The sequence below is a fragment of the Brucella tritici genome (assembly GCF_008932295.1).
Classification (GTDB): domain Bacteria; phylum Pseudomonadota; class Alphaproteobacteria; order Rhizobiales; family Rhizobiaceae; genus Brucella; species Brucella tritici.
In genome coordinates this window covers 1-85424 of the sequence record NZ_WBWA01000020.1, presented here as the reverse complement: position 1 = coordinate 85424, position 85424 = coordinate 1, and the positions used below count along the sequence as shown (strand labels likewise).

Below are 85424 nucleotides of genomic sequence, written 5' to 3'. Positions count from 1 at the left end.
GCGGCGAATATCTGTCCTTCGACGGGAAAGATTTACCGATCGGACCAAGTGCCGATCAAAACGCAACAGAACCCAGGGAAAAGCCACGCAAATCATGCGTTTTTGCCCTTGAGTTCTTTCATTGGAGATAATCATGCGTTTTGCTGCTACGACCTTGTTTCTTGGTTTGTCCGTTGTTGCGGCCTATGCCGCTCCACCACCGGAAGGCACCAGGCTTTCGGAAATAATCGCGAAAATCGAACAGAATGCGGATACGGCTTTCATCGATGAAGTCGACTGGAATGATCGTGGCTATTACGAGATCGAATATGTCACCAAGGCTGGCGCCAAAGTGGAGGTGAAGGTCAATCCGAAAACCGGGGAAAATATTCGCTAGTCTCTGATGATTGTGCGAGCGATTATGCTGGAGCGGGTAGCGGGAATCGAACCCGCGCGTTCAGCTTGGGAAGCTGACAGGCTACCATTACATCATACCCGCAAACTGTAATGTATTTCAGTCAATTAGCGACGCGTCTGACGAGGTCGCATCAGAATTTTTTACAGTTGGTTTTGCCAAACTATGTTCTCTTTCTGGTCTCGTCAAACTGTTTTGTCGACAAGCCGACCTCGTCTTGGCTTTCTACCTCATGACCTCACGAAACACTACAGTATCGTGACAAATTTTTCATGAAACGTTCCATTGATATCCCGAATTGAGAGGCCATCTGCAGATGACACTCCTACCATACAGTCAGATTTTCTGGCTGTTGCAGACGACAGGAAATCTATGGGCAAGACCACAAAGCGCCGGGCACTACTTATCGTGAACCCACACGCCCGAAATGGCAGGGGATACGGTGCCGATATTCGTTCCGCATTGGAACGTGGTGGTCTCCAGCTTATCGAGCGAAATCCGCAGGACAATGAGACGATTTCGGATGTGATCCTCCGTGAAAGAGATTGCGATCTCGTTATTGTCGGTGGTGGCGACGGTTCGCTGAACGCTGCGGCTAAAGGATTGATGGAAACGGGATTGCCACTTGCAATTCTTCCGCTCGGGACTGCAAACGATTTCGCCCGAACCATCGGCATTCCTGCCGATCCGATTGGCGCGGCGCGTCGCCTTGCTTCCTATGAGGTTCAGCCCATCGATCTGGGTGAAGTGAACGGTCATCTTTACTTCAATGTCGCGAGTATCGGTTTCAGTGCCGAACTGGCGCAGCAACTCAGTTCTGCGGCAAAGAAGAAGTGGGGAAAACTCGGCTATGCAATCGTTGCGGCACGTATCCTCATGCGTTCGGAGCTTTTCACAGCCTATCTGGAACATGATGGCATGACAGAAAAAATTCGTACGTTGCAGGTCTCTGTCGGGAACGGAAAATTCTACGGCGGGGGCATGGCCGTCGAGAAGGACGCTACAGTGGATGACGGCAAACTGGATTTTTATAGCCTAGAGGTCGACCACTGGTGGAAACTTTTGCGTCTTTTGCCAAGTTTGCGCCGTGGAACGCATTCCAAGTGGGATGATGTACGGGCTTTCCCGACGACCGAAGTGATTGTGCGCACCAAGAAGCCGCGTGCCGTAAACACAGATGGCGAGCTGTCTACCTGGACGCCAGCTCATTTCCGTCTGCTGCGCAAGGCGATCAATGTCTACATGCCTGATCCGACAAAGAGGCCGTGATATTCAGTGCGCAAAAAAAGACCCGCCTTGTTGGAGCGGGCCTAATCCATGACGTTAGGTGACTGGCTCGGAGGTCATTAGAGCCGTATGAATAACGGTTGAAAGGTTCAAACGTTCCACATCTAAAAGAAAAAATACCAGATAAGCAGCACGACAACGAGTGGAACACCCATCAGCCAAAGGATCATTGCTCTCAGCATTTGTATTCTCCTTCCTGTTGAAAATTCAACGTTTTGAATGCACGATTGTTCCACAAGGCTGAGATGATACGGGTCGTTGGAGTCGAGCGGATGCCACGTGATGCGACTCAAAATACGCAAAATTCCAAAAGCTTTAATGATCCGTCAATGAATCGGTGACATCACTAAATTCTATAAAGGCGCAACCCGCGTTTTCGGTTGTGTTGTTGAGTAACGGGCGTGTGGCGTATGGATTCGAAACGAGGGCTGAAACATTCGGTCAACGGCAAGGCAGTGAAGGTGTGCGACAAGCGCGGTTCCGTCGCCATGTTGTCGTTCATGGCTATCGCTGTCGCTTTGGCGGGCTGCGCATCGGCACCTCAGCCGAAATCGAAGACAAAGCGCTCGAAGGAATACTTCGCCGAATCCAAATATGGCGTGAAAGCCAGTCCACGTGTGGCTTTTTCGAAGGGGCAGCCTTTACCGCGTGGTGGTGGACGCGATCAGACCGGGCAACCCTACAAGGTCAAAGGGCGCTGGTATTATCCCAAGGAAGATAAGAACTACGTCAAGATCGGCCACGCCTCTTGGTATGGTGAAGCTTTTCATGGTCGCCTGACAGCGAATGGCGAAGTCTATGACATGGCGCATCTGACGGCTGCGCATCCAACCATGCCGTTACCGAGTTATGCCCGTGTGACCAATCTTGCCAATGGTAGTTCTGTCATCGTGCGCGTGAATGATCGTGGTCCGTATGAATTCGACCGTGTCATCGATCTTTCCCAGAAAGCTGCCGAAATGCTTGATTACCAGCATCACGGCACCGCGAATGTGAAGGTTGAGTATGTTGGAAGGGCGCCGCTGGAAGGTAGTGACGACGCATTCCTGATGGCTTCTTACCGTCCGGCAGGTGGCGATACGATCGGCCAACCTGCAACCGGTGTCATGATGGCGATGAACGGGCCGACGCCGACTTCGCCGAAATCACGCATTCCTATGCCTGTGATGGACGCTGTTCCGGTCTCTGCGCCTATACCTGAAAACTCGCCTTTTGCTGTCGATCCTGCTTATAGCGACCCGTCTGGCGGGGCTGCTCCGTTGCTACCAGCAAACGTTCCTGTGCCGTCGCATCGTCCTGGAGCCAGCTTCGGGGTGGCGAATGCTGCCGGTGTGAGCGGTCTCGCGGGCTACGCTTCTGACCGGCTTGCCGCAACCGCCTATGCCGAAGAGCGCACCTATGGCGGCATCCTGACCAAGGATGCGATATCAAGCGCTTGGAAGCGCCGTGAAGCCGAGGAACATGGCGAATATGTCGAGCTTGGCACTTTCAGGACGCTTGAAGAAACAAAAAAGCTTCAGGCTTCGTTGCCGCGCTCGACCAAATTTACGCTTACCAAGATTCCTACCGAAACCAGTGAGTCTTACGAGCTGACAGCCGTGGCAGAGAAGGGCGGAAATGATGCTCTGCTGCGCGCGGCCTGGAAGGCAGGCGCAGAGAATGCGTTTGTCGTTCGTCTGGATTGACCAGTCACGATACAGTGATAAGCGCTGGCATATTGATTTTGGTCGGATTCGTTGCGTAAGCTCTGTCACATTGCTCACGTAATGGGATTTTCATGGGGTTGATTTCAAAAACACTGGCTTTTGCGCGTGCGGCCTCTGTGTGGGGCGCGCTAGCTACTTTCGCGCCAGTTGTAAGTCAGGCGGCACCTGTTGAGCCAGCGTTTGTTTCAAAGGCTCCACAGGTATTACTTCTCGATGATCGAAGCGGAACGGTGCTTCTCTCGAAGAATGCCAATGTCCCGGTACCTCCCGCATCTTTAGCTAAGCTGATGACGGCGGAAGTGGTTTTCGAAGCCCTTGATAAAGGCGCCACAACACTCGAAACGCCTTACATCGTCAGCGAGAATGCCTGGAGAACCGGTGGTGCCCCTTCGGGAACATCGACGATGTTTGCGCGCATCAAATCGGCGCCAACAGTCGCTGATCTACTGCAGGGAATGATTGTTCAGTCGGCGAATGATGGCGCCATCGTACTGGCAGAAGGACTGGCAGGCAGCGAAGTGGCTTTTGCAAAGCGTATGAATGATCGTGCGCAGGAACTGGGTTTGACCGGTTCCAAATTTGTGAACTCGACAGGTTTGCCCGCTGAAGGGCAGGCGGTCACGCTTCAGGATCTTGTCAGATTGGCGAGACATATCCGGACAGCCCATCCCGAGTATTATAAATACTATGCTCAACCTGCCTTCACCTGGAACAACATCATGCAGCGTAACCGCAATCCTTTGTTACGGCTTGATGTCGGGGCGGACGGTATGGGGACGGGGTTTACTGATGCATCCGGATTTGCGCTCGTCGGGTCGGCAGAACAAAACGGCCGCAGGCTTTATCTGGCGATGAGCGGTCTTGCCAGCATCAAGGAGCGTGAAGAAGAAGCAAAGCGCCTTCTGCAATGGGGGATGACGGCTTTTGATGATGTTCAGCTTTATCCTGCGGGTGAGATTGTAGGTGAGGCACAAGTTTTCGGCGGTGCGCTCACCCATGTGTCGTTGAAGGTCAAGGATCGCGTCGAGCTGTTGCTACCGAAGGATGGCCGCGACAAGCTCAAGGCCCGCATTATCTATAAGGGGCCACTCGACGCCCCTGTCGCCGATAACCGGCAAGTCGGTGTTCTTCAGCTGGAGCTCAATGGTAGCATCCTTCGCGATGTTCCTGTTTTTACGGTGCAATCTGTCGAGGAAGGAAGCCTCTCGAAGCGTGCCTTGGGGGCCGCAATGGAACTTTCCACCGGTTGGCTGCGGAAATATCTTTAGCCTGCGTTACGTGTATTCCAGGCTCGACCTGATAGCCAAAGGCCGATAATAACTTTCATAGAAGTCCATTCGGGCATCGATTCAAACATTTGGAAGTTGGTTTGTCGGGATTGTTCATCACATTCGAAGGCGGCGAAGGAGCGGGCAAATCAACGCAAATTGCGTTGCTGGCCAAGCATCTGCGGTCAAGCGGCTTCGATCCGGTCATCACGCGGGAACCCGGCGGTTCTCCCGGTGCGGAAGCAATTCGGCATGTCATATTGAGTGGTAATGCGGAGAACTATGGTCCGGCAATGGAAGCCCTTCTGTTCGCCGCTGCAAGAGCAGACCATGTGGACCAACTCATCCGCCCGGCGCTCAATGAGGGGCGGGTGGTTCTTTGTGACCGTTTCATCGACTCGAGCCGTGCGTATCAGGGTGTTACCGGCAATCTCGACGGCATCTATATGGCGGCGGTAGAACGCGTTGCCATAGACGGCGCCGTGCCCGACATGACGATCATTCTTGATATCCCCGCAGAGAAGGGGTTGTCTCGTGCTGGAAAACGGCGTGGCAGCGAAACTGCGGATCGGTTCGAGAAGGAAGATATTGCGGTGCATGAGGCACGACGGCAGGCCTTTCTCGCAATCGCCGAAGCGGAGCCTGAGCGATGCAAGGTAATCGACGCTGATCGTCCGCAAGACTTGATTGCGAGCGATATCGCAAAAGAAGTCGATACTATTCTGACGGAAAGGGGGCTGTTGTGATCGAGGAACTCGACGTCCCTAAAGTTCACGATTCTATCGAGGGTGTGCCAGAACCATCCGCAAGCGATTATGTTGCCGGGCACTGGGAGATCAGTGATTTTCTGGCGCAAGCTTATCGCGAGGGGCGTATGCATCATGCGCTGCTCTTTGAAGGCGCGCAGGGGATCGGTAAGGCAACTCTCGCCTTTCACCTTGCAGGCCATATGCTGGCACATGGCAACAATAGCGAGGCGCCGGAGCATATTGTTGCTCCGGATTTTTCGAGACCACTCTGGCGGCAAATCGCGGGCGGTATGCATCCCGCTGTCCTGCATATCAATCGTCCATTCGATCAGAAGACCGGAAAGTTCAAAACCGGTATTCCCGTGGAGGAAATCCGCCGCGTCACACATTTTCTGACCAGAACCGCATCGGACCATGCCTGGCGCATCGTTATTGTCGATCCTGCAGATGATATGAACCGCAATGCTGCCAATGCACTTCTGAAAACTCTGGAAGAACCTCCTGCACGTGCGCTCTTTATTCTGATTTCTCATTCGGCGGGGCGTTTGCTTCCGACAATCCGGTCTCGCTGCCAAAGCATCGGCTTCAAGCCGCTCGAAGATAGTGCGCTGAAGGATGCCCTGGCACATGTCGGCCCGGGTGTCGGAATGGATTCTGATGCCGTAACGCAAACTCTGCTCCAGCGATCAGAAGGCAGCGTACGCAAGGCACTTCTGCTGGTGGCGAATGGCGGCATTGAAATTTCCGATACAGTCGATTCTCTTCTCGAAGGGCAGAATTTCGATTTGCCGAAAGCACATGCGCTCGCTGGCATATTGAATGGGCGTGAGTCGGAGGTTCAATATGAACTGTTCCGTGACCATCTGTTGGGGCGCATCGCAATCGAAGCTCGTCGCCTTGCAGAAGCAGGACAACTGCATGATGCGGACCGCTGGTCGCGTTTCTGGAGCGATCTCGTACGCGAAACCGTGGATGCCGAAACCTACAATCTTGACCGTCGGCAAGCTGTGGTAATCCTCTTGGAAAAAACGCATCGCGCTTTTCGCTTCGGTCAGCCTCCGCTTGCGTGACATGACCGCTGACATGCGTTATGTCACCGCTGATAATTTTTCTCCTCGTGTGTCTGCAAATCATTCAGGCGCGCTTTCAAACTTCGAAAGACCGGGTCCATAATGAGCCGCGAAAAATATTACATCACCACCGCGATTGCTTATCCGAACGGAAAGCCACACATCGGTCACGCGTATGAATTGATCGCGACCGATGCAATGGCGCGTTTTCAGCGCCTGAACGGCAAGGATGTTTTCTTTCTGACCGGTACGGACGAGCACGGCATCAAGATGTTACAGAGCGCGCGCAAGGAAGGCATCACGCCGCGCGAGCTTGCAGACCGCAATACGGCCGCGTTCAGGCAGATGGCCGATGTGCTGAACAGCTCCAATGACGATTATATTCGCACCTCTGAAGAGCGTCACTACAAGGCCAGCCAAGCCATCTGGAAAGCGATGGCTGACAATGGCGATATCTACAAGGGTGGATATGCCGGTTGGTATTCCGTGCGTGACGAAGCCTATTACGGCGAAGAGGAAACGGAAGTCCGCGAGGATGGCGTTCGCTATGGGCCGCAGGGTACACCCGTCGAATGGGTCGAGGAGGAAAGCTATTTCTTCCGCCTCTCTGCCTATCAGGACAAACTGCTCGATCTTTACGAGAAAAATCCGGGCTTCATCATGCCTGCAGAGCGCCGCAACGAGATCGTGAGCTTCGTCAAGTCGGGTCTGAAGGACCTGTCGATTTCGCGCACGACCTTCGACTGGGGCATTCCAGTGCCGGGCGACGAGAAGCATGTCATGTATGTCTGGGTTGATGCCCTGACCAACTACATTACGGCTCTCGGCTATCCCGATGCTTCGGATGAAAAGTGGGGCTATTGGCCTGCCGACGCGCATATCATCGGCAAGGATATCTCGCGCTTTCACGCTGTCTATTGGCCTGCATTCCTGATGTCGGCTGGTATTCAGCTGCCGAAGCGGGTTTTTGCACACGGCTTCCTGTTCAATCGCGGCGAGAAAATGTCGAAGTCGCTTGGCAACGTGATCGATCCATTTGGTTTGGTCGAGCGCTACGGTCTGGATCAGCTGCGTTACTTCCTGATGCGCGAAGTGCCGTTCGGTCAGGATGGCAGCTACAGCCATGATGCCATCGTTAACCGCACCAATGCCGATCTGGCCAATGATCTCGGTAATCTGGCGCAGCGTTCGTTGTCGATGATCGCCAAGAATTGCGAAGGCAAGGTTCCTGTTCCGGGTGAATTCTCTGACGCGGATAAAGCCATTCTCGATCAGGCCGATGCCGCGCTGGAAACGGCGCGTAAAGCTATGGACGACCAAGCGTTGCATCTCGCGCTTGGCGCGATCTTCGCCGTTGTCGCGGAAGCCAACCGTTATTTCGCGGGGCAGGAACCTTGGGCGTTGCGCAAGACCGATCCGGCGCGCATGGGCACAGTGCTTTATGTGACGGCTGAAGTCATTCGCCGTGTTGGCATTATGGTGCAGCCTTTTATCCCGCAGTCGGCTGAAAAGCTGCTCGACATTCTGGCTATTCCTGCCGACAAGCGTCAGTTCACTGACGTTACGGCAAGCCAGCTTGTCGGCGGTACCGATCTGCCAGCCCCGCAGCCGGTTTTCCCGCGCTATGTGGAAACAGAAGAGCAGAACTGAGTTCGATGATGCTTGTCGATAGTCATTGTCACCTCGACTTTGCCGATTTCGAGCCAGAGCGCGATGCTGTTGTGCAGCGCGCGCTCGACGCCGGGATCCGGCGCATGGTGACGATCTCCACGCGGGTTCGCAAATTCGATACGATCCGCGCCATCGCGGAAGCCTATGAGTCCGTCTATTGCTCGGTCGGCACCCATCCGAACAACGCGCATGAAGAACTGGACATTACGGCTGACGATCTCGTGCGCCTTGCGAAACATCCGAAGGTTGTCGCCATAGGCGAGGCGGGTCTCGATTATCACTACGACTACGCCCCGCCGGAAGCGCAACGTCAGGGTTTCCTCGTTCATATCGAAGCCGCGCGTCGGACGCAGCTGCCGCTTGTCATCCATGCGCGCAGTGCAGACGCCGATATGGCCGAAATTCTGGAACAGGAAACGGCGAAGGGGGCTTTCCCTTTTATTCTCCATTGCTTTTCTTCCGGACGGGCACTGGCGGAAAAAGGCATTGAACTGGGTGGCTATGTTTCCTTTTCCGGCATTCTGACTTTTAAGAACTCGCCGGAAATCCGCGAAATAGCCACCATCGTTCCGCGTGACCGCCTGTTGGTGGAAACAGATGCGCCTTTCCTTGCTCCGTTGCCGCATCGCGGCAAGCGCAACGAACCGTCTTTCGTGCAGCATACGGCTGCCATGCTGGCTGAGACGATTGGCGTTAGCAATGACGAAGTTGCGCGCATCACGAGCGACAACGTGTTCAGGCTGTTTTCAAAGATGCCTCGGCCTACACTGGCGTCGTAAGGGGGGAGGCTTGAGCGTGACTACTCCCCGAAATTGCCTGCGTTTCACGGTTCTGGGCTGTGGTTCATCGCCCGGTGTCCCGCGCATCAATGGCGATTGGGGGAGTTGCGATCCACAGAATCCGAAAAACCGTCGTCGTCGTGCATCGCTATTGGTTGAACGATTTGGTGATGCGGGCAACAGCACGACTGTTGTGATCGATACCGGGCCGGATTTCCGTGCGCAGATGATCGATGCAGGTGCGCACAGCCTCGACGCGGCTGTTTATACTCATCCGCATGCGGACCACATTCACGGTATCGACGATCTTCGTACATATGTCGTTGAAAACCGTCGTCTCATGGATGTCTATGCAAATCGGTTGACGCGTAACCGGCTGTTCGAGGCGTTTGGCTATTGTTTTGAAACACCTGCCGGATCGAGCTACCCGCCGATCCTCAGCATGCACGACATAGCTCCCGAGACACCGTTCGCCATACAGGGAGCTGGTGGCCCAATCCGTTTCGAGCCGTTCAGTCAGGTACATGGTGATATTGAATCGCTCGGCTTTCGAATCGGGTCGGTTGTTTATTGCACCGATGTGAGCGCTTTTCCTGAACAAAGCCTCAAGCATTTGGGTGGGGCCGAAGTGCTTATCATAGATGCGCTACAATATCGTCCGCATCCAAGCCATTTCTCGCTTGGCGAAGCGCTCGAATGGATCAAGAAACTGGCGCCTAAGCGCGCCATTCTCACGCATATGCATGTCCCGCTCGATTATGAAACTGTCCTGCGCGAGACGCCGGATAATGTCGAGCCGGGATATGATGGGCTCCGCTTTGAGATACCGCTTTAAGTTTCCAGCTTTTAATGAAAAAACCCGCGATGATCTCATCGCGGGTTTTTTAATTTGAAGTCTTGTAGTTTAGCCAACGGCGCCCTTGGCCGGAAAGGGCATCACGTTACTGCCCTCAACAGCTTTGGTCGCCTTGTCTTCCAGCTTGAGGCCACCGGCGCGCAGAAGGTCGGTAAAGCGACCACCGCGTGCGGCCAGTTCATCGAAGCTGCCGCTCTCGACCAGATGTCCCTTATCCATGAAAAGGACCAGATCGGCTGAGCGAACCGTCGAAAGACGATGCGCGATGATGAATGTTGTGCGGTCATGGCTGAGGTCGTCGACGGCCTGCTTCACTTTCTCTTCGGTTTCGACGTCAAGAGCACTTGTCGCTTCATCGAGAACGAGGATAGGCGAATCCTTGAGAATTGCTCGCGCAATCGCCAGACGCTGGCGTTCGCCGCCCGAAAGCTGCGAGCCACGTTCACCAACAACCGTATCGTAGCCGTCGCTCTTGGCCAAAATGAAGTCGTGGGCGGCAGCAGCACGTGCTGCGGCGTGCACTTCCTCATGCGTAGCGCTTTCGCGGCCGACCCGGATGTTCTCCGCAACCGAGCGATTGAACAGGCCTGCATCCTGGAAGACGGTTGCAATGGCATGGCGCAACGAGCGACGGCTGACGGTACGCGTATCAGTGCCATCAATCGTGATGCGGCCAGCCGCTGGATCGAAGACGCGCTGCAACAGATTGATGAGCGTGGTCTTGCCTGCACCCGTCGGACCGACGATAGCGACCGTTTGTCCCGGCTTGATCTCGAAGGACACGTCGTAGACGCCTTGGCCGGAGTTCGGGAATTCGAAGGTAACGTTGTCGAAAACGATATCGCCCTCAACGTCGGTAAGGTCCGAAACGTTCTGCGGCTCCTGACGATCAGCCGTGGCATCTTCCATCTGGAAGAACTCTTCAAGCTTGGCACGTGCCGTAACCGTCTGGTTGATGAAGGCGCTGATCTGGTCGAGACGACCGATCATAAGCTGCGCAAAGCCGATAAAGGCAATCACATCACCGACGCGCATCTGGCCCTTGGTTACGAAGTAGGCACCGAGAACGAGAACCACCACCATCGAGAAGGTCGACGCCATGCGGTTCAGGCCGCTGGCCAGTGCCCACCAGTTGAGGACAGGGAACTGTGCTTTCTCAAGGTTTTTGGCATAATCGCGCAGAGACTGTGTTTCCGAAGCGATGCGGTTGTAGCTCTGCACGACCGAGACATTGCTGATCGTATCGCTGACATGTTCGAACAGCTTGTGGTGGTGCTTTTCGACAGCCACCTGGCCGTCCTTGGTCTTGCGCATGACGAGCTGGCCAATCATCACATAGATAACGCCGAGCACGATAAGCACCAGTGACATGCGCATATCCATGTTCATAGCAACCGGGATAAGCGTCACCAGAGCAACGATTGTCGTCAGATGCTGGCGCATGAATTCGAGCCAGAGCGTGAAAAGGGAGTCCGTTGCACGGATCAGTGTATGGAGTGCGTTGGATGTGCCGCGCTTCTGGTGCCACGAAAGCGGCATGGTGATGAGACGCTCATAAGAATCAATCATCACGCCCAGACGGCGACGGTGTGCGAGACGGTCCGCCCCCCGTGCCACAAAAACGGCGGCAACAATGTTGAAGCCGCCGAGTGCAGCCCACATAGCAAGAGGCGAGAAAATATCGCCCTTGTCAGAGATAGCCTGAATGACCCGACCGAACAGAATTGGTTCGGCAAGGGTAACCAGGGCAACCAGCACGCTGGCGACACACATGGTAATCGTTGCAGCCTTCTCGACCGCAAGGTATTCCATGGCTCGCCAGTAGATTTTGAGCAATGACACTTTCGCACTCCCGCTCGTTCTATTTCACGTGACTAAATGGTATAGCCCCGTTGTTCTATCAATATCTGATGGCGGCAAGAAATGGCGATTGGGTGTCAAGATCGACCATAAATTAAGAACGTGTGTAACCGAGTGTGAAGATTCAGCAGTCGGAATTGAACTCTTTGGTGGAAGCTGAGCTGTTTTCAGCGAATGCAACCAAATTGCAGTTTTCGGGAATTCCGCCTAGCAATCGTCGGAACTCGCGTCTATTGACAGGACTAAATGACCGGCGCGCGCGTACGCACCGCAATAGCAAGAGTTGATCGGGTTTCTCCATGGCAGGCGTTGAACAGAAGATTGTGGATACAGGCGAGGCGGGCATGCGGCTCGACCGCTGGTTCAAGGTCCATTATCCAGGGCTGGGTTTCGGCCATCTGCAGAAGCTTCTGCGGTCGGGGCAGGTTCGTATCGACGGCTCAAGGGCCAAGGCAGATACGCGCGTGCAAGCCGGGCAGACAGTTCGTATTCCACCTCTTGGCGTTGATGAAAAAGCCACCGGACCGGTTACGGCGCGGACAATCCGCAGCCAGCAGGACGGCGACGTGCTTTCGCAGATGCTTCTCTATGAAGACCCGAAAGTGTACGTTTTCAACAAGCCTGCAGGTCTCGCCGTGCAGGGCGGTTCAGGCGTAACGCGGCATGTTGATGGAATGCTGGAGGCGTGGCGCAACAAGAAGGGCGAAAAGCCGCGTCTTGTGCATCGTATTGACCGTGACACTTCAGGTGTGCTGGTTGTGGCGCGCACGCGTGGCGCAGCACAGGCACTGACTGCCGCCTTCCGTGAACGCGATACCAAGAAGACATATTGGGCCTTGGTTAAAGGCGTTCCGCGTAAGCGCGAGGACAAGATTTCTACATGGCTGGTTCGGGAACAGACGCCGAACGGAGACAAGATGCGGGTCTGCCAGCACGGCGAACCGGATTCCGATCATGCTGTTTCGTATTATCGTATCATTGAGAAGGCAGGAAACAACCTGACCTGGCTCGAGATGGAGCCTTATACCGGCAGAACCCACCAGCTCCGCGTTCATGCGGCCTATATCGGTCATCCTATCATCGGTGATCCCAAATATTTTGAAGCTGACCAGAATTGGGAGTTTCCGGGCGGGATTCAAAAACGGCTGCACCTTCATGCGCGCCGTATTCGCATTCCCAACCCGTCGGGCGGCATTATCGATGTGACGGCGCCATTGCCGCCACATATGGTGCAGTCGTGGAATCTGCTCGGCTTTGATGAGGAAAGTGCGGAAGATTAAAAATGTCAGGCCAAGCGGGGGGATCATCCGAAGGACGAGTTTCGTTCGATGGGCTGGCCATCATGCTGGTCATGTTCATTATGTTCAGCTGGGGGCTCAATCAGGTTGCCATCAAAATCGGCAATCGAGGATTTAATCCCATGCTAATGGCGGCGGGGCGTTCGGCACTCGGCGGCATCTGCGTTTTTCTCTGGTGCTATTGGCGTCATATCCCGCTTTTCAAGCGTGATGGCACGCTCTGGGCCGGAATTGTTGCTGGGCTGCTGTTCGGGAGCGAATTCGTTCTGATTTTCCTGGCGATGGAGATGACGAGCGTGGGGCGTGTCACGCTCATGATGAATGTCATGCCGTTCTGGGTCGCTATCGGGAGTCATTTCCTTCTGGGTGAGCGGATGTCTGTTCGTGCTTTCATTGGCATGTGCATCGCTTTTCTGGGTGTGTTTCTGGTTTTCTCCGATCATGTCAGCCGACCAGGACCGCATGCGATCTATGGCGATATGCTTGCATTGGTGTCGGGCGTGCTGTGGGGACTTACTACGCTGGTTATCAAGCGAACACGGCTTGCCTATACCGCCCCGGAAAAGACGCTTCTCTATCAGCTGGTGGTCGCGACACTCGTGCCGCTGCCATTCATCGCATTGAGCGGCCCGTTGCTGCGCAGTCCGGATGTCCTGTCCATATCGGCCTTCCTCTTTCAGGCTATATTCGTAGTGGCTTTCACGTATCCGCTCTGGTTCTGGATGGTGCGTCGGTATCCTGCGTCGAAACTTTCGAACTTCGCCTTCCTCACGCCTGCATTTGGCGTGTTATTGAGCGGTCTCATTCTGAACGAGCCTCTGAGTTGGAAAATATTCGCTGCTCTGGCGCTCATCGGCTGTGGACTGATGATTATCAACAAGCCGGCAAAGGTCTCCAACGCCCGATGAAACTGGTTCTTTTCGATTGCGACGGTACGCTGGTCGACAGCGGTGACTTCATTCACAGATGCATGGCAACCAGTTTTGCCGATGCTGGTCTGGAACCTCCTGCAATCGAGGAAACGTATTCAATCATCGGTCTGTCGCTAGATCTGGCAATTGCTAAGCTTTTGAAGCGCGAACCGGACGAGCAGGTGCATTGGCTGACACAACGTTACAAGGAAAATTTTGTGATGTTGCGCCAGGCCCCCGATTTTACAGAGCCGCTTTACGATGGAATTCTGCCGCTTCTGACCCAGCTTGGAGCGAGGGATGACCTCCTGCTTGGCATTGTGACCGGAAAATCCCAGCGCGGTGTGCGGTCTGTTTTCGAACGTCATGGTATTGGACATCATTTCGTGGTGACGCGTACCGCCGACGATTGTCCGTCAAAACCACATCCGGCAATGGTGCTTGAATCCTGTTCGGAAATGGGGATAGAACCTAGCCGAACGATTGTTATCGGCGATGCCGTTTATGATATGCAGATGGCTCGTTCGGCGGGTGCTATGGCGGCGGGTGTTTCCTGGGGTTATCATAACCGGCAGGGACTGATCGAGGCTGGCGCGCATCACATTCTGGAAGCGCCATTCGAACTCCATGCATTGCTGCAAGCTATGGATGAACAGGTTCTCTAATTGTTGAGCCTTCTACCAAGTCAGCAATATAGAACTGGATAAATCTATGCGTGATATTTTGAGTGATCCTGAAGCGGGAAAGCAGCTTTCCGACGAGAATCCGATCGTGCGTGCGCAAAAGCAAATGCTGGCACCGTTGCCCAAACGTTTCTACGAAAAGGCGGAAGTGGCAGAGGTTGAAGGCGGCTTTGCAGTCCATCTGGATGGTCGTCCCGTCAAGACGCCGGCGCGCAACCTTCTGCTGTTGCCGAGCATGACGGCAGCTCAGATCGTGGCGGATGAATTCGCTGCTCAGGAAAAGGTCATCGATCCGGGAAAGATGCCTGCGACCCGTCTGATGAATACAGCGATTGATGGAATTGCGCTGGACCCACAAGCGGTTTTCGAGGATATTCTGCGTTTCGCAGGCACGGATATGCTTTGTTATCGTGCGGATAGTCCGCAGGAACTTGTTTCTCGGCAGACCGCACAATGGGATCCGCTCATCGACTGGATGGAAGGCCTCGGCGCCCGGTTTTCGCTTGCAGAAGGTGTGATGCACATCGAACAATCGCGGGAAGCCATTGCCGCATTTGGCGTCCATCTGGCTGGCTACAAAGATCCAATCGCGCTGGCGTCACTGCATACGATGACGACGCTGACCGGGTCGGCGATTATTGCACTTGCTATTGCGAAAGGCGAAGTTACCGCAGAACAAGGCTGGAATCTGGCTCACCTCGATGAAGATTGGACTATCGAACATTGGGGATCGGACGCGGAAGCCGTGGAGCGACGGAAGAAGAGAGCAATCGAAATGATGATGGCCGCTCGCGTGCTCCAAGCACTTTAAATATCAAGATTATCGCATTTATTTAATGAAGAAACCCCGGCAATGCCGGGGTTTCTTTTGCGCGCGCAATCATCAAGTGTTGCGCGTCGTTCCCCTCGGTAAGAGCAAAAGAAATCGCGCGAACGGATTGGCGTTCGCGCAGTTTTCTTAGACCGAGTAGTACATGTCGTACTCGACCGGATGCGGCGTCGTTTCATAACGCATCACTTCGGCCATCTTGAGTTCGATGAAGCTATCGATCTGATCGTCGTCGAACACGCCGCCAGCCTTCAGGAACTCGCGATCCTTGTCGAGCGACTGCAGGGCTTCACGCAGCGAACCGCAGACGGTCGGAATCTTCTTCAGTTCCTTGGCAGGCAGATCGTAAAGATCCTTATCCATGGCTTGGCCCGGATGAATCTTGTTCTTGATGCCGTCAAGACCAGCCATCAGCAGGGCAGAAAAGCACAGATATGGGTTCGCAGCCGGATCAGGGAAGCGAACTTCCAGGCGCTTGGACTTTGGCGAATTTCCGAACGGAATACGGCAGGAGGCCGAACGGTTGCGAGCCGAATAGGCAAGCAGAACCGGAGCTTCATAACCCGGAACCAGGCGCTTGTAGGAATTGGTTGTCGGATTGGTGAAGGCATTTACGGCCTTGGCATGCTTGATGACACCACCGATGAAGTAAAGGCAGTTTTCCGACAGACCGGCATATTCGTTACCAGCGAAGGTCGGCTTGCCTTCTTTCCAGATCGAGAAGTGGACGTGCATGCCCGAACCGTTGTCACCGAAGATTGGCTTCGGCATGAAAGTTGCGGTCTTGCCATAGGCATTGGCGACCTGATGCACGACATATTTCTGGATCTGCATCTTGTCGGCGTTGCGGACCAGTGTGTCGAATTTCACGCCGAGTTCGTGCTGCGCGGAAGCGACCTCGTGGTGATGCTTTTCAACCGTGATGCCCATCTCGGTGAGAACCGTCAGCATTTCGGAGCGCATATCCTGCGCGCTGTCGATTGGCGGAACCGGGAAATACCCACCCTTGACGCGCGGACGGTGGCCGAGGTTGCCAGTTTCATATTCGGTGTCGTCATTTGACGGTAGTTCGGTCGAGTCGAGCTTGAAACCGGTGTTGTATGGATCTGCCTTGTACTTTACGTCGTCGAAAACGAAAAACTCAGCTTCCGGCCCGACATAGACCGTGTCGCCGATACCGAGCGACTTCATGTAGGATTCGGCCTTCTTTGCGGTCGTGCGCGGATCGCGGGCATAGGCCTCACCCGAAACAGGGTCGAGAATATCGCACAGGATGACGAGCGTGGATTGAGCGAAGAACGGATCGATATGAGCGGTCGTCGGGTCCGGCATCAAAACCATGTCGGATTCATTGATGGCTTTCCAGCCAGCGATAGAAGAGCCGTCGAACATCACGCCGTCGACAAACATGTCTTCGTCAACGAGGCCGATATCCATCGTAACGTGCTGTAGCTTGCCCTTCGGATCGGTGAAGCGAAGGTCGACAAACTTGATGTCGTTGTCTTTGATTTGTTTGAGAATATCGTTGGCAGTCGTCATTTTAATTCCCTGTTTGCACGACGATGGATTGTACGCAGGTATTATCAGATGGCATCTACGCCGGATTCACCGGTGCGGATACGGATAACTTCTTCGATGTTGGAGACGAAAATCTTGCCGTCGCCGATGCGTCCCGTCTGGGCAGCCTTGCGGATGGCTTCGATAGCGCTGTCTACGGTTTCGTCTGCGACGATGACTTCAACTTTCACTTTGGGAAGAAAGTCGACGACATATTCGGCGCCGCGGTAAAGCTCGGTATGGCCTTTCTGTCGTCCAAAGCCCTTGGCTTCGATGACAGTGATCCCCTGCAAGCCAACTTCCTGAAGGGCTTCCTTCACTTCATCCAGCTTGAAGGGCTTAATGATAGCTTCGATCTTTTTCATCAGAGAATGGTCTCCGCTCTTCTTCGGAAATGGGCATTGTGCCCGCTTCACCCATAGAGAAGCATGAAGTGTGCCAGTTTGAATTGGATGCAAGATTTTTCTTTAATTTCCTTCATCCGCAGGCAGAGTGGCACTATTCATTGCGCTTGTGCAAGCGGGACTCTGATGGCAGGCTCTTAATAGGCACTATCGCTCTGGTTTTTCTGTCTAAAAATTAGTCATTTTGCATTAAAAGAGGGCAAGCTTGCATAAAGTCCTGTGCCACGTATTTAATCATTTCGACAAACTGTGTTGAAAAGGTACGCGATGTACGAGTTGCTGACCCCGCGGGAAATGGCAGAAGCGGATCGCCTGACGATTGAAACTGGCATCAAGGACGGATTTTCGCTGATGCTCGCGGCAGGCCATGCCGTTGCGGAGGTTGCGCAACGGATGTTTCCGCGCAAAGCACCCGTTGCTGTTTTGTGCGGACCAGGCAATAATGGCGGCGATGGTTATGTCGCGGCGCAGTTTCTGCTCGAAGCAGGTTTGGAAGTTGTTTGTTTCGCATCTGCGCCTCCTCGAAAAGGGTCGGATGCCATGCGGGCATCACTTTTCTATAAAGGGCCTGTGTCCAACTTCGGCGAATTTTCGGTCGCCAGTTTCGGCGGCGTAATCGATGCCTTGTTTGGCGCGGGATTGGCTCGCGACATTCATGGAGCAGAAGCCATCGCAATTGACGCGATTAACACGTCTGATGTGCCGGTTGTAGCGGTTGACCTGCCAAGCGGTATATCTGGTGAAAGCGGCGATATCCTCGGAACGGCAATCCGCGCACGTGCAACAGTTACGTTCTTTCGCAAGAAGCCCGGTCATATGCTGCAGCCGGGAAGGGCGCATTGCGGTGTTCTCCATGTTGCGGATATCGGTATTCCTGATCACATACTCGCCACGATAGAACCGCATGTTTTCGAGAATGCTTCAGACCTTTGGGAAAGCAGCCTGCCGGTACTTGGCGCTGACGCTTACAAATATAGCCGCGGCCATGTTGCCGTGTTTTCCGGCGGTGCTCATTCGACTGGTGCCGCTCGCCTGTCAGCGCTTGCTGCGGCCCGCAGTGGGGCGGGTGCGGTAACACTCCTGTCTCCACCCGATGCAATGGCGGTCAATGCTGCACATCTGACCAGTATCATGCTCCGTGAAACTCGCGGTTTGAAGGATGTTGGGCAGTTCTGTACCGAACGCAAGGTCGCAGCCGCAGTACTCGGGCCGGGATATGGAAATCCGGTATTCGCGCGTGACCACGCCTTGTTTCTCGCAAATAGCGAACTGGAAGGATTTCACGGACTGGTTCTGGATGCCGACGGGATTACGGCTTTTGAACAGAAACCAAGTGAGCTGTTCGATAGGCGGCAGCGCGCCAAGACTGCGCTTGTGCTGACGCCACATGAAGGAGAGTTTCGACGCCTGTTTCCGGATATTGCACTGAGTTCTGTATCGAAGATCGAAAAGGCTCGTGAGGCTGCAAAGCGCGCCAATACCGTCATTATATATAAAGGCCCGGATACCGTGATCGCGGAACCGGGTGGTGTGGCGGTCGTCAATGCCAATGGAACGCCGTTGCTCGCCACAGCTGGATCGGGCGATGTCTTGACGGGTATTGTGTGCGGCCTGCTCGCGCAGGGGATGCCGGTATTCGCAGCCGCTTGTGCTTCAGTGTGGATGCATGCTGACGCTGCTCGACGCTTTGGCCATGGACTTATTGCAGAAGATTTGCCTGCTCAGATACCTGCCGTCTTGTCGGCACTGGTGCGATCCTCTCGCAATTAACGACCAGATGTCCGGCTGTTCTGGGTGCCGACATCAACAGTGATGCTGCCTGAGATCGTCACGTCAGTATTACCGACACGAAAATTCTTCCAGCTTCCACTGGGTTTCTGATCCGGTTCGGGGGCAGGTGGCGGGGCAGACACGATAGGTTTTTGCGGTTGCACGCCGGGCAGACCCGGCGATCCGTCATTTGCAGAGGCTGTTGATATTATGGCTAAATAAGCTAAGCCAACTATAAGAAAACGTTGCGTAATCATGTCCCATTCTCCCTTTATACGGGATCGGTGACTGCATCGATGAGTTCTCCAGCCATTTCGAGAGTGAATTCATCGAAATGCGAAATCACACGACTTGGGTCGTAATGCTGCACAGGAAGATCGGTATATCCGAAGTCGACGGCAACAACAGGGATGCCAGCCGCTTTTGCGGTATCGATATCGGTCCGGCTATCCCCGACCATGATTGCCCGTTCGCGATTGCCGCCAGCCCGTGCGATGGTTTCGGTGAGATGGCGCGGATCAGGCTTGCGATAAGCAAATGTGTCGGCTCCGCAGATTGCTGCAAATCGTTCAGCTTCCCCCATGGAGGTCAGGAGTTTTACCGACAAAGCCTCGAATTTATTCGTGCAGACTGCCAACTCATAACCACTTGCCGAAAAGCGATCCATTGCCTCCAGAACACCTGGGAAGAAAGATGAATGCCCCGGCATATTATCGGCATAATGCTCACGGAATTCTTCGACCAGATTGTCGAGCTGCGTTTCGTTGGCCTGTTTTTGCTGAGCGGCGAACGCACGTTCGATCATGACGCGGCCACCTTGCCCCACGAATCTTCGCAACGATTCACGGTCGGCTGTCTTTAGGCCTGATATTGCGAGGCAGTGATTGAGGCTGTCGAGAAGATCTGGTGCTGTATCGACAAGAGTTCCGTCGAGATCAAAAACAATGATGGGTTTGGGATTGGCAGCAGACATCAGCTTCTCGCGTGTGAAATGGGGAATATGAAATTCCTATCTGATTGTCGCCTCTGGCTCAACCTTGCGATCGGGATGTGCTCTAAAAACCGAAATTCTGCGTCATAGTTCGAATAGGCGCTTTGTTGTGTCGCGTCCGCATGCTAGAGGCGAACCGGACTACAATGAGAATCCGCAGGGGAATATCGGGAATTCAGGTATGGACGAAGCTCGCAAGCTGAAAATCGCAGCCGCCGCAGAAGCACTCGCACACGTCAAGGACGGAATGCGTCTGGGGATTGGTACTGGTTCGACGGCCGAGGAATTCGTGCGTCTGCTTGCCGACAAGGTAAGCAACGGCTTCAAGGTCATTGGAGTGCCTACTTCCGAACGCACCGCAAAACTCTGCGAGGAACTCGGTGTTCCACTTACGACACTCGATGAAACGCCTCATCTCGATCTGACCGTGGATGGCGCCGATGAAGTCGACACCGATCTTTCGCTCATCAAGGGCGGCGGTGGAGCGCTTCTTCGTGAAAAGATTGTGGCTGCGGCATCTGATGCAATGATCGTTATTGCTGACAGTTCAAAGGTTGTCGCAACACTTGGGCGTTTTCCGCTGCCTGTGGAGGTCAATCGCTTCGGTCTCGGCGCAACACTGCGCGCGATTGAAGAAGCAGCTGCGAAGTGTGGCCTTGCAGGCCCGCTGGCACTGCGTTTAAAAGATGGCTCACCCTTCGTAACAGATGGTGGGCATTATATCGTGGATGCATCTTTTGGCCGCATTCCCGATCCAAAGACACTATCTGACGCTCTCTTCGCAATTCCAGGCGTTGTCGAGCACGGACTTTTCATCGGACTGGCGCGTGCGGCAGTGATAGCCGGCAACGACGGCATCCGCACCATGAACCGGTCTTGAACTGATTGAACGGAGTACTGTCCTTATGATCCCGGCAACTGGCTTTCGCCGTCTGATTGCACCGTTTTCCGCGCTCGTACTGATGTCGGGCATTCATGCAGCATCGGCACAAGAAATCACTGAAGCTCATCTGGAAGCCGCCCGCGCTGCTATTTCTGCAATTAATGCTACCGAGCAGTTCGATGAAATTCTGCCGAATGCAGCGCGCTCCCTGAAGGGTGAGCTGATCCAGAAGGATCCGAACCTGGAAGCCCTCATCACCAAAACTGTCGATGATAAGGCTCTGGCTCTGGCTTCCCGCCGCGCGGATCTCGAAACCGAATCTGCCCGCGCCTATGCAAAGGCATTCTCGGAAGACGAGCTCAAGGCCATTGCAGCATTCTATACGTCGCCTGCAGGCAAGAAGCTCTTGTCGGAAGGCCCGATTGTGACGCGTGAAGTCGTGAAGGCAGCAAATATCTGGCAGAACGGCATCGCCCGTGATCTGGCGACAGGCGTGGCCGAGGTTCTGGCTGCCCAGGCAGGCGCTACGGCAGCTCCGGCACAACCCGCACAGCAGTAATTTTTAGCGGTAACGCGGAATTTGAAAGCCCGGTCACTTGGCCGGGCTTTTTCTTTTGCCTACATATCGGCCAACGCAATGTTTAATTGGAGAATCCCATGACCGGCTTCGACTATGATCTGTTTGTTATCGGCGGCGGTTCCGGCGGGGTTCGGGCTGCACGTCTCGCCGGAGCGATGGGCAAGAAGGTCGGCCTTGCGGAAGAATATCGCATGGGTGGGACCTGTGTTATTCGCGGCTGCGTGCCGAAGAAGCTCTTCGTCTATGCTTCGCAGTTTCCTGAACATTTTGAAGATGCTGCCGGTTACGGTTGGGATGTTGGCGCATCGACATTCGACTGGAAAAAGCTGATTGATGCCAAGGACAAGGAGATTACCCGGCTTGAGGGGCTCTATACCAAGGGGCTCCAGAATTCTGAAGTCGAAATTTTCTCCAGCCGGGCCGAATTGATTGATGAGCATACTATCGAACTGAAAGCCGATGGTCGTCGCGTCACAGCAGATCAGATATTGATCGCCACCGGCGGTCATCCGAGCATGCCTGAAACCATGCCCGGATATGAATTTTGCATCAGCTCCAACGAAGCGTTTCATCTGGCCGAGCTGCCGAAAGCGATTGCCATTGCGGGTGGCGGATATATCGCCGTTGAGTTTGCAAACATATTCCATGGCCTTGGCGTCGAAACGACGCTTGTTTATCGAGGCAAGGAAATCCTCTCACGTTTCGACCCGGATTTGCGCCATTTGTTGCACGAAACGATGGAAGCCAAGGGCATTCGCATCATTTGTGAAGCGGTTTTCGAAAAGATCGAGAAACAGTCAGACGGCAATCTGAAGATTTCGCTGAACAACGGCGACACATTGGATGTCGGTCAGGCAATGATGGCGATCGGGCGCAAGGCCAACACGACGGGTCTTGGGCTGGAGAGAGCTGGCGTTAAGATGGATGAGCTTGGCGCTATTCCGGTCGATGATTATTCGCGCACCAATGTTGCAAATATCTGGGCTGTGGGAGATGTCACGAACCGTGTCCAGCTAACGCCCGTGGCAATCCACGAAGCCATGTGCTTCCTCGAAACGGCCTTCAAGGACAATCCGACCAAGCCTGATCACGAGCTGATCGCGACGGCTGTGTTCTCCCAACCCGAAATCGGCACGGTCGGTTTGCCGGAAGATGAGGCGGCGAAGAAGTACCCGGAAATCGAGGTTTACAGAGCGCTGTTCCGTCCGATGAGGAATACGCTTTCCGGTCGCAATGAGAAAATGCTCATGAAGCTCATCGTCGATGCCGCGAGCCGCAGGGTGGTCGGGGCCCATATCATGGGGCCGGACGCCGGTGAAATGGCTCAGCTTTTGGGTATTTCACTCAAGGCCGGTGCGACCAAAGATGACTTCGATCGTACGATGGCGGTTCATCCGACAGCGGCCGAAGAACTGGTCACCATGTACAAGCCGACCTATCGTGTCGTGAATGGTGAGAAAATCGACGGATAAATCGTTCGCAACCGGTTTCTTCGGTTAACGAATATTGCTGGCATAAAGTCTCAGCCTGCATTATATCAGCGCGACCACGCACGCCGGGTTTCCGGGGCAGGCTGCCATCATTGTCAGATGTGGGCTGTCCGTTAAGGGATTCCGGCTTTCGTGTAAGGAGGATATAATCCGAGAGAAATCGAGCGGATAGAAGCAAACAGGTGCTCAAATGACGAAGAACTGGACCCCGCATTCCTGGAGAAACAAACCGATCAAGCAAGTGCCGTTTTATCCGGACGCACAGGCTCTGAACGACGTTGAGGCCCGTCTTCGCACCTATCCGCCGCTGGTTTTTGCAGGTGAGGCGCGCAAGCTCAAGCAGCAATTGGCCGAAGTGGCGGAAGGCAAGGCATTTCTGCTCCAGGGCGGTGATTGCGCCGAAAGCTTTGCTGAACATGGCGCGGATAACATCCGCGACTTTTTCCGCGTATTTCTTCAGATGGCTGTCGTGCTGACATTTGGCGCTTCGAAGCCGGTCGTGAAAGTTGGCCGTATCGCCGGTCAGTTCGCCAAGCCGCGTTCATCGGACATGGAAACGCTTAATGGAGTGGAACTGCCATCCTACCGTGGTGACATCATCAACGGGATCGAATTTGACGCGGCCTCGCGCATTCCTGATCCGCAGCGCCAGGACATGGCATACCGCCAGTCTGCGGCAACGCTTAACCTGCTGCGTGCGTTCGCCCAGGGCGGTTACGCAAATCTGGAGAACGTTCACCAGTGGATGCTCGGCTTTGTCGGTAAGAGCCCGCAGGCAGAACGATATGCAGCTTTGGCGCAGCGTATTTCCGAAACCATGAATTTCATGCGGGCAATCGGAATCACTGCTGATAGCAATCATTCGCTGCGTGAAACCGATTTCTACACCAGCCATGAAGCGCTGCTTCTTGGATATGAAGAAGCTCTGACCCGCGTGGACTCGACTTCCGGTGACTGGTACGGCACGTCCGGCCACATGATCTGGATCGGCGACCGCACACGTCAGGCTGACCATGCTCATATCGAGTACTGCTGCGGCATCAAGAATCCGCTCGGTCTCAAGTGTGGGCCGTCGCTGCAGCCGGATGATCTTATTCGCCTGATTGATCTTTTGAATCCGGAAAACGAAGCAGGACGTCTGACGCTGATTGCACGCTTTGGCTACGACAAGGTTGGCGATCACCTGCCGCAGCTCATTCGTGCTGTCGAAAAGGAAGGTCGCAAGGTTGTATGGTCATGTGATCCTATGCATGGCAACACGATCACTGCCGGTGGCTACAAGACGCGTCCGTTCGACCGTATCCTCAAGGAAGTGGAGTCCTTCTTCGCGATTCATCGCGCTGAAGGCTCGCATCCAGGTGGTATTCATGTCGAAATGACTGGCAAGAATGTGACGGAATGCACGGGCGGCGCGCGTGCGATCTCGGCAGAAGATCTGCACGATCGCTACCATACGCATTGCGATCCACGTCTCAACGCCGATCAGGCGCTGGAACTGGCGTTTTTGCTGGCCGAACTCCTCAAGAAGGAGCGCGATGCCGGTACGGACAAGCAGGTCGCGAGCGCCTGACGGTTTCCAACATTCCAGAACGTGCAGGGCGGGGTTTCGATCTCCGCCCTGTTGCATTTCGGGGAAACTCACCTATTGATTGCCTTGGAGCGGCATGTGTCTGAACGGATGCATGAGGAACGCTTTATGCTTTCTGAAAATCGGCTTTGATTTTCGGGCCAAGCTGTAACCAATTTGATTGAGGGTAATGATGCAGCGGATTTTCCTGGCTTTTCTTAATTCCATGCGAGCACTGAAGTACCTCGCAGGACATGAAAAGGCAGTTCAACAGGAGCTGGTGTTGTTTCTTCTGTCCCTGCCAGTGGCTTTTTTCCTTGCGCCAACCTGGCTTGCTTTCCTTTTTATGACCGGATCGATCCTGTTCCTTATCCTCGTGGAAGTGCTGAACACCGGTATCGAGGCAACTTGTGATGCCGTCTCGCGGGATTTTCATAAGGAAATTCAGATTGCAAAGGATTGCGGGTCGCTCGCTGTTCTGATTTCCATCGTGTTCGTCGTCGCGGTCTGGGGCTATATCCTCGTCAAGACATATCTGGTCTGACAAACAAAGCGGTTGATTGATTGCATCCGTTGCATTTGCTTACCCAAGCGCGCTAAAGCTTGGGCATGTTAGCCTCTCACGAGAATCTTGCCATGCTCCGTATTGCCGTTGCGCAGCTTAATCCCGTCATGGGCGATATCGCCGGAAACCTGACCAAGGCACGCGCGGCACGCGCCGAGGCTGCCAGGATGAAGGCCGATCTCATTCTGTTTACAGAGTTGTTCATCTCCGGTTATCCGCCGGAAGATCTGGTTTTGAAACCATCCTTTCTTGCTGCATGTGAAAAGGCCGTAAGCGAACTAGCACGCGACACAGCCGATGGCGGCCCCGGTGTCATCATAGGAACACCGCTCAGCCGTGAAAGCGGACTGCATAACTCCATTGCAGTGCTGGATGGTGGCGAGATTATTGCCGAACGGTTCAAGGTCGACCTGCCGAATTATGGCGAGTTCGATGAGAAGCGCGTATTTCAGGCAGGTCCAATGCCGGGACCAGTTAATTTCCGCGGCGTTCGCATCGGGATTCCAATCTGTGAAGATATTTGGGGTGAACTCGGTGTGGCGGAAACGCTGGCCGAGAGTGGCGCAGAGATTTTGCTTGTACCAAACGGTTCGCCCTATCACCGTGCGAAAATGGACCGACGCCATCAAGTGGTCCTGAAACAGGTAATCGAAACCGATTTGCCAATGGTTTATGCCAATCAGGTTGGCGGGCAGGATGAGTTGGTTTTCGATGGTGGATCGTTCGCATTCAACGCTGACCGGTCGCTTTGCCTGCAAATGCCGCAATTCTTGGAGCAGATCACGCTGACCGTCTGGCACAGAGAGAATGACGGCTGGCGCTGTGATGAAGGTGAGAAGGCCATTCTTCCGGAAAGGCTTGAAGCTGACTATTCCGCCTGCATGCTTGGATTGCGGGATTATGTGAACAAGAACGGTTTCAAGGATGTGGTGCTCGGGCTTTCGGGCGGCATCGACTCGGCAATCTGTGCGGCTCTGGGTGTCGATGCATTGGGTAAGGATCGGGTGCGCTGCATCATGCTGCCCTACCGCTACACGTCCGATGAATCTCTCAAAGACGCTGCTGATTGTGCGAAGGCACTCGGCGTTCGTTACGATATCGTTCCTATTTCCGCGCCAGTTGAAGGCTTTCTTGAGGTGCTGCATCCGCTTTTCAAGGGAACCGAGAGCGGTGTTACGGAAGAAAACCTGCAGAGCCGTGCACGCGGCACCATTCTGATGGCTGTTTCAAACAAATTTGGTTCGATGGTTGTTACCACCGGCAACAAGTCTGAAATGTCGGTCGGCTATGCGACGCTTTATGGCGACATGAATGGCGGGTTCAATCCGATCAAGGATGTCTACAAGATGCAGGTCTATGCGATGTCGGAGTGGCGTAACAGCCATGTACCGAACGGCGCGTTTGGCCCGTCGGGTGAGGTGATCCCGCACAATATCATTTCCAAAGCGCCATCCGCTGAACTGCGTGAAAATCAGACGGATCAGGATAGTTTGCCGCCTTATCCGGTTCTGGATGACATTCTTGAATGCCTCGTCGAAAACGAAATGAGCAACACTGAGATTGCCAAGCGCGGGCATCCACTCGAAATCGTTCAACGGATTGAACATTTGCTCTATCTCGCTGAATATAAGCGCCGACAGTCGGCGCCTGGTGTTAAAATTACCAAGAAGAATTTCGGACGCGATCGCCGCTACCCTATAACGAACCGCTTCCGCGACCGCTGAAAGACACTAAAATGACCGTAACTGTTCGTTTTGCTCCGTCGCCGACGGGCTATATTCATATTGGCAATACGCGCACAGCGCTTTCAAACTGGCTGTTCGCTCAGAAGAACGGCGGCAAGTTCATTCTGCGCTATGACGATACCGATGTTGAACGCTCCCGGGAAGAATATGCTCAGGCAATTGCAGTCGACCTCGACTGGCTCGGTATCAAACCTGATCGTGTCGAATATCAGTCTAAGCGTTTCGATGTCTACGGCAAGGCAGTGGAGAAGCTCAAACAGGCCGGTTTGCTCTATGCCTGTTATGAAACAGCGGATGAGTTGGAGCGCCGTCGCAAGCTGCGTCTCGCGCGTCGTTTGCCGCCGGTATATGGCCGCGAAGGCCTGAAGCTGACCGAAGATGAGAGGGCCGCTTTCGAAGCTGAGGGGCGCAAGCCACACTGGCGTTTCCTGTTGCCCAATTTCGAAACCGATCCATTCGATACCAAGCGCACGGAGGTCCATTGGGACGATCTGGTTCGCGGTCCGCAGACTGTCGATCTGGCATCAATGTCGGATCCGGTGCTGGTGCGTGAGGACGGCACTTATCTCTACACGCTGCCATCGGTAGTGGATGATATAGATCTGGGTGTCACACATATCATTCGTGGCGATGACCATGTGACCAATACCGGCGTGCAGATTGCGATTTTCGAGGCGCTGGGGGCTACCGCTCCAGTTTTTGGACATCACAATTTGCTGACGACAATTTCGGGCGAAGGGCTTTCAAAACGAACCGGCGCTCTGTCTGTCGGTTCACTGCGCGAAGCTGGCTTCGAGCCCATGGCTGTCGCATCGCTGGCGATTCTGATTGGTACATCGGAAAGTGTATCGGCTGCGCCCAGTATGGAAAGCCTGGCCGAACGCTTCGATCTGGCTTCCATATCAAAGTCATCGGCAAAGTTTGATCCTGCGGAACTGGATACGCTCAATCGTGCCCTTCTGCACGAGATGCCGTTTTCAGAAGCCCAGTCACGTCTGGCGGACATGGGTATTTCCGGCGCGAAGGCTGAACCCTTCTGGCTGGCAGTACGAGGAAACCTCGACCGCTTCAAGGATGCCGGGCATTGGTGGTCTATCGTTGATGGCAACTTGCCAGAAATGCCGGACTTGTCAGAAGAGGATCGTGCTTTCCTGAAAGAGGCTTTTGCTCTGTTGCCGTCAGCTCCATGGGATCATCAAACCTGGAAAGTCTGGACTGATGCGGTGAAGGCTGCAACGGGGCGCAAGGGCAAGAACCTTTTCATGCCCTTGCGCCTAGCGCTTACGGGGCAGGCGCATGGTCCGGAACTGGCCGACTTGCTGGTGCTGATTGGTCCGGAAAAAACTCTGAGCCGACAACCCTGACATTTGCGTTCGCCGTATAGGGGCGTTCCACAGGCGGGGTTATTTTGGCAGGCGCGACGTAGGCCGGTGTAGTATTCGAGGACTGCACCGCCGCAGATGACGTGTAATCGACTTTTTCCACTTCGACAGGAGCAGGTGTTTCATAGGCAGGCAAAGTGATGGTGCTACTCATCTCGGCGCGCGCCTTGGCTGTTGCTTTGAATTTCTGCTGCGGAATGTGGACCGTTTTCAATTGAGGCTTCTTAGGCGATGCGACCCAGGACGCCTTGCAGGATTTTACGTGTTTGGATGGTGACGCACGTCCGGCAAGCGCCATGTTCAGTTCATTAAGGCGTTCGCGCAAAGTCTGTGTTTCAGCTACCAGTCGATCTGTTCTGGTCAGCAATTTTGTACACTGCACTGATTTGACAGCAGAGGTAAACAAGCTGCCCACGCAACGATCCTGAGATGAGGTCTTTCTCAAGCGGGAAAGCTCTGCTTCCTTGCGATCAAGAGCTGATTGGGTGACGAGATGCTGTTTCTTAAGCTGCTTTTGTTCGAGAGGCGTGCACAATTTCGTGGGTGGTATAGTTGTACAGCCAGCCAGCACTCCAGACAGTAGCAGGATTGCTGAGTAAAAAATTGCTCTATTAGAATTAATTGAAATAATAGACATGATAACCTCGATATCGATGCTGGCGTTATCATGTTTGAAAAATATAGTAAATTAAATACTAACGGCGAGTATATTTAAATATACTCGCCGTTCATTAGATTTATATTATATAATTCTAACTTAGTTATTGTTAATTTACTTCTTCCTACGAAGAGCTTCTCCGGATTTCTGCAAGGCTTCGACCACTGCCAGCGCAGTCATATTGACGACACCACGCGAGGTGACCGAAGGCGTCAGAATGTGTGCTGGGCGGGCCGCACCAAGCAAGATCGGACCTACATGCAGTGCATCTGTGACCGTCTTGACCACGTTCAGCGTAATGTTAGCGGCGTCAAGGTTGGGGAAGACAAGAAGATTGGCTTCGCCCTTTAGGCGTGAATTTGGGAACACGCGATCACGCAGTGCCTGCGAGAGAGCGGAATCACCATGCATTTCGCCGTCGGATTCGAGTTCCGGCGCCTTCTCGGCGAGAATTGCTGCGGCTTCGCGCATCTTTTCCGCACTGGCTGATTCTTTCGATCCGAAATTCGAATGCGATACGAGTGCTGCCTTTGGCTCAATTCCAAAGCGGCTGATTTCCTTCGCGGCCAGAATTGCCATTTCAGCGACTTCGTTCGCGCCTGGCTCGACATTGACATAAGTGTCAGTGAGGAAGAGGGCACCGCGCTGTGAAATCAGCAAGCTCAATGCAGAATAGTCACGGATACCTGGAACCTTGCCGATAATCTGGCGTACAACACGGAGGTGGCGTTCGAAGCGACCTTCAAGACCACATATCATGGCGTCCGCTTCGTCACGCATAACGGCGAGAGCGGCAATTGCGGTCGAGTTTGTGCGGACAATGGTACGTGCCGCCTCTGGCGTGACGCCCTGTCTACCGGTGTAGGAAAGATAAAGATCGACATAGTCGCGATAGCGCGGATCGTCTTCGGGATTGATGAGTTCGAAATCAGTTCCCGGGCGAATCTTGAGGCCATAGCGACGCAGGCGGGTTTCAATGACCTGCGGGCGTCCCACGAGGATCGGAGCTGCGACGCGCTCTTCGATCACGACCTGAGCAGCGCGGAGTACGCGTTCATCTTCACCATCCGCATAGATGACGCGTTTCGGCTTTTCCTGGGCACGGGCTGCGGCAAAAACTGGCTTCATGATGAGGCCAGAGCGGAAGACGAAGCGATTCAGACGATCGAGATAGGCTTCCATATCTTCGATCGGACGCGTGGCTACACCTGTTTCCATCGCGGCCTTGGCAACTGCCGGGGCTATACGCAGAATCAGGCGCTGATCGAACGGCGACGGAATAATGTAGTCCGGTCCGAAAGTCGGCGTGTCACCGGAATATGCGCGTGCAGCAACATCTGAAGGCTCTTCGCGGGCAAGCGCGGCAATTGCGCGAACAGCCGCCAGCTTCATTTCTTCGTTAATTGCAGTCGCACCGACATCAAGCGCGCCGCGGAAGATATAAGGGAAGCAAAGGACGTTGTTGACCTGGTTCGGATAGTCCGAACGTCCGGTGCAGATCATGGCATCGGCGCGGGCCGCACGAGCCTCTTCCGGCATGATTTCCGGCTTCGGGTTGGCGAGCGCCATGATCAACGGCTTTTCTGCCATCTGCTTCAGAAGCTCAGGCTTCAGCACGCCGGCAGCCGAAAGGCCGAGGAAGACGTCAGCGCCGCCGATGACATCGGCCAGAACACGTGCGTCGGTCTTCTGTGCGTAAACTTCCTTCCAGCGATCCATCAGCGTGTTACGCCCTTCGTAGACAACGCCTTCGAGATCGCAGACCCAGATGTTTTCGCGCTTTGCACCGAGATTGACGAGCAGATTGAGGCACGCAAGAGCTGCAGCACCAGCGCCGGATGTAACAACCTTGGCGTCGCTGATCTTTTTTCCGGCAAGTTCCAGACCGTTCAATACCGCCGCTGCGACAATGATCGCCGTGCCGTGCTGGTCATCATGGAAGACAGGAATGTTCATCTTAGCGCGAAGCTGTTCTTCAACCTCGAAGCATTCAGGCGCCTTGATATCCTCAAGATTGATGCCGCCGAAAGTCGGTTCCAAAGCAGCAACAACATCAACAATGCGGCCGATCTCATGCGCATCGATTTCGATGTCGAACACGTCGATGTCTGCAAATTTCTTGAAAAGGACGGCCTTACCTTCCATGACCGGCTTGGAAGCAAGGGCGCCAATATTGCCAAGGCCGAGAACCGCAGTGCCGTTTGACACGACGGCAACGAGATTGCCGCGGGCAGTATATTCGGCGGCAGTTGCCGGGTCTTCGTGGATTGCGAGGCAGGGAGCGGCCACGCCAGGCGAATAAGCCAACGCCAGATCTCGCTGGTTGCCAAGCGGCTTTGTCGCCTGAATTTCCAGCTTTCCGGGCTTCGGATAACGGTGGAAGAACAGAGCTGCTTCATCGAAATCCGAACGGGAAGTGGAAGGTGTTTTCTTGGTCATGGTCGCATCGCTTTCCAAAATCTTTCGTGCAGGGCAAAAGCCCACTTGCACGTGGAGGGCGCGGTGATCGCATACAGTTTCTGCACGCTGCTTCCGCACACTGGGCCGTTATTGTTCTTAGTCTATCGGCTCAAATCTCAGTAGGCCCGTTTTCGAGAATGAGTTTTTCCAAATTTGCAGATCTATCGTTTGGTGCTGTTAAAACGCACTCTGATACGCACCGCCGTCGATAACGAGATTCTGCCCGGTAATGAACCCGGAATGTTCCGAGCAAAGGAAGGCGCAAGCCTGGCCAAATTCCTTTGGTTGGCCGATTCTTCCTGCAGGAATCGCCGATGCCCGCTTTGCAGCTTCTGCACCAGGTGTCGTGCCGTTTTTCTGGGCCGAGAATGCAAAGCCGCTACGAAGGCGATCCGTGTCGAAGGCGCCTGGAAGGATATTGTTGATCGTCACATTGGAGGCTGCAACCGTGCGGGCGACGCCAGCCAGAAACGCAGTCAAACCGGCACGAGCCCCGGAGGAGAGATCAAGGCCGGGAATAGGAGCGTAGACCGACGTTGACGTGATATTGACGATACGACCGAAACGGCGCTCCACCATCCCGTCGATCACGGCTTTGATCAGCTCGATGGGGGTAACCATATTCTGCGTCACTCCCTGCAGGATTGCGTCGCGATCAAGAAGGCGGAAATCCTTGAAGGCGGGGCCACCATTATTATTGACGAGAATGTCCGGCGCAGGACAGGCAGAGAGCAGTTTTTCCTGTCCTCCAGCAGTTGATACGTCGGCAGCCACTGCATCGACTTTTACACCAAATGTTTGGCGAATTGTCTTCGCTGTTTCCGCGAGGATTTCTTCATTTCGTCCATTGAGAATCAGATCGCACCCGGCTTCGGCAAGCGCTTCCGCGCAAGCCCGTCCAAGTCCCTTGCTGGAAGCACATACAATCGCCTTTCGACCCTTCAGGCCCAAGTCCACGGCTCGATCCTCATCTTTCGTTCAAGTTCTCAAGACATGCCACCAAGCGAGCGGTTCGATCAACCGGATTCTGGTTCACGGGCGTATATGTCCACTTTTTACGGGCAGAAAATGCTGTCCTTGAGAACAATATTTGGTGAGTGTCGCTATTCAATGGGGGGGAGTGAACTCCGCTCTGGGGCGTATCAGAGATCCGCTATCCGCTTGTTCCAGTGCGTGGGCGAGCCAGCCAGCAATGCGCGCGAGTGCGAAAAGGAACAGCGGCGCATCCGGCGGCAGTTCATAGATTTCTGTCACCGCAGCGAGTGCGAAATCGACATTCGGTTTTTCACCAAGGATGTCCGCAGCACTTCGCTCCAGATCGCGATATAGAGCAGGCAGGTCCAGATGTTCCAGCAACGCGGAAGCACGTATATCACCTGTTTCACGATAAAGCGGATGACCGAACAAATGAAATTGAGTGCCTTGCCTGAGTTGGTCCTTGATGGCCGCTTCCGCACCTATTTGCCGGGCTTGGGCAACAATAGCCGCGGCAACAGTTGCCGCTCGCCCGTGTCGCGGGCCGATCAATGTTGATAACCCGGCGAGAATTGCAGCCGAAAGCGGTGCACCCGTCGATGCCGCAACGCGTGTGGCGAATGCCGATGCATTGAGTTCATGGTCCGCCAGAAGCACCAGAACGCGCCGGATCATATCGCTTGCCTGCGGCTTTTCCCAAGCTGAGGCAATACGTTCATGCAAAGGCTTATCGGATGCAGCAACTCCAAGAACGGTATTATGAAAAAGTTGCAGCAGACCAAAGGCCTCGTGCTGCAGAATTGCCGTAGAGCGTCCGGAACTGGGCAGATCGTTGGTTGCGCGAATGCCAAAAACAGTAAATAACCGTTCCAGAGGTACGGAACTGCTCTGACGGTTGTCCGGATTTGGGGTAGTACTAGAGACGCTGATATTGCCGAAATCCATCTGCCACAGCAAGGCGGCTACTTCTTCCAGTGTCGCTGTTTCTGAGAGTTCAGCAGCGTCGTAACTGCGATAGAGCAGGCGACCATCGATAATGGTCGAGATACCCGAACGCATGATTGGAAGTCCCCAACGAATGGTGTCGGCGGCAACAACGCTATCTCGTTTACGACCGGGGCGCCTGTCAGCCAATCGATGAACGTCCTCCGATCTATAAAGGCTGCGTCTGGGATTGTCGGGTAATGGCTTGGAACGAATGCGACCGCGACTCACATTGGCATAGAGAGTCTGCGGCTTCGTCTGAAGAACGGCGAGGGCTTCTTCCGTTGTCAGCCAGTCCATTATTGCTCCCTACATTGATCGATTTCATCAAGATTGACGTCAACTATACTTGGATTCAATGTCGAAAGGCAAACAAGGAGAATTACAATGAATAGCGGACTCGAAGATGTGATTGCTGCCGAAACCGTGCTGTCTGACGTCGACGGGCTGGCGGGCAAGCTGGTTATTCGCGGTCGGTCGCTGGACGATCTGGTCCCGCACAGTAGCGTCGAAGATGGAATAGAACTTCTTTGGGACGGTTTTTTCACTGACCTTCCCAAAGGGGAGGAGCTTCAGAAAGCGCTAGGCGAGGCGCGCGTGCAGGTATTTCATCATACGGACGCGCTTGACGATAGCTTGATGGAAATGTCACCCATAGAAGCGCTTCGCGCATTGATGGCCCGCATCCCCGACGACGATGATCTGACTGCAGCACTGCATTTGATGGCGGCACCGGCGGTCTTCACGACCGCCATTCTACGAGGGCAAAAGGGACGGCTTCCAATTCGTCCTGATCCTACGCTTCCCCATAGTGCGGACATTCTTCGTATGATGAATGCTGGAATGCCTGCCGAAGCAGAAATTGCCGGGCTGAACACTTATCTTATGACCGTTTCCGATCATGGATTGAATGCATCGACTTTCGCTGCTCGTGTTGTGGCATCGACGCGGGCCGGATTGACCTCTTCTCTGCTCGCTGCAATCAGCGCTTTGAAAGGGCCGTTGCATGGCGGTGCGCCAGGCCCTGTTCTCGATATGCTGGATGCAATAGGCAGACCCGACAACGCAGAACGGTGGCTGGAATCGGCTGTTGCTGATGGGGAAAGGCTGATGGGATTCGGTCATCGAATTTATCGCGTACGCGACCCGCGCGCTGATGCCTTGAAAGCCGCATTGAAGCATATTGAAGTGCTTGAGCATGAACGTGGGAAACCTCGCGTTGAACTGGCTGAGGCCGTCGAAAAAGCCGCCATCGCGATTCTTAAACGCCACAAGCCGGACCGCTCTCTCGAAACAAATGTCGAGTTCTATACCGCTCTGTTGCTTGAGCAACTCGGTTTCCCGCGTGAGGCGTTTACCTGTGTCTTCGCGATGGGAAGAACTATGGGTTGGGTAGCGCATTGTCGTGAACAGATAGCAGCGAACAAGCTCATTCGCCCGCAATCGCGCTATGTGGGCCCAAAGGTAAGACTAGTCGCTTAAGAGGATCACGAAATGAAGCGCGGAAGCTTGTTTTCCGTGCTTCAAAACAAGCCGTCATATCTTTGTGATATGAATCGGGTTTTCTGCGCTCAGATCAGGTTGCCATTGAAGGGGACAACCAAATGAGCACCGACGCTCCACAGCCCAGAAAACTCCGAACTCTTTTTATTTCGGATGTGCATCTCGGTTCAAAGGCCGCTCAGGCCGAACTGCTTCTGGATTTTCTTCGTTATCATGAAGCCGAGACGATCTACCTCGTCGGCGATATTGTCGATGGCTGGCGTCTGCGGCGTAATTGGCATTGGCCGCAGGAACACAATGATGTGGTCCAGAAGCTGCTCCGCAAGAGTCGCAAGGGCGCCAATATCATCTATATCGCCGGGAATCATGACGAATTCCTGCGAAATTTCCAGGGGACGCATTTCGGCGGCATCGAAGTGATGAACCGGGCAATCCATGAGACGGCAGACGGTCGCAAGTTTCTTGTTATCCATGGCGATCAGTTCGATGTGGTGGTGCGCAATGCACGCTTCATCGCCTATCTGGGCGATTGGGCATATGACACGGCGATCTGGATAAATACGATTATGAGCCGTGTCCGTTCGCTTTTTGGCCTGCGCTACTGGTCGTTTTCAGCCTGGGCTAAATTCCGCGTCAAAAAGGCGGTCAATTTCATTGGTCAGTTCGAGAATGTGGTTTCTGAAGAAGCGCAGCGTATCGGGGTCGACGGCGTTATCTGCGGTCATATCCATCATGCCACGATCGAGAGCATGAATGGCGTCGAATACATCAATACAGGCGACTGGGTGGAAAGCTGCACGGCTGTGATCGAACATTTCGATGGTCGGATGGAACTCATCGAATGGACTGAACGGCGCGATCGCCGCCAGACGGCAGGGATCGTCAATTCGGATAGTGAAGACCATGACGAGGGCAGGGTCATTCAGCTTCCGCGACCCGTTCGTGAGTTGGTGAATTTGCGCCGATGAAGAAAATCGTCATCGTCACCGACGCCTGGCATCCTCAAGTCAACGGCGTCGTGCGCACGCTGACCAAATGCCGTGACTTGATGATCGAACGTGGATACGACGTCACTGTCATATCCCCGCTAGACTACAGATCGATCCCCTGTCCGACCTATCCGGAGATCCGGCTTGCGCTCATCGCACCAGGTGCGCTTAGGCGACGTCTGAGGTCCTTGCAGCCGGATTATGTGCACATCGCAACAGAAGGACCTCTGGGTTTCATGGCGCGGCGTGCTTGCCTGAAAATGAGCTGGTCATTCACGACAAGCTTTCACACTCGGTTCCCCGAGTACCTGCAAGAGCGCTTTCCTATACCGCCGAGCTGGACCTACGCATTCCTGCGTCGTTTCCATAATGCGGCTCAGCATACGTTGGTGCCGACCCAATCCATTCTGGATGATCTCAAGGCGCGAGGTTTTACGCGACTGGACCTGTGGACGCGTGGGGTCGACCGAACGCTGTTTTATCCTCGGACGGAAGTGGTGAGGGACCTGCCGCGACCAATTTTCATCTGTGTGGGTCGAGTCGCCACCGAAAAGAACCTGCCAGCGTTTCTCGAACTTGATCTTCCCGGCACAAAACTGATCGTCGGCGACGGTCCATCCCTCAATGAATTGCAGACGCGATTTCCAGAAGCGGTGTTCGTTGGAAAACGGGAAGGCGAGGCGTTGGCAAAAACTTATGCTGCCGCAGATGTGTTTGTTTTCCCAAGCCGGACAGACACGTTTGGTCTTGTTTTGCTGGAAGCGATAGCGTCCGGCCTGCCAGTCGCGGCCTATCCGGTGCCCGGTTCACGGGATGTCGTGGGAGCAACAGGTGCCGGTGTTCTTTCCGAAAATCTTGGGGAGGCATGTCTGGCGGCGCTGGAAATGCAGCCGTTTGAGCCTGCGCAAGTACTCAAACAATTCACCTGGGATTCTTGTGCCGATATTTTTGAAGATGCTCTCGCTCCGATCAATGGCACCGCGAGCGAGAGTTATCAACAGGTGGATCAGCCCCAGACGGTGGCTTCGGGCGGATAGACCAGTGCGCCTTCATAGCGCAACCCCGGATCACGATCATGGGCGAGAAGCAATGGTCCATCAAGATCGACCACATTGGCTTTCTGGGCGAGCAAGACCGCCGGCGCCATCCCAAGGGACGTGCCGACCATGCAGCCGACCATGATCTGAAGGCCGAGGTCTATTGCCTTGTCCCGCATGATGAGACCTTCGGTCAGCCCACCTGCTTTATCGAGCTTGATGTTTACAGCGTCGTAGCGTTCGGCCAGCTTCTCAAGGCCGATGGATGTATGGACACTTTCATCGGCGCAGATGATGACTGGGCGTTCGATCTCGCTAAGAATATGATCATTGTCTGCTGGCAGGGGCTGTTCGATAAGAACGACGCCTGCTTCGGCTGCGGCACGCATGTTCTCGGCGATGTTGTCTGCCGTCCAGCCTTCGTTTGCATCGATGATGATGCGGCTGTTCGGAGCTGCCTTTGTGACCGCCTGGATTTTCTCGATATCGTTCTCGCCGCCCATCTTCACTTTTATCAGAGGATAGTGAGCCACCTTTGCCGCCGATTCCGCCATTTCGACAGGTGTACCGAGCGAGACGGTAATAGCGGTTTCAAGAGGACGGGGCGAGGTGCCGAGCATTTCAGCAACGCTTCTGCCCGACGTCTTGGCTTCGAGGTCCCATAAGGCACAATCGACCGCATTGCGGGCAGCTCCGGCTGGCATCAAAGCCTGGATATCCTGTCGCGTGGCGCCACCTTCAATAGCAGTACGGGTGGCTTCAATCTGGGCGCTCACGCTTTCAATGCTTTCGCCGTAACGCGCATAAGGAACGCATTCGCCGCGCCCCTTATGGAGGCCGTTGCCAATCACACACACAACAACAGCGGCTTCCGTCTTGGAGCCTCTGGAGATTGTGAATCTTCCGGCGATGGGATAGCGTTCGACAATGATATTCAAGGTATTGTGCATAGATATGCCCTCTGGGACGCAGTATTTCGGTCGTTCAACGACTCGTATATGAGGTAGGCCATGTTGACCGACACTGCCGACAAAGCAAGAGCTACCGATAATCCTGCGCCGAAGATTGATCTGACGGAGCAGGACGGTGCACGCCATATTCGGCTGAGCGGTCGCTGGGTGTCGCAGAGTGTCAATCTTGTCGACGACAAGATGCGTGACCTTGAGAAAGCGGACGCGCACAAAGCGACAGTTATTGATGTTTCTGGCGTATCCGGTCTTGATACGGCGGGTGCCTGGCTGATTGAACGCTTGCGGCAGCGGCTTGTTGCAAAGAGCGCAGACGCGCAGCTTGAAGGCGTGCGTCAATCCTGGCTTCCTCTGATGGAGGAAGTGAGGCAGGCTGTCGAGCGCACTCTGGATATTCCACGCCAGAAAAAGCCGTTCTTTTTCGTTTCGTTTCTGTCCGCGCTTGGCGGTGGCGTTATCTCTATGGGTAACGACTTCAAGATGGCCATGCATATCCTTGGGGCGACGATCCGTGGAGCCCAGCTGAAATATGGACGCGGGAGCGGCATTCCCATTGCTGCCATCGTTACGCAGATGGATCGCATGGGCGTCGGCGCGATTCCCATCATCATTCTGATGTCGACGATCGTTGGCGCGATCATCGCCCAGCAGGGCGCATTTCAGTTGCGCTATTTCGGTGCTGAAATCTTTGTCGTCGATCTGGTCGGCATTCTGGTGCTGCGTGAACTTGGAGTTCTTCTGACAGCCATCATGATCGCCGGTCGTTCTGGCAGTGCGATCACAGCCGAAATCGGTTCCATGAAAATGCGCGAGGAGACGGATGCCCTGACGGTTATCGGCCTCAATCCGGTGGGCGTTCTGGTCTTTCCCCGTCTGGTAGCGCTGGTTGTAGTGCTGCCATTGCTGACTATCATTTCCGACCTGGCAGCGCTGGTCGGGGCAGGTGGCGTCGCCTGGTTCTATTCCAATATTTCGCCGGATGCTTTCATCAGCCGCCTGCATGATGCGGTTGCTTTGAACACTTATTTTGCTGGTCTTATCAAGGCTCCGTTCATGGCCATGATTATCGGAATTCTCGCCTCGGTAGAGGGTATGAAGGTCGGTGGCAGTGCAGAATCACTGGGTCGCCGTGTCACTGCTTCCGTTGTGAAGGCAATTTTTGTGGTTATTGTCGTGGATGGTTTGTTCGCAATGTTCTATGCGGCAATTAATTTTTAGAAACGACTTATGTTCTTTGTTTTTAATGGGTTCTTTGAGACACAGTTGCACAGAAAATTGACCCCTCAATCGTGTTCAGCGGTTCAGTCCGAAGCCAAGCTCGGTTAAAGAATGGTTATGAAGAACGGCATCGACCACCGGTCGCAACCGCAGGACGAAGATAATCGCCAGACGGCCGTACCGATGATCTCGGTGCGCGACGTGACGGTTTCGTTTGGGCGTCAGACCGTACTCGACAAGTTGTCGCTTGAGATTTACCAGGGTGAGGTTCTGGGCTTCATCGGCCCTTCCGGATCCGGCAAATCCGTGCTGATGCGGACCATTCTCGGCCTCAACAAGAAACAGTCGGGTGAGATCGAGATTCTCGGTCGCAATATCGATAAGCTGAATGAGCTGGAAAAAATGTCCATCGACATGCGTATGGGCGTCTTGTTCCAGCACGGGGCGCTGTTTTCGGCACTGAATGTTCTTGAAAATATTCAGGTCCCTATGCGCGAATATCTCGATCTGTCACCGAAACTGATGGACGAGCTGGCGCGCCTTAAAATCGATCTTGTCGGTTTGAAGCCTGATACGGCAGAAAAGTTTCCGTCAGAACTTTCCGGCGGCATGATCAAGCGTGCCGCGCTCGCGCGTGCTCTGGCACTGGACCCGGATATTCTGTTTCTTGATGAGCCGACGTCGGGTCTCGATCCTATTGGTGCTGCAGAGTTTGACGACCTGATTGCCAATCTGCGGGATACGATGGGTCTGACCGTCTATATGGTCACTCATGATCTCGATAGTCTTTTTGCAATTTGCGACCGGATTGCTGTTCTTGGAAACAAGAAGGTACTCGTCAGCGGTACTATTGAAGACATGCTGACGGTAGACGATCCGTGGGTTAAATCCTATTTTCGGGGCAAGCGTGCGCGCCAGATTGATCCATCGGCGCCAACGAGACGGCGGCCCGGCAGCCGCTTGCAGACTGGATAAGATATGGAAACTAAAGCCAATTATGTTCTGGTGGGTGTCTTTACGCTGATCGTCAGCCTGTTGGCTTTCGCATTCGTGTTCTGGATTGCCCGTTTTGGGGAAGCGCGCGATTCTCTGGAGCTTGATGTTCGTATCCCGGGTTCCGTTACCGGCCTTTCGATTGGAAGTCAGGTCCTGTTCAACGGCATCAAGGTCGGCGATGTTCGGGCGTTGCATCTCGATGAGACCAATCCAGAAATGGTGATCGTCAAAACGCGCGTTAACGCGACGACGCCTATTACCCGCTCAACCGCAGCAACCCTTGGTTTTCAGGGGCTGACGGGGCAGGCTTATATCGAACTTAAGGGCGGTCGCCTCGATGAGCCTAATCTTCTGACCGAGGCTGCGAAAGAAGATACTGTTGCCCGTATTGATGCCGACCCGTCAGCCGTCAACAATCTTCTTGCCACCGCGCAGGATATCGCTGCACGCGCAAATTCGGTGCTCGGTCAACTGGAAGGCTTCGTGAAGGATGCTCGTGGACCACTGACGGATACAATCAATAACACGAAGACTTTTACAGACGCACTCGCGCAGAATGCCAATATCATTCAGGAGCTTGGCGAGAACACCGGAAACATCAACCAGATCGTCACTGACGCAAAAGACATGATGGCTCGCTTGAACGCGGCTTCCGTTCGCGTCGATGACATTCTGGCTAAGACGGACAAGCTCTTGTCGAGTGATGACAAGGATGGGGTTGTTGCACAAGCAAAGGCAACGCTGGAATCCATCCGCCAAACGTCTGACAACCTCGACAAGCGTTTGGGGCCGATTGCAGACAATCTGCAGCGGTTTTCCGGACAAGGATTGCGTGATGTGCAGTCCGTCGTCGTGGACAGCCGTCGTTCCATACAGCGCATAGAACAGGCAATTACTGATCTTGAGCGCAATCCCCAGCGCCTGATCTTCGGCGGTCAGGGGAATGTACCGAAATATGACGGGAGGACACGCCATTGATTTCCAGAGTCAGTCATATTGAGATGAGATCACCTCGCGCCGCTCGTCGCACAGTTCCTGTTCTTATTGGCCTGCTCCTTGCTGGCTGCGGGACGACAACACCGCTTGACACGTTCAATCTGTCGGCACCGCAACCTGGCATATCTTCGCCAAGCCGTAAGAGCACACAGTTGCTGGTTCCGACACCAACGGCCCTAAAGGCGCTCGATAGCGAGAATATCGTCGTCAGCTCTGCACCTGGCTCCATTGAATATCTGAAGGGCGCCCAATGGGGCGACAGGCTGACGAATATCGTGCAGTCACGTCTGGTTCAGGCTTATGAAAATACGGGCGTGTTTGGCGGAATTGGTCGTCCGGGAGATGGGCTGGCGATCAATTATCAGATCCTGACTGATTTGCGTATGTTCGGAATTCAGGCCTATGCGTCGCCTAAGCTCGCCGTGGTTGAACTGGCCGTCAAGCTGATGAACGACAAGAATGGTGAAGTCCGTGCAACCCGTGTGTTCCGTACGGCTATTCCTGTGAGCGGTGCAACAAATGCAGCCTATGTGAAGGCGCTCGATGCGGCCTTTGAACGGACTGCAAGCGAGATCGTAAGCTGGACAGTGACAGCGCTTTAAACCGAGGCAAGATAAGAATAATAAAAAGGTCGGCGTGTTGCGCCGACCTTTTTTCTTGAACGGAACCAACCGTTGTAATCTCTGCCAGACGAACAAAAACGCGGCCCGAAGGCCGCATTTTCTTTGAGTTCTGGTCTTAGCGAAGGCGACCGCTTGCGTGGGCAAGCATGGTGTAGACCTTGCCAGTGTCCGAGGTGAGGTAAGTCCGCGTCACCATGTTGTCACGGTCGTTGCGAGCTACATCTTCAAGCAGACGCTGGAAGTCGTCCATATAGCGGTCAACGGCGCGGCGGAATTCACCATCCGTCTGGTACTTACGCTTGATATCGTCAAAGGTCTGCTGACCCTTCAGCGTATAGAGACGGCGAGTAAAGACGTTACGCTCACCGCGGCGATAACGGTCCCAAAGTTCTACCGAAGCTTCGTGGTCGATAGCGCGGGCGATATCAACCGAAAGCGAATTCAGCGATTCAACGACATGGCTTGGCGAACGAGGCGTCGCGGCCGGCTGAGCCTTTGGCTGTGCTGCTTCTTCTTCCTCACGGGAAGCGCGAGCGAGAAGATCTGAGACCCATCCACGTGGCTTTTCTTCTTGCGTGGCTGTCGGAGCCAGCTGAATTTTCGGCGCATCATAGGCGCGCTGGCGGATTGCAACATCTGCCTGTGCTACCGGCGCCTGAACCGGAGCTGGGCGAGGTGCTACCGGTGCCGGGCGCGAAACCGGACGATCTGCACGGCTTTCGCCGACATCGACCAGACGACCGGATTTGTTGACGATTTCAGCCAATTCCTTGAGCGCGTTGATCTGCTCGCTAACAGCCTTGCGCATCGCAGTCGTGGTTTCCTTGGCTTCGGCAGGCATGTCGAGAACGCCGCGCTTCAGTTCGCCACGGGTCGTGTTGAGCTCGTTGCGGATTTCGCTTGCCGTGCGACGGATATCGTCGGTTGCCGCAGAGAATTTCAGTGCAGCCTGCTCGACGATTTCCGAAACGCTTTCGCGCATCTTTTCGGCAGACGAACGGGTCTGGCCTTCGGCGCGCTGGAATGCAGAAGACACCAGCTCTTCGAAGGACTGCATCAGCTTTTCTACGCCTTCCGACTTCTCGACCAGACCGGATGCCAGCTTGTCGAGTGCCTGATGGCGATCTTCAAGCGTGCTGACAAGGCCGTTCTGGGCTGTGTTGATCATGTCAGAAGCCGAAGAGAGAACCTTTCCATGCTCTTCGAAGCGGTCGGCGATGTCTGCAATCTGCGACAGCGTGCTGTCGGAGATGGCACGCAAGGTGCCGATATTGCCGTCTATCAGACCGGTGGAAGCCTGGAACATCTGTGCCGCGCGATTGGTGTTCTCAACAAAGCTCGACGTTGTGTCGACAAGGCGACCGTCGATATCGGTGAGATTGCGTGTTGCAGCATCTATCAGCTTGCCCAGTTCACCGTTTGACATAGCAAGGCGGTCGATCAGTTCGCTGACATTGTCGGAAAGACCGGCCTTGGCCTGCTGAACGGCGGCAATCGTTTCCGCTGTGCGGCTTGCAAGGGCATTGACCAGAGCGGCATTTTCCGAACGAAGCCTATCGGTTGCAGCGTGGGTTGCTTCTTCAAGCTGCTGTGCAAGTCCACGACCGCTATCAGCAAGCCGCTGTACAAGCGGTTCCGCCGTATCGTTGAGAATCTTGGTGATTTCCTGAGAGCGGGCAGCGAGAACGGCGTTGAGTTCGCGCGTACGTTCTTCCAGCGTAACCGCCGTCGTGTCGGTTACCTGTGCGATACGTGCCTCGACGGAGCCGAGTTCCATCGTGATGCGCGAACCGATGTCACCGAGACGGGTTGCAATCGCATCTGCGCGTTCTGCAAGGCGCGTTTCGGTACCGGCGAGATTGTCGGCAACGCTGGCTGAGAAGGATTCGCTATGACCGGCAAGTGTTTCGCTCGTCTTGGATGCCGTATCTGCGATCCGGGCCTCAATCGAGCTAAGTTCGCCGGTGAGGCGGCTTTCGATTGCTTCAAGACCGCTGGCGATGGCGCTGGCGCGTTCGTTGAGGCGTGTTTCGGTGCCAGCCAGATTGTCGGCAACGCTCGCAGCAAAGGCTTCGCTATGGCCAGCAAGTGTTTCGCTCGTCCTGCTTGCCGTGTTCGCAATGCGGGCTTCGATCGAGCCGAGCTCGCCGGTAAGGCGGCTTTCGATCTCGCCAAGACGACCGGCAATCGCATCGGCGCGGTCGCCGAGACGGGCCTCAGTGCCAGACAGGTTGTCGATCAGGCGGGCGCTGAATGCTTCGCCGAAACCGTCCAGCGCTTCACCAGCCTTCGCTGCTTCAGCGGAAAGCGTGCTCGCGGCTTCACCAATCTTCTCACGCAGCGTGCCAGCAACAATGCCAGCGCTCTGTTCGAGCGCACGACGAACATTGTCGACGCCGATGGTGAGCGCTTTTTCCATCGTCTGTGTGCGTTCTTCGATAATGCCTGTCTGGCCTTCGAAAGCGCGGCTGATGGTCGAGCTGCTGTCGGCAATTGCATTGTGCAGGTTGGTTGTGCGCTGTTCCAGAATGTCGCTGTGATCCTGCAGCGTCTGGCTCAGTGATGCTGTGCTGTCGCTCAAAGTCGAGCGGATTTCGGTAGCACGGGTTTCAATAGTGCGTTCGTGTCCGTCCAGAATGCCGGAGAGGGCATTGTTGTGATCGTTCAGGACAGTGTGGAGGCCACTCGTGCGCTCTTCGACCTGACGGACGTGTTCGCCAAGGGCGGCGACGAATGCGTCGCGACCAGCACCAATGGATTCATTCATGCTGCTTGCGCGTTCATCGAGAATGCGTGCGAGCGTGTCCTGATTATCAGCGATAAGCGCCTGCAGCGAATTCACGCGTTCATCGAAGGTGCGGGCAAGCACTTCACGGTTTTCGTTGAAGTTATCGCGCATTGCAGCAGCACGCTCATCCATCAGTTGAGCAAGCATGGCCTGATTGCCAGCGATGACGCCGTGAAGCGTGGTCGCTCGTTCTTCCAGAGAGCGGGCGTGGTCTGCAAAGCTCGTATCGAGCAATGCTGAGTGGCTTTCCATCGTCTGGCGCAGTGCGTTTGTCCGCTCTTCCAGAATTGCCGCATGATTGTCGGCAACCGAGTTGAGGGTAGAGGCACTGGCATTGACCGCATTTTCGATGTCGCTCGTGCGTGCAGCAAGCGTATCGGCATGGCCGCGGATGACAGAGGAAACGCGTTCCGTTTCGCCTTCCAGTGACGCAGCAAGTACGTCGCGGCTTTCAGCAAGCTTGCCTGCAAAGGCATTGGCCTTTTCGCCGAGAATATTGCCAACGCTTTCACCGATAGAGGTCAGATCTTCGCCGATCTTCGTCTTGGTTTCGTCAATCATCGTGCTCAGAGACGTACGACCGCTGGAGAAGGTTTCCGCGATTTCACGAGTACGCGCGATGAGGTTTTCGTTGATCTGGCGCGAACGGGTTTCGAGCGCTGCATTGAGCTTTTCAGTGCTGCTGTCGAGGGCATGCGCGCGCGCTTCGAACTCGGATAGAAGCGACCGGCCACGCTCGGAAAGGGTGCTTTCGAGGTTGGCAAGACGCGTGTCGAATTCGCTGACCATGGACTGCGTTGCACCGCCCAGCAGATTGGCAATGCCGGTTGTGCGTTCGTCCAGAGCTTCCGTCAGGCGGTCCGATACTGTGCGCGACTGCTCATCCAGTGTTGCAATGCGTGTATCGAGCAGATTTGCGAAGGCTTCACCCGAAGTCGTGATGCGTGAGCCAATGTCGCCGGTACGGGTTTCGATGGCTTCGGCAATGGCGCCGCCGCTTTCGTTGATGCTGCCGATCAGGCGCTCGCCGGATTCACCGAGCAGGGTGCTCAACTGCTGCGATGCAGAGAGAACATTGTCGCGGATGATGTTGGAAGCACTCGAAAGTTCTTCCTTAAGCTGTTCATGCGCTCCAGAGATCGATGAACGCACACGCTCGGCATGGCTGACAACCGCTTCGCGTTCGTTACCGAGATCGCTAACGAGCGAACGGATACGAACTTCATTGTCGCTATAGGCGCGTTCAAGCTGATTGACTTCCGACTGAACGAGCGTTTCCAACTCGACGGCCCGCGCCAAAGTGCGTTCGATGCCTTCGTTCATGGCGGCGACTTCGCGGCGCACAGCCTGTCCAAGGGTCGAAACGCGATCACCGGATACAGCTTCCGGCTGGAGCAGCCGCATGGCAGCTTCCGACATGCTGCGCGCTGCCGTATGCATTTCCTGCGCACGCTTCACGAGTTGCGCGAAACCCCAGAACATTGCGACTGGCAGTGCAACGCCTGCGACGACGCCGAGACCGGCAGGTGAAGTGAAGAAATCCTTGGTGGCCTGCAAGGTCGAGAAGACATCGGGATTGATGGCCTTGCTCAGTGCAACGCCGCCAGCGGCCCATAGCACGCTGATTGCAGTTGTGGTCCAGAAAAGCTTCGAGGAGTTTTCGGTCGCGCGGCGCGGAGCGGCGATAATCGCTTTTTCACTGCGGGAATCATCGTTTGCCGGCGTGAAGGTAGGGGATGCAACGTTGGCGGCGGTCGCAACAGGCGCAGCGGCAACAGGCTTGCTGACAACAGGTTCAGGTGCAGGCGTTGCGACCTTCGATGTGTTGGCAGGCTTGTGCTGAACGCTGACTGTAGCTTGCGAAACTGGTCCGGCAGCTTTTACGACCGGCGGGACCGGAGGCGCTGCAGGCGTTGCAATCACTGAAGCAGTGGTAATGGTGGCTACTTTTGCAGCAGTTTCGACAGGAGAGACGGCAGTCGGCTCGACTGTTTTGGTCTTCTGTTCGGCAACCAGCTCTTCAGCAGCGCGCGAAATCTGCTCTTCCAGATCATCGACTGAGAAGCCATCATCGAATGCACTCAAGTCCATATCGATATCAAGATCGTCACCGAAATCGATATCGAGTGCCTGTTCCAGTGCCTTTTCAACCTCAAGGTCGAGCTTCTGTGCCTTGGATTTGGAAGCCATTGTTTGCCTACCTCGTACTCATTACTGCGACGGCCGGACCATAAAAAGGCCGTTACAAAACTTTCTCCGCCATTTTGCATCGTATCGGCTCGGGCTTGTTAAGGAAATAGGCGACTTCTGCCGATACCTAAAACTTTAAATACAAGGTTAACGGAACGCGGCTCAATTCATGAAAATTCGACATTTCCGGGCTTTCCACATTTACCAGCAAGTTGTGGAAATCGGCCGAGGCTGTTTCCTTCAACCGACAATACTCTACGAGTTTATTAACAAAAATGCTCGTATAGAGTGTCCTGAGTCGTAATTATCATTTTATAGTTGTATGAGCCGGGAGCGGGATTCTTTCCGTCATTCCTCATTCTCTCTCAGTCACATCATATGATGCACTTTACGCAGACGACAAGGAAGAGTTTTCCGGTTTCGGGCGCAACTGGCAGGTTTGGCAGGTGCCAAGCTCTCAACCGACGCACGGCATATTGGCGCAGTTGCCTGCTTGGGTGCGGTCAAGGTTGAAACTATTTGCAGAACGCCGTATCTGCCATTCCGAGTTTATTTGCGTTTTTCGTCGGGACGGCGACGAACGCCAAAGATGAAGATCGCGCGGAATTTGCGTGTTTCAAGGAATGAAAATGACGAAGATCGTATTCGTATCAGCTGATGGCGCGACACGGACCGAGGTCGAGGCCGATAACGGGTCAAGCGTGATGGAAGCTGCCATTCGCAATGGCATTCCGGGCATCGATGCGGAATGCGGCGGTGCCTGCGCTTGCGCAACCTGCCATGTCTATGTTGATGAAGACTGGAGCGACACTGTCGGTGGCCCCGACGCGATGGAAGAGGATATGCTGGACTTCGCCTATGAAGTTCGCCCTACCTCGCGCCTTTCATGCCAGATCCGGGTGTCGGATGACCTTGAAGGCCTCGTCGTGCAGGTGCCTGAGCGCCAGAACTAAATTGTTGAAGAAATGGTGATGCGATGGGCGTCGAACCGCAGAATGATATTGTCATTATCGGCTGCGGGCCTATCGCACTTTTCTCCGTTTTTCAGCTTGGGCTGTTCGGTTTCCGGTGCCGTCTTATCGATGCAAGTGATCGGCCCGGTGGTCAATGTACAGCGCTCTATGCCGACAAGCCGATTTACGACGTGCCCGGTTTTCCCGAAATCATGGGCGAGGAACTCGTAGAACGGCTTCTCAGGCAGATCGAGCCGTATAATCCCGTTTTTCATTTCAACAAGATCGCGGCCAGCATCGCAGTCGATGACGACGGCGTGGCCGTTGGCATTCGCAATGGTGACAAGCTTAAAGCGCGTGCAGTGGTGATTGCATCCGGTCTTGGTGCGTTCAACGGGGATGGACAGGTCATCCGTCCCGACCCGCTGGCCGAGCTTTCTTTCATTAAGACAGGTAACATGCTGGCTGTGGGTCCCGAGACCTTTAGAACTTCAAGTCCGAAGGTCTACGCTATCGGTGATGCCTGCCACTATCCAGGCAAGCTGAAACTTATTCTGTCAGGGTTTCATGAAGCCGCATTGATGACGCAGGCTATACGCCGCGAATTGCGCTAGTCCAATTGCTTCATTTGGAAGTCTGCTGGGCGCGCTCCATGCGATAGGTCAGCAAGCGCGCAAAGCGGTTTTCGAAATTGATCGTCTCAACCCGGTCAAACCTTTGCTGTTCCTTGTCATGCGCTTCCATAAGGCGTGCAGTGACTTTGTCGATGTCAGTGCGAAGCACAGAACAATCTGTGCGGCTGCGCAGTCCGCGTATTTCCCGTTCCATCTCGCTTGCAAAGCTGCGCGCGATGACGATGTGGCTTTCTTCGTGACGGCGAATGTCCTGCAACAACGTATCCCAGATCAGCGCGAGTTCCGGCGTTGCCTTGCGGCGCTGTTTCCAGCGAGGCAGGGAAACCTTTGCGTGAACGTTCACGTAAACGTCTTGCACTTTGCAGGCTTTTCCAGGCGCGCGGCCATAACGTACCTTGGCATCGAAACGGATTTCGGCGGCGCCTGGGTGATGCTGGCCAGTCTTCTTGAGGAAGGGTCCATTACGGGAAAGAGCCCTGTCGAGGTCTGCTGCCGTTTTGCCGCTTACGGTATAATAGTTGAATTCGCGAAAGATCGCGGCGGCTTCCGCCTGCGGAGCTACGATTGCAAGAATTGCACTGAGAGCCAGAACCTTCTTCCTTAAATTCATGTCCTGGCACCTCTTTCTAAAACCAGTAAGAAATTCGCTTTTTATTGCCGCGAGCATGGCATGCAATCGTCAAGAGAACTATAACGCCCTTCACAAAATGACTTCAGGCGAGGTTGGCTGCAACCTCGCCACAATGAAATGCCCCAGGAAATGGCACAGGAACATTTCGCTATGACGAAAGAATGGCACGTTGCTCATGGAAGAAGCCTTCGTCTGGGGGAAAAGTCCCTGATCATGGGCATATTGAATGTCACGCCAGACTCTTTTTCCGACGGTGGCCACCACAATGAGCTGGAAAAGGCCATGGAAGTGGCCGGTCAGATGCTCGTCGATGGAGCGACGATCATCGATGTTGGCGGTGAATCAACCCGCCCCGGAGCTGCTGCGATCAATTCCGAAACGGAAATCGAACGCGTTGTTCCGGTTATCGAAACATTGGTGAAGAAATACGATTGCATCATCTCCATAGACACTTACCGTGCTGCAACAGCGCAGGCTGCGGTCAAAGCCGGAGCTCATATCGTCAATGATGTCTGGGGGCTGCAACGAGAGCCTGAAATCGCTGATATTGCCAAAACAACCGGCGCAGGATTGGTCATCATGCATACCAGCAGGGATCGACCCGTTCTCGCCGATGTCATCGACGATCAGTTCTCGTTCCTGAATGTTTCGCTGGATACAGCGAAAAAGGCCGACATTGAAGAATCCCGCATCGTGCTCGATCCCGGTTTTGGCTTCGGCAAGAATAAGGATGAGGATGTTGCATTGTTGGCCAGAGCAGATGAGTTGCAGAAATTCGGGTTCCCGTTACTCGTCGGCACGTCGCGGAAACGCTTTATCGGCGGCATGACGGGCAGGGACAATCCGCTCGACCGCGACATAGGAACTGCGGCAACGTCTGTCGCACTGCGTTTGGCAGGTGCCGACATCTTCCGTGTTCACAATGTCGCTTTTAATAGAGATGCACTTGCCGTTGCAGATGATATCCTGCAATTCAGACGCAGTGAAAATAGAAAGTAAAGCCGTGTACACGATCCGAATGATGAATTGCGCATTTTTCGCGCACCACGGCGTTTTCGATGAAGAGCACAAGCTCGGTCAGCGTTTCTACGTCGATGCTATTCTCGATGTCGATCCGGGCAATGCGCTGGAGAATGACGATATCGACGGTACTGTGCATTACGGTATCGCCTTTGCTGTCATTGAAGACATTATCACCGGTCGCCAGCGCTATCTGATCGAAACGCTGGCTCTTGACGTGGCCAAGGCACTGACCGCACGGTTTCCGCAGGTAAAGCGTGCAGAAATTACGGTCCGTAAGCCGAATGCACCTGTTCCGGGTGTGCTGGACCATGTTGAAGTGACCGTGGTTTATCCGCAGTGAAAGCAGGCAGCCATTATCGCGCCTGGCTGGGGCTTGGCGGAAATATTGATGATCCCGTCGCGTCTATGGGTAAAGCGTTACGCTTCTTGGACGAGAGGGGCGACACCAATATCGTGGCGGTCTCCGCTGTCTACCGCACGCCCCCATGGGGCAAGACAGATCAGGCGTGGTTTCACAACGCATGTGCTGAAATCGAAACCACGTTGCAGCCATTAGAGCTGATTGCGACCTGTCTCGATGTGGAGCGCTCATTGAAGCGCGTGAGGATTGAGCGATGGGGCCCGCGTATCATCGATATCGATTTACTGGCGATGCAGGATGATGCGGGAAAGGCTGTCGCCATGAATGATACAGCTCTCCAGCTTCCGCATCCACGCATGCATGAGCGGGCTTTCGTTCTCGTGCCCTTGAACGATATTGCGTCATCTCTCAGAATTGCAGGCAAGACGGTAGCGGACTGGAATGCCGGGATAGAACGAGCCGGAATAGAAAAGGCCCGCACGGATGCGGGCTGGTGGCGTGAATAAAATTCTTGTCAGTTCTTCGCGATGCTACCGACGGCGAGATTATCCACACGCTTCAGGCTCATGCCGATGACCGGAACCAGTTCCTTGTCGACGCGAACGGAAACCGTCACATTCATCGTGTTCTGATCGGAAACGCGGGCCAGCATGGCACCGTTGAGCTGCTTGCGGTTCAGGCCGAAAACAACCTTGTTGCCGCTGACAGAACCTGACGTGACGTCAAGTCCTTTGCCCTCGGCGCCGTCATTGAACTTGCCGGAATAAGCCGAGCCAACACGTGTAACTGTTGCCTTCATAGGCTGCGAAAACACACCGACGCGGCAGGAGCCGTCAAGCGTCATACCGACATTTTCATCAGGCGTTGATCCGGCGAGATTACAGACGAATTTCGTGCCTTTGTATTTTCCGGCAACGATTTCGCCCGGGCCGGACCATTGACCTTCGATCGTTTGAAAGAACTGCTTGTCCTTGTCGGCGGCCAAAACCGGCGCGGCGGAAAATGACACGGGCAGCAGCGTCAGGCAGGCGGCGATGCAATTCTTCATATTCAGCTCTGTCCCGGATTCACGACCTTGATCGGACGTCATTCCTAATCGTTGTTTTTAAGCATGTCACGACCAAAAGCTGGTCGCGCCTCGCAAACTGTCGGATTTTCCGACATTGCCATAAGCCGATCGATGGAGAAGGGCACGGGTTCAGAGGGGAGTGTGCCGATACACCGGATCGCTCGATTCTGGCGCAGATTTCTATCTGCACATAATCGTCGCGAATGGTTAATGCTTCGGAAATAAACCGCTATTTTCCGGGATGCTTTTTATCGGTTCGCTCGCCACTCATCCTAGCAAGGTCGCCGATAAAGTCTCCAATTCCGGGGCGCTTTTCCGCATTGAAAGGAAACGGACGCACCACATCCATGGCAGCAATCCCGATGCGCGCCGTCATGAGTCCGTTGACTACACCTTCACCCAGCTTGGCCGATAGCCGGGAGGCAAGACCATGGCCGACAAGCTGTTGGATAACGCTGTCCCCCATGGCCAGCGTTCCCGTCACGGCCAGATGGGCAATGACGCGACGGGCAAGCTTCAGAAAGCCCAGTGTACCTGGACGACCACCATAGAGTTGAGAAAGCCTGCGGATCAGCCGTGCCGATTCAAAAATGACATAGCCGATATCGACGAGTGCGCGCGGGCTGATTGCTGTGACAATCGAAACGCGTTTTGAAGCATTCAAAATGAGTGCGCGCGCTTCACGGTCGAGAGGACGAAGGATTTCCGTTTCGGCAAGCTGGATCAGATTTCGCCCGTCAATAATATCGTCTGTCAGACCGTCCAGAAGCTGCCGCCCGCGCGCTGTCTCGGGCAAGCCCGCCGCAATCGAGCGCAACGCGTCCACTGCTTTTCTGGCTGCGGCCATATCGTCGCGTTCGGCTGCATCTGCGGCGTCTTTGCGAAGGTGCTGCACGGACGCGAGGCGGCGGAGCGCGATCAGTTCCCGAACGACGATGGCGATAAAGGCTGCAAGCGCAATTATAGCGACGCCCAAAGCGGTCCAACCAAGCCAATCTGCACGGGAAAATAGCGCCCGGATAAGGTCTTCGGTCCAGATGCCGACTGCGAATGAAACGAGAATACCCAGTGCGCCGAAAAGTATTCTGCTAAGCGACCAGCCCTTGCGTTCAGGCGCTTCAAACGACGGATCAAGGATTTCCAGTTCTGCCGCCTCGTCTTCGCTCAATGCGAAGACATCCGGTTGGGAGATAACGGCGTCGAGGTCCCGCACTGCACGAGGACGGCGCGGCGCTTCATCCACTGTTTCTGTGCGGGCGGAGGGCTGGCTTACCGTAAAGGAAGCAGGCTTGCGTGGCGTCTTCTCTGTCATGCGAGACGATCCCCAATCAGAAACTGCAGGGCACGATCCAGCCTTATATGAGGCAGGGACAAGGTGATGCCTTCGGCGGTACGTTCGAGCCGAGGTGGGCGAAAACGGACAAAACGGATGGCCGGATCATCCTGCGCAAAAGACTTTTCAAAGATCGCGTTGGGATTCTTCGGTAAGTCGCCGGGAAATATAGCTGTTTCGGTTTCACCGTCGAACACTTCACCGTCGATTTTTTCACCCTTCAATGGTGTGCCGACGATGACGGGAAGGATTTCCTTGCCCTGTGTGACAGTTGCCTCACGGGTAGCGCGAACGGCGGCCATTGCCAGAACATCAATATCCGCGCCGGAAAAATCGGCGCGCTCTATTGCTCGCTCCACGAGACGCCGCACGATGGCTTGCAGACGGTCATGACTTTCATGGTGCAGATGGTCGGCTTTGGTCGCGGCAACAAGAATACGCCCGATCCGGCGCTGTATCAGGCCAGTCAGCAGGTTCGAGCGTCCCGGTCTGAAGCAGGACAGGATGTCGGTAAGCGCGCGTTCCAGATCGGCGACGACTGCGCCACCTGCATTCATGGCCTGCATGGCATCGATGAGTACAATCTGCCGGTCCAGCCGCGCAATATGTTCGCGAAAGAAGGGCTTGATGACGTAGGTTTTATAGGCTTCGTAACGCCGTTCCATCATTGCGCCCAGAGAACCGGCCTTCAGATCGTCCGGTTTCAGGTCCGGGAGAGGGGCGAATGTCAGCGCTGGCGAGCCTTCGAGATCGCCCGGCATCAGGAACCGTCCCGGCGGCAAGGTCGACAAAGCGCGTTCATCGGCTTTGCCTGCACGCAAATAAGCCGTGAAGCTCTTTGCCAGTCGCTGTGCGGTCAGTTCGTCTGCCTTTTCGGAAGGCGTGACGAGGGAAACTTCGGCGATCCACTCCTGAGCCAGATCCTTATGTGTCGGCTCATGGGCCAGTGCAAAGGAATCCGCACTGAATTCTGCATAGGATTTGCCGAGCAAAGGCAGATCCAGCAGCCATTCTCCGGGATAATCCACAATATCGACCGAAAGCTTGCCCGGTGACAGCCAACGTCCCCAGGCAGAAGCGGATTCATATTCGATCGTCAGGCGCAATTGCGAGATAGCGCGAGTGGAGTCGGGCCATATACGCTCATCGATCAATGCCGACAGATGTTCTTCATATTGAAAACGGGGGACGGCATCATCGGGTTGAGGCTCGAGCAGCGCGCGTGAAATACGGCCAGATTTATAGGCCTCGAACATCGGAAGCCTGCCGCCATGTAACATGTTGTGAACGAGGGCTGTGATGAAGACTGTCTTTCCCGCACGCGACAAACCGGTCACACCGAGCCGTAACGATGGAGACAATAGCCCGGTCGCACGATCCGCCAGTGTATCCAGTGCGATCTTCGCTTCGTCACCAATACTTGTCAGCTTAGCCAATTAACCCTCGCCGAAATCATCGATCTGTCAGCGGTATAGATAGGGTCGCGTCTGCGGTCTTGGCAAGGAATGTCAGTGTACTTAAGGAAAATCTACTGAGGCAACATAAAACTCTCGAGGCAACCGGTACCGCGCTCGAGCTCGCCTAGCGAAACTGGAAACGTGATATTTGCCAGTGCGGCAGTTGGAAAACCTGCACGGAGCTTCAAGAGGCCATCCTTGTTGCCTTCACCACATAAGGCGAGTGCCAGATCTTCAATGCTGGGATTATGTCCGACCAGCATCAGCGTCGGCACATCGCCATATTTGCGTATGGCTTGCATATAATCAGCCGCGCCGCCGCTATAGATTGTGTCATCGACAACGGTTTCGACCTTGATCTCCAGACGTTCAACAATACCGAACGCAGTTTCCCTCGTTCTGCATGAACCTGAAAGGACCACCAGATCAGGATAAAGCTCGACAGCCTTCATTGCTCTTGCAAGCCGGTCGAGCGAAGCTTTGCCTTCCAGGTCGAGAGGGCGGTCGAAATCCTTCATTCCGGGTTTTGCCCACGCGGCTTTGGCATGTCTTAGGAGAAGCAAACGACTCATCTGTAACGTTCCAAGCTGTGTTTGGTGAGCATTTCCGGCCATGTTCGGAGCGCAAATGAGCCGCCCATAAGCCCATTTTCCCGATTTTTTGATGTCTGTCAGCATTATTTGCAGGGGGTATATGCCTAATTATTAGGCGGATGATACTGACTCAGTTTGATGGTGGCTGAGACTGGAAAATATACCCACTTTATTGGCAATCGATTGAAGTTATTCTGAAAGTCTAAAGAGCAACTTTTTACAAACATTTTTTGATTGCATAATTTTGATGCAAAATCATACAAAATTGATGCACTAAAAAGTAGTGGGATACGGTTGTTTGATGTTGTGTCCTTGTTGCTATGGAACTATATAACCGCTCGCGTCTCCTAGATGTGGGGTAATTCAGAATGAGTGAATTGATTGACCTTGACTATAGGCCCACTGAAGACGAGCCGTTCATGAATGAGCGGCAGAAGTCTTACTTCCGCACGAAACTGATCGCGTGGAAGAATGATATTCTGCGGGAAGCGCGCGAAACGCTTGAAGCGCTACAGCAGGAAAATGCAAACCACCCCGACCTGGCGGATAGGGCATCCTCCGAAACGGATCGGGCAATTGAGCTACGTGCTCGCGACAGGCAGCGCAAATTGATATCCAAAATCGACGCGGCCCTGAGCCGCATTGATGAGGGAACATACGGCTTCTGCGAGGAAACGGGAGAACCTATCAGCTTGAAGCGGCTTGATGCGCGTCCGATCGCTACGCTATCCATCGAAGCGCAGGAGCGCCACGAGCGTCGTGAGAAAGTCTATCGCGACGATTAAGTTTCAAGACGGTTTGAAAAATTTATAGGCTGCGTTTTTCGCAGCCTATTTTCTTTTATCGAGATGCATTTCGGCTGGAAGTTCAGCTTCTGCGAATCTCATCCTTGGTCAATTCACCGAGGAGCTTTTCCATCTCATCCTCGATGTCATCCTTGGCTTTGTCTTCAACACTATCATCGGTTGCGGAAATATCCAGCGAGCTCAGAAGCTCATTCTCGAAGAATTCCGTGTCAAACGAGATCGCTTCCTTGGCGTCGTCGCTGGCGACACCCTCTGAATTAACGTCCGTAACTATCGCGTCATGCAACGCACCCCCAAGATCAGCCAGATCATCGCTGGGCGTTTCTGCAGACGTAGCCTCGGGTTCTGTCAGCTTAGGCTCGGCAACCGTGATTTCAGGCTCTACGCGCTTCGGTTCTGAAGGGGTGCTGAAAGCAGGTGCCGCAGTGGAGGAGATTGTGGGCACAGTCACGTCGACCGAAGGGGATTTATCCGTGACCGTTGTTTCACGCTCGGGAACGATGCTGCCGAGATTTGCAGAAGCAACCGATGCTGCGGCAACACCGGCAGCTGCCGCCGCGCCGGAGGAGGTCGAACTCAGAACACCCCGTGAAACCTGGCTCAACGGATAGGCCGGATGTGCACGTGTTGACTGCGGCTGTGCTTGCGCGGGACGGGGCGGCAATACTGTACGGGGCTGCGGCGGATAATTCGGCGCCGGGCGCGGTTGAGGCCGTGGCTGGGGTGGTTGAGCGGATTTCGTTTCGACAGGCGGCCGAGGTGGGATGGGTGCCGTTGGAGCCTGTGGCGGAACACGTACAGGCGCAGCCGCCTGCTGGATCGGCTCTTCTCGTGCTGGCTCAGGCTTGCGATAAACCGGCGTTTCAATTGCGGACGTGATCTGGATCGCTTCGTCCTTCTCTTCGGCCTGCGGTGTTTGCAGTGGAAGAGCAGGGCGCTCCGCCTTTTCATTGGTCAGTGTTGCTTCGTGCTGTTTGAAGCGCTCGATGTGCTCAGGTTCTATGCGTGAAGCCTGCACACGTGCATGGGCACGCGATTCCATCACGATATTCTGTTCCACCACAACGTCGGTCGGCCCACCGATGAGCAGCAGATGTTCCACATCGTCACGGCGAATAAGGACCAGCTTGCGTCGGCTATCGACTGCTGCAGCATCCATCACCGAAAGGCGCGGTTGCCGCGTACGCCCGTTAGAGACGAAAGTACCGCCGCTGAAACGGCGAATGATGCTGAGAACAACGAAAATTCCGCCAAGAATGATCGCAAATATTAGGATGAAGCCAACAATATTAGCCGCACTCTCTCCAACGATGCCGCTGAGCCATTCCTTCATGCGGATACCCTCTTATACAATAAACGAAAAACCTGCGACGAATGGAGGCTGCGCTTCCCCTGACACTCCGCATCATCACATGATTGGTACAGTAGTTGAATTTCTAAGCCTTGGGAATGTTTCTTGGAAATGCGAGAAATATATGATCCCCAGGCAAAACGGTGCAAAAAAGTCCGATTTGCACCGTTTCAGTGCAGCAATGCTTGTACTGCTCGCCGATTAACGCATTCTGCGAATCGGATATACCCTGACATATTGGCTGCGCGTTCCCACGCGATAGCTGAACTGCGCAGAAAAGTGCATTCGAGAAAATCGGATATGCGGATGATTGAAATGACGTCTTGGCTGATCGAAAAAACACAAGGCACCCGGAGCACGCTGATGCCCGTTGGTGCCCAGCCACGCAACATGAAAGGGCAGCAGGCTTGATGTCGCGACAGACGGACAACGCTTACCCGAAACCGCTCGTAATGCCCAAGCGCAATCGCAGCGGTGCCCTTCGCCTGTTGATCGTCGGCATTTTGCTGACTGTCGCCGCAATCGCCTATTTTGTGTTTCGCGACCAGTTGGGAGACGGATTTGCCCTTGTCCTCATGGGCATTCTTTCGATGGTAGGCGTCTTCTATCTTTTCGGCGCTGCAACCGGCCTCATTCAGTTCAGCCAGAAGAACGGTGAGCAGGACCTTGCTCATTCGTTCATGGATTCGCAGCCTGAAGGAACGGTTATTTCCGATGCTCGTGGCCAGATTGTTTATGCCAATCAGGCTTATGCTGCCATGACCGGAGTTGCTAGTGCCGAAGGCGTTCGCTCACTTGATAATGTGCTGACGGCTGAACCAGCGGCATCAGATGCCGTTTACCGCCTGACGAATGCCGTTCGCGATGGTCTGTCGGCACAAGAGGAAGTGCGGCTTTCCGGCGGTCTTTCTCGTGAAGCTCATGGTTCGCTGGCTCCAGTCTGGTATCGCATCAAGGCACGTCCTATCGAGGCGGGGCAGGAATTCAAAAGCCCGCTCGTTGCCTGGCAGATCGCGGATATTTCCGACGAGCGTGCGGAGCAGGAGCGTTTCTTTCAGGAACTGCAGGAAGCCATCAATCACCTTGACCATGCACCAGCGGGCTTCTTTTCCGCTGATCCTTCGGGTCGGATCATCTATCTCAATGCGACGCTTGCGGAATGGCTTGGCGTCGATCTGACCCAGTTCACGCCGGGATCGTTGACACTCAACGATATCGTGGCAGGCAGCGGGATGGCACTCATCAAGGCGGTGAAAGCCGAGCCGGGCACGAGCCGTAACACAGTTATCGATCTTGACCTTATCAAGCGGAACGGACAGAGCCTCGCTGTTCGCTTCTATCACCGCGTTCAGGCCGCGCGTGATGGAACACGCGGTACGAGCCGTACCATCGTTCTGGATCGTGCGGAGGGTGAAGACTCATCAATGGCGCTGCGCTCCGCCGAAGTACGCTTCACGCGCTTCTTCAACTCGGCTCCGATGGCCATCGCTGCGGTTGATGCCGCCGGACATATATTGCGCACCAACGCGCGCTTCCTCGATATTTTCGCTCCGGTTGTCGATCGTGATGCGATTGATGGCAATGCAAAGCTTGAAATCGTTGTGCACGAGCGCGACCGCGAGACCTTCAACAGGGCACTTGCAGCCGCCTTCGCCGGGCAGGCGAGCATTTCGCCTGTCGATACGGTTTTGCCGGGTAATGAAGAGCGGCATATCCGCTTTTACATGAGCCCTGTAACCGATCTGGGTGGCGAGCGCGCCGAAGAAGCGGCGATTATCTCGGCTGTCGAGACGACCGAGCAGAAAGCTCTCGAAAACCAGATGGCGCAGAGCCAGAAGATGCAGGCCGTCGGCCAGCTCGCTGGCGGCATTGCGCATGACTTCAACAACGTTCTGACGGCGATCATCATGTCGTCGGATTTGCTGTTGACGAACCATCGCGCATCCGATCCGTCCTTCCCGGACATCATGAACATAAAGCAGAATGCCAATCGCGCGGCCTCGCTGGTGCGCCAGCTTCTGGCATTCTCGCGTCGTCAGACACTTCGCCCTGAAGTGCTCGATCTGACCGATGTACTTGCAGACCTGCGCATGTTGCTGGCACGTCTTGTCGGCAAGGATATCGAGCTGAAGATCGATCATGGACGCGATCTCTGGCCGGTCAAGGCCGACCTCGGGCAGTTTGAACAAGTTGCTGTCAATCTGGCGGTGAATGCACGCGACGCTATGCCGGAAGGCGGTGCAATCACGTTGCGTACGCGTAACGTGTCGACGCAGGAAGCTGCAAAGCTTCATTATCGTGATCTGCCGGAAGCAGATTATGTGGTCTTCGAAGTGGAAGATACCGGAACGGGTATTCCTGCGGACGTGCTTGAAAAGATTTTCGAGCCGTTCTTTACGACGAAGGAAGTGGGTAAGGGCACCGGGCTCGGTCTGTCGATGGTCTATGGCATCATCAAGCAGACCGGTGGCTTCATCTACTGTGATTCCGAAGTTGGAAAAGGCACGACGTTCAAGATCTTCCTGCCGCGTCTTATCGAGGAAAAACGCGCCGACGATGCGCCAGTCGTTGTGAAGGAAAAGAAGGTCGAGAAAGCGACCGACCTTTCCGGTTCGGCGACAGTGCTTCTGGTGGAAGATGAGGATGCGGTCCGTATGGGCGGCGTGCGTGCACTTCAGTCGCGTGGATATACCGTTCACGAAGCAGCGTCCGGTGTCGAAGCGCTTGAGGTCATGGCCGAACTTGGCGGTGAGGTGGATATCGTCGTATCGGATGTGGTCATGCCTGAAATGGATGGTCCGACGCTGCTGCGCGAACTGCGCAAGACTTATCCTGATATCAAGTTCATTTTCGTATCGGGTTATGCGGAGGATGCATTTGCACGTAATCTTCCAGCCGATGCCAAGTTCGGATTCCTACCAAAGCCTTTCTCACTCAAACAGTTGGCGACAACTGTTAAGGAAATGCTGGAGAAGCAGGATTAATACTTCGGCGAGGCTGACACCGTGATGCCTGAAGGCAATATCGCCATTCTTGGAGGCGGGCCATCTGGTCTGATGGCCGCCGAAAGATTGTCCGCGCAAGGCTATCGCGTGACGGTTTACGAACAGATGCCCACGGTTGGTCGCAAGTTTCTGCTCGCTGGCAAGTCTGGCCTGAATATTACGCATTCGGAAGAATTTGCAGCTTTTGCGAAGCGGTTCGGCTCAAGCCGCGACCGTATATTACCAGCGTTGACCGCTTTTGGTTCGACCGAATTACGCATATGGGCGGATGAACTTGGTGCGGAGACTTTTATAGGTTCATCCGGCCGTGTTTTTCCCAAGGCGATGAAGGCGTCGCCGCTTTTGCGGGCGTGGGGAAAACGTCTGGAAGATCAGGGTGTTCGCATTCTCACTCGACATCGCTGGCTTGGCTTCGAGGGCAATGGTCTCCGTATCGAGAACCCGGATGGTATTCAGACGATTACATGTGACGCTGTGCTCTTTGCTTTTGGTGGCGGAAGCTGGCCAAAACTCGGTTCCAATGGCCTCTGGATTGATGAGTTTCGACGCAAATTAATCGATATAGCGCCGTTTCAACCTGCAAATTGCGGTTTTGATGTTGCCTGGAGTGATTTCTTTGCCGAACGCTTTGCCGGTGAACCGGTGAAGTCGGTCACCGCGACGTCCAGTGCAGGCACGACACAGGGCGAGTTTGTCATTACGCGCGGCGGGGTGGAGGGTAGTCTTGTTTATGCCCATTCCGCAGCTCTGCGCGACAGCTTGCAGGAGAACGGAAAGGCGTTTCTGACACTTGATCTTGTTCCGGGACGAACTCTTGAGCGGCTGGTGGCTGACATTTCCCGGCAAGATGCAAAGCTGAGCTTCGGTAACCTTCTGCGCAAGGCAGCAGGTCTGACCGGCGTGAAGGCAGCTCTTGTGACTGAGTTCACCCGCGACAGAAATCCGGAAGCACTGGCCGCCACGATCAAGGCTCTTTCCATTCCGCTACTCCGCCCACGCCCGTTGGATGAAGTGATTTCGTCAGCAGGCGGTATTCGCTGGCACGAAATCGACAAGAACTACATGTTGCCAAAGCTGCCTGGCATTTTCGTTGCAGGAGAGATGATTGACTGGGAGGCTCCGACCGGCGGTTATCTCCTGACCGCCTGTTTCGCTATGGGCCTTGCGGCAGCGGATGGTATCGATACACGGCTCAAGGCAGGTAACACGCTCCGCGAGAAATAAGCTGACGCTGCCTTCTTTAAGTGGAAATCAGCACATTCGGATATACGGCTGATCGACTGCGGGCTAAGCTATTAGGCAGTGGCATTGAATGCTTGCCGTCTGAGGGGAAGGTACATTCGCATGAATACAGCTTCTGCTGTCGCTGAACATCCGCTTTTGAGACAACGAGACGGGCATCATGCCCGGGTTACCTTCGAGGAACTGTTCTTCGATCTGGTGTATGTTTTCGCAGTTACGCAATTGAGCCATGAGCTTCTGCACAATCTGACGCTGACCGGCGTTGTCGAAACGCTGATCCTCTGGTTCGCAGTGTGGCTCGGCTGGCAATATACCTGCTGGGTAACAAACTGGTTCAACCCGGAGACGCCGCAGATACGCAGCCTTTTGTTCTGCGTGATGCTGCTCGGTTTGATTATGGCCTCCTCCATCCCCGGCGCTTTCGCAGACAAAAGCTGGATATTCGCGCTGGCTTATGTGGCAATGCAGGCCGGTCGGACTGCCTATATCGTGTTTGTCTTGGGGCAGAGCCATCCGCTTGCCGCCAATTACCGGCGAATGCTCGGATGGTTTGTGATTTCCGCTGTCTTCTGGATAGCCGGTTGTTTCGTCGAGCATGAGGCTCGTATGGCCTTGTGGCTGATTGCCGTACTTTGCGAATATTTATCGCCGATGCTGGGCTTTGCGCTACCGGGCCTGGGACGTTCCCATACCAGCGACTGGACCATAGAGGGGGGGCATCTTGCAGAACGATGCCAGTTGTTCGTGATCGTGGCGCTCGGCGAAACGTTGCTGGCTACTGGTGCGTCCCTTTCCAGTGCTGAAGAATGGAATATGCCTCTCATGTCGGCCCTGCTTGCAACCTTTGTCGGCACGCTTGCCATGTGGTGGCTGTATTTTGGCACTTCCAGCAAGGACGCAACAGAAACAATCACCCATTCCACCGATTCCGGGCGGATTGGCGCATACTTTCACTATGTCCATGCCATTCTGGTTGCGGGTATTATCGCAACTGCAGTCGGAAACGATCTGGTGATGGAGCATCCGCACGACCCGTTGAAAACAGCCTATGTTCTTATTCTGGTAGCGGGACCAGCGATCTACCTGATCGGTAGCGCGATCTACAAGAAGGTCGTCTATGGTGTCATTCCCATGTCGCACATTTTTGGCGTCCTGGCCCTGCTGATCGCGATCCCGGTCGGCTATGTGGCCGATCTGTTGGAAATGGGCATATTGACGACGGTTATCATGCTGGTTGTGAGTATTTGGGAGGGGCGCAATAAAAGACTGCGCAGCGCTGCGACGGCAGGATAGGCGGGGCTTTCGGCGTTGTCGTCCGATCCCTATCTACGGACACAGGTCACTTTTGGGAAGCTCGTAAGGCATTATGTCAGATACACAGTCCGTCGATCAGCAGCCAGCCGATAATGGCCATGTAAAAGTCGCCCGCAAGGTCGACATTGTGGTCATCGGGGCTGGTCAGGCGGGGCTCTCGTCGGCCTATCATCTGAATAAGCTTGGGCTTGCAGGAGAGCGGCAATTCGTGGTTCTCGATAAGGCTGCAGGACCGGGCGGAGCTTGGCAATTCCGCTGGCCTTCGCTGACGCTCAGAACCGCGAACGCCATTCATGATCTCCCCGGCATGAAGTTCGAGGACATTGTCGAAACGACCAATGGCGAAGTACGCGCATCGGTTGCCGTCCCGCAATATTACCGTGCATATGAAGAAAAGTTCAATCTGCCGGTGCACCGCCCCGTCATGGTCAAAGTGGTTTGTGACCGCGGAGAACGGATTCGCGTGGAGACTGATCGTGGCAACTATTCGGCACGCGGGATCATCAACGCAACGGGTACGTGGGAAACGCCCTATATTCCGCCTTATCCCGGTGCAGAGCTGTTCAAAGGCCAGCAGCTTCACACACGTGATTACCAAACAGCGGATGCCTTCAAGGGTAAACGTGTTCTGGTTGTTGGTTCGGGCATCTCGGCTGTGCAACTTTTGGACGAGATATCGCGCGTGACAGAAACTGTATGGGTCACGCGGAAAGAGCCTGCTTTCCGGGAAGGCCCGTTTACACCGGAGCTTGGCCGTGCTGCCGTGGCTTTGGTGGAAGAACGTGTACGCCGAGGTTTGCCACCGGGATCGGTGGTTTCAGTGACAGGTTTGCCATTGACACCGGCAATCGAAGCTGCTCGAGCTAGGGGTGTGCTCAACAGGTTGCCAATGTTCAGCGAGATCATGGAAACAGGTGTTCGATGGGGCGATGGAACCGAACAATCCTTCGATGTTATTTTGTGGTGCACGGGATTTCGTAGCTCGCTTGACCATCTTGCCCCGTTGCAATTACGCAATGCGGAAGGTGGCATCCTCATGACCGGTCGTTTGGCGACACAGGTTGCCATTGATCCTCGCATCCATCTTGTTGGTTATGGCCCGTCTGCCTCGACCATCGGTGCAAACAGGGCAGGCGGTGCCGCCGCGCGGGAGTTGGCAAGCCATCTCGGCTTGATATGATCTGACATATGATTATTTGCGAGGGGCAGTATGAAGCGTATTGTGAAGTTCGTCGGCGGTCTTCTGCTTGCCATTGTGCTTGGAGCAATTCTCTGGCTGACGGTTCGACCACCTGAACTTTTGCGTGTGGGAACCGGCTATGCCGCCAAGATCATCTGCTCGAATGTTTTCATTGCAGGCCGGGATGCTGATGCCGTTCTTGCAGACGATGTTCAAGCACCGGGAAACCCGCTTCTGCGATTTCTGAATGCTTCTCTTGACAAGAATAACAGCAGCGTGACGGTGCGTATTTTTGGGTTTTTCGCACCAAGTACCGCAACCTATCGCCCTGCACTTGGATGCGCGAATATCCAGAAAGACGATTTGCGCGTAGAAATTCCAACAGGCCCGCAGGTACCGGCAGAGCCGATCCGGATTGAGGCGGATCCAGCGGTGCAGGCTGTGATTGAGGATCAGGCTCTTGCTGGTCCGGGTATGCGCGCGATTGCGGTTATCCGTAATGGCAGGCTGATCGCCGAGAATTACGGTCCGGGCTTTAATGCTGATATGCCTTTATTGGGTTGGTCCATGACCAAGTCCGTCATTGCGACATTGATTGGCATGCGGATTGCCGAAGGGCGCATGAGCTTGGAAAGCGCCGCGCTTTTGCCGGAATGGAAAAGTGATGAACGGGCGAAGATTTCTCTCGCAAACCTGATGGCGATGAATAGCGGCCTGCGCTTCGATGAAGATTACGGCACCGTCACCGATGTCACGCGCATGTTGTATCTGGAGCCTGACATGGCCGGTTTTGCTGCGTCTTTGCCACTGGAGGCCGCGCCTGGGACGAAATTCAATTATTCCAGTGGAACGGCCAATATTCTGTCAGAGTTGTTCATGGACAGTTTCAATAGTCGCGAGGAGGCTCTGGCCTATCCACGGCTGGCACTTTTCGGTCCGCTTGGCATGAGCAGTACCATTCTGGAAACGGATGCATCAGGCGTCTTTGCCGGTTCTTCCTATATGTACGCAACGGCCCGTGACTGGGCGCGGCTGGGCGCGTTTCTTGCTGATGGCGGAAATCTATATGGAAAGCCGGTTCTGCCTGCAGACTATATTTCATTTATGCGCACGCCCAGGTCAGAGTCCGATGGGCGCTATGGTTCCGCTCAGGTCTGGCTGCAGATTAGCGGTGTGAAGGCAGGTGAGGACGGCATTCCCGAAGATGCTTTCTGGATGTCAGGGCATGACGGGCAAAGCGTGATGATCGTTCCATCGATGCATCTTGCCGTAGTTCGTCTTGGTCTGACACCGTCACGCGTGCGCTATAATGTTCAGCACCTGAATGCCAAAATTATTGAGGCTGTCCGACAGGTGCACTGATCGTCAGCTTGCGAAAATCATTGCCGCTCGGATTCTGGAAGGCGCTGAGGCCGAATTCCGGCAGAACCGCATAAAGATGATCGAAAATATCTGACTGGATTTGTTCGAACGACGCCCAGACGGTCGTGTTCGTGAAGCAGTAGATTTCGAGCGGCAGGCCTTCGGGCGTAGGGTCCATCTGGCGTACCAGCAAAGTCATGCCTTTGTGTACGCCGGGATGATTGCGCAGATAATTGTCCACATAGGCGCGAAATGTGCCGATATTGGTGAACTGACGCCTGTTGACCGGATTATTGGCGCGGTCGCCAAGCTTCTGGTTCCATTCGGCGATTTCTTTTGCCTTTTTCGGCAGATAATCGGCCAGCCAGTCAACTGTACCAAGTCTGGCTCGCTCCTCATCCGATAGAAAGCGAATAGTGTTCTGATCGATATAAAGCGCACGCTTGATGCGACGCCCGCCGGATTCCTGCATGCCGCGATAGTTCTTCATCGGCTCGGTGATGAGTTTGCGGATCGGAATGGTGGTGATCGTCTTGTCGAAGTTCTGGACCTTCACAGTATAGAGCGCGATTTCCGTGACATCGCCATTGGCGTCGAGGTTCTTCATTTCGATCCAGTCGCCGACACGGACCATGTTGGAAGAGGCGATCTGCATACTGGCGACCAGTGAAAGCAATGTATCCTGAAAGACCAGGATAAGCACGGCGGCCATGGCGCCGACACCCGAAAGAAGGATAACCGGCGACTTGTCCAGCAGTGTCGCGATGATGAGAACCGTCGCGATGATATAGACCGCCAGCTTGGCGACCTGAATATAGCCCTTCATGGGGCGGAATCTCGCCTCTGGACGGCGGTGATAGAGTGTGTCGACAAGCCCGAACACTGCGTTGACCGCCAGAGCCAGCGTCAGAATGATAAAGGCGATAGCCACATTTCGGATGACGGTGATAACGCCCTCGGGAAGCCCCGGCACCGCCATGATTCCGGACGAAATAATCAAGGCCGGAACGATGTTGGCCAGGCGACTGATGACGCTGTGTTTCTTGAGCTCTTCGTCCTGCCCGAACGACGTTTTCTGGACAATACGATCAAGCAGTTTGAGCAAGATCGCCTTGATCAGAAAGTTTGCAATGAAAGCTGAAAGAAATAATCCCCCGAGCGCGCTAAGCGTTTCCGCCCAAGGATGAGCAATAAAAAATTCCGACAATAGACTTTCCTGAGACTAACCTGATGAAACTTAGCGGCTATGCTGCGATGCCTGCATTGCGTTCTACCAGGAATTAAGGCGGTCATATGGATATTTCAATACCATACGAAAAAAGCTTCTGGCGGGCGAAACTGGCATATCGGTCGACTGTCGATTTTTACCCTTGATGACTGTCAGGTGTCTATTTTCTTTATAATAATAACATTGAAAATGAGAAAGGCCCGCACGATGCGGGCCTTTCTATTTTTGTATTCTGTGAGCTAAACTCAGCTGCAGCCGCTCGTTGCACCGCAGGTGTCGCACTTCAGGCAGGTGCCGTTGCGGACCATGGTGAAGTTCTGGCACTCGGTGCAGCTATCGCCGGTATAGCCTTGCATCATCGACTTGATGCGGCGGTCAGCTTCCAGCTTCTTGGCAGCATTTGCACTTTCCGCACGGGCAGAGGCAGCGTCGGCAGCAGCCTTGTCGGAGAAAAGTTCAGTTGCCGAGGCGCTTTCCTGCTGTTGCGCCGGTGCAGCCTGTTCCTCGAACTCGCGCTTGAAGGCTGTGGCACCGTCCGTCACCAGACCGATCGTTGCCGGGCGATTGCCTGTCGGAGTGGTCGACTTCAAGGTTGTGACGTTGGAAGCTTGCGGGGCAGAGCTTGTCGATCCCTTGGCTTCGTTACCTGAGTTCGTCACCAGCGTAGGCTTGTAACCGCGCGTCCAGCCGGTCGAGACCAGATTGGTCTTGCCTTCCTTGATGCCCTTGCCGAGCGCCGTATTGCCAAAATCGCTTGTATCGACGTGAGCGAGGTCATTGCGACCGAGATAGGACACGGCCAGTTCGCGGAACACATAGTCGATGATAGAGGTTGCGGTTTTAATGGCATCGTTACCGATGACCATGCCAGCCGGTTCGAATTTCGTGAAAGTGAAGGCTTCCACATATTCTTCGAGCGGCACGCCGTACTGCAAGCCGAGCGATACTGCGATGGCGAAGTTGTTCATCATCGCACGGAAAGCGGCGCCTTCCTTGTGCATATCGATGAAGATTTCGCCAAGGCGTCCGTCACCGAATTCGCCGGTGCGCAGATAGACCTTGTGTCCACCGACGACTGCCTTCTGGGTATAGCCCTGACGACGGTTCGGCAACTTGTCGCGCTCGTGCACGATCTTTTCTACGACCTTCTCGACGATTCGCTCAGTCACCTGAACGGCACGGGCCGCCGCCGGTGCTTCGATCAGTGCCTCGACTGCATCGTCTTCGTCCTCATCATCCGAGATGAGGGCGGCGTTGAGGGGTTGCGAAAGCTTGGAGCCGTCGCGATAAAGCGCGTTGGCCTTGAGTGCCAGCTTCCAGGACAGCATGTAGGCGTTCTTGCAGTCCTCGACGGTTGCGTCGTTCGGCATGTTGATCGTCTTGGAGATCGCGCCCGATATGAACGGCTGCGCGGCGGCCATCATGCGAATGTGGCTATCGACCGACAGATAACGCTTGCCGATCTTGCCGCACGGATTTGCGCAATCGAATACAGCGTAATGCTCTTCCTTGAGGAAAGGAGCACCTTCGAGGGTCATCGCGCCGCAAACATGGATGTTGGCAGCTTCGATGTCCTTCTTGGCGAAGCCCAGCGCCGGGAGCATCTCGAACGAGAAATCGCTGAGCTGTTCATCGGTGAGCTTCAGTACGTCCTTGCAGAAGTCTTCGCCCAGCGTCCACTTGTTGAAAGCGAACTTGATGTCGAATGCGCTCTTGAGAGCGGCATTCAGGGCTTCGATCTTCTCATCGGTGAAGCCCTTGGACTTCAGCGAAGACGGGTTGATGCCCGGCGCCTGATTGATGTTGCCGTGACCGACAGCATAGGCTTCGATTTCGGCGATCTGGCTTTCTGAGTAGCCGAGCGTGCGGAGTGCTTCCGGCACGGCGCGGTTGATGATCTTGAAGTAGCCGCCACCGGCCAGCTTCTTGAACTTCACCAGTGCGAAATCCGGTTCGATACCGGTCGTGTCGCAGTCCATGACGAGGCCGATCGTGCCGGTCGGCGCGATGACTGTGGACTGTGCGTTGCGGTAGCCGTGCTTTTCGCCAAGTTCCAGCGCCTTGTCCCAGGCCGCACGGGCATGGGTGATCAGGTCCTGATCCGGGCAATCTTCGGCAATCAGCGCCACTGGATTGACAGCAAGGCCTTCATAACCTTCGGTCTCACCATGGGCAGCGAGGCGGTGGTTGCGAATGACGCGCAGCATGTGCTCGGCATTGGGCTCATAGCTCGGGAAGGTCCCGAGTTCCTTCGCCATTTCAGCAGAGGTGGCATAGGCCACACCGGTCATGATCGCCGTCAGCGCACCGCAGATGGCGCGGCCTTCGTCGGAGTCATAAGGAATGCCGGAAGTCATCAGCAGGCCGCCAATATTGGCATAGCCGAGGCCGAGCGTACGGTATTCATAAGAGAGACGTGCGATTTCCTTCGACGGGAACTGCGCCATCATCACCGAGATTTCGAGAACGATGGTCCACAGGCGCGCCGTGTGCTCGTAAGCCGCAATATTGAACGAACCGTCCTTGTTGCGATAGGTGAGCAGGTTGATCGACGCCAGATTGCAGGCCGTGTCGTCAAGGAACATATATTCCGAGCACGGATTGGAAGCACGGATCGGACCAGCCGTCGGGCAGGTGTGCCAGTCGTTCATGGTCGTGTTGTAATGCAGGCCCGGATCAGCGGACGCCCAGGCGGCGTAACCGATCTTTTCCCAAAGATCGCGCGCCTTCAGCGTCTTCATGACGCGACCGTCGCGACGAGCCGTCAGGTTCCAGTCGCCGTCGTTTTCGACAGCGCGCAGGAATTCGTCCTTCAGCGAGACGGAATTGTTGGAGTTCTGGCCAGAAACGGTGAGATAGGCTTCCGAATCCCAGTCCGTGTCATAGGTCTTGAACTGAATATCGGTATAGCCCTGACGCGCGAACTGGATCACGCGCTTGACGTAGTTCTCCGGAACCTGGTTCTTCTTCGCAGCCTTGATTTCGCGCTTCAGGGCAGGGTTTTTCGCCGGGTCGAAGCAATCATCATTGTCGGCTTCGCAGTTGACGCAAGCCTTCATGATGGCGGTCAGATGCTGCTTGACGATCTTGGAGCCGGTGACGAGCGAAGCAACCTTCTGCTCTTCCTTGACCTTCCAGTCGATATATTCCTCGATATCCGGGTGATCGATGTCGACCACCACCATCTTGGCGGCGCGGCGGGTCGTGCCGCCCGACTTGATTGCGCCCGCAGCGCGGTCGCCAATCTTGAGGAAGCTCATCAGACCGGAGGACTTGCCACCGCCGGAAAGCTTTTCACCTTCGCCGCGCAGATAAGAGAAGTTGGAACCGGTGCCAGAGCCGTATTTGAAGAGGCGTGCCTCGCGGACCCACAGATCCATGATGCCGCCTTCATTGACGAGGTCGTCGCCAACGGACTGGATGAAGCAGGCATGCGGCTGCGGATGTTCGTAGGCCGACTTGGACTTGGTCAGCTTGCCGGTTTGCCAGTCAACATAGAAATGGCCCTGGCCGGGACCGTCGATGCCATAGGCCCAATGCAAGCCGGTGTTGAACCATTGCGGGCTGTTCGGAGCCACGCGCTGCGTTGCGAGCATGTATGCAAGCTCGTCGCGGAAGGCGAGGGCATCTTCCTCGGACGCGAAATAGCCACCCTTCCAGCCCCAGTAGGTCCAGGTGCCGGCAAGACGGTCAAAAACCTGGCAGGCATCCATTTCGGAGCCATAGCGCTCGCTTTCCGGCAGCTTGGCGAGTGCTTCCTCATCGGCAACAGAGCGCCACAGCCACGAAGGAACGTCGTTTTCCTCGACCTTCTTCAGCTGTGCGGGAACGCCAGCTTTGCGAAAATATTTCTGCGCGAGAATGTCAGCGGCAACCTGGCTGAACTGCGCGGGCACATTGATGTTTTCGAGGCGGAATACGATGGATCCATCGGGATTCTTGATCTCGCTGGTCGCAGTCCGGAACGCGATGTCCGCATAGGCCGACTGATTCTCTTTCGTGAAACGGCGTTCGATCTTCATCTGTCCCATCCAAACGTTCTATATATAGTAGCTCTAGTGACGGTTTTCAGCCACGGCCTGTCTGTATCGCGTCTCTGTCAAAACAGCTCTTCTGCGGGAGGAGCGTCTTGTTGGGGAGAAAACTCCCGGAAATCCGCTTCCGCATCATCGAAAGCTCACGAAAAAACGCCTCAGGGGAGCTTAATTGCAACCTTGCTGGCATTATCGAAGTTCAAAATCAGCGGAACGAAAAATACCTTATCTTGTAAGGAGCATGAGCGCAAATACTAAATCTAGTGTTAACGCTGTTTCTGCTCGACGCTGCATCTGCTTCTCCAGAGACCGGCACGCCCAGATTCTGGGCGCAAGAAAGCACCGAGCGAAAATCGCACTTTCAAAGCGCTACGCCCGTTCGATACTCAACTTGACCGAAAAAAAGACCGGCAGATTACAACATCCGATCACGCTACCTACGCAACGATAGCTCCATAAAAAACGACTCGGATGCGACCGTCAAGCAATGGTTTGCTGCAACACTCCAGCATCTAGATATTGTGCGTAACAGCTTGGGGCAAATGTGGATAACGGGGAGAAGCGACACTTTTGCGAACCAAGCCGGCTACAAGGTTTTGGGAGCCAGAAGAGTCGCTTGTAGCGGCAGCTTGAGGGGGAATTTCGGTGAAATGCGCCGAAGAAGGCGGAAATCCCCACGAAAAGAACGCTATACAGAATAAATGTTGGCAGTGCAGGCTGCAAGTTACTCACTCGGCAGCCGCAGCGATCCCCGAATCACCAAACTGGTTCAATATCTGCTTCAATTCGGTTTCTTCAACACGATGGGCCGCCTCCTGCGGCGACACCCATTCACAGATGCGTTGATCCCGTTCAGGCCAATCATTCTCCTGCCCGGTAAACTGCACCGCGAATACCGCTGCCGTGAACTGGTTTATGCGTTCAGGCGGAAGATCCGTCTTGCAATAGCAGAAACTGCCAATTGGTACGGGTGAGACTTCGCCACGGATGCCAGCTTCTTCATAGGCTTCGCGAAGCGCTGTTTCCGCCAGTGTGCGACCAACCTGCGGCCAGCCCTTGGGGATGATCCAGCGGCCTGTTCCGCGGCTCGTGATGACGAGAACCTTGAGGGCACCCATGTCGCGACGATAGACCAGCGCCGCAACCTGCTGCAAACGACCCGAAGGCGTTAGAATACGCTTTTCGGTTGCAATAAGTTGTTTGGCCTGCGTCTTCACCGCGAAAATCCCCTTTTTTAAATAGCATGATCCGATTCGCCAAAATAACAACAGATTAGTTAGGCAACAGACCTTTGAAAATATCCGAAAAAAGCTTTTATTTTAAAGATATTACTAAAATTATGGGAAGGGATGGCTGCTTTAAAAACGCTATCCGCTCTCAATCGGCGTTATTTCGGAGCGCTTTCCATAAGGTGCGATTGCGGCGGAAATATCACCGCAACCGCGTTCATTTGTTTTCGTTTCGTAGCGTTTTCATAAAACGAATATCGAGTTTGCACCGGTTCTGACCGGATGCGCAACGTGTCAGCCGCGCTTGTCGCCTGCGATCGGCTCCTGATAGGTAAAGCCCATATCCCACGGGAAGTAGATCCAGGTGTCCTGAGAAACCTCTGTTACAAAGGTATCGATCAGTGGACGGCCTTTAGGCTTGGCATAGACCGTTGCAAAATGGGCCTTCGGCATCATTTCGCGCACGATGGCTGCGGTTTTGCCGGTGTCGGTCAGATCATCAACAACGATGACGCCTTCGCCGCCATTTTCCAGAAGCGTTTCGCTCACGCCCTTGAGGATCTGCATGTCACCTTGCGACGTGTAATCATGATAGGAGGCAATACAGACGGTTTCGATGAGGCGAATACCGAGTTCGCGGCAAACGATTGCTGCCGGAACCAGTCCGCCACGCGTGATGGCGACAATTGCATGCCAATCGCGATTCATGCCGGAAATACGCCAGGCGAGGGCGCGGGCATCGCGGTGGAACTGATCCCATGAAACGGGAAAGGCTTTATCTGGCAAGGACATCGAAACGCTCCGTGGAACGATCCGGAGTTCGTTCTCCGGACCTTTAAAAACCAAAAATGCGCTGTGACGGATTGCCAAGCGCTGTAACTGTCAGGATCTGCAGCTTTTCTTCATCCGCGCCCATTTCAGGCGGGCGGCGGGAGAGGAAAAGGCTCTCCACCCGGCACAGTCAGCGCCGGGTGATGCTGATAACCGCAAAAATGGTGTTCTTGCAAGCGCGTCGTGTCATCTGATGCCAGTTGTCGGATCAAACTGGCTTTAATAGTGTCCTCTAACGCGAGAAAAGCGTGAGAATGGGCAGCTCGTTCAACATGGATCGTGTCACGCCGCCAAAAACCAGTTCTCGCAGCCGCGAATGACTGTAAGCACCCATTACCAGAAGATCAGCGCGTTCCGCGATGATATGTTCCCGCAATGCATCCTGCGCATAGCGCCCGTTGGATGCAATGGCCGCAGGGGTTACGTTAATGCCATGCCGCGATATCGACTCTGCAATATCATGGCTCGCCAAAGCCTGATCCTCGCCTTCGATTTCCGGCGGGTCGACCCAAACGATTTCCGTTCTGTCTGCATGTTTCATCAAGGGCAGGGCGTCGAAAGCGGCCCGGGCCGCTTCCCGCTTGCCGTTAAATGCGACGACGATGCGGTCGAGCGAAACCATCTGCAGCACCGGTGCATAGGGAACCAGCAAAACGGGGCAGCTTGAATTGAAAACAATCGTATCGGCGGTTTCGTCATTGGTGGCGGGATCGTCCGGGTCGGGTTGTCCCGCGACCAGCATTTCTGCTCCAAGACATGCCGTCAGCACGCCATCTGCGGCTGTGCCCGTTTCCGAACGCGTGATGCGATATTCATAATTGATGCCCTGACGGCGCATTTCCTCTTCGAAGACATGTTTCAGTCTTTCGGAAAGCTCCTTGTGCTGCTTGTCATGCAGTTCGAACATTCCCGGATCGATGAAGCCGTTCGGGTCGGCGTAGACAATGGGAGAAGGAATGGAATAAAGCCCGATAACATGAATATCGGGCACCTTCTGCTTTAGAAGTCCAACGGCGGACGCAACCCGCTTCAACTCGGATTCACTGCGAGAATAGGCAACCACCGTCTTGTAGGACATGACCGAACTCCTTCCGGTTGTTCTTCTATTTTAGCATATAATGCAACGAGTTGCGCGGGCAAAAGGTTGCAAAGGATTAAGCAGCTCCTTCGGTTTCCAGCGATGAGATCATTTTTTCGATTGCATCGATTGCCGTATCTATTTTTTCGGGATCGCTGCCGCGGACAACCAGCTCCGTGCTGAAGCGTCCATTCTCGAATTTCGGATAAGAACCGATGATCGTCTCGGGGTTTTCCTTTTGAATTTCCGTCAATGGAGCGCCGATCACGCCTTCGCCAAAGGGACAAAGCACCGATCTGGACAGAAGTTTGCGACCGGTTTTCAGTGTGGGCAGCACATTGTCGAGCATAGCCTGAAAGACGGACGGCACGCCCGCCATCACATAGACATTGCCGATATGAAAACCGGGTGCAGCGGAGATAGGGTTCGCTATATGCTCCGACCCTTGTGGCATGCGCGCCATGCGCTTGCGTGAGTCGGTGAATTCCAGTCCGCGCTTTGCATAATTGTCGCCGAGCAGCTTCATGGCTTTCTCATCATAGATGCACGGCACGCCAAAGGCTGCGGAAACCGCATCGGCGGTAATGTCGTCATGGGTAGGGCCTATCCCGCCTGATGTGAAGACATAGTCATAATGCGGCCGCAACGCATTGAGAGCCGCTACAATGGCCGCTTCCTCGTCCGGGACAATCCGCACTTCCTTGAGATCAATGCCTGCCGCTGTGAGAACATCGGCGAGATGCCCTATGTTCTTGTCCTTGGTGCGGCCTGAGAGAAGCTCGTCGCCAATTGCCAGCATGGCGGCCCTGACGGCTTGCTGCGGATTGTTGGTCATATCCAGACTCCATTTCTGACATCAGTTAAGCCCCAGCAGGACAAGGCTGCAACTGCTTTATTTCAGCATTTCCTTGGTTTGCGAGAAGTTGCGTCTTTTCAAAGAAGGCCGCTCCCCTAATTGAACCTTTCGAGGTTGGGGCCTCACAAAACGGGATATGGAGACGTCACATGGTTAAAGTGCTGGTGTTGTATTATTCGGCCTATGGTCACATGGAAAAAATGGCCAAGGCTGCCGCTGAGGGGGCAAGGGAAGGCGGTGCGGAAGTCACGATCAAGCGGGTGCCGGAGTTGGTTCCGCCTGATGTCGCGAAGGCTTCGCACTATAAGGTTGACCAGGAGGCGCCGATTGCCACGCCGGCTGAACTTGCAGATTATGATGCCATTATCATCGGTACTGCCACCCGCTACGGCATGATGGCATCTCAGATGAAGAACTTTCTCGACCAGACCGGCGGGCTTTGGGCAAAGGGCGCGCTCATCAACAAGGTCGGGTCGGTGATGGTTTCAACAGCCACCCAGCATGGTGGGGCGGAACTGGCGCTTATTTCCACGCAGTGGCAGATGCAGCATCACGGTATGATTATCGTCCCGCTTTCCTATGCTTACCAAGGGCAGATGGGTAACGATGTGGTGCGCGGCGGTGCTCCTTATGGGATGACGACAACCGCCGATGGTGACGGCTCCCGCCAGCCTTCGGAGCAAGAATTGGATGGTGCCCGGTTCCAGGGTAAACGCGTTGCAGAGATTACCGCAAAGCTGCACGGCTAAGCTCCTGTTCGATAAAGAAAAGCCGCAGCGTCAGTCTGCGGTTTTTTTCATGCAGACTGTTAGAGAGCTTACTTAGTGCCTTCTGTTTTATTGTCTTTTTGACAACATGGTAAGTGATCTGAGCGTATGGGATGTTGACGCTTGCCTTGTCGAACTCGATCTTCAGCGCGTTGATCGCATCAACTGCCGCTCATGTTTACAGGTCAGGCTACAGCGATAGCGCTTCCCCTTAAAACTGACAGTTCCTTCCCACGACTAACCCACGGTTTTGCCATTGAAAGCTCTCCTTTTAATTGCTAAGGACGCGCATACCCAAGCGATGCCCGCATGGTGAAATTGGTAAACACTGCGGACTTAAAATCCGCCGCCCGTTTGGGCTTGCCGGTTCAAGTCCGGCTGCGGGCACCACTATAGTTACTCCTGCTTTGAATTGTTGATTTAGCGGCCTGACACCACATCGGTTTCAGAGGGTAACCGGTCGCAAATCTATCTGGTCAAACGATGCATTCCAGCTCAAGTTCGGACCTTCAACCTTGTCTGCATTGTTAAACCCATGTAGCCATGGGTAAAATCCCGCAGGAAATGCAGAAAGTCGAATGATGACCGCCTTCGTCAAATCCGTATTCGAGGCCGAAAAGGCAATGCGCGCGCTGTTTCCCGAAACGCCGCTGCAACTCAACGATTATCTGTCGCGGAAGTACGGTGCGGAAATTTGGCTCAAGCGCGAGGACCTCACGCCTGTCCGCTCCTACAAGATTCGCGGTGCCTTCAACTTTATTTCCAAGGCTGTCGAAACGACCGACAAAAACGCGGTGTTCGTTTGCGCCTCCGCAGGCAATCACGCGCAGGGCTTTGCATTCGTCTGCCGTCATTTTGGCCGCAAGGGTGTGGTTTTCATGCCGGTTACGACGCCGCAGCAGAAAATCGACAAGACCCGCGCTTTTGGTGGTGAATTCATCGAAATCAAGCTGGTGGGTGATATTTTCGATGTTTGCTATGCCGCTTCGCAGGAATTTGCCGCAAGCCAGAAAGGCGTGATGGTTCCGCCTTTCGATCATCCCCGCATTGTTGAGGGACAGGCGACGGTGGCGCTGGAAATCGAACAACAATTGCCGGAAGGAACGAAGCCCGACTTTATCCTGCTGCCTGTCGGCGGCGGCGGACTGTCTGGCGGCGTTACGCAATATGTTTCCGATCTGGGCTGGAAGACGAATTTCCGCTTTATCGAACCGCAGGGCGCAGCGAGCCTGAAAGGAAGTCTTGAAGCAGGCAAGCGTATCAAGCTCACCCATGTCGACAATTTCGTCGATGGTGCGGCTGTTGCCGAGATCGGCAAGGAAAACTTCAAGCTTCTCAAAGGGTTTGATCCGAAAACTGTCATAACGGTTCCGGAAAACCGGCTTTGCGCAACGATTATCGAAATGCTCAATATTGAAGGTGTCGTGCTTGAGCCGGCGGGCGCACTCGGCATCGATGCGTTGAAGGATTTCAAGAAGAGTGACCTCAAAGGCAAGCGCATCGTCATTGTTGTCTCGGGCGGCAATTTCGATTTCGAGCGCCTGCCGGATGTGCGTGAGCGCGCATTGCGCTTCGAAGGCTTGAAGAAATATTTCATCTTCCGCTTTCCGCAGAGGCCGGGTGCGCTTCGTTCATTCCTCGATCTTCTGGGACCGGAAGACGATATCGCGCGTTTCGAATATTTGAAGAAATCGGCGCGCAATTTCGGTTCCGTGCTGATCGGCATCGAAACGAAGAACGCATCAAACTTCAAGCTCCTGGAAAAGAAATTCGCAGAAGCCGGTTGGGCTTATCAGGACATCACGGACAATCAGGTACTCGCTGATTTCATCATCTGATTTTGATGGTTTAAGCGAAATCGGTTGCTTTTTCGGCGAAAACACCCCATATGCCGCGTCAGGCGCATGGGCCGACGCTTTCGTCGGCTTTCCCGGCATTGGACTTGTTGCGTCTCGCCTCTGTCTTTCGGAATGGTCCGGAAGCGGGGAGACCCGAGAAAATGTTCGGGCACGGCAGCGCAAGTCGCCAGGAGTTTGAAGACTTCGGCGTCCCGTCGTTATCATTGTACAGATAGAGTTCGGCAAGTTGCGCTTGACCGACATTTGGATGCGGCCCATGACATCATGGTGCCGCCGAAAGAGATTGAATTGACAGAAGAAATTACGGGCGGTTTTGCCGCTCTTGGCGTTACCGGCATTTTGCTCAAGGGCGTCGAATCCGCTGGCATGACCGAGCCGAAGCCGATCCAGTTGCAGGCGATCCCGCATCAGCTTGAGGGGCGCGATATTCTGGGCATTGCGCAGACGGGCTCCGGCAAGACCGCAGCTTTCAGCTTGCCGATCCTGCAGAAGATCATCGGCCTCGGCGACAAGCGCCGTCCGAAGACCGCGCGCGCCCTGATCCTCGCACCGACGCGTGAACTTGCAGTGCAGATCGAGCAGACGATCCGCAATGTTTCCAAACACGCGCATATCTCGACAGCGCTTGTTCTTGGTGGCGTTTCCAAACTGTCGCAGATCAAGCGTATCGCACCGGGCATTGACGTTCTGATCGCGACGCCAGGTCGCTTGACCGATCTGATGCGTGACGGTCTGGTGGACCTTTCGCAGACGCGCTGGCTTGTTCTCGACGAAGCGGACCGCATGCTGGACATGGGCTTCATTAACGATGTGAAGCGCATCGCAAAGGCAACCCACTCCGACCGTCAGACCGCGCTGTTTTCGGCCACCATGCCGAAAGAAATCGCGTCTCTGGCTGGAAGCCTGCTGCGTGATCCGGTCCGCGTCGAAGTCGCTCCGCAGGGAACGACGGCAGCCGAAATCACGCAGGTCGTGCATCCTGTGCACACCAAGGAGAAGCGTCGTCTTTTGTCCGCACTGCTGGGTGACAAGGCTATGCGTTCGGTCATCGTCTTCACCCGTACGAAGCACGGTGCCGATGCAGTGGTTCGTCATCTGGAGCGCGACGGCTATGAAGTTGCCGCCATTCACGGCAACAAGTCGCAGAATGCACGCCAGCGCGCGCTGAACGGATTCCGTGATGGATCGCTGCGGATTCTGATTGCAACCGATATTGCCGCACGCGGTATCGACGTGCCGGGCATCAGCCATGTTGTGAACTACGATCTGCCTGACGAGCCGGAAACCTATGTGCACCGTATCGGCCGTACTGGCCGCAATGGCGCCAGTGGCGCTTCAATCACACTCTACGATCCGGCAGCGGAGGAATCCAAGCTGAGAGCCGTCGAGCGTGTGACGCGCAACAAGCTTCCGATCAAGGATGCACCTGTGGAGCTTGCACCCGCACCAGCACCGCGCGCAGTGGCTCCGGGCGAACGCCCTCAGAAGACCCAGCATCGCAAAGGTGGAACGCCGCAGAAGCCTCGCCGTGCCGCCCCTAAGTCAGGCGACCAGCGCGGAGGCGCTCACGCGAGCGGTGAAGGTGCTCCAAAAGCAAAGCGTCCGTTCCGTCGTAAGCGTCGCAACGCAAACGGCAATGGCGGACAACGCGCAGCATAAGCTTGCCTTGAATATTTTTCCAGAAAGCCGCCCATTCCGGGCGGCTTTTCTATTTATAGCCACAGGATGAGTTTTGATTTGCGCCACCGCTTGGAAAAATATTCCATGCTTGCTTGAAGGACAGGGCGCTTCCTCATAACTTCCTCTGCGAAACAGGAAGGACGGAAGCCATGTTCCAATCGGTGCTCGACGCTATCGGCAATACGCCATTGATCCATTTGAAGAAGGCTTCCGAACTGACAGGTTGCGCAATTTACGGCAAGGCCGAGTTTCTCAATCCCGGCCAGTCGGTGAAGGATCGGGCTGCGCTCTATATTATTCGCGATGCCGAAAAGCGCGGGCTTCTGAAACCCGGTGGGGTCATCGTTGAAGGTACGGCTGGCAATACCGGCATTGGCCTCACGATGGTTGCAAAAGCGCTTGGCTATCGCACCGTTATCGTTATTCCCGAAACGCAGAGCCAGGAAAAGAAGGACGCCCTGCGCCTGCTTGGCGCCGAACTGATTGAAGTTCCAGCCGCACCTTATCGAAATCCGAACAATTATGTACGCCTGTCGGGACGATTGGCCGAGCAACTTGCCAAAAGCGAACCCAATGGTGCGGTATGGGCCAATCAATTCGATAATCCGATCAACCGGCAGGCCCATATCGAAACCACGGCGCAGGAAATCTGGCGCGATACCGACGGCAAGGTGGATGGGTTTGTCGCCGCTGTCGGATCGGGCGGAACGCTTGTCGGTACTGCATTCGGCCTGAAAGACCACAATGCCGACATCAAGATCGCACTTGCCGATCCATATGGAGCCGCGCTCCATTCCTTCTATACGACAGGCGAACTGAAAGCCGAAGGCGACTCGATTACAGAAGGCATCGGGCAGGGGCGTATTACTGCCAATCTCGAAGGGTTCACCCCCGATTTCTCCTATCGCCTTTCCGACGCGGAGGCGCTCGATATCGTGTTCGACCTCGTGGAAAATGAGGGGCTTTGCCTCGGTGGTTCTTCGGGTATCAATATTGCAGGTGCAATCCGGCTTGCAAAAGATCTCGGGCCGGGCCACACAATTGTGACGGTGCTTTGCGACTATGGTAATCGTTACCAGTCCAAGCTGTTCAATCCTGCTTTCCTGCGCGGCAAAGATTTGCCTGTACCGGGATGGCTGGAGAGGAAGACCGAGATAGACATACCGTTCGAGGGATAATCATGGCATACGAGACCGAAGCGCTTTTCCGCGAAGATTCCTATCTTTCAACGGCGGAGGGCACGGTGCTCGCCATTACCGAAACGGGCGGGATTATTCTCGACCAGACAAATTTCTATGCGACCTCCGGTGGCCAACCGGGCGATATCGGCTTTCTCGAACGCGCTGACGGTTCTCGTATCGAGATAGCGGCGACTGTTACCGGCGAAAACAAGAACGAAATCATTCATATTCCGGCAGAAGGGCAGGCTTTGCCTATCGTCGGTGAAAAACTGGTCCTGCATATCGACTGGCCGCGTCGCTACAAGCTGATGCGGATGCATACGGCATGCCACCTGCTTTCCGTTGTCTGCCCGTTCCCGATTACTGGCGCTGCGGTGGGCGAGGATGAAAGTCGCGTTGATTTCGACCTTCCCGATGCAAGCTACACCAAGGAATTCGTGACGGAAAAGCTCATGGAACGGGTGAACGCGAATGACGCGGTTGCCATTCGCTGGATCAGCGATGAAGAATTCCTTGCAAATCCGGATATCGTGAAGTCGAAGAATGTGCGTCCGCCGGTCGGGCTCGGTCGTATACGTCTTGTCCTTATCGGTGAAAACGGTGTGGTGGATTCGCAACCTTGCGGCGGCACGCACGTTTCCGAAACGCAGGAAGTGGGTGAAATCCACATCGGCAAGATCGAGAAAAAGGGCAAGGAAAACCGCCGGTTCCGCATTCGTTTTGGCGCTCTGCCAGAAGCCTGAACCCATTGTTTTCCGCATGTTTCCGGTTTTGCGAAATATGCTTGAGGAGTGTTGACCCATGGTAGAGAAAAGCGCCTTCGTCGTTTCACAGGATTGGTTGAAAGAGCGGCTCGGCAAGCCTGGCCTCGCGATTGTCGATGCCTCCTGGTATCTCCCGGCTGCTGGACGCAATGGTGAGGGCGAGTACAACGCCGGACATATTCCGGGCGCCGTATTCTTCGATCAGGACAAGATTGCTGACAAGGAATCCGGTCTGCCTCACACCCTGCCGTCGCCACAGCTTTTCGCGCAGCATGTCGGAGCCATGGGAATCACGGCTGATGAGACAGTTGTTGTCTATGACGGAGTCGGCATGTTTTCCGCACCGCGCGTCTGGTGGATGTTCCGCGTGATGGGTGTGAAGAATGTCTATGTACTTGATGGCGGCTTCGACGGCTGGAAAAAGGCCGGTTACCCGGTCACCGATGATGTGACAAAGATTGCGCCGACGCTGTTCACGCCTTCGTTCAACGAGGCGGTAGTCGTTGATTTCAAGCAGATGCGCGAAATCGTGGACGAACGACGCTCGCAGATCGCCGACGCACGCGCAGCCGGTCGCTTCACCGGACGCAATGCCGAGCCACGTGCGGGCATGCGCTCCGGCCATATGCCTGGAGCGCGCAACGTTCCCGTCGGCACCTTGTCCGAAAACGGTGAGTTGAAGGATCTGGCGAGCCTGCGCAAGATTTTCGATGAAGCCGGGGTCGATCTTTCCAAGCCGGTGGTTACAAGCTGTGGCTCCGGCGTAACGGCGGCGGTCATCATGCTGGCGCTGGCCTCGGTCGGTCACACGGATAATCGTCTTTACGACGGCTCCTGGAGTGAATGGGGCAGCAGGCAGGATACGCCCGTTGTCACCGGTGAAGCCGAATAAGCATGACCGAAAAACTGACAGCCCGCATTACCCATCTGGAAATGTCTGCCCGTCAGGCCACTCAGGTGCCAGTGCCGTCTGGCATCCGACTCGCGATCATGCGTGCGGGTGCCATGCCGGTTCATTACTATCGCTATCTCTATGAACAGATCGGTCGCAAGCATCACTGGATGATGCGACGTGTTCAGACTGACGCGGAAGTTGCAGCCGTAATTCATGCCGATACGACTGAAATCCACGTTCTCTACGCGGATGGCTGTCCGGCAGGCTTTGTCGAACTCGACCTGTCGGCTTTGCCGGAAGCTGCCGAAATTGTCTATTTCGGTCTCATCGATGATTTTCAGGGACGGGGCCTCGGCAAGTTCTTCCTGAACGAGGGGATTTCAGCCGCCTGGGCGCACGGGCCGGAAAAGGTGACGATCCATACCAACACGCTCGACAGTCCGCGCGCATTGCAGCTCTACCAGAAAATGGGATTCGTGCCGGTTGGGTGGTCCGAAGAAGTCGTCGAACCCTGGAAATGAAGCTGGCGCTATCCGCGCGCCACTTCGCGGGCACTGGCGATAGAGACGACCGACGCGCTGGCCAGGCGTCCACTTTCCTCATCGAAGACCACACAGTTGCGCCCGCGCTGCTTGGCCATATAGAGGCAACGGTCTGCGCGGCTGAGCACTTGCGAGTTCGTTTCGTTCTTGGGTGCAGAAGCAACACCGATACTGATCGTCAACGGATAAACCTGATATTCGGTCGTATGAAAAGGCGTGTTTTCTACTTCTGCGCGTATGCGCTGTGCAACGCGCATACCTGTTTCGCCACTGGCGCCCGGCAGAAAAACGCAGAATTCCTCTCCACCGATACGTCCGACAAGGTCGCCTTTTCGCGTCACATTCTGAAGCGCGAAGGCGATCAGTTTCAACGCACGGTCGCCAACGCCATGGCCGAACGTGTCGTTGATCGCCTTGAAATGGTCGGCATCAATAACAAGCAAGGTGCCGGTTTCGATACGTGACCGGCTGATCTTCATGGCTTCAAACAGTGCCTCACGATTAAGAAGGCCGGTCATATGGTCAATCCGCGACCGTGCCTGCAGTTCAACATGGGCTTTTTCAAGCTGGAGATATGCATCTCTCAGCTTGCTATGCTGATGAAAAATATAGGCAAGGGAAGGGAAGGCCGTCGCTGCGGGAATGCCCGCGCTGAGGCTGAGTGCAATGATGCCTGGCGTAACGCCAGCTGAATAAGCCACTATCGCCGTTGCTCCCAAAGAGAACACAACGACAGACAGCGTTATCAGTGCTGCTTTCATAAGAGCAGTCTTCTTCATTCCCTCGCACTCCCAACCCTGAGTGAGGATGATCAACGACCCCGCCTGAACCCTGAATGAACGGGTTATATTTTGCGGGCCTTATAAAAGGAACGCCTGAGAGGGGAAAGACACTATCACGCACTTCCTACAATTTTTTGTTTATGAGTGCCATTAATGACACAATCATAGGTAGCATGATGGCTATATATTACGAGGAAATGTAATTAAGCACAACTATGTTTAAAAGAACCGCCTCGATAAGACATAAATCGCAACTAGCTAATATAAATCAGGAAATAGCTATCAGAGGATCGTGTAAAAATCCCGGAGCGTCGAAGGGCATGACGCTCCGGGATTTTGGCTATTGATAGCTTGAATCAGAAGACCGCCAAGTATTTCAGAAGCGAAATGATGCCGATGATGATCACGATAATTTGAGCGATCTGTTTGACCTTGGCATCCAGAGGCAGCATATTGATGAGATAAAGTACGAGGAAGATAACAAGAATTGTTATCAGAAGGCTGATGAGGATGGACATAGGCGGTCTGATCCTTCCCGGAACTTGGGGTTGCGTTGCTTAACCGACGACCGTTCCTCCGCGCCGTCCGATTGAGCCCGTTCAAACCGGGAGAAAGAGCAGGGCTCTTGCAACCGGCACATCGTCTCCAATCCAAAAACAATGTGCCGGTTAACGTCCCAAAGAACAGAAGGTTCCGCTTTATAAGCAAGAACTTAAACCAAACTGGCGCCGAATGGCGCCAGACTTTCCCGATAATCAGCCGCGCATACTACCGGTCTCGCGGCGGCGCTGATGCCAGCTAAAAGCCTCTTCGATCAGGTGAGGCGTGTGCCCGCCGCGCGCGCATGCACGGTCGAAATAATCGTTGAGTTGCGAGCGATAATCCGGGTGTGCGCAATTGTCGATGATGACACGTGCGCGTTCACGCGGGGCGAGGCCGCGTAGATCGGCAAGGCCCTGTTCCGTCACGAGAATATCCACGTCATGCTCGGTGTGATCGACATGCGTGATCATGGGAACGACGGAGGATATGGCACCGTTCTTGGCTTCAGATTTGGTGACGAAGATTGAGATGAAGGCGTTACGGGCAAAGTCGCCTGAACCGCCGATCCCGTTCATCATATGTGTGCCGTCGACATGCGTGGAATTCACATTGCCGTAAATGTCGAATTCCAGCGCGGTATTGATGCCGATAATGCCGAGACGGCGGATAACTTCCGGGTGGTTGCTGATTTCCTGCGGGCGCAGAATAAGCTTGTCCCGGTAACGGTCGATATTGTTGAAGACACGCTCTCCGCAGGCGGGGCTGAGCGTGATCGACGATCCGGAGGCAAAATCGAGCTTTCCGGCATCGAAGAGATCGAATGTGCTGTCCTGCAGCACTTCGCTATACATGCGCAGATTATGGAACGGGCTATCGGCAAAACCGTTCAATACGGCATTTGCAATGGTACCTATACCGGCCTGAAGCGGGTTGAGCGTCAGGTCGAGGCGTCCGGCGGCCACTTCCTGCATCAGAAATTCGATCAGATGGCCCGCAATGGCTATCGTTTCGCCGTCGGCCGGTTCCACGGTCGATGCGCTGTCATTTTCCTGTGTGATGACAATGCCCGCGATCTTTTCCGGCGGAATGGGAATATAGGGCAGGCCGACGCGGCTGTCGCATGCCGTGACCGGTATCGGGTCGCGGGAAGGGCGCTTCGTCGGAATATAGATGTCGTGCAGACCTTCAAGCGCCATCGGCTGATTGAGGTTCAACTCTACGATGACCTTGTCGGCAAGAATGGCAAAGCTTGCGGAATTACCGATCGACGTCGTGGGAATGATCCCTCCGCTTTCGGTAATGGCAAGAGCCTCGACCACAGCGTAGTCGATAGGACCGATCTGGTTCGAGCGCAATTGCTCGACGGTTTCGGAAAGATGCTGGTCGATGAACATCACTTCGCCGCGATTGATGGCGGCACGCAGGGTTCTGTCGACCTGAAATGGCATGCGCCGTGAGAGCACATGGGCTTCGGTGAGAAGCTTGTCGACGTCGTGACCGAGCGACGCGCCGGTAATCAGCGTGATCTTGAAGGGATCAGTTGCGGCACGAGCGGCCATAGCAACCGGCACAGCCTTGGCGTCGCCAGCACGGGTAAATCCACTCATGCCGACGATCATGCCATCCTGGATAAGGCTCGCAGCTTGTTCTGCGGTAATGATCTTGTCTCGAAGCGAAGTGTTTCGAATACGTGCTTCCAACATCTTTAAATCTACCTTCCTTCCCATCAGGCGGTCCCATCCGGGCTGTCCCATTCGGGCTTGAGCCGGAAATGGCGCTCGCTGTCTCGAAAGCAAGATACTGCTACCGATCATTTGCGAACTACGACGCCGCCCGGGTAATAACCTATATGGACCGACAGTACACGCATGCTTTGGTCTTAGATGCCAAGACAGATCGCCGTGATACAGGGTGTGTTTCCCACGTCGTGCGATTCTTCGAAATGATTGAAATCAACGATGCAAAGCAGGCATCTTGCTCGTCCCATCGATATCAGGGCAGGATACAAACGACCGATGTTCAACGATATATGGTGTTTTGGCAAGTTAGGGATGCGACGTTTTTAGCAAGTTAGAGATGCGACAGGTGCTGACGTTCAGCCCCCATGCCGAGTGGCTGGTCAGGGTTGCAAGCGAGGAATGGGGGCGGGTCGATAGGTGC

72 protein-coding genes and 2 tRNA genes are annotated in these 85424 nt (G+C 54.6%); 47 read left to right on the top strand and 27 right to left on the bottom strand.

Features of this window, described 5'->3' with window-relative positions; translation table 11 throughout:
- Window positions 1–133 precede the first annotated feature (133 nt).
- The gene (locus F9K91_RS18395; RefSeq protein ID WP_151678397.1) at window positions 134–376 is read left to right on the top strand and encodes a PepSY domain-containing protein; all 243 of its coding nucleotides are present in this window, start codon (window positions 134–136) and stop codon (window positions 374–376) included.
- Between the two features lie 28 nt (window positions 377–404).
- On the opposite strand, the gene F9K91_RS18390 is transcribed toward F9K91_RS18395, so the two are convergent.
- Window positions 405–478, bottom strand: a tRNA-Gly gene (locus F9K91_RS18390).
- A gap of 288 nt (window positions 479–766) precedes the next feature.
- Between F9K91_RS18390 and F9K91_RS18385 the strand changes: the two genes are divergently transcribed.
- The 8 genes from F9K91_RS18385 to F9K91_RS18345 all read left to right on the top strand — a co-directional run bounded on the left by F9K91_RS18385 (window position 767) and on the right by F9K91_RS18345 (window position 9759).
- Entirely contained in the window at window positions 767–1663 is an 897-nt protein-coding gene (locus F9K91_RS18385; protein ID WP_151554878.1) for a lipid kinase, read from the top strand.
- Window positions 1664–2091: 428 nt separating this feature from the next.
- On the top strand, window positions 2092–3366 hold the full coding sequence (locus tag F9K91_RS18375) for a septal ring lytic transglycosylase RlpA family protein (protein ID WP_151554879.1): 1275 nt from the start codon (window positions 2092–2094) through the stop codon (window positions 3364–3366).
- Window positions 3367–3458: 92 nt separating this feature from the next.
- Entirely contained in the window at window positions 3459–4655 is a 1197-nt protein-coding gene (locus F9K91_RS18370) for a D-alanyl-D-alanine carboxypeptidase family protein (protein ID WP_151554880.1), read from the top strand.
- Between the two features lie 101 nt (window positions 4656–4756).
- Window positions 4757–5401 carry a dTMP kinase gene (tmk, locus tag F9K91_RS18365; protein ID WP_151554881.1) on the top strand — a complete coding sequence of 215 codons (645 nt, stop codon included), beginning with the start codon at window positions 4757–4759 and terminating at the stop codon, window positions 5399–5401.
- Window positions 5398–6474: a DNA polymerase III subunit delta' gene (locus tag F9K91_RS18360; RefSeq protein ID WP_151678395.1), complete on the top strand. Its 1077-nt coding sequence runs from the start codon at window positions 5398–5400 to the stop codon at window positions 6472–6474. The genes tmk and F9K91_RS18360 overlap by 4 nt, the downstream gene beginning before the upstream one ends.
- A 102-nt stretch (window positions 6475–6576) precedes the next feature.
- A complete protein-coding gene (metG, locus tag F9K91_RS18355) occupies window positions 6577–8124 on the top strand; it encodes a methionine--tRNA ligase (protein ID WP_151554883.1) in 1548 nt (515 codons plus the stop codon).
- 8 nt (window positions 8125–8132) lie between these two features.
- Window positions 8133–8924 carry a TatD family hydrolase gene (locus tag F9K91_RS18350; protein ID WP_151555017.1) on the top strand — a complete coding sequence of 264 codons (792 nt, stop codon included), beginning with the start codon at window positions 8133–8135 and terminating at the stop codon, window positions 8922–8924.
- A gap of 16 nt (window positions 8925–8940) precedes the next feature.
- Window positions 8941–9759: an MBL fold metallo-hydrolase gene (locus F9K91_RS18345; RefSeq protein WP_151554884.1), complete on the top strand. Its 819-nt coding sequence runs from the start codon at window positions 8941–8943 to the stop codon at window positions 9757–9759.
- 69 nt (window positions 9760–9828) lie between these two features.
- On the opposite strand, the gene F9K91_RS18340 is transcribed toward F9K91_RS18345, so the two are convergent.
- Window positions 9829–11622 (bottom strand): glucan ABC transporter ATP-binding protein/ permease, encoded by a 1794-nt coding sequence (locus F9K91_RS18340; RefSeq protein WP_151554885.1) that lies wholly within the window; start codon window positions 11620–11622, stop codon window positions 9829–9831.
- A 317-nt stretch (window positions 11623–11939) separates the two neighbouring features.
- Here F9K91_RS18340 and F9K91_RS18335 point away from each other — a divergent pair, with 317 nt between their 5' ends.
- The 4 genes from F9K91_RS18335 to F9K91_RS18320 are packed head-to-tail and all read left to right on the top strand — an operon-like array spanning window position 11940 to window position 15343.
- Window positions 11940–12920 (top strand): RluA family pseudouridine synthase, encoded by a 981-nt coding sequence (locus F9K91_RS18335; protein WP_151678394.1) that lies wholly within the window; start codon window positions 11940–11942, stop codon window positions 12918–12920.
- Window positions 12921–12922: 2 nt separating this feature from the next.
- Complete coding sequence (locus tag F9K91_RS18330) at window positions 12923–13846, top strand: DMT family transporter (RefSeq protein WP_151678393.1); 924 nt, start codon at window positions 12923–12925, stop codon at window positions 13844–13846.
- Window positions 13843–14514 carry an HAD-IA family hydrolase gene (locus F9K91_RS18325; RefSeq protein ID WP_151678392.1) on the top strand — a complete coding sequence of 224 codons (672 nt, stop codon included), beginning with the start codon at window positions 13843–13845 and terminating at the stop codon, window positions 14512–14514. The genes F9K91_RS18330 and F9K91_RS18325 overlap by 4 nt, the downstream gene beginning before the upstream one ends.
- A gap of 46 nt (window positions 14515–14560) precedes the next feature.
- Window positions 14561–15343 (top strand): ATP12 family chaperone protein, encoded by a 783-nt coding sequence (locus F9K91_RS18320; RefSeq protein ID WP_151678391.1) that lies wholly within the window; start codon window positions 14561–14563, stop codon window positions 15341–15343.
- Between the two features lie 147 nt (window positions 15344–15490).
- Here the strand turns inward: F9K91_RS18320 and glnA are convergent, their stop codons facing one another.
- Together glnA and F9K91_RS18310 are read right to left on the bottom strand one after the other, a co-directional pair.
- Window positions 15491–16900, bottom strand: coding sequence for a type I glutamate--ammonia ligase (gene glnA / locus F9K91_RS18315; RefSeq protein ID WP_151678390.1), 1410 nt, complete (start codon window positions 16898–16900; stop codon window positions 15491–15493).
- A 44-nt stretch (window positions 16901–16944) separates the two neighbouring features.
- A complete protein-coding gene (locus F9K91_RS18310; RefSeq protein WP_002964122.1) occupies window positions 16945–17283 on the bottom strand; it encodes a P-II family nitrogen regulator in 339 nt (112 codons plus the stop codon).
- Between the two features lie 306 nt (window positions 17284–17589).
- Between F9K91_RS18310 and F9K91_RS18305 the strand changes: the two genes are divergently transcribed.
- Window positions 17590–19092: an NAD(P)H-hydrate dehydratase gene (locus F9K91_RS18305; RefSeq protein ID WP_151678389.1), complete on the top strand. Its 1503-nt coding sequence runs from the start codon at window positions 17590–17592 to the stop codon at window positions 19090–19092.
- Here F9K91_RS18305 and F9K91_RS18300 read toward each other — a convergent pair.
- Together F9K91_RS18300 and F9K91_RS18295 are read right to left on the bottom strand one after the other, a co-directional pair.
- Window positions 19089–19349, bottom strand: coding sequence for a hypothetical protein (locus F9K91_RS18300; protein WP_151554890.1), 261 nt, complete (start codon window positions 19347–19349; stop codon window positions 19089–19091). The two genes, F9K91_RS18305 and F9K91_RS18300, sit on opposite strands and share 4 nt — an antisense overlap.
- Window positions 19350–19363: 14 nt before the next feature.
- Window positions 19364–20065, bottom strand: coding sequence for an HAD family hydrolase (locus F9K91_RS18295; RefSeq protein ID WP_061346251.1), 702 nt, complete (start codon window positions 20063–20065; stop codon window positions 19364–19366).
- A 199-nt stretch (window positions 20066–20264) separates the two neighbouring features.
- On the opposite strand from F9K91_RS18295, the gene rpiA reads away from it, so the two are divergent.
- From rpiA to gltX, 7 genes are all read left to right on the top strand, one after another.
- Window positions 20265–20963, top strand: a complete 699-nt coding sequence (gene rpiA / locus F9K91_RS18290; RefSeq protein ID WP_151678388.1) for a ribose-5-phosphate isomerase RpiA — start codon at window positions 20265–20267, stop codon at window positions 20961–20963.
- Window positions 20964–20988: 25 nt separating this feature from the next.
- Window positions 20989–21525 (top strand): DUF2059 domain-containing protein, encoded by a 537-nt coding sequence (locus F9K91_RS18285; protein ID WP_151554892.1) that lies wholly within the window; start codon window positions 20989–20991, stop codon window positions 21523–21525.
- A gap of 98 nt (window positions 21526–21623) precedes the next feature.
- Window positions 21624–23018 carry a glutathione-disulfide reductase gene (gor, locus tag F9K91_RS18280; protein ID WP_151554893.1) on the top strand — a complete coding sequence of 465 codons (1395 nt, stop codon included), beginning with the start codon at window positions 21624–21626 and terminating at the stop codon, window positions 23016–23018.
- Between the two features lie 208 nt (window positions 23019–23226).
- The gene (locus tag F9K91_RS18275; RefSeq protein ID WP_151678387.1) at window positions 23227–24606 is read left to right on the top strand and encodes a class II 3-deoxy-7-phosphoheptulonate synthase; all 1380 of its coding nucleotides are present in this window, start codon (window positions 23227–23229) and stop codon (window positions 24604–24606) included.
- Between the two features lie 190 nt (window positions 24607–24796).
- The gene (locus F9K91_RS18270) at window positions 24797–25147 is read left to right on the top strand and encodes a diacylglycerol kinase (RefSeq protein ID WP_151678386.1); all 351 of its coding nucleotides are present in this window, start codon (window positions 24797–24799) and stop codon (window positions 25145–25147) included.
- Window positions 25148–25212: 65 nt separating this feature from the next.
- Window positions 25213–26892, top strand: coding sequence for an NAD+ synthase (locus tag F9K91_RS18265; RefSeq protein ID WP_151678385.1), 1680 nt, complete (start codon window positions 25213–25215; stop codon window positions 26890–26892).
- 11 nt (window positions 26893–26903) lie between these two features.
- Complete coding sequence (gene gltX, locus F9K91_RS18260) at window positions 26904–28277, top strand: glutamate--tRNA ligase (RefSeq protein WP_151554896.1); 1374 nt, start codon at window positions 26904–26906, stop codon at window positions 28275–28277.
- Here the strand turns inward: gltX and F9K91_RS18255 are convergent.
- The 4 genes from F9K91_RS18255 to F9K91_RS18240 form a co-directional block, all read right to left on the bottom strand.
- Complete coding sequence (locus F9K91_RS18255) at window positions 28195–28932, bottom strand: hypothetical protein (RefSeq protein WP_151678384.1); 738 nt, start codon at window positions 28930–28932, stop codon at window positions 28195–28197. The two genes, gltX and F9K91_RS18255, sit on opposite strands and share 83 nt — an antisense overlap.
- Before the next feature lie 135 nt (window positions 28933–29067).
- Window positions 29068–31392, bottom strand: coding sequence for an NADP-dependent malic enzyme (locus F9K91_RS18250; protein ID WP_151678383.1), 2325 nt, complete (start codon window positions 31390–31392; stop codon window positions 29068–29070).
- 198 nt (window positions 31393–31590) lie between these two features.
- Window positions 31591–32370 carry an SDR family oxidoreductase gene (locus tag F9K91_RS18245; RefSeq protein ID WP_151554899.1) on the bottom strand — a complete coding sequence of 260 codons (780 nt, stop codon included), beginning with the start codon at window positions 32368–32370 and terminating at the stop codon, window positions 31591–31593.
- 150 nt (window positions 32371–32520) lie between these two features.
- Window positions 32521–33672 carry a citrate synthase gene (locus F9K91_RS18240; protein ID WP_151678382.1) on the bottom strand — a complete coding sequence of 384 codons (1152 nt, stop codon included), beginning with the start codon at window positions 33670–33672 and terminating at the stop codon, window positions 32521–32523.
- Between the two features lie 87 nt (window positions 33673–33759).
- Between F9K91_RS18240 and F9K91_RS18235 the strand changes: the two genes are divergently transcribed.
- From F9K91_RS18235 to F9K91_RS18225, 3 genes are all read left to right on the top strand, one after another.
- Window positions 33760–34854 carry a citrate synthase/methylcitrate synthase gene (locus tag F9K91_RS18235; protein WP_151678381.1) on the top strand — a complete coding sequence of 365 codons (1095 nt, stop codon included), beginning with the start codon at window positions 33760–33762 and terminating at the stop codon, window positions 34852–34854.
- A 122-nt stretch (window positions 34855–34976) separates the two neighbouring features.
- The gene (locus F9K91_RS18230) at window positions 34977–35843 is read left to right on the top strand and encodes a UDP-2,3-diacylglucosamine diphosphatase (RefSeq protein ID WP_151554902.1); all 867 of its coding nucleotides are present in this window, start codon (window positions 34977–34979) and stop codon (window positions 35841–35843) included.
- Window positions 35840–36901: a glycosyltransferase family 4 protein gene (locus tag F9K91_RS18225; RefSeq protein WP_151554903.1), complete on the top strand. Its 1062-nt coding sequence runs from the start codon at window positions 35840–35842 to the stop codon at window positions 36899–36901. The genes F9K91_RS18230 and F9K91_RS18225 overlap by 4 nt, the downstream gene beginning before the upstream one ends.
- On the opposite strand, the gene dgcA is transcribed toward F9K91_RS18225, so the two are convergent.
- Entirely contained in the window at window positions 36871–37851 is a 981-nt protein-coding gene (dgcA, locus tag F9K91_RS18220; protein ID WP_151678380.1) for an N-acetyl-D-Glu racemase DgcA, read from the bottom strand. The genes F9K91_RS18225 and dgcA overlap by 31 nt on opposite strands.
- A gap of 60 nt (window positions 37852–37911) precedes the next feature.
- Between dgcA and F9K91_RS18215 the strand changes: the two genes are divergently transcribed.
- From F9K91_RS18215 to F9K91_RS18200, 4 genes are all read left to right on the top strand, one after another.
- Complete coding sequence (locus F9K91_RS18215) at window positions 37912–39087, top strand: ABC transporter permease (protein ID WP_151678379.1); 1176 nt, start codon at window positions 37912–37914, stop codon at window positions 39085–39087.
- A gap of 111 nt (window positions 39088–39198) precedes the next feature.
- Window positions 39199–40062, top strand: a complete 864-nt coding sequence (locus F9K91_RS18210) for an ABC transporter ATP-binding protein (RefSeq protein ID WP_151554906.1) — start codon at window positions 39199–39201, stop codon at window positions 40060–40062.
- A 3-nt stretch (window positions 40063–40065) separates the two neighbouring features.
- Window positions 40066–41061, top strand: coding sequence for an MlaD family protein (locus tag F9K91_RS18205; RefSeq protein ID WP_061346267.1), 996 nt, complete (start codon window positions 40066–40068; stop codon window positions 41059–41061).
- 23 nt (window positions 41062–41084) lie between these two features.
- A complete protein-coding gene (locus F9K91_RS18200; protein WP_407922021.1) occupies window positions 41085–41681 on the top strand; it encodes an ABC-type transport auxiliary lipoprotein family protein in 597 nt (198 codons plus the stop codon).
- A gap of 136 nt (window positions 41682–41817) precedes the next feature.
- On the opposite strand, the gene F9K91_RS18195 is transcribed toward F9K91_RS18200, so the two are convergent.
- On the bottom strand, window positions 41818–46680 hold the full coding sequence (locus F9K91_RS18195; protein WP_151678378.1) for an apolipoprotein A-IV repeat region-like domain-containing protein: 4863 nt from the start codon (window positions 46678–46680) through the stop codon (window positions 41818–41820).
- A 629-nt stretch (window positions 46681–47309) separates the two neighbouring features.
- Between F9K91_RS18195 and F9K91_RS18190 the strand changes: the two genes are divergently transcribed.
- Both F9K91_RS18190 and F9K91_RS18185 read left to right on the top strand, forming a co-directional pair.
- On the top strand, window positions 47310–47633 hold the full coding sequence (locus F9K91_RS18190) for a 2Fe-2S iron-sulfur cluster-binding protein (protein ID WP_061346270.1): 324 nt from the start codon (window positions 47310–47312) through the stop codon (window positions 47631–47633).
- Between the two features lie 23 nt (window positions 47634–47656).
- Window positions 47657–48247: an NAD(P)/FAD-dependent oxidoreductase gene (locus F9K91_RS18185; protein WP_151554909.1), complete on the top strand. Its 591-nt coding sequence runs from the start codon at window positions 47657–47659 to the stop codon at window positions 48245–48247.
- Window positions 48248–48257: 10 nt separating this feature from the next.
- Here the strand turns inward: F9K91_RS18185 and F9K91_RS18180 are convergent, their stop codons facing one another.
- The gene (locus tag F9K91_RS18180; RefSeq protein WP_151554910.1) at window positions 48258–48878 is read right to left on the bottom strand and encodes a DUF922 domain-containing Zn-dependent protease; all 621 of its coding nucleotides are present in this window, start codon (window positions 48876–48878) and stop codon (window positions 48258–48260) included.
- Window positions 48879–49049: 171 nt separating this feature from the next.
- Here F9K91_RS18180 and folP point away from each other — a divergent pair, with 171 nt between their 5' ends.
- The 3 genes from folP to folK all read left to right on the top strand — a co-directional run bounded on the left by folP (window position 49050) and on the right by folK (window position 50789).
- Complete coding sequence (gene folP / locus F9K91_RS18175; RefSeq protein ID WP_151678377.1) at window positions 49050–49898, top strand: dihydropteroate synthase; 849 nt, start codon at window positions 49050–49052, stop codon at window positions 49896–49898.
- Window positions 49899–49902: 4 nt separating this feature from the next.
- On the top strand, window positions 49903–50262 hold the full coding sequence (folB, locus tag F9K91_RS18170) for a dihydroneopterin aldolase (protein WP_061346273.1): 360 nt from the start codon (window positions 49903–49905) through the stop codon (window positions 50260–50262).
- A 65-nt stretch (window positions 50263–50327) separates the two neighbouring features.
- Window positions 50328–50789 carry a 2-amino-4-hydroxy-6-hydroxymethyldihydropteridine diphosphokinase gene (gene folK / locus F9K91_RS18165; RefSeq protein ID WP_235913239.1) on the top strand — a complete coding sequence of 154 codons (462 nt, stop codon included), beginning with the start codon at window positions 50328–50330 and terminating at the stop codon, window positions 50787–50789.
- Window positions 50790–50797: 8 nt separating this feature from the next.
- Here folK and F9K91_RS18160 read toward each other — a convergent pair whose 3' ends face one another.
- The 4 genes from F9K91_RS18160 to F9K91_RS18145 form a co-directional block, all read right to left on the bottom strand.
- Window positions 50798–51331 carry a hypothetical protein gene (locus tag F9K91_RS18160; RefSeq protein WP_151555018.1) on the bottom strand — a complete coding sequence of 178 codons (534 nt, stop codon included), beginning with the start codon at window positions 51329–51331 and terminating at the stop codon, window positions 50798–50800.
- A gap of 250 nt (window positions 51332–51581) precedes the next feature.
- Window positions 51582–52664 carry a YcjF family protein gene (locus tag F9K91_RS18155; protein WP_151678375.1) on the bottom strand — a complete coding sequence of 361 codons (1083 nt, stop codon included), beginning with the start codon at window positions 52662–52664 and terminating at the stop codon, window positions 51582–51584.
- Window positions 52661–54121 (bottom strand): YcjX family GTP-binding protein, encoded by a 1461-nt coding sequence (locus tag F9K91_RS18150; RefSeq protein ID WP_151678374.1) that lies wholly within the window; start codon window positions 54119–54121, stop codon window positions 52661–52663. Before F9K91_RS18150 ends, F9K91_RS18155 begins: the two co-directional genes overlap by 4 nt.
- 92 nt (window positions 54122–54213) lie before the next feature.
- Entirely contained in the window at window positions 54214–54714 is a 501-nt protein-coding gene (locus F9K91_RS18145; RefSeq protein ID WP_151555019.1) for a SixA phosphatase family protein, read from the bottom strand.
- 389 nt (window positions 54715–55103) lie between these two features.
- Here F9K91_RS18145 and dksA point away from each other — a divergent pair, with 389 nt between their 5' ends.
- The gene (gene dksA, locus F9K91_RS18140; RefSeq protein WP_061346278.1) at window positions 55104–55520 is read left to right on the top strand and encodes an RNA polymerase-binding protein DksA; all 417 of its coding nucleotides are present in this window, start codon (window positions 55104–55106) and stop codon (window positions 55518–55520) included.
- 82 nt (window positions 55521–55602) lie between these two features.
- Here dksA and F9K91_RS18135 read toward each other — a convergent pair whose 3' ends face one another.
- Window positions 55603–56874 (bottom strand): flagellar biosynthetic protein FliO, encoded by a 1272-nt coding sequence (locus F9K91_RS18135; protein ID WP_151678373.1) that lies wholly within the window; start codon window positions 56872–56874, stop codon window positions 55603–55605.
- Between the two features lie 428 nt (window positions 56875–57302).
- Between F9K91_RS18135 and cckA the strand changes: the two genes are divergently transcribed.
- The 5 genes from cckA (at window position 57303) to F9K91_RS18110 (ending at window position 64995) form a co-directional block, all read left to right on the top strand.
- A complete protein-coding gene (gene cckA / locus F9K91_RS18130; protein ID WP_151554916.1) occupies window positions 57303–59876 on the top strand; it encodes a cell cycle histidine kinase CckA in 2574 nt (857 codons plus the stop codon).
- A 24-nt stretch (window positions 59877–59900) separates the two neighbouring features.
- Window positions 59901–61121 carry a TIGR03862 family flavoprotein gene (locus F9K91_RS18125; protein ID WP_151678399.1) on the top strand — a complete coding sequence of 407 codons (1221 nt, stop codon included), beginning with the start codon at window positions 59901–59903 and terminating at the stop codon, window positions 61119–61121.
- Window positions 61122–61241: 120 nt separating this feature from the next.
- Entirely contained in the window at window positions 61242–62432 is a 1191-nt protein-coding gene (locus F9K91_RS18120) for a low temperature requirement protein A (RefSeq protein ID WP_151678372.1), read from the top strand.
- Window positions 62433–62505: 73 nt separating this feature from the next.
- Window positions 62506–63633, top strand: a complete 1128-nt coding sequence (locus F9K91_RS18115) for an NAD(P)-binding domain-containing protein (RefSeq protein ID WP_208852701.1) — start codon at window positions 62506–62508, stop codon at window positions 63631–63633.
- Between the two features lie 30 nt (window positions 63634–63663).
- On the top strand, window positions 63664–64995 hold the full coding sequence (locus F9K91_RS18110; protein ID WP_151678371.1) for a serine hydrolase domain-containing protein: 1332 nt from the start codon (window positions 63664–63666) through the stop codon (window positions 64993–64995).
- Here the strand turns inward: F9K91_RS18110 and F9K91_RS18105 are convergent.
- The 6 genes from F9K91_RS18105 to F9K91_RS18080 all read right to left on the bottom strand — a co-directional run bounded on the left by F9K91_RS18105 (window position 64967) and on the right by F9K91_RS18080 (window position 74230).
- The gene (locus F9K91_RS18105) at window positions 64967–66202 is read right to left on the bottom strand and encodes a mechanosensitive ion channel family protein (protein ID WP_061346284.1); all 1236 of its coding nucleotides are present in this window, start codon (window positions 66200–66202) and stop codon (window positions 64967–64969) included. The genes F9K91_RS18110 and F9K91_RS18105 overlap by 29 nt on opposite strands.
- 266 nt (window positions 66203–66468) lie before the next feature.
- Entirely contained in the window at window positions 66469–70245 is a 3777-nt protein-coding gene (locus F9K91_RS18100; protein WP_151678370.1) for a vitamin B12-dependent ribonucleotide reductase, read from the bottom strand.
- A gap of 740 nt (window positions 70246–70985) precedes the next feature.
- Window positions 70986–71474 carry an NUDIX hydrolase gene (locus F9K91_RS18095; RefSeq protein WP_151554921.1) on the bottom strand — a complete coding sequence of 163 codons (489 nt, stop codon included), beginning with the start codon at window positions 71472–71474 and terminating at the stop codon, window positions 70986–70988.
- A 306-nt stretch (window positions 71475–71780) separates the two neighbouring features.
- A complete protein-coding gene (gpt, locus tag F9K91_RS18090) occupies window positions 71781–72278 on the bottom strand; it encodes a xanthine phosphoribosyltransferase (protein ID WP_061346287.1) in 498 nt (165 codons plus the stop codon).
- A gap of 271 nt (window positions 72279–72549) precedes the next feature.
- The gene (locus F9K91_RS18085; RefSeq protein ID WP_151554922.1) at window positions 72550–73395 is read right to left on the bottom strand and encodes a universal stress protein; all 846 of its coding nucleotides are present in this window, start codon (window positions 73393–73395) and stop codon (window positions 72550–72552) included.
- A gap of 76 nt (window positions 73396–73471) precedes the next feature.
- Window positions 73472–74230 (bottom strand): competence/damage-inducible protein A, encoded by a 759-nt coding sequence (locus F9K91_RS18080; protein ID WP_151554923.1) that lies wholly within the window; start codon window positions 74228–74230, stop codon window positions 73472–73474.
- A 170-nt stretch (window positions 74231–74400) separates the two neighbouring features.
- Between F9K91_RS18080 and wrbA the strand changes: the two genes are divergently transcribed.
- The 8 genes from wrbA (at window position 74401) to F9K91_RS18040 (ending at window position 81918) form a co-directional block, all read left to right on the top strand.
- Window positions 74401–75000 (top strand): NAD(P)H:quinone oxidoreductase type IV, encoded by a 600-nt coding sequence (gene wrbA / locus F9K91_RS18075; RefSeq protein WP_151554924.1) that lies wholly within the window; start codon window positions 74401–74403, stop codon window positions 74998–75000.
- 321 nt (window positions 75001–75321) lie between these two features.
- Window positions 75322–75408: transfer RNA gene (locus F9K91_RS18070), tRNA-Leu, on the top strand.
- 188 nt (window positions 75409–75596) lie between these two features.
- Entirely contained in the window at window positions 75597–76856 is a 1260-nt protein-coding gene (gene ilvA / locus F9K91_RS18065) for a threonine ammonia-lyase IlvA (RefSeq protein ID WP_151554925.1), read from the top strand.
- Between the two features lie 285 nt (window positions 76857–77141).
- Entirely contained in the window at window positions 77142–78536 is a 1395-nt protein-coding gene (locus tag F9K91_RS18060; RefSeq protein ID WP_192799219.1) for a DEAD/DEAH box helicase, read from the top strand.
- 170 nt (window positions 78537–78706) lie between these two features.
- Window positions 78707–79735, top strand: a complete 1029-nt coding sequence (locus F9K91_RS18055) for a cysteine synthase A (protein WP_151554926.1) — start codon at window positions 78707–78709, stop codon at window positions 79733–79735.
- 2 nt (window positions 79736–79737) lie between these two features.
- A complete protein-coding gene (locus F9K91_RS18050; protein ID WP_151678369.1) occupies window positions 79738–80481 on the top strand; it encodes an alanyl-tRNA editing protein in 744 nt (247 codons plus the stop codon).
- Between the two features lie 58 nt (window positions 80482–80539).
- Window positions 80540–81394 (top strand): 3-mercaptopyruvate sulfurtransferase, encoded by an 855-nt coding sequence (gene sseA / locus F9K91_RS18045; RefSeq protein ID WP_151678368.1) that lies wholly within the window; start codon window positions 80540–80542, stop codon window positions 81392–81394.
- A gap of 2 nt (window positions 81395–81396) precedes the next feature.
- Window positions 81397–81918 carry a GNAT family N-acetyltransferase gene (locus tag F9K91_RS18040; RefSeq protein ID WP_151643476.1) on the top strand — a complete coding sequence of 174 codons (522 nt, stop codon included), beginning with the start codon at window positions 81397–81399 and terminating at the stop codon, window positions 81916–81918.
- A gap of 8 nt (window positions 81919–81926) precedes the next feature.
- On the opposite strand, the gene F9K91_RS18035 is transcribed toward F9K91_RS18040, so the two are convergent.
- The 3 genes from F9K91_RS18035 to F9K91_RS18025 form a co-directional block, all read right to left on the bottom strand.
- The gene (locus tag F9K91_RS18035; RefSeq protein ID WP_151678367.1) at window positions 81927–82718 is read right to left on the bottom strand and encodes a GGDEF domain-containing protein; all 792 of its coding nucleotides are present in this window, start codon (window positions 82716–82718) and stop codon (window positions 81927–81929) included.
- A gap of 359 nt (window positions 82719–83077) precedes the next feature.
- Entirely contained in the window at window positions 83078–83239 is a 162-nt protein-coding gene (locus tag F9K91_RS18030; RefSeq protein ID WP_151554930.1) for a Thivi_2564 family membrane protein, read from the bottom strand.
- A 237-nt stretch (window positions 83240–83476) separates the two neighbouring features.
- The gene (locus F9K91_RS18025; RefSeq protein ID WP_151651237.1) at window positions 83477–84967 is read right to left on the bottom strand and encodes an acetyl-CoA hydrolase/transferase family protein; all 1491 of its coding nucleotides are present in this window, start codon (window positions 84965–84967) and stop codon (window positions 83477–83479) included.
- Window positions 84968–85424: the final 457 nt, after the last annotated feature.

Bases quoted from the DNA above. Each gene is read 5' to 3' on its own strand.
- F9K91_RS18185 (WP_151554909.1), top strand. From the start codon at position 47,657: ATGGGCGTCGAACCGCAGAATGATATTGTCATTATCGGCTGCGGGCCT.
- F9K91_RS18325 (WP_151678392.1), top strand. From the start codon at position 13,843: ATGAAACTGGTTCTTTTCGATTGCGACGGTACGCTGGTCGACAGCGGT.
- F9K91_RS18240 (WP_151678382.1), bottom strand. From the start codon at position 33,672: ATGGACTGGCTGACAACGGAAGAAGCCCTCGCCGTTCTTCAGACGAAG.
- F9K91_RS18235 (WP_151678381.1), top strand. From the start codon at position 33,760: ATGAATAGCGGACTCGAAGATGTGATTGCTGCCGAAACCGTGCTGTCT.
- F9K91_RS18295 (WP_061346251.1), bottom strand. From the start codon at position 20,065: ATGTCTGCTGCCAATCCCAAACCCATCATTGTTTTTGATCTCGACGGA.
- F9K91_RS18050 (WP_151678369.1), top strand. From the start codon at position 79,738: ATGGCATACGAGACCGAAGCGCTTTTCCGCGAAGATTCCTATCTTTCA.
- F9K91_RS18120 (WP_151678372.1), top strand. From the start codon at position 61,242: ATGAATACAGCTTCTGCTGTCGCTGAACATCCGCTTTTGAGACAACGA.
- gor (WP_151554893.1), top strand. From the start codon at position 21,624: ATGACCGGCTTCGACTATGATCTGTTTGTTATCGGCGGCGGTTCCGGC.
- F9K91_RS18205 (WP_061346267.1), top strand. From the start codon at position 40,066: ATGGAAACTAAAGCCAATTATGTTCTGGTGGGTGTCTTTACGCTGATC.
- F9K91_RS18030 (WP_151554930.1), bottom strand. From the start codon at position 83,239: ATGTCCATCCTCATCAGCCTTCTGATAACAATTCTTGTTATCTTCCTC.
- cckA (WP_151554916.1), top strand. From the start codon at position 57,303: ATGTCGCGACAGACGGACAACGCTTACCCGAAACCGCTCGTAATGCCC.
- dksA (WP_061346278.1), top strand. From the start codon at position 55,104: ATGAGTGAATTGATTGACCTTGACTATAGGCCCACTGAAGACGAGCCG.
- F9K91_RS18215 (WP_151678379.1), top strand. From the start codon at position 37,912: ATGTTGACCGACACTGCCGACAAAGCAAGAGCTACCGATAATCCTGCG.
- F9K91_RS18285 (WP_151554892.1), top strand. From the start codon at position 20,989: ATGATCCCGGCAACTGGCTTTCGCCGTCTGATTGCACCGTTTTCCGCG.
- folP (WP_151678377.1), top strand. From the start codon at position 49,050: ATGACGAAAGAATGGCACGTTGCTCATGGAAGAAGCCTTCGTCTGGGG.
- F9K91_RS18255 (WP_151678384.1), bottom strand. From the start codon at position 28,932: ATGTCTATTATTTCAATTAATTCTAATAGAGCAATTTTTTACTCAGCA.
- F9K91_RS18160 (WP_151555018.1), bottom strand. From the start codon at position 51,331: ATGAAGAATTGCATCGCCGCCTGCCTGACGCTGCTGCCCGTGTCATTT.
- sseA (WP_151678368.1), top strand. From the start codon at position 80,540: ATGGTAGAGAAAAGCGCCTTCGTCGTTTCACAGGATTGGTTGAAAGAG.
- F9K91_RS18200 (WP_407922021.1), top strand. From the start codon at position 41,085: ATGAGATCACCTCGCGCCGCTCGTCGCACAGTTCCTGTTCTTATTGGC.
- wrbA (WP_151554924.1), top strand. From the start codon at position 74,401: ATGGTTAAAGTGCTGGTGTTGTATTATTCGGCCTATGGTCACATGGAA.
- F9K91_RS18100 (WP_151678370.1), bottom strand. From the start codon at position 70,245: ATGAAGATCGAACGCCGTTTCACGAAAGAGAATCAGTCGGCCTATGCG.
- F9K91_RS18195 (WP_151678378.1), bottom strand. From the start codon at position 46,680: ATGGCTTCCAAATCCAAGGCACAGAAGCTCGACCTTGAGGTTGAAAAG.
- F9K91_RS18180 (WP_151554910.1), bottom strand. From the start codon at position 48,878: ATGAATTTAAGGAAGAAGGTTCTGGCTCTCAGTGCAATTCTTGCAATC.
- F9K91_RS18080 (WP_151554923.1), bottom strand. From the start codon at position 74,230: ATGACCAACAATCCGCAGCAAGCCGTCAGGGCCGCCATGCTGGCAATT.
- F9K91_RS18370 (WP_151554880.1), top strand. From the start codon at position 3,459: ATGGGGTTGATTTCAAAAACACTGGCTTTTGCGCGTGCGGCCTCTGTG.
- F9K91_RS18035 (WP_151678367.1), bottom strand. From the start codon at position 82,718: ATGAAGAAGACTGCTCTTATGAAAGCAGCACTGATAACGCTGTCTGTC.
- glnA (WP_151678390.1), bottom strand. From the start codon at position 16,900: ATGACGACTGCCAACGATATTCTCAAACAAATCAAAGACAACGACATC.
- ilvA (WP_151554925.1), top strand. From the start codon at position 75,597: ATGATGACCGCCTTCGTCAAATCCGTATTCGAGGCCGAAAAGGCAATG.
- F9K91_RS18300 (WP_151554890.1), bottom strand. From the start codon at position 19,349: ATGATTACGCAACGTTTTCTTATAGTTGGCTTAGCTTATTTAGCCATA.
- F9K91_RS18155 (WP_151678375.1), bottom strand. From the start codon at position 52,664: ATGACAGAGAAGACGCCACGCAAGCCTGCTTCCTTTACGGTAAGCCAG.
- rpiA (WP_151678388.1), top strand. From the start codon at position 20,265: ATGGACGAAGCTCGCAAGCTGAAAATCGCAGCCGCCGCAGAAGCACTC.
- F9K91_RS18375 (WP_151554879.1), top strand. From the start codon at position 2,092: ATGGATTCGAAACGAGGGCTGAAACATTCGGTCAACGGCAAGGCAGTG.
- metG (WP_151554883.1), top strand. From the start codon at position 6,577: ATGAGCCGCGAAAAATATTACATCACCACCGCGATTGCTTATCCGAAC.
- F9K91_RS18275 (WP_151678387.1), top strand. From the start codon at position 23,227: ATGACGAAGAACTGGACCCCGCATTCCTGGAGAAACAAACCGATCAAG.
- F9K91_RS18330 (WP_151678393.1), top strand. From the start codon at position 12,923: ATGTCAGGCCAAGCGGGGGGATCATCCGAAGGACGAGTTTCGTTCGAT.
- F9K91_RS18385 (WP_151554878.1), top strand. From the start codon at position 767: ATGGGCAAGACCACAAAGCGCCGGGCACTACTTATCGTGAACCCACAC.
- F9K91_RS18060 (WP_192799219.1), top strand. From the start codon at position 77,142: ATGGTGCCGCCGAAAGAGATTGAATTGACAGAAGAAATTACGGGCGGT.
- F9K91_RS18335 (WP_151678394.1), top strand. From the start codon at position 11,940: ATGGCAGGCGTTGAACAGAAGATTGTGGATACAGGCGAGGCGGGCATG.
- gpt (WP_061346287.1), bottom strand. From the start codon at position 72,278: ATGTCCTTGCCAGATAAAGCCTTTCCCGTTTCATGGGATCAGTTCCAC.
- F9K91_RS18110 (WP_151678371.1), top strand. From the start codon at position 63,664: ATGAAGCGTATTGTGAAGTTCGTCGGCGGTCTTCTGCTTGCCATTGTG.
- F9K91_RS18210 (WP_151554906.1), top strand. From the start codon at position 39,199: ATGGTTATGAAGAACGGCATCGACCACCGGTCGCAACCGCAGGACGAA.
- F9K91_RS18350 (WP_151555017.1), top strand. From the start codon at position 8,133: ATGCTTGTCGATAGTCATTGTCACCTCGACTTTGCCGATTTCGAGCCA.
- F9K91_RS18025 (WP_151651237.1), bottom strand. From the start codon at position 84,967: ATGTTGGAAGCACGTATTCGAAACACTTCGCTTCGAGACAAGATCATT.
- F9K91_RS18145 (WP_151555019.1), bottom strand. From the start codon at position 54,714: ATGAGTCGTTTGCTTCTCCTAAGACATGCCAAAGCCGCGTGGGCAAAA.
- F9K91_RS18040 (WP_151643476.1), top strand. From the start codon at position 81,397: ATGACCGAAAAACTGACAGCCCGCATTACCCATCTGGAAATGTCTGCC.
- F9K91_RS18395 (WP_151678397.1), top strand. From the start codon at position 134: ATGCGTTTTGCTGCTACGACCTTGTTTCTTGGTTTGTCCGTTGTTGCG.
- F9K91_RS18085 (WP_151554922.1), bottom strand. From the start codon at position 73,395: ATGTCCTACAAGACGGTGGTTGCCTATTCTCGCAGTGAATCCGAGTTG.
- F9K91_RS18115 (WP_208852701.1), top strand. From the start codon at position 62,506: ATGTCAGATACACAGTCCGTCGATCAGCAGCCAGCCGATAATGGCCAT.
- F9K91_RS18250 (WP_151678383.1), bottom strand. From the start codon at position 31,392: ATGACCAAGAAAACACCTTCCACTTCCCGTTCGGATTTCGATGAAGCA.
- F9K91_RS18225 (WP_151554903.1), top strand. From the start codon at position 35,840: ATGAAGAAAATCGTCATCGTCACCGACGCCTGGCATCCTCAAGTCAAC.
- folK (WP_235913239.1), top strand. From the start codon at position 50,328: ATGGGTAAAGCGTTACGCTTCTTGGACGAGAGGGGCGACACCAATATC.
- F9K91_RS18125 (WP_151678399.1), top strand. From the start codon at position 59,901: ATGCCTGAAGGCAATATCGCCATTCTTGGAGGCGGGCCATCTGGTCTG.
- F9K91_RS18310 (WP_002964122.1), bottom strand. From the start codon at position 17,283: ATGAAAAAGATCGAAGCTATCATTAAGCCCTTCAAGCTGGATGAAGTG.
- F9K91_RS18135 (WP_151678373.1), bottom strand. From the start codon at position 56,874: ATGAAGGAATGGCTCAGCGGCATCGTTGGAGAGAGTGCGGCTAATATT.
- F9K91_RS18265 (WP_151678385.1), top strand. From the start codon at position 25,213: ATGTTAGCCTCTCACGAGAATCTTGCCATGCTCCGTATTGCCGTTGCG.
- dgcA (WP_151678380.1), bottom strand. From the start codon at position 37,851: ATGCACAATACCTTGAATATCATTGTCGAACGCTATCCCATCGCCGGA.
- F9K91_RS18270 (WP_151678386.1), top strand. From the start codon at position 24,797: ATGCAGCGGATTTTCCTGGCTTTTCTTAATTCCATGCGAGCACTGAAG.
- F9K91_RS18055 (WP_151554926.1), top strand. From the start codon at position 78,707: ATGTTCCAATCGGTGCTCGACGCTATCGGCAATACGCCATTGATCCAT.
- F9K91_RS18230 (WP_151554902.1), top strand. From the start codon at position 34,977: ATGAGCACCGACGCTCCACAGCCCAGAAAACTCCGAACTCTTTTTATT.
- F9K91_RS18190 (WP_061346270.1), top strand. From the start codon at position 47,310: ATGACGAAGATCGTATTCGTATCAGCTGATGGCGCGACACGGACCGAG.
- F9K91_RS18305 (WP_151678389.1), top strand. From the start codon at position 17,590: ATGTACGAGTTGCTGACCCCGCGGGAAATGGCAGAAGCGGATCGCCTG.
- gltX (WP_151554896.1), top strand. From the start codon at position 26,904: ATGACCGTAACTGTTCGTTTTGCTCCGTCGCCGACGGGCTATATTCAT.
- F9K91_RS18320 (WP_151678391.1), top strand. From the start codon at position 14,561: ATGCGTGATATTTTGAGTGATCCTGAAGCGGGAAAGCAGCTTTCCGAC.